The sequence below is a fragment of the Kluyvera ascorbata genome, from assembly GCF_023195735.1.
Classification (GTDB): domain Bacteria; phylum Pseudomonadota; class Gammaproteobacteria; order Enterobacterales; family Enterobacteriaceae; genus Kluyvera; species Kluyvera ascorbata.
The window spans coordinates 1,552,662-1,668,004 of the sequence record NZ_CP096201.1; the positions used below are offsets into that span (position 1 = coordinate 1,552,662).

Genomic DNA, 115,343 nt, shown 5'->3' on the forward strand with positions numbered 1-115,343 from the left:
GGGAATAAGCTCGCTGGTTTTAACCGGCGAAAATTCCTGAAGCGACTGCCACAACGGCTTATTGGCCTCGCTGGAAGGTGTTTGCGCTTTATCTGAATAGAGCGCCTCGGGCTTCACGCTGGCGAGCTCTATCAGCGACTGCCAGATTTGCTTGCTCGGCTCACCGGTGGCCGCAGAAAGCTTGCCAACCAGCTGATTGAGCGTGGTGTACTCCGCTGGGAGAAGCGGGCGGTCGGTCGCCGGGCGCTGCTGCGGTTGAGGAATAGAAAGCTGGCCACGCTGGAGTAGCTGCAGCACATTTTTAAGCTGCGGCAGCGTTAGCTGGTTCAACGCGGTTTGCCCGTACTGCTGGCGAATAAAATCGCTGACGGCCTGACGGTTGTTTCCCTGGCCCAGCAGCTCGGTCAACTGAGACAGCGTTTGTCTCATGCTGAAGTTCTGCTCGGCAGTACCGATGCGCTGATTTAAATTCTGTTCCGCTGCCGGGAAGTGACGCGACAGCAACGGCGTATCGCTTTTCACGCCCAGATCGTGCTTCACGCCAGCCCATACCTCAGCATTTTGCTGTGAGGTCATCGTGATAAGGCGCGTGATCAAGCGTTCCAGCACGGTGCGTTGCTGGAGACTCAGCGGTTGCTCTCCAGCATTGGAAAGCGGTGTAGGGCCGGCCCCCGGAGGGCGCGCAGGCATACCTGAGATGGGTTGCGTCATGATTATTCCTTTCTGCAAAGCGGTACTGATGCCAGGCGCGAGTATTCCTGGCGGCAAGATTATGGCACACTTCCCCGGTTTACTCTCGCTCTCAGACAGGTACTGAACCGTGAAAATCCTTGTTGATGAAAATATGCCCTACGCCCGTGAGCTTTTTAGCCGCCTGGGCGAGGTGAGGGCTGTTCCTGGCCGTCCGATTCCGACCGACGCGTTAACCGATGCCGATGCGCTAATGGTGCGCTCGGTAACGAAGGTGAATGAAGCGCTGCTCGGTGACAAGGCGATTAAATTTGTCGGTACGGCGACGGCGGGCACCGACCACGTCGACCAGTCGTGGCTGACCCAGGCGGGGATTGGCTTCTCCGCAGCACCTGGCTGTAACGCGATTGCCGTGGTGGAATATGTTTTCTCGGCGCTACTGATGCTGGCCGAACGAGACGGCTTTGCGCTGGCTGACCGCACCGTTGGTATTGTCGGGGTGGGTAACGTGGGCGGTCGTCTGCAAAAGCGCCTTGAGGCGTTGGGCATTAAAACCCTGCTCTGCGATCCGCCGCGTGCGGACAACGGCGACGAAGGCGATTTCCGCTCGCTCGACGAACTGGTTGCTGAAGCTGACGTTATCACTTTCCATACGCCTCTCTATAAAGAAGGGCAGTACAAGTCTCTGCATCTTGCCGATGAAGCGCTGATTCGCCGCCTGAAGCCGGGGACGATTCTGATCAACGCCTGTCGTGGCCCGGTCGTCGATAACGCTGCGCTGCTGAAATGTCTGGAAGAAGGACAGAATCTTAGCGTCGTGCTGGATGTCTGGGAACCCGAGCCTGATCTCAACCTGGCGCTGCTTGATAAAGTGGATCTGGGCACCTCGCATATCGCAGGTTACACGCTGGAAGGCAAAGCGCGCGGCACCACCCAGGTGTTTGAAGCCTACAGTCAGTTTATCGGTCAACCGCAGGAAGTGGCGCTCTCTACGCTGCTGCCCGCGCCGGAGTTTGGCCGTATTAGCCTGCACGGTCCGCTCGATCAGCCTACGCTGAAAAGACTGGTCCATTTGGTGTATGATGTGCGCCGCGATGACGCGCCGCTGCGAAAAGTGGCGGGGATCCCGGGCGAATTTGACAAACTGCGCAAAAATTATCTCGAGCGTCGTGAGTGGTCATCATTAACCGTTGAGTGTGATGATGCCGATGCCGCCGAGCTGCTGCAAAAACTCGGGTTTAACGCCGTACATTGTTAATGTCTTCTTAATCACTCTGCTGGATACTCCGGCAGAGTCGCTTTTTCTGGAGTAAATCACCATGTCTGAAGGCTGGAATATTGCCATCCTGGGCGCAACCGGCGCCGTAGGCGAAGCCCTGCTTGAAACCCTTGCTGAACGTCAGTTCCCGGTGGGTGATATCTATGCGCTGGCGCGCACCGACAGCGCGGGCGAACATCTGCGTTTTAACGGTAAATCGGTCAGGGTGCAGGACGCCGCAGAGTTCGACTGGACTCAGGCTCAGCTGGCATTCTTTGCCGCGGGTCAGGAAGCGTCGGCAAGCTATGCCGAAGAAGCCACCAACGCAGGCTGCCTGGTTATTGACCTCAGCGGTCTGTTTGCGCTGGAGCCGGACGTGCCGCTGGTCGTTCCGGACGTGAACCCGTTCGTAATGGCAGATTACCGCAACCGTAACCTGATCGCCGTAGCCGATAGCCAGACCAGCCAGCTGCTGGCCGCGCTGAAGCCGCTGATTGATGACGGTGGCCTGTCGCGTATCAACGTGACCAGCCTGATCTCCGCCTCCGCGCACGGCAAGAAAGCCGTTGATGCGCTGGCAGGGCAGAGTGCCAAGCTGCTGAACGGTATTCCGATTGATGAAGATGATTTCTTTGGTCGTCAGTTGGCGTTCAACATGCTGCCGCTGCTGCCGGACCGTGAAGGGAGCGTGCGCGAAGAGCGTCGTATTGTCGACCAGGTGCGCAAAATCCTGCAGGACGAAGGCCTGATGATCTCTGCAAGCTGCGTGCAGTCGCCGGTGTTCTACGGCCACGCGCAGATGGTGAGCTTTGAAGCCATGCGCCCGCTGTCTGCGGAAGAAGCGCGTGATGCTTTCTCCCGTGGCGAAGACATCGTGCTGTCTGAAGAGGGGGAATTCCCGACTCAGGTTGGCGATGCGACCGGCAGTGCGCATCTCTCTATCGGCTGCGTACGCAACGATTACGGCATGCCGGAGCAGGTTCAGTTCTGGTCCGTTGCCGATAACGTTCGCTTTGGCGGCGCGCTGATGGCGGTCAAAACCGCTGAAAAATTGGTGCAGGAGTATCTGTACTAATGTCTGACATGGAGCAACTGCCGGTCTATCGAATTGCGCTGGGTATTGAGTACGACGGCAGCAAATACTACGGCTGGCAGCGGCAAAACGAAGTGCGCAGCGTGCAGGAGAAGCTCGAAAAAGCGCTCTCGCAGGTGGCCAACGAGCCTATCAACGTCTATTGCGCCGGGCGTACCGACGCGGGCGTTCACGGCACGGGCCAGGTGGTGCACTTTGAAACCCACGCGTTGCGTAAAGACGCCGCATGGACGCTGGGTGTAAATGCGAATTTACCTGGTGACATCGCGGTGCGTTGGGTGAAAGCTGTTCCCGACGATTTTCACGCCCGCTTTAGCGCGACGGCGCGTCGCTACCGCTACGTCATCTATAACCACCGGCTGCGTCCGGCGGTGTTGGGCCAGGGCGTGACGCATTGTCACCAGCCGCTGGATGCGGAGCGGATGCACCGCGCCGCACAGAGTCTGCTGGGCGAGAATGACTTCACCTCGTTTCGTGCGGTGCAGTGCCAGTCGCGTACGCCATGGCGTAACGTTATGCATATCAACGTGACGCGCTATGGCAACTATATTGTGGTGGACATTAAAGCAAACGCCTTTGTGCATCACATGGTAAGGAATATTGTTGGCAGCCTGATGGAAGTTGGCTCAGGAAACCAGCCGGAGAGCTGGATTGCAGAACTGCTGGCGGCAAAAGACAGGACGCTTGCCGCCGCAACGGCAAAAGCGGAAGGGCTGTATCTGGTGGCGGTAGACTATCCCGCCCACTTTGAACTGCCCGCCGCGCCTATGGGCCCGCTTTTCCTGGCGGACTAACGAAGTCATTTAGGGCTAAGACAATATGGATCTCATCCGTTTTTTGATTGATTTCATCCTGCACATTGATGTGCACCTGGCGGAGCTGGTTGCGCAGTACGGCATCTGGGTTTACGCCATTTTGTTCCTGATCTTGTTCTGCGAAACGGGGCTGGTGGTGACGCCGTTCCTGCCGGGCGACTCGCTGCTGTTTGTTGCCGGTGCCTTGTCGGCGCTGCCAACCAACGATCTCAACGTCCATCTGATGGTGGTGCTGATGGTCATTGCAGCGATTGTCGGCGATGCGGTGAACTACACCATTGGTCGGCTGTTTGGTGAGAAGCTCTTTAGCAACCCGAACTCGAAAATCTTCCGTCGTAGCTACCTCGACAAAACCCATGCGTTCTACGATAAGCACGGCGGAAAAACCATTATTCTGGCGCGATTTGTGCCTATCGTCAGAACATTTGCGCCATTTGTGGCGGGAATGGGCCATATGTCCTATCGTCATTTTGCTATCTACAACGTGACCGGTGGGCTGCTGTGGGTGCTGTTGTTCACCTACGCGGGCTACCTGTTTGGCGATCTGCCGGTGGTTCAGGAAAACCTGAAGCTGCTGATTGTTGCCATCATCGTGCTGTCGATATTGCCGGGCGTGATTGAAGTGATTCGTCACCGTCGCAAGGCAGCAAAACAGGCAAAATAAACCCTGCACGCAGGGCACGATTCAGCCGTGCCCTGTTACGACATGTTTCGCGGTTCGACCACTTTTTTATGCCAAGTTTCGGGCTGTTATGTTTTAATGTGCAACATTCATGGTCTATGAGGGGCAAAAGTGGCATTATGCGCGCCCCCTTATGGCAAAACTGGCATCGACCAGGTTCAGGCAGAAAGGTTATCAATGAGCTGGATTGAACGAATTAAAAGCAATATCACACCTACCCGTAAGGCGAGCATCCCGGAAGGGGTGTGGACCAAATGCGATAGCTGTGGTCAGGTTCTGTATCGCGCTGAGCTGGAGCGTAACCTCGAGGTTTGCCCGAAGTGCGATCATCACATGCGTATGTCAGCGCGTAATCGCCTGCATAGCCTGTTAGATGAAGGGTCCCTGGTAGAACTGGGTAGTGAACTTGAGCCGAAAGACGTGCTGAAGTTCCGTGACTCTAAAAAATACAAAGACCGTCTGGCATCTGCTCAGAAAGAGACAGGTGAAAAAGACGCGCTGATCGTAATGAAAGGCACCCTGCACGGTATGCCGGTTGTCGGTGCGGCCTTTGAGTTCTCCTTTATGGGCGGCTCAATGGGTTCTGTTGTCGGTGCGCGTTTTGTCCGTGCCGTTGAACAGGCGCTGGAAGACAACTGCCCGCTTATCTGCTTCTCCGCTTCCGGCGGTGCGCGTATGCAGGAAGCGCTGATGTCACTGATGCAGATGGCGAAAACCTCTGCGGCGCTGGCGAAAATGCAGGAACGCGGTTTACCGTACATCTCCGTGCTGACCGACCCAACCATGGGTGGCGTCTCTGCGAGCTTCGCGATGCTGGGCGACCTGAACATCGCTGAGCCGAAAGCGCTGATTGGCTTTGCCGGTCCACGCGTTATTGAACAGACCGTTCGTGAGAAACTGCCGCCGGGCTTCCAGCGCAGTGAGTTTCTCATCGAGAAGGGCGCTATCGACATGATCGTTCGCCGCCCGGAAATGCGTCTGAAGCTTGCCAGCATTCTGGCGAAGCTGATGAATCTCCCGGCACCGAACCCGGACGCGCCGCGCGAAAGCGTGGTGGTACCACCGGTACCGGATCAGGAAGCAGAGGCCTGATAATCCAAAGGGCAGGGCCGGGTGGCTCTGCCCTTTTTGCTTTTACTCACCGCTGTTGGAAGTTGCGACACCATGGACAAACATCTTATTCCTCAGGCCACGTCGCCCCTGGCTACGTGGCTTTCTTATCTGGAAAATCTTCACTCCAAAACTATCGATCTCGGCCTGGCGCGCGTAAGTCAGGTGGGCGGGAATCTGGACGTGCTGAAGCCAGCGCCGTTTGTCTTTACCGTTGCAGGTACGAACGGCAAGGGCACCACCTGCCGCACGCTGGAAACTATCCTGATGGCGGCGGGCTACAAGGTGGGGGTTTACAGCTCCCCACATCTGGTTCGCTACACCGAACGCGTGCGTGTGCAGGGCGCTGAACTGCCAGAAAGCGCCCACACCGCCTCGTTTGCGGCGATAGAAGCGGCGCGTGGCGAAACATCGCTTACCTATTTTGAGTACGGTACGCTTTCAGCGCTGTGGCTGTTTAAGCAGGCTGCGCTGGATGTGGTGATTCTGGAAGTGGGTCTGGGCGGGCGCCTGGATGCCACTAACATTGTGGATGCCGACGTTTCTGTCGTCACCAGCATCGCGCTGGACCACACCGACTGGCTGGGGCCGGACCGTGAAAGCATTGGCCGCGAAAAAGCGGGTGTGTTCCGCGCTCATCGTCCGGCGGTAGTCGGAGAGCCGGATATGCCGCACACCATTGCCGATGTGGCTCGCGAAAAAGGCGCGCAGCTGCTGCAGCGTGACGTTGACTGGCGCTATAGCGTTGAAGGTGATAGCTGGACCTTCAGCGACGCGCAGGGCGAACTGCGTAACCTGCCGCTGCCAAACGTGCCGCAGCCTAACGCCGCCACGGCGCTTGCCGCGCTGCGTGCCAGCGGGCTGAAGGTGAGCGAGGAGGTTATCCGCGAAGGTATTGCCAGCGCGATTCTTCCTGGCCGTTTCCAGACCATCCAGCTTGAGCCGCGGGTGATTCTTGACGTGGCGCATAACCCGCACGCCGCGGCCTATCTTGCTGGGCGTCTCAAATCATTGCCGAAAACCGGGCGAGTGCTGGCGGTTATTGGTATGCTGCATGATAAGGACATCGCCGGTACGCTGGCGTGTCTGGAAGACGTTGTGGATAGCTGGTACTGCGCGCCGCTTGAAGGGCCGCGCGGTGCGACGGCGGAACAGCTGTGCGAACATTTGCGCGCTGGTGCCATTTATAGCAATGTGGCACAGGCGTGGCATGCGGCCATGGCTGATGCAGCGCCTGAAGATACGGTGCTGGTGTGTGGTTCGTTCCACACGGTAGCGCATGTGATGGAAGTGTTGGACGCGGGGAGTGCCGGTGGCAAGTAAGTTTCAAAACCGTCTCGTCGGGACGATTGTATTAGTCGCGCTGGGGGTCATTGTGCTGCCAGGGCTGCTTGACGGGCAAAAAAAGCATTATCAGGATGAGTTTGCAGCCATCCCGCTGGTGCCGAAACCGGGCGATCGCGATGAGCCAGATATGCTGCCGACGGCGACGCAGGCCCTGCCTGCTCAACCGCCTGAAGGCGCGGCTGAAGAGGTGAGGGCGGGCGATGCCGCTGCGCCGTCGCTGGATTCCAGCCGTCTGTCAGTTAGCGGCAACGGCGAGCTCGAGCAGATCCCGCCTGCGGCTGAACTGCCAAAGCCTAAACCGGTAGAAAAACCGAAGCCGCAGCCAAAACCGCAACCAGTGACTGAACAGGTTGCGGCAACGACGCCACCGCCGAAAGCCGCACCGGAAGAGAAACCGGCGCCGGTAGGCAAAGCGTATGTGGTGCAGCTTGGTGCATTGAAGAATGCGGATAAAGTGAACGAAATAGTGGCGAGTCTGCGCGGTGCGGGTTATCACGCCTACACGTCGCCTTCGACGCCCGTTCAGGGTAAAATCACCCGCATTCTGGTTGGCCCGGATGCCTCGAAAGATAAGCTGAAAGGCTCACTTGGTGAGTTGAAGCAGCTGTCGGGGCTGAGTGGCGTAGTGATGGGATATACGCCGAACTAAGGCGTAGGTTTTCTCCCTCACCCCTGAGGGGCGAGGCCTGAACAACGCCAAAAGCCACCCAAAAACGATGGCGTTGAATATTTTTTCAGCGCCATTTTTTATTTACGCCGGGGAAGGAAATCCCTACGCAAACGTTTTCTTTTTCTGTTAGAATGCGCCCGAACTGGATGACAGGGCGTAAAATCGTGGGACGTATATGGTCTGGATTGATTACGCCATTATCGCGGTGCTGGGCTTATCCTGCTTGGTAAGCCTCATCCGCGGCTTTGTTCGTGAAGCATTATCGTTGGTGACATGGGGCTGTGCCTTCTACGTTGCCAGCCATTACTACACTGACCTGTCTGTCTGGTTTACGGGCTTTGAGGACGAACGGGTTCGAAATGGGATTGCTATTGCGGCGCTGTTCATCGCGACGCTCATCGTCGGCGCTATCGTCAACTTTGTGATAGGTCAGCTGGTGGAGAAAACCGGTCTGTCGGGTACAGACAGGGTATTGGGGATCTGCTTCGGCGCGCTACGTGGGGTGCTGATCATCGCCGCTATCTTGTTCTTCCTTGACACCTTTACCGGAATGTCCAAAAGCGATGACTGGCAGCATTCGCAGTTTATTCCCTATTTCTCGCCGGTTATCAGATGGTTTTTTGAATACCTTCAAAGCTCGTCAAGTTTCTTGCCCAAAGTATAAGCTTTGGGTCGTTGCTTAACGAGGAAAAGACGTATGTGCGGTATTGTCGGTATCGCCGGTGTCATGCCGGTTAACCAGTCGATTTATGATGCGCTAACGGTGCTGCAGCACCGTGGACAGGATGCCGCTGGCATCATCACCATTGATGCCAACAACTGCTTCCGCTTGCGTAAAGCGAACGGTCTGGTGAGCGATGTCTTTGAAGCCCGCCACATGCAGCGTATGCAGGGCAACATGGGTATTGGCCACGTGCGTTACCCAACGGCGGGCAGCTCCAGCGCGTCTGAAGCCCAGCCTTTTTACGTCAACTCCCCGTACGGTATTACGCTTGCGCATAACGGCAACCTGACCAATGCGCACGAGTTACGTCAAAAGCTGTTTGAAGAAAAACGCCGTCACATTAACACCACCTCCGATTCTGAAATCCTGCTCAATATCTTTGCGAGCGAGCTGGATAACTTCCGTCACTATCCTCTGGAAGCGGACAACATCTTCGCCGCCATCGCCGCTACCAACCGCCAGATTCGCGGTGCGTATGCATGCGTAGCGATGATTATCGGCCACGGCATGGTCGCTTTCCGTGACCCTAACGGCATTCGTCCACTGGTATTGGGCAAGCGCGATATCGGCGACGGTCGCACCGAATATATGGTGGCTTCTGAAAGCGTGGCGCTGGACACCCTCGGCTTTGAATTCCTGCGCGACGTTGCGCCGGGCGAGGCGGTTTACATTACCGAAAATGGCCAGCTGTTCACCCGTCAGTGCGCTGACAACCCGGTGAGCAACCCGTGCCTGTTCGAGTACGTCTACTTCGCGCGTCCGGACTCCTTTATCGACAAGATTTCCGTCTACAGCGCCCGTGTGAACATGGGGACCAAGCTTGGCGAGAAGATTGCACGTGAATGGGAAGACCTCGATATCGACGTAGTGATTCCGATTCCGGAAACCTCCTGCGATATCGCGCTGGAGATTGCCCGTATTCTCGGCAAACCATACCGCCAGGGCTTTGTGAAAAACCGCTACGTGGGCCGTACTTTTATCATGCCGGGCCAGCAGCTGCGTCGTAAGTCCGTTCGCCGCAAGCTCAACGCTAACCGGGCTGAGTTCCGCGATAAGAACGTGCTGCTGGTGGATGACTCCATCGTGCGCGGGACCACCTCTGAGCAGATTATCGAGATGGCTCGTGAAGCTGGCGCGAAGAAAGTTTATCTGGCTTCCGCCGCGCCGGAAATTCGTTTCCCGAACGTCTACGGTATCGACATGCCAACCGCCACCGAGCTGATTGCTCACGGGCGTGAAGTGGATGAGATTCGCCAGATAATCGGCGCTGACGGGCTTATCTTCCAGGATTTGGACGATTTGATTGACGCGGTACGCGCGGAGAACCCGGATATTCAGCAGTTCGAATGCTCGGTGTTCAACGGTGTGTACGTGACCAAAGATGTCGACCAGAGCTATCTTGATTTCCTCGACTCTCTGCGTAACGACGACGCGAAAGCGGTGCAGTTGCAGAATGAAGTGGAAAATTTAGAGATGCATAACGAAGGGTAAATGTTCGGGGATTTTCCCCGCATTACTTTCGCTCGACCGGGCTACGTGGGGTGCGTAGCCCGGCCGAGGCGTTTTTACGCCTCGTCCACCCAAATCCGCATTTCGCCTTCGCCACGGTTGGCCCAGCTAAACCACGGGATAAAGGTTAACGACTGCTTCTCCACCGCCGTCTGGCGATTATCAAAGCTGATGACCGATAGCGACGTATTACAGTTGCGTCTGGCGCCGTAATCCGGCAAAGTTTGCCCCATTATGGCTACAGGGCGGTTCGTGTGAAACGACTCATCATTGGTATTTCCGGCGCAAGCGGCGCTATTTACGGCGTACGGTTGCTGCAGATACTGCAAACGGTAGCGGATGTCGAAACGCATCTGGTGATGAGCCAGGCGGCGAGGCAAACGCTGGCACTGGAGACGGATTTTTCGCTGCGCGATGTTCAGGCGCTGGCGGATGTGGTGCACGATGCGCGAGATATTGCCGCGAGCATCTCTTCCGGGTCGTTCAAAACCGCTGGTATGGTTATCCTGCCGTGCTCGATAAAAACGCTCTCCGGTATTGTAAACAGCTACACCGACGGCCTGCTGACTCGTGCTGCCGACGTGGTGCTGAAAGAGCGCCGTCCGCTGGTGCTGTGCGTTCGCGAAACGCCGCTGCATCTGGGCCATCTGCGCCTGATGACCCAAGCGGCGGAGATCGGTGCGGTGATCATGCCGCCGGTCCCGGCGTTTTATCATCGTCCGCAAACGCTGGACGACGTGATTAACCAGACCGTTAACCGCGTGCTCGATCTTTTCGATATCGAACTCCCAGAAGATCTCTTTACCCGCTGGACCGGTGCATAGCTCTGCGCCCATGTTGTGCACGATGTCGATTTCGCCCTGTTTCAGGGCAATTCTGTAACACCGATCAAATCCTCGATATTTAATTATCCCGTTTGCACTTTTGTGCTCGATTTATACGTAGCGGCTGATATCTTTCCTGATGATCACCTCTTGTTATCTTTTTATTAACATATTTAACATTGTTTATTTTGCAGGGTTAAAGATGGCACGGAAGATGCAAAGTAGGTCTTGCAGACACAACACAACATAACTATTAGCAGTTAACGACATCACGGTTTAATAGGGGAACGTATGAAAAAGACGGTTCTGGCTCTCTCTTTGCTGCTGGGTCTCAGCAGCGCCTCTAGCGTATTTGCTGCACTGCCACAGAGCATCCGCATCGGTACCGATGCCACCTACGCGCCGTTCTCATCGAAAGATGCCAAAGGCGATTTTGTTGGCTTTGATATCGATCTGGGCAACGAAATGTGTAAACGCGCCAGCATCAAGTGTACCTGGGTTGGCAGCGATTTTGACGCGCTGATCCCGTCACTGAAGGCGAAGAAAATTGACGCGATCATCTCTTCGTTGTCGATCACCGAAAAACGCCAGCAGGAGATTGCCTTCTCCAACAAGCTGTACGCTGCGGACTCCCGCCTGATTGCCGCTAAAGGCTCCCCGATTAAACCGACGCTGGACGGGCTGAAGGGCAAGCACATCGGCGTGCTTCAGGGTTCAACGCAGGAAGCCTACGCCAATGAAAACTGGCGTAGCAAAGGCGTGGACGTGGTGGCGTATCAAAACCAGGACTTGATCTACGCCGATTTGGCCGCAGGCCGTCTGGACGCGGCATTGCAGGATGAAGTGGCTGCAAGCGAAGGCTTCCTGAAACAGCCTGCCGGTAAAGATTTTGAGTTTGCTGGCCCATCGGTTAAAGATAAAAAATTCTTTGGCGACGGCACTGGCGTTGGGCTGCGTAAAGATGACGTGGAGCTGAAGGCGGCATTTGATAAAGCGTTAGCTGAACTGCGTGCCGATGGCACCTACGACAAGATGGCGAAGAAGTATTTTAACTTTAACGTCTACGGCGACTAATACGCCGTATGTATCATCATGGTGCATGAATGTTGCTGTGCACCATGATGGTGCGTTTTTTGTTCGAAAGTTGCGCGAGGTTGCATAATTAAGCATTTTTAATGAGAAAAAAGCCAGGCTGAAGGGCAGAATGCTTTGCCTTGAAGGGCCGAAAGATGGCACGATAACCGCTCAGATTATTTCTAAAAAACACACAAGAATCACAGCTTGTAGAGGATGATTATGAAAAAACTGGCGTTGTCTTTTTCTCTGGTATTAGCGCTTGCTTCTGCATCAAGCGCATTTGCAGCAATCCCGCAAAAAGTGCGTATCGGTACCGACCCTACGTATGCACCGTTCGAATCAAAGAATGCACAGGGTGAATTAGTGGGTTTCGACATTGACCTGGCAAAAGAGCTGTGTAAGCGCATCCAGGCACAATGTACCTTCGTGGAAAACCCGCTGGACGCCCTGATCCCCTCGCTGAAAGCGAAGAAAATCGATGCCATCATGTCATCGCTGTCGATCACTGAAAAACGCCAGCAGGAAATCGCCTTTACCGACAAACTCTACGCCGCAGACTCTCGTCTGGTGGTGAAAAAGGGTTCCCCAATTACGCCTGACCTCGCCACGCTGAAAGGCAAGCGCGTGGGCGTACTGCAGGGTACCACTCAGGAAACGTACGGTAACGAACACTGGGCGCCGAAAGGTATTGAAATTGTCTCCTACCAGGGACAGGACAATATCTACTCTGACCTGACCGCTGGTCGTATTGACGCAGCATTCCAGGATGAAGTGGCGGCGAGTGAAGGTTTCCTGAAACAGCCTATCGGTAAAGACTACCAGTTCGGCGGCCCGTCGATTAAAGACGTTAAGCTGTTCGGGGTCGGTACCGGTATGGGTCTGCGTAAAGACGACACCGAGCTGTTAAACGCGCTGAATAAGGCGTTTGCTGATATGCGTGCCGACGGCACCTACGACAAGCTGGCGAAGAAGTACTTCGATTTTAACGTATACGGCGAGTAATCATCACGAGTAACCCATCGTTTCGCACGCACGAAACGATGGGCGTAAAGACAGGACTGGCAGCATGCTGTACGGGTTTTCACAGGTAATTTTTCAGGGCGCCCTTGTCACCCTTGAGCTGGCAATCAGCTCAGTGGTTCTGGCCGTGCTTATTGGGCTGGTCGGCGCGGGAGCGAAGCTCTCCCGAAATCGCGTGCTGGCGTTAATTTTTGAAGGCTACACCACGCTGATTCGTGGCGTGCCAGACTTGGTGCTGATGCTGCTGATTTTCTACGGGCTGCAGATGGCGCTCAACGTACTGACCGACGCGCTCGGGCTGGCGCAGTTTGATATCGACCCGATGATCGCCGGTATCATTACCCTGGGCTTTATCTACGGAGCCTATTTCACCGAGACCTTTCGCGGCGCGTTTATGGCGGTGCCGAGAGGGCATATTGAAGCCGCGACGGCCTTTGGCTTTACCGGTGCGCAAACCTTCCGCCGTATTCTGTTCCCCGCCATGATGCGCTATGCGCTGCCGGGCATTGGCAACAACTGGCAGGTTATTCTTAAAGCGACCGCGCTGGTCTCGCTGCTGGGGCTGGAAGACGTGGTGAAAGCCACCCAGCTTGCCGGGAAAAGCACCTGGGAGCCGTTCTACTTCGCTATTGTCTGTGGCTTGATTTATCTGCTGTTCACTACCGTTTCCAATGGCGTGTTGCTGCTGCTCGAACGCCGCTACTCCGTGGGCGTCAAGAGGGCTGACCTGTGATTGAGATCATTCAGGAGTATTGGAAATCGCTGCTGTGGACCGATGGTTATCGCTTCACCGGCGTGGCGATTACGCTGTGGCTGCTGGTGCTGTCTGTGGTGATGGGCGGCGTAATGGCGCTGTTCCTGGCGATTGCGCGCGTCTCCAGCAATAAATACATCAAGTTTCCGGTGTGGCTGTTTACCTATATTTTCCGCGGTACGCCGCTCTACGTGCAGCTGCTGGTGTTTTACTCCGGTATGTACACGCTCGAAATTGTGAAAGGCACCGAGCTGCTCAACGCGTTCTTCCGCAGCGGCCTGAACTGTACGGTGCTGGCGCTGACGCTCAATACCTGCGCTTACACCACCGAAATTTTTGCCGGGGCGATTCGCTCGGTACCGGCAGGAGAAGTGGAAGCGGCTCGCGCGTACGGTTTTTCGTCGTTTAAGCTTTATCGCTGCATCATTCTGCCGTCGGCTCTGCGCATTGCGCTGCCGGCCTACAGCAATGAGGTTATCCTGATGCTGCACTCGACGGCGCTGGCGTTTACCGCCACCGTGCCCGACCTGCTCAAGATTGCGCGCGATATCAATTCGGCAACCTATCAACCCTTTACCGCCTTCGGCATTGCGGCGGTGCTTTATTTGGTCATCTCTTATGTGCTGATTAGCCTGTTCCGCAAAGCGGAAAAGCGCTGGTTACAGCACATGAAACCGTCTTCTACGCACTGAGAATATGATGTCTGATAAAAAACTAAACGTAATCGACCTGCACAAACGCTATGGCGAGCACGAGGTGCTGAAGGGCGTATCGCTGAAGGCGAACGCCGGGGATGTGATAAGCATCATCGGCTCGTCCGGTTCCGGCAAGAGTACCTTTTTGCGCTGCATTAACTTCCTTGAGAAGCCAAGCGAAGGCACCATTATTGTTAACGGCGAGAACATTGGTCTGGTGCGCGATAACGACGGCCAACTGAAGGTGGCGGATAAAAACCAGCTTCGTCTGCTGCGCACGCGCCTGACGATGGTGTTTCAGCACTTCAACCTGTGGAGTCATATGACGGTGCTGGAAAACGTCATGGAAGCGCCGATTCAGGTGCTTGGCTTGAGTAAACAGGAAGCGCGCGTACGCGCGGTGAAGTATCTGGCAAAAGTGGGTATCGACGAGCGCCAACAGAGTAAATACCCGGTGCATTTGTCCGGCGGTCAGCAGCAGCGTGTTTCTATCGCCCGTGCGCTGGCGATGGAGCCGGAAGTGCTGCTGTTTGATGAACCGACATCAGCGCTTGACCCAGAGCTGGTGGGTGAGGTGCTGCGCATTATGCAGCAGCTGGCGGAAGAGGGAAAAACCATGGTGGTGGTGACCCATGAAATGGGCTTTGCTCGTCACGTTTCCTCGCACGTGATTTTCCTGCATCAGGGCAAAATTGAGGAAGAGGGCAACCCGGAAGAGGTGTTTGGCAATCCGAAGAGCCCGCGTTTACAGCAGTTCCTTAGCGGTGCATTAAAGTAAACTTCACTCGCCCTCACGCGTGCGTGGGGGCGTTTTCCCGCCGATAGACCCAATCATCGTAATCTTTGCCGTTCAGCCGATAGGCTTTTGGTAGCACCTGTGTGCGGATAAAACCGTGCTTTTCCAGTAGCCTTGCCGAACCTTGATTATCGCCTAGCACCCAGGCATTGATGGCCCATAGGCCAAGCTGTTGAAAGCCATAATCGCATATTTCACCGAGCGCCTCGCTGGCAAACCCTTTGCCTTGCGCCTCTGGCAGTAGCGCGTAGCCGACATCCGCCTCATGGGGATTTTTACTGCTGATCTGCAGCCCTATATCGCCAAGCGGAGTACCGTTTTCATCACGGATAACAAAGATTGCGGGGGAGTTACAGCGTCGGGTAAAAATTGCACGTATCGCCGCTTCGTCCAGCACTTCCCCCATAAACTGCATCACCTCATGGTTTTGTCGCAGCTGAAGAAAGAAGGGCCAATCGCCTTCGTTAAAGGGGGAAAGCCTTAGCCGCAGGGTGGTGAGGATTGCCATTTTCCTATGCCATTAAGCCAAATCTGAAGCCGTACTTTAGCACCGGCGGCGAGGGAGTGGCACGGAATATATAAGGTGATAGACACATGCTATCACCGTTTCGAGGAGTATTAATGGGCGAGAATATCGCCCAGCGCTTCGTCTAAATCGTACCAGCGAAACGCGAACCCGGCGGCTTCCAGCCGTTTGGGGAGCGCGCGCTGACCGCCCAGCACCAGTACCGAGGATTCGCCCATCAGTAGGCGGATAACGGTGGCGGGAACGCGAAGAATCGCCGGGCGATTCAGTGCCTGGCCAAGGGCATGAGAAAACTGTTCGTTGTGCACCGGGTAAGGTGAAACCATGTTGAAAGGCCCGCGCAAATCGTTATCCAGCAGCCACAGAATACCGTTGACCATATCGTCGATATGGATCCACGCCAGATACTGCCTGCCGTTGCCGATAGGGCCGCCGAGGCCGAGCTTAAACGGCGGCAACATTTTGCCAAGAATGCCGCCTTTTGGCGCCAGCACCACCCCGGTACGCAGCAGGCATACTCGGGTGCGGTCGCTCTGCGCAGTGCAGGCAATTTGCTCCCAGCGCGCGCATAGCTTATGGGTAAATTCGTTATGCGGCGGCTCTTCTTCCGTCACCACGACTTCACCAAGGTCACCGTAATAGCCGGTGGCCGATCCAGAAATCAGTACCGAAGGAGGGGTTGTGCTCGCCTGGATCAAATCGCTAATCCGCTGGGTGATACCCCAGCGGCTGTCGCACAGTTTTTGCTTTTGCTGCGCCGTCCAGCGCTTGTCGGCGATAGGTTCACCGGCAAGATTGATAATGGCATCAATGCCGTCGAGCGATGAGATATTCTGTAGCCCTGGCCAAAGCTCAACGCGCGGGTCGAGCGTCTGGCGGGCTTTCTCCGGCGAGCGGGTCACGACGCAAACCGTATGCCCAAGCGTCAGTAAACGCGGAACTAAATGGCGGCCAATCAACCCGGTGCCGCCGGTAATCAGAATTTTCATGCCACCTCCCGAAGGGAGCGCTTAGCGTTGCCAGCTCAGGGTAATGGATACCGAATCGGCGTAGCGCAGCGCGTGAACTTTATCGATCTCCACTTCAGCATAAGTGACCCAGTGATGTTCGCGTGCGATATCGAGCACATCCTGAGTTAATTTTTCCAGCAAAGAGAAACGGTTATTCTCAACGTGACGAATTATGCTTTTGGTGATGGTGCGGTAGTTCAGCGCATCGTTAATATCTTCGCTATTGCGTGATTTGTCCGCCGGGTAGCGAATCTCAAGATTGATAACCACGTCCTGGCGGTTGGCAATCTCCTCTTCCTTAATGCCGATAAACGTACGCAGGCGTAAATTTTTGATGCGAATGATGGCGTCAGACTGAGACATTGCAGGTGTTCTCCGTAATTTTTGTTTTCCTCTACATCATACACTAAAGCATCTTCAGCGCGGCAGCGTCTGGCGCGCGTTCAGTTCGTGCGCCAGTTCAATAAATGCGCGGAGAGCGGGAAGCACGTGCCGGTGCCCCGGATAATAAAGGCGCAGGCCACCAAAGGTTGGGCACCACTCATCCAGCACGCTGATAAGTTTGCCGCTGCGGAGTTCGTCCTGAATAAACCATTCCGAAATAAACGCCAGTCCCAGCCCGGCGAGCGCCGCGCGGTGGATGGCCTGCATTTCGCTGACGATTATCCGCGGCGGAATATTCACGGTAAATTTTTGCTGATGGTACTCAAGCTCCCAGTGGTAAACGCCACCGTGGGACATGCGCATGCCGATGCTCTGATGCTGCTGGAGGTCGTCAGGCGAACGTGGCGTACCGTGGCGAGCGAAGTAGTCCGGCGAACCCACAATCAGCATGCGTGCATCGGGCGTCAGGGCGACGGCAATCATATCCTGCGGGACGGACTCGGCGAGACGGATGCCCGCGTCAAACCCTTCTGACACGATGTCGATAAGCCGTGATTCGGTGGTGATATCAAGTCGCATCTGCGGGTAGCGTTGCAGATAAGTTTCAAACAGCCGGAATAGCAGCGACACGCATTCGCGCGGGGCGTTGATGCGCAGCGTCCCCATTGGGTTTCCCGGCTCTGCGGCAATCTCCTCGGCGGCGCGCTGAATTTCCGCCAGCGCGGGAGCAATACGTGAAACATAGCGCTGACCCTGTTCCGTCAGCGCGACGCTGCGGGTCGTACGGTTGAAAAGCCGGACGTTAAGCCGCGACTCCAACCCGGCCACGGCGTTGCTGACGGCCGTCGCCGACATGCCTAACTCGCGCGCGGCGGCGCGGAAGCTTTGTCTGCGGGCGACGGCAAGGACAATTTCCAATTCGGTAAGGCCGCTACGGTGCATAATTATCCCGATTTTCGTGACAGGTCGTCCATATTATACCCTCTTATCGCAATGATGCGCCGTTCCTATACTGTGAAACATCCAAGGCGTAGAGGACCGAATCATGTTGCACATCGACAAAATTTATATCAACGGCGAGTTTGTTACCCCACACGGCAGCGAGCTTTTTGACCTGTTCAACCCCGCGACCGAAGCGGTTATTGGCCAGGTTCGCCTGGCGGATGAAGACGATACTCGGCGTGCCATTGTGGCGGCGAAAGACGCTTTTCCGGCCTGGTCGCGGACGACTCGTGAAGAGCGCATTGCGGTGCTGGAGAGAATGTACCTGGCCGTACGGGCACGAGAAGCGGACCTGCTGGAAGCGCTTATTACCGAGTACGGCGCGCCATCGGCCCGCGCAAACTGGATGGCGGCCTGGCCGGCCCAGACGATTCGCTGTGCCATCGATGCACTGAAACAATTTAACTTTGAAGAGCGGGTAGGGCGCGCAACAGTGGTAATGACCCCGGTCGGGGTGGCCGGGCTGATTACCCCGTGGAACAGCGACGCCGGTTTTATCTGTAGCAAACTGGCGACCGCGATGGCTTCTGGCTGCACTGCGGTTATCAAACCGAGTGAAATGAGTGCCTGGCAGACGCAAATTATTACCGAAGCGCTGCATGCCGCCCAGATTCCGGCGGGTGTGTTTAACATTGTCACCGGGCGGGGTGAGGTGGTGGGAGAAACCATCAATCACCATCCCGACATCGCCAAAATTTCTTTTACCGGCTCGACGGCGGTGGGCAAACACATCGTGGAAAGCGGTGCCCGCACGCTCAAACGCGTCACGCTGGAACTTGGCGGTAAATCGCCTACGGTTATCCTCGATGATGCGGACGTGAAAACGGCGGTACATCTGGCGCTGGAGGCCGGGTTTATGAATAGCGGACAGGCGTGCATTGCGGGGACGCGTATTCTGGTGCCGGCCTCACGCCAGGCGGAGTTTGAACACGCGTTTGTCGACGCTATTACCGCGTTCACCGCTGGCGACCCGAGAGACAGCCAGACGGTGATTGGCCCGATGGTCAGCCAGAAACAGTGGCTGCGTGTGCAGGGCTATATTCAGCTCGGCCAGCAAGAAGGCGCGCGAATTCTGGTCGGTGGTGAAGGGCGAGTTGCGGGCAAGGAAACCGGCTGGTTCGTGAAGCCAACCATTTTTACCGACGTGAATAACCAGATGCGTATCGCCCGCGAGGAGATCTTTGGGCCGGTGCTGGTGTTGATTCCCTATCGTGACGAGACTGAAGCGCTGGCGATTGCCAACGATACCGACTATGGCCTTAACGCCATGGTGCTGAGCGGCTCACGCGAACGTGGTGAAGCGCTGGCGTTGCAGATTGAGTCAGGTCGCGTAATGGTCAATACGCTTGAGCATGAGCCGCTGGCGCCGTTTGGCGGCGTTAAGCAATCGGGGTTAGGTCGTGAGATGGGCAAATGGGGAATGCAGGCCTATCTGGAGCCGAAAACGCTGGTCGTAGGGTGATTGCAAAATCCTCATGTTGCGGGCAAGTGACATAGTCTGTCAGACAGGCTATGTTGGCTATTATGTCGGATGGGCGCGTCCTGCGCCCACCGTTCGTGCATCTCTTGCCTGTGATTGAGGACGCTATGAGCCAGCCTGTGATAACGCTTTGGTCTGATTCTGATTTTTTCTCGCCTTACGTGATGTCCGTCAATGTCGCCCTGCAGGAAAAAGGGCTGCCTTTTACCCTCAAAACCGTCAACCTTGGTCTGGGTGAACACCTTCAGCCGAGCTGGCGAGGCTATTCAGCGACCCGTCGCGTTCCCTTGCTGGATGTTGATGGTTTTGAGCTGAGCGAATCGTCCGCCATTACCGAATATCTTGATGAACGATTCGCGCCGCCGGAGTGGGAGCGTCTCTACCCTCACGACCTCCAAAAACGCGCCCGTGCGCGCCAGATTCAGGCATGGCTTCGCAGTGACCTGATGCCCATCCGCGAAGAACGATCCACGGCGGTCATTTTCGCCGGAGAGAAAAAAGCACCGTTGACTGAAGCAGGACGCAAAAGCGCGGCTAAACTGTTTGACACTGCCAGTGCATTACTCGCCGATGACCGCCCAAACTTGTTTGGTGAATGGTGTATTGCCGATACAGACCTGGCGCTAATGCTTAATCGCTTGATACTGAACGGTGACGATGTGCCGGAGAGACTAGCCGACTACGCGACATTCCAGTGGCAGCGGGCCTCCGTGCAGCGTTATGTTGCACTCTCGGCCAAACGGGCAGGCTGAAAAAAGTGTGAAAATCCATTATGATGGCAAGGTTATCATTGTGGGGATTTGATTAATGAAACTGATGTTTGCATCGGATATTCATGGTTCGTTACCGGCCACGGAACGGGTACTGGCGCGCTTTGCTGAGAGCGGCGCGCGCTGGTTGGTTATTCTGGGCGATGTGCTCAATCACGGGCCGCGTAACGCGCTGCCGGATGGTTACGCCCCGGCCCAGGTTGCCGAGCGACTGAACACGGTCGCTGACCGCATTATCGCGGTTCGCGGTAACTGCGATAGCGAAGTCGACCAGATGCTGTTGACGTTTCCTATCACCGCTCCCTGGCAACAGGTGCTCACCGAAACGCAGCGCCTGTTTTTGACCCACGGGCATCTTTATCACCCTGACAATCATCCGCCGCTGGCGGCTGGCGATGTACTGGTTTATGGCCATACACACCTGCCAGTCGCAGAAAAACGAGGCGACATATTCTTATTTAATCCTGGTTCGGTTAGCATTCCTAAAGGCGGTTTTGCCGCGAGCTTCGGGATGCTTGACGAGGGTAAGTTGCAAGTTTTCGCACTCAATGATCAACAGGTTATTGCAGAGGTTGCCATTAACCCGTAAGTTACCCATCAATCATAAAACGCGCCGTAAGAGCGCTTTCAATTTAAGGTTTACGGATGGTCGAGCAGAATCATTTGGCAAGCACGGAATGGGTCGATATTGTCAACGAAGACAATGAGGTCATCGCGCAAGCGAGCCGTGAACAGATGCGCGCACAGTGTCTGCGTCACAGGGCAACCTACATCGTCGTTCACGACGGTATGGGGAAAATTCTGGTGCAGCGCCGTACGGAGACGAAAGACTATCAGCCAGGTATGCTGGACGCCACCGCTGGGGGTGTTGTTCAGGCTGATGAACCGCTGCTGGAGTCCGCTCGCCGCGAAGCGGAAGAAGAGTTAGGTATTGCTGGCGTGCCGTTTGCCGATCACGGGCAGTTCTACTTTGAAGATAAGAACTGTCGCGTCTGGGGAAGCCTGTTCAGCTGCGTTTCTCACGGGCCGTTTGCGCTACAGGAAGAAGAGGTGAGCGAAGTTCGCTGGATGACGCCGGAAGAGATCACCGCGCGCTGCGATGAGTTTACCGATGATTCTCTGAAGGCGTTGGCGCTGTGGATGACCCGCAATGCCAATAACGAAGCCCACGCTGAAGAAGAAGCGGAATAAGCGCGACTAAAAGACAGATACAAAAAATCCAGAGCGGCTTCCCGTCTCCGGATTTTTTTTGCCTTTAAACCGCCCGCGAACGGGCGGAATAAGGATTAGTGCTGTTGCTGTGAAGACTGGATCGCGGTCAGAGCGATGGTGTAGACGATATCGTCTACTAGCGCACCACGAGACAGGTCGTTCACCGGCTTGCGCATACCCTGCAGCATCGGCCCGATGGAGATCAGGTCGGCAGAACGCTGTACCGCTTTGTAGGTGGTGTTACCGGTGTTCAGATCCGGGAAGATGAACACGGTAGCGCGACCTGCAACCGGAGAGTTCGGCGCTTTGGATTTCGCAACGTCAGCCATAACGGCAGCATCGTACTGCAGCGGGCCGTCGATCATCAGGTCAGGACGTTTTTCCTGTGCCAGACGAGTCGCTTCGCGAACTTTCTCTACGTCGCTGCCTGCACCAGAGGTACCGGTGGAGTAGGAGAGCATCGCAACGCGCGGTTCGATACCGAAGGCAATCGCGGATTCAGCGGACTGAATAGCGATTTCTGCCAGCTGTTCTGCGGTTGGATCCGGGTTGATCGCGCAGTCGCCGTAAACGTAAACCTGTTCTGGCAGCAGCATGAAGAACACGGAAGACACCAGAGAGCTGCCCGGCGCAGTTTTGATAAGCTGCAGCGGTGGACGAATGGTGTTCGCAGTGGTGTGAACCGCACCGGAAACCAGACCGTCAACGTCGTCTTGTTCCAGCATCAGGGTACCGAGAACGACGTTGTCTTCCAGCTGTTCGCGGGCAACGGTTTCGGTCATACCTTTGTTCTTACGCAGTTCGACCAGGCGAGCAACGTAGCTTTCGCGAACCACTTCTGGGTCAACGATTTCAACGCCAGCGCCCAGTTCAACGCCCTGAGACGCTGCAACACGGGTGATCTCGTCTGGGTTACCCAGCAGTACGCAGGTTGCAATACCGCGTTCAGCACAGATAGCAGCCGCTTTAACGGTACGTGGTTCGTCGCCTTCCGGCAGAACAACGCGTTTGCCTGCTTTACGTGCCAGCTCGGTCAGCTGGTAGCGGAACGCTGGTGGAGACAGGCGACGGCTGTGTTCAGAGGTCGCAGTCAGGGAATCGATCCACTCTGGATTGATAAAGTTCGCTACGTATTCCTGAACTTTCTCGATGCGTTCACGGTCATCAACTGGAACTTCCAGGTTGAAGCTCTGCAGGCTCAGAGAGGTCTGCCAGGTGTTGGTGTTCACCATGAATACCGGCAGGCCGGTTTCGAATGCACGTTCGCACAGCTTAGTGATGCGCGCGTCCATTTCGTAGCCGCCGGTCAGCAGCAGGGCACCGATTTCCACGCCGTTCATGGCAGCGAGGCACGCTGCAACCAGAACGTCAGGACGGTCTGCGGAAGTCACCAGCAGAGAACCTGCACGGAAGTGCTCCAGCATGTGCGGGATGCTGCGTGCGCAGAAGGTGACGGATTTCACGCGGCGAGTGTTAATGTCGCCTTCGTTGATCACGGTCGCATTCAGGTGACGTGCCATATCGATAGCACGAGTCGCGATCAGGTCAAAGCTCCATGGTACCGCGCCGAGAACAGGCAGGGTGCTAGTGGTTTTCAGCTGATCGGCATCGATTTTAACAACTTTTGCTTTGGAAGAGTCGTCGAAGATCTCGGACAGGTCCGGGCGAGTACGGCCCTGTTCATCAACCGGTGCGTTCAGTTTGTTAACGATAACGCCGGTGATGTTGGTATTTTTCGCGCCACCGAAGCTGTTGCGAGTCAGTTCAATGCGCTCGTTCAGCTGTTCTGGGGTGTCGGTACCCTGAGACATGACGAAGACGATTTCCGCGTTCAGCGTTTTCGCGATTTCGTAGTTCAGAGACTGAGCAAACTGGTGCTTACGGGTTGGGACCAGGCCTTCAACCAGAACCACTTCAGCATCTTTGGTGTTTGCGTGGTAGTTAGCGATGATCTCTTCCATCAGCACATCTTTCTGATTGCTGGAGAGCAGGGCTTCTACGTGACTCATCTTCAGCGGTTCAGCTGCCGTAGTGGTAGATGAGTTAGCGCGAACGATAGTGGTCGTCTGGTCAGGTGCATCGCCACCGGTGCGCGGCTGAGCGATTGGCTTAAAGACGCTCAGACGAACGCCTTTGCGTTCCATAGCACGGATAACGCCAAGGCTGACGCTGGTCAGGCCGACGCTGGTTCCGGTAGGGATCAGCATAATGATACGGGACACGGTTTATCCTCTTTCGTTACCGCCAGTTTCAGGCGGGATACAAAACAGCACCGCCAGCTAGGCTGGCGGTGTGATATTAGGCAGTCAGACGGCTCGCGTCTTGTGCGATGACCAGTTCTTCGTTGGTCGGGATAACGATGGCAGGACGGGTGCCTTCTTTGTTGATGAAGCCAGACTTGCCGAAACGGGCAGCCAGGTTACGTTCGTGATCAACTTCGAAGCCCAGAACGCCCAGTTTGCCCAGGGACAGTTCGCGAACCATTGCGGCGTTTTCACCGATACCACCGGTGAAGATAACCGCGTCCAGACGACCTTCCATCAGTGCAGTGTAAGAACCGATGTATTTCGCCAGACGGTGGCAGTAAACGTCCATTGCACGTTTAGCGTCAGCTTTTTCTTTGTAGTTGTCTTCTACATAACGACAGTCGCTGGTCACTTCGGTCAGACCCAGCAGGCCGGACTCTTTGGTCAGCATCTTGTTGATCTGGTCGATGCTCATGCCCAGAGTGTCATGCAGGTGGAAAATGATTGCCGGGTCGATGTCGCCAGAGCGAGTACCCATTACCAGGCCTTCCAGCGGGGTCAGACCCATGGAGGTATCAACGCATTTACCGTTACGGATAGCAGATACAGAACCGCCGTTGCCAAGGTGACAAGTGATGATGTTCACTTCTTCAACCGGCTTGTTCAGTACTTTAGCGGCTTCCTGAGTCACATAGAAGTGGCTGGTGCCGTGTGCGCCGTAGCGACGTACGCCGTGCTCTTTGTACAGGCTGTACGGCAGAGCATAAAGGTAAGATTCTTCCGGCATGGTCTGATGGAACGCGGTGTCGAACACAGCAACGTTCTTGTCTTTCAGGTTAGGGAAGGATTTCAGCGCTTCAGCGATACCGATCAGGTGAGCCGGGTTGTGCAGCGGTGCGAAGGACGCAGAGTCTTTGATACCCTGGATAACGGAATCGTCGATCACAACGGAGCTGGTGTACTTCTCGCCGCCGTGTACGATACGGTGGCCGATTGCGGTCAGCTGAGCGGACAGTTCTGGTTTTTGTGCCAGAATAGTATTAACGATGAAGTTCAGCGCTTCACTGTGAGCGGCGCCTGCACCTAAAGCGGCCTCTTGTTTACCGCCATCCATTTTCCACTTGATACGTGCTTCTGGAAGATGGAAACATTCGGCTAAACCAGAGAGGTATTCTTCACCGTTCACTGCATCAATGATGGCAAATTTCAGGGAGGAGCTACCGCAGTTCAGAACCAGTACTAACTTACTCGACATGGAAGTACCTATTTATGATACGTGGCTAAAAAAACGTCAAAGAGTCATAAGCGTAGCGCAGGATGACATCGACATTTATGATTAACATCATGCCCAGAACACTTTTCAGGCATGATCTAAGAAATACATATTGATTCTAAGTCATTTTGCATAATTTTCCGCCAATGGCAGAATATGCGATAATTTGATATGCCGGAGCGTATAGGATCGCGCTATCTCAGGCTGGCACAGGATACCCGATTGCAGGGTGTATGCCAAAATTTTTTGAACGATGTCATACTCAGTTGTTGTTTTAAAAAATATTTTAATTTTTATATGTGAAGTTGAGGTAAGCCATGTCGACACCCGAGCAACGCCCGGTTAGTTTCTTCAGTTTGTTTAGCCGTGGGCAGTATTATGCAAAGACGTGGCCGCTGGAAAAACGTCTCGCGCCGGTGTTTGTTGAAAACCGCGTGATCCGCGCAACGCGCCATGCCATCCGGCTGATGCCGCCGCTGGCCATTTTTACGCTGTGCTGGCAAATCGCCCTTGGTGGGCAGCTTGGCCCGGCGGTCGCCACCGCGTTATTTGCGCTTAGCCTGCCGATGCAGGGGCTGTGGTGGTTGGGTAAACGTTCTGTCACGCCGTTGCCTCCTTCTATATTACAGTGGTTTTATGAAGTGCGTGGCAAGCTGCAGGAGGCGGGGCAGGCGCTGGCGCCGGTTGAAGGCAAGCCGGATTATCAGGCGCTAGCTGACACGCTTAAGCGCGCCTTCAAACAACTGGATAAAACTTTCCTCGATGATTTGTAATTGAGGGCGAAAAACGCATATAAAAGAAGACACAAACATTGTGTCTTTTTTTATGCTGCAAAGCGCAACAGGAGTCGAAGAATGGAAATGACCCATGCTCAACGTCTGATTTTGTCTAATCAGTACAAGATGATGACTATGCTTGATCCCGACAACGCTGAGCGCTACCGCCGCTTGCAGACCATTATCGAACGTGGTTATGGTTTGCAGATGCGTGAACTGGACAGGGAATTTGGGGAGCTCAAAGAAGAGACCTGTCGTATTGTTATCGACATCATGGAGATGTACCACGCGCTGCACGTCTCCTGGACCAACCTGAAAGACGCCGATACCATCGATGAACGCCGCGTCACCTTCCTCGGCTTTGATGCGGCTACCGAAGCGCGTTTCCTCGGCTATGTGCGCTTTATGGTCAACGTTGAAGGTCGTTATACCCACTTCGATGCGGGCACCCACGGCTTCAACGCGCAGACCCCGATGTGGGAAAAATACCAGCGCATGCTGAACGTCTGGCACGGCTGCCCGCGCCAGTATCATCTGAGCAGCAACGAAATCAATCAGATAATCAATGCCTAAGGAGACCGACGTGCAGTGTAAAGGTTTCCTGTTCGATCTGGACGGCACGCTGGTTGATTCGCTGCCGGTGGTGGAACGTTCCTGGCAGTTCTGGGCCGAAAGCTATGGCGTAGACCCACAGGCGGTGCTGGATTTTATTCACGGTAAGCAGGCCATCACCACGCTGCGCCACTTTATGCCGGGCAAGTCGGAAGCGGAAATTCAGGCGGAGTTTCTGCGCCTGGAGCATATTGAAGCGACCGACCTTGACGGAATCCAGGCTCTGCCGGGGGCTCTTGAGCTGCTGGAACATCTGGAAGCTAACGCGATTCCATGGGCGATTGTCACCTCGGGCTCTATTCCAGTAGCCCATGCGCGTCACCGCGCGGCGGGTCTGCCGCAACCGGCAGTGTTTGTTACCGCCGAACAGGTCAAGCGCGGTAAACCGCAGCCGGATGCTTATCTTTTAGGCGCTGAGCTGTTGGGTATCGCTGCACGGGATTGTCTGGTGGTTGAAGATGCGCAGGCTGGCGTGCAGTCGGGTCTGGCGGCCGGTTGTCATGTGGCGGCCGTCAACGTGCCACCGGAAACGCCTGAACTGCGCGAAGTTGATTTTGTGCTCTCTACGCTTGCGACGTTACGCGTTGAGAAACTGCCGGATGGCACCATCAACGTCACGCAGAATGCATGATCTTATGATTTAGCCCCACACCGTTGGGGCTTTTTTCTGTCACTATGGTCAACGCCTTATAGTTGAAAACCTTACCGATTATCTGATGACAAGGAAATGTTGTGAACGGTGAACTGATTTGGGTGCTCTGTCTGTTAGCGATTGCGGTTGTGCTGTTTGCCACCGGCAAAGTACGCATGGATGCGATTGCTTTGGGCATTATTGTCGCTTTTGTTCTTAGTGGTACGCTCACGCTGAGTGAAGCTTTTTCTGGCTTCAGCGATCCTAACGTCATTCTGATTGCCGCACTGTTTATCATTGGCGATGGGCTGGTGCGAACCGGCGTGGCAACCAACATGGGGTCCTGGCTGGTACAGGCGGCAGGCAGCAGTGAAACCAAAATGCTGGTCTTCCTGATGCTGACTGTGGCCGGGCTTGGCGCATTCATGAGCTCGACGGGGGTCGTGGCAATTTTTATCCCGGTGGTGCTTAGCGTCTCGGCGCGCATGAATATTTCGCCATCACGTCTGATGATGCCGCTCAGCTTTGCCGGGCTGATTAGCGGCATGATGACGCTTGTGGCTACACCGCCCAACCTGGTTATCAACAGTGAGCTTATCCGCGAAGGGCTGGAGGGGTTTAGCTTCTTCAGTGTCACGCCAATAGGTTTGGTGGTATTGGTGCTCGGCGTTCTCTATATGCTGGTGATGCGCTTTATGCTTAAAGGCGATGAAGGCAACCTGACGCGCGATGGCCGCAAGCGTAGTACTTTCCGCGATCTGATTCGTGACTATCATCTTACCGGCCGTGCGCGCCGCCTCGCTATTCGCCCCGGCTCCCCGATGATTGGCCAGCGTCTGGACGACATGAAACTGCGTGAACGCTACGGCGCTAACATTATCGGCGTGGAGCGCTGGCGTCGTTTTCGGCGGGTGATTGTGAACGTGAACGGGGTCTCTGAATTTCGCGCCCGCGACGTGCTGCTGATTGATATGTCCGCCGCGGAAATTGACCTGCGCCAGTTCTGCAGCGAGCAGCTGCTGGAGCCAATGGTGCTGCGCGGTGAATACTTCTCTGACCAGGCGCTTGATGTCGGCATGGCGGAAGTATCGCTTATCCCGGAATCGGAGCTGCTGGGGAAAACCGTGCGTGAAATGGGCTTCCGTACCCGCTATGGCCTGAACGTGGTCGGCATGAAACGCGACGGCGAGGCGCTGGACGGCTCGGTAGTTGATGAGCCATTGCAGCTGGGTGATATCGTGCTGGTGGTGGGCAACTGGAAATTAATTAGCCAACTGGGGCAAAACGGCCGCGACTTCGTGGTGCTGAATCTTCCCATCGAGGTGAGCGATGCTTCCCCGGCTCACAGCCAGGCACCTCACGCGATCTTCTGCCTGGTCCTGATGGTCGCGCTGATGCTGACCGATGAAATTCCCAACCCCATTGCGGCGATCATTGCCTGCCTGCTGATGGGGAAATTCCGCTGTATTGATGCCCAGAGCGCCTACAAATCGATTCATTGGCCGAGCATTATTTTGATTGTCGGCATGATGCCGTTCGCCCTCGCGCTGCAAAAAACCGGCGGTGTGGATCTGATTGTGAAAGGGCTGATGGATATCGGCGGCGGGCAGGGGCCTTATCTGATGCTCGGTTGTCTGTTCGTGATGTGCGCGGCGATTGGCCTGTTTATCTCGAATACGGCGACGGCGGTACTGATGGCGCCTATTGCGCTGGCCACGGCAAAAACGATGGGCGTGTCGCCCTATCCGTTTGCGATGGTGGTCGCGATGGCCGCATCCGCGGCGTTTATGACGCCGGTTTCCTCTCCGGTGAATACGCTGGTGCTGGGGCCGGGGAAATACAGCTTCAGCGATTTCGTCAAAATCGGCGTGCCGTTTACCGTGCTGGTGATGATTGTCTGCGTGGTGCTGATTCCGATTTTGTTCCCGTTCTGAGGCTCACCGGCGGGCCGGGCTACAAGTTGAAGGTAGCCCGGTCGAGCGCAGCGACGCCGGGAACGTAGACAATTACAGCGGTGAATCCTGGCTTATTTCATCGAGCGAAAGATGGAAGCTCGGCACAAACACCGCCATAAAGTAGTCCATCTCCTCGCTGCGGCGTGATGCCAGCGTCTTCTCCAGACGGCCTTTCGCCAGCAGGAATTCGTTGTTTCCCGCCGACAATTCCTCCAGACACTTCAGATAAGCGCACAGCGCGTCAGCCTGTTTCACAATCGCTTTTTCTTCATCGCTGCTCTGATGCTCGTCGATAAGCGGCGCAAAAATATCGTGCAGCTCTTCCGGCACCATATCGATAAGCTTCTGCTGGGCGATCTTCTCGATGGCTTTGTATTCCTGCGCAATCTGCGAATTGAAATACTTTACCGGGGTAGGCAGATCGCCGGTTAACACCTCAGAGGCGTCGTGATACATCGCCAGCAGCGCAATGCGTTCGGCATTAACCTGACCATTGAATTTACGGTTTTTAATCGCCGCGAGGGCATGGGCGACCATGGCAACCTGCAGACTGTGTTCAGAGACGTTTTCGGTGCGCACATTGCGCATCAGCGGCCAGCGGTTGATTAACTTGAGGCGGGAGAGGTGGGCAAAAAAATGACTCTGATTCATAACAACCCTTACGCGTTAACAACAGTAAAGGCATTGTGCGCAGAGATGACCGCCGGATGCAAATTCCGGCGGTCATGAGCCGCGTTAAAGCTGATGGTAGCCAGACAGGAAGCGGCCAAAGCGGGTAATCGCCATTTCCAGATCGTCTTCGCGCGGCAGGGTCACGATACGCACGTGATCCGGCCACGGCCAGTTAAAGGCGGTACCTTGAACCAGCAGTACTTTTTCCTGTAGCAGGAAGTCCAGCACCATGCGCTGATCGTCATGAATGTTAAAACGTTTAGCATCAATTTTCGGGAACATATACAACGCACCCTTTGGTTTCACGCAGGAGACGCCAGGGATTTCATTGATAAGCTCCCACGCACGGTTGCGCTGCTCGTACAGACGACCGCCCGGCATGATGAATTCGCTAATGCTCTGATAGCCACCTAACGCAGTCTGAATAGCGTGCTGTGCCGGGACGTTGGCGCACAGACGCATGGACGCCAGCATTTCCAGTCCTTCAATATAGCCTTTAGCATGTTTTTTAGGCCCGTTCAGCACCATCCAGCCCTGACGGAAACCGGCGACACGGTAGGTTTTGGACAAACCGTTAAAGGTAATGGTCAGCAGATCCGGCGCTAACGCCGCGATCGAATGATGCTGGGCTTCGTCGTAGAGGATCTTGTCGTAGATTTCATCGGCGAAGATTATCAGGTTGTGCTCGCGGGCGATCTCAACAATCTCCAGCAGCAGCTCTTTGGAATACACTGCGCCGGTTGGGTTGTTCGGGTTAATGATGACAATCCCGCGGGTACGTGGGGTAATTTTGGCGCGAATATCGTCTAAGTCCGGGAACCAGTCGGCGGATTCATCGCACAGGTAGTGCACCGCTTTGCCGCTGGAGAGGGATACCGCTGCCGTCCACAGAGGATAATCCGGTGCGGGAACCAGCATTTCGTCACCGCTATTCAGCAGTGCCTGCATCGCCTGGACGATAAGCTCAGATACGCCGTTGCCGATGTAAATATCTTCTACCGTCACGTCGCGCATGCCGCGTGCCTGGTAGTGCTGCATAATGGCTTTACGGGCGGAGTACAGCCCTTTGGAGTCGCAGTAACCCTGTGCGGTAGGCAGGTTGCGGATCACGTCGACCAGAATCTCATCCGGCGCGTCAAACCCGAAAGGTGCTGGGTTACCGATGTTAAGTTTGAGAACTTTATTGCCTTCTTCTTCAAGGCGTTTTGCCTCTTTAAGAACCGGGCCACGAATGTCGTAACAAACGTTGTCTAACTTGCTGGATTTTTCAATCGGAGACATGAACCTTTAACCTTTTTAGCTGTTATTGCCACTCCCTGCCGTGGAAGTCAGCACGGAACAATGTACTCCGCATCCCCGTGGTTTTGAAGGGTTAACAGTAGAAGATTTCGTGCATCCTTCGTTGTTGGTACATTCTTTTTCGCCACTCTTTGGTGACTATCGTTGCGTGATGTTTTGTTAATTTATTGTTTAATAGATTAAATCACTGCTGCTGTGGCAATGTGCAGCTTTTATCGCTGTTAAAAAGAAAATGGTTTAGCTTAGGTGCTAATATTGCTGGATATACTTTAAGCATTCTTCAACATTTTTAATTTTTAATTAAATAATGACGAATAAGGATTAGAGATGATACTCATTTTTGTGAAGTTGATGTTAAGGATGGCTTATGATCAATATTAATATTTTCTTATATTTTGAAAAGTAATGCCGGTGATTTGTTAGTTTTCTTAAATTGTTTTGATTCTAAACCTTTTTCGTTATTGAGATAGATCTTATTTAGGCTTATAAATTCTATGGTTTTCAGTTAATATGGAAAAGAGCGTCAGACTCCCATTAGCAGTTTTTGTTGATGATTATCAAGATTGATATCATAACTTGATGTTATTCATTGGATTTATTGGCTTCCTTTATAAATCCTGTTTTCTCTCTGAAGCATTATCGCGATGTCGCTACCTACAACTTCTTACGCGAGACGGTTATCAGGGTGAAAAGGATTATTAGCCTCTGGGTCGAAGGATATATTGCAAAAGGAACTGTTGCTCACGGTAGTAACAGAAAATTTAATACTGACACTCATCAGGCAGTCATTCGTCAATGATTGGTGAAAGATGATTTAAAAGGATTTGCCTGAACTTTTGAGTGCAGCATCAATAAGGCAGGTCGGTCCCCGAACCTGTAAGTGGATTAATATGATAAATGCCAATCGTCCGATACTGAATCTCGATCTCGATCTGCTGAGAACCTTTGTTGCTGTAGCCGACCTAAGCACTTTCGCAGCGGCGGCGGCGGCAGTTTGCCGTACCCAATCCGCCGTAAGCCAGCAAATGCAGCGTCTGGAGCAGTTGGTGGGTAAGGAACTGTTTGCCCGTCATGGGCGTAACAAACTGCTTACCGAACATGGCATCCAACTGCTGGGCTACGCGCGTAAAATCCTGCGTTTCAACGATGAAGCATGCACATCGTTAATGTTTAGCTCTCTTCAGGGACAGCTGACTTTAGGGTCGTCTGATGAATCTGCCGATACCATCTTGCCGTTCCTGTTAAACCGCATCAGTTCGGCCTATCCGAAGCTGGCGCTTGACGTACGAGTCAAACGGCATGGCGAGATGGCCAGTATGCTAGGCAATAAAGAGATCGATCTGGCGCTGACGACTCATCCATTGGAAGGCTTCGAGTCGACGATTCTGCGTACCTCGCCTACGCTTTGGTACTGTGCGGCAGAATTTACGTTGCGCCAGGAAGAGCCGGTACCGTTGGTACTGCTGGATGATCCTAGTCCGTTCCGCGATATGATTATTAAGACCCTGGATGCCGCCGGCATTGCGTGGCGACTGGCGTATGTCGCTTCAACGCTTTCAGCCGTTCGCGCGGCGGTCAAAGCGGGGTTGGGCGTCACCGGCCGACCGGCTGAAATGATGAGCCCGGATCTGCGTGCGCTTGGCAAAGGTGAGGGCATGCCCGATCTGCCGGAGACCGAGTATATGCTGAGCTACAACGTAGCCAGTGAAAACGAGCTGGCGCAGATGATTTTCCAGTCCCAGGAGCAGCGGTACGAACCCTGGCCGAACGGTGGGAGTTATACCCCTGAAGGGGGAGATAATTCCCTCATACATGAAAGGGATTTGGATTAACAACTCGCTTGAAATGTAGTAACAAAATGTAAATGTAAAAAAGAATCGTAGACGATGAAAAGCGTGTTTGCGGTTCTTTTTTCGTACTTCTGCGTAGGTGGTTTAAAAATAAAGCTAATAATGTGAGAGTAATCATGTAATTAGAAATATTTTTACCCTCAGTTATCCTATCATCATACCTAAAGTCTTATCTCCTGCTAATGTTAAAAAAACGGATAGATTGTTGCCGTTTTTCGGGGCGAATTAACAAAAGCGTGTCTTAGATCAAGAAAATACTCCTCATTGGGGGGAGGAATCATTAGTAAATCCTGTCAAAATAGAAGGGTAATTCTTGTCATTGCTACAAAACGGACACGATTCAACAACAGGTAAACCGCAGGGTCTATTGAGCTGAATCAAATCAAAGGGCACGTAATGTTAATGAAATGCTTTTGATGTAAATTAATGTGAGGAAACTTTTGTTAAAGTTGACAAAAGGTTATAGAAAGGAGTAAAAAACCTCAACATTTTGCGGTCTATGTTTCGAATTGGGCTGTTTGTAGGTTTTTTAATCCTCCCCATGAATCGATGTAGCGTCCATCTGCCGGTAAGAGCAGAGGTGGTAATGCTACCTATTTGGTAAAGCTTTGTGTATGTCAACATCCACTGAAATCATCGCCCATCATTGGGCATTCGCTATCTTTCTGATCATTGCCATTGGCCTGTGCTGCCTGATGTTAATCGGCGGTTGGTACTTGGGTGGTCGCGCACGCGCAAGAAGCAAAAACACTCCGTTTGAATCGGGTATCGACTCCGTTGGCTCCGCACGTTTGCGTCTGTCGGCGAAGTTCTATCTGGTCGCCATGTTCTTCGTCATCTTCGACGTGGAAGCGCTTTACCTCTACGCCTGGTCAACGTCCATTCGCGAAAGCGGTTGGGTTGGCTTTATCGAGGCCGCCATTTTCATATTTGTGCTGCTGGCCGGTCTGGTTTACCTCGTTCGCATTGGCGCGCTTGATTGGACGCCTGCGCGTTCTCGCCGCACGCTGGCTAACCCAGAAACCGACAGCGTCACTAACCGTAATACGCAGTAAAAGCGAGGCAATAAGATGGATTATACGCTCACCCGCATAGATCCTAACGGTGAGAACGACCGTTATCCCCTGCAAAAACAGGAGATTGTTACCGATCCCCTGGAGCAGGAGGTGAACAAAAGCGTGTACATGGGGAAACTCGAACACGCGCTTCACGACATGGTCAACTGGGGCCGTAAGAACTCAATCTGGCCTTACAACTTCGGCCTTTCTTGCTGCTACGTTGAAATGGTGACGTCATTCACTGCGGTGCATGACGTTGCGCGTTTTGGTGCGGAAGTACTGCGTGCGTCCCCACGTCAGGCTGACCTGATGGTGGTTGCCGGTACCTGCTTCACCAAGATGGCTCCGGTTATTCAGCGACTGTACGACCAGATGCTGGAACCGAAATGGGTTATCTCAATGGGCGCCTGTGCCAACTCCGGCGGCATGTACGATATCTACTCCGTCGTGCAGGGCGTGGATAAATTCATTCCTGTCGACGTGTACATTCCAGGCTGCCCTCCGCGCCCGGAAGCTTACATGCAGGCGCTGATGCTGCTGCAGGAATCCATTGGTAAAGAACGTCGCCCACTGTCGTGGGTCGTTGGCGATCAGGGCGTTTACCGCGCCAACATGCAGTCGGAACGCGAGCGTAAACGCGGCGAACGTATTGCTGTGACGAATCTTCGGACGCCGGACGAGATTTAATTTGCGCCTGCGGGCGGTGGCATCTTTTCGACTTCGCAAATCAATATACAACAGCGCGAAGGCCACCCCGGCAGTCACCACGGACCTTTTGCAATGGTGAACAATATGACCGATTTAACCGCGCAAGACGCAGCCGCATGGCAAACCCGCGATCACCTTGATGATCCGGTCATCGGCGAGTTGCGCAACCGTTTTGGGCCGGATGCTTTTACCGTTCAGGCCACTCGCACCGGGATACCCGTTGTTTGGGTTAAGCGCGAACAGCTGCTCGAAATTGTCGACTTCCTGAAGAGGTTGCCAAAGCCTTACGTCATGCTTTTCGATCTCCACGGCATGGACGAACGTCTGCGTACGCACCGCGAAGGTTTACCTGCCGCGGACTTTTCCGTTTTCTACCACCTGATCTCAATAGACCGCAATCGCGATATCATGCTCAAGGTGGCATTGTCTGAAAACGACCTGAACGTCGCAACAATCACCAAACTTTTCCCGAACGCCAACTGGTATGAGCGTGAAACCTGGGAAATGTTTGGCATTACCTTTAACGGCCACCCGAATCTGCGTCGCATCATGATGCCGCCGACCTGGGAAGGCCATCCGCTGCGCAAAGACTACCCGGCGCGCGCCACCGAATTCGACCCGTTTGAGCTGACCAAAGCCAAGCAGGATCTGGAAATGGAAGCGCTGACCTTCAAACCGGAAGAGTGGGGCATGAAGCGCGGGACTGAAAACGAGGACTTCATGTTCCTCAACCTCGGCCCGAACCACCCGTCTGCGCACGGTGCATTCCGTATTATCCTGCAGCTTGATGGCGAAGAGATTGTCGACTGCGTACCGGACATCGGCTATCACCACCGTGGTGCCGAGAAGATGGGCGAGCGTCAGTCCTGGCACAGCTACATTCCGTACACCGACCGTATCGAGTACCTCGGCGGCTGCGTGAACGAAATGCCGTACGTGCTGGCGGTAGAGAAGCTGGCGGGTATTACCACACCGGACCGCGTGAACGTGATTCGCGTGATGCTCTCCGAACTGTTCCGCATCAACAGCCACCTGCTGTACATCTCGACGTTTATTCAGGACGTCGGCGCGATGACCCCGGTCTTCTTCGCCTTTACCGACCGTCAGAAAATCTATGACCTGGTAGAAGCGATTACCGGTTTCCGTATGCACCCAGCCTGGTTCCGCATCGGCGGCGTGGCGCACGACCTGCCTCGCGGCTGGGATCGTCTGCTGCGTGAATTCCTTGAGTGGATGCCGAAGCGTCTGGACTCCTACGAGAAAGCCGCGCTGCGTAACACCATTCTGAAAGGCCGCTCCGTCGGCGTTGCTGCTTATACCGCGAAAGAAGCGCTGGAGTGGGGCACCACCGGTGCTGGCCTGCGTGCCACCGGTATCGGCTTCGACGTGCGTAAATGGCGTCCCTATTCTGGCTATGAAAACTTCGACTTCGAAATCCCGACCGGCGGTGGCGTTTCTGACTGCTACACCCGCGTGATGCTGAAAGTGGAAGAGCTGCGCCAGAGCCTGCGTATTCTTCAGCAGTGTCTCGACAACATGCCGGAAGGCCCGTTCAAGGCGGATCACCCGCTGACCACGCCGCCGCCGAAAGAGCGCACGCTGCAGCACATTGAAACCCTGATCACCCACTTCCTGCAGGTTTCCTGGGGCCCGGTTATGCCAGCACAGGAATCCTTCCAGATGGTGGAAGCGACCAAGGGGATTAACAGTTACTACCTGACCAGCGACGGCAGCACCATGAGCTACCGCACCCGTATCCGTACGCCGAGCTATGCGCACCTGCAGCAGATTCCGTCGGCGATCCGTGGCAGTCTGGTATCAGACCTTATCGTCTATCTGGGTAGTATTGATTTTGTTATGTCAGACGTGGACCGCTAATTATGCACGAGAATCAACAACCACAAACCGAGGCTTTTGAGCTGAGTGCGGCAGAGCGTGAAGCTATTGAGCACGAGAAGCACCACTACGAAGACCCGCGTGCGGCGTCCATCGAAGCGCTGAAGATCGTTCAGAAACAGCGTGGCTGGGTGCCGGACGGTGCGATTTACGCGATAGCCGAAGTGCTGGATATTCCGGCGAGTGACGTAGAAGGTGTCGCCACCTTCTACAGCCAGATTTTCCGCCAGCCGGTTGGCCGTCACGTGATTCGCTACTGCGACAGCGTGGTGTGTCATATCACCGGCTATCAGGGCATTCAGGCCGCGATTGAGAAGAAGCTCGACATCAAACCGGGTCAAACCACCTTTGATGGTCGCTTCACTCTGCTGCCGACCTGCTGCCTGGGCAACTGCGACAAGGGGCCGACCATGATGATTGATGAGGACACTCACAGCCATCTGACGCCGGAAGCCATTCCTGACCTGCTGGAGCAGTATAAATAATGAAAAATATTATTCTGACTCCCGAAACCCATCCGCTGACCTGGCGTCTTCGCGACGACAAGCAGCCGGTGTGGTTGGAAGAGTATCAGGCGAAAAATGGTTATGCCGGTGCGCGCAAAGCGCTCTCCGGGATGGCCCCGGACGAAATCGTCAACCAGGTGAAAGACGCTGGCCTGAAAGGGCGCGGCGGCGCGGGCTTTTCCACCGGTCTGAAGTGGAGCCTGATGCCGAAAGACGAATCCATGAACATCCGTTACCTGCTGTGTAACGCCGATGAAATGGAGCCGGGCACCTATAAAGACCGCCTGCTGATGGAACAGCTGCCGCACCTGCTGGTGGAAGGCATGCTGATCTCCGCGTTCGCCCTGAAAGCGTATCGCGGGTACATCTTCCTGCGCGGTGAATACATTGAAGCCGCACAGCACCTGCGCCGCGCCATTGCGGAAGCTACCGAAGCGGGCCTGCTCGGGAAAAACATTCTCGGCACCGGTTTTGACTTCGAGCTGTTCGTGCACACCGGGGCTGGGCGTTACATCTGCGGTGAAGAAACCGCGCTGATTAACTCCCTTGAAGGCCGTCGTGCTAACCCACGTTCCAAGCCGCCGTTCCCGGCGAGCTCAGGCGTTTGGGGTAAACCGACCTGCGTCAACAACGTGGAAACCCTTTGTAACGTCCCGGCTATTCTGGCCAACGGCGTTGAGTGGTATCAGAACATCTCCACCAGTAAAGATGCCGGCACCAAGCTGATGGGCTTCTCCGGGCGCGTGAAAAACCCGGGCGTCTGGGAACTGCCGTTTGGCACCACCGCGCGTGAAATCCTTGAAGACTACGCTGGTGGCATGCGTGATGGCCTGAAATTTAAGGCCTGGCAGCCGGGCGGCGCAGGGACTGACTTCCTGACCGAATCGCACCTTGACCTGCCGATGGAATTTGAAAGCATCGGTAAAGCGGGCAGCCGTCTGGGTACGGCGCTAGCGATGGCCGTCGACCACGAGATCGGTATGGTACCGCTGGTGCGTAACCTGGAAGAGTTCTTCGCCCGTGAGTCCTGCGGTTGGTGTACGCCATGCCGCGACGGCTTGCCGTGGAGCGTCAAAATTCTGCGCGCCCTTGAGCGCGGTGAAGGCCAGCCTGGCGACATCGAGACACTTGAGCAACTGTGTCGATTCTTAGGGCCGGGTAAAACCTTCTGCGCGCATGCGCCTGGTGCGGTTGAGCCGCTGCAGAGCGCCATTAAATATTTCCGCGAAGAATTCGAAGCAGGCATCAAGCAGCAGTTCAGCAACACCCATGCAATTAACGGGATTCAGCCGAACCTGCTAAAGACGCGCTGGTGATTCCCACAAACTCATTCAGGCAGCCAACGCAGAGGCAGCCTGAATGAAGAAGTGGTAACGATTTTTTAATTTGGAAGCACGCTAATGGCTACGATTCATGTAGACGGCAAAGAATACGAGGTCAACGGAGCGGACAACCTGCTACAGGCATGTCTCTCTATGGGCCTTGATATTCCATACTTTTGCTGGCACCCGGCGCTTGGGAGCGTCGGTGCTTGCCGCCAGTGTGCGGTGAAGCAATATCAGAACGCGGAAGACACGCGTGGCCGCCTGGTGATGTCCTGTATGACACCGGCATCCGACGGCACCTTTATTTCTATCGACGACGCAGAAGCGAAGCAGTTCCGCGAGAGCGTGGTGGAGTGGTTGATGACTAACCACCCGCACGACTGTCCGGTCTGTGAAGAGGGCGGTAACTGCCACCTTCAGGATATGACCGTAATGACCGGCCATAGCTTCCGTCGCTATCGCTTTACTAAGCGTACTCACCGTAACCAGGACCTGGGGCCGTTCATCTCTCACGAAATGAACCGCTGCATCGCCTGTTACCGCTGTGTGCGTTACTACAAAGACTACGCAGACGGTACCGATCTCGGTGTGTACGGCGCGCACGACAACGTCTACTTCGGCCGTCCAGAAGACGGTACCCTGGAAAGCGAATTCTCCGGTAACCTGGTTGAAATTTGCCCGACCGGCGTATTTACCGATAAGACGCACTCCGAGCGCTACAACCGTAAGTGGGACATGCAGTTTGCGCCAAGCATCTGCCAGCAGTGTTCCATCGGCTGTAACACCAGCCCGGGCGAGCGCTATGGCGAACTGCGTCGTATCGAAAACCGCTACAACGGCACCGTTAACCACTACTTCCTCTGCGACCGTGGTCGTTTCGGCTATGGCTATGTGAACCTGAAAGACCGTCCGCGTCAGCCGGTTCAGCGCCGTGGCGATGACCTCATCACCCTCAACGCCGAACAGGCGATGCAGGGCGCGGCGGATATTCTGCGTCAGTCGAAGAAAGTGATTGGTATCGGTTCTCCACGTGCGAGCGTTGAAAGCAACTTCGCGCTGCGTGAACTGGTGGGTGCGGATAACTTCTACACCGGCATCGCCAAAGGCGAGCAGGAACGTTTGCAGCTGGCGCTGAAAGTGCTGCGTGAAGGCGGCATTCATACTCCTGCGCTGCGCGATATCGAATCTTACGATGCGGTACTGGTGCTGGGTGAAGACATTACCCAGACCGGCGCTCGCGTCGCGCTGGCGGTTCGCCAGGCGGTGAAAGGTAAAGCACGCGAAATGGCAGCGGCCCAGAAAGTGGCTGACTGGCAGATTGCAGCAATCCTGAACATCGGCCAGCGTGCGAAACACCCGCTGTTTGTCACCAACGTCGACGACACTCGTCTGGACGATATCGCCGCGTGGACCTACCGCGCACCGGTAGAAGATCAGGCGCGTTTAGGCTTCGCGATTGCCCATGCGCTGGACAACAACGCACCGGCGGTTGACGGTATCGATCGTGACCTACAGGGCAAGATCGACGTGATCGTTCAGGCGTTGGCCGGGGCGAAAAAACCGCTGATTATCTCCGGCACCAACGCCGGTAGCGCTGAAGTGATTCAGGCGGCGGCTAACGTGGCGAAAGCGCTGAAGGCTCGCGGTTCTGACGTTGGCGTGACGATGATTGCCCGCGCGGTAAACAGCGTTGGTCTCGGCATGATTGGCGGTGGTTCTCTCGATGACGCGCTGAACGAGCTGGAAAGCGGCGCTGCCGATGCGGTTATCGTGCTGGAAAACGACCTGCACCGTCATGCGGCTGCTAGCCGTGTGAACGCCGCGCTGGATAAAGCCCCGCTGGTGATGGTGATTGACCATCAGCGTACGGCGATTATGGACCATGCACACCTGGTGCTCTCGGCGGCAAGCTTTGCCGAAAGCGACGGTACGGTCATCAACAACGAAGGCCGTGCTCAGCGCTTCTTCCAGGTGTATGACCCAAGCTACTACGACAGCAAAACCATCATGCTGGAAAGCTGGCGCTGGCTGCACTCGCTGCACAGCACCCTGGAAAACCGTCAGGTTGACTGGACCCAGCTGGACCACGTGATTGACGCTGCCGTCGCCGCGCTGCCGCAGCTGGCTGGCATTAAAGATGCCGCGCCGGACGCAACCTTCCGCATTCGTGGTCAGAAGCTGGCGCGTGAACCGCACCGTTACAGCGGCCGTACGGCAATGCGCGCGAATATCAGCGTGCACGAGCCGCGTCAGCCGCAGGATAAAGACACCATGTTCGCCTTCTCCATGGAAGGGAACAACCAGCCGGGCGCACCGCGCTCGCAAATCCCATTCGCATGGGCTCCGGGCTGGAACTCCCCTCAGGCATGGAACAAGTTCCAGGCTGAAGTGGGCGGCAAACTGCGTCACGGTGACCCGGGCGTACGTCTGATTGAAGCGTCGGCAAACGGTCTGGATTACTTCACTACCGTACCGGCAGGCTTCCAGGCTGAAGCCGGGAAATGGCGCGTGGCCCCGTACTACCATCTGTTTGGTAGCGACGAGATGTCACAGCGTGCGCCGGTGTTCCAGAGCCGCATGCCGCAGCCTTATATCAAGCTCAACCCGGCCGATGCCGCGGCGCTTGGCGTAAACGAAGGCGCGAAAATGGCGTTCAGCTTTGATGGTCAGACGGTCACGCTGCCGCTGGTGATTTCCAGCGGGCTGGTGGCAGGGCAGGTTGGTTTGCCGATGGGCATGCCGGGCATAGCTCCTGTGCTTGCGGGCGCGCGTCTTGAAAATCTGCAGGAGGCACAGCAATGAGTTGGTTAACGCCGGATCTGATTGAGATCCTCCTTAGCATCGTCAAGGCCGTGGTCATCCTGCTGGTGGTTGTCACCTGCGGGGCGTTCATGAGCTTCGGCGAACGTCGCCTTCTGGGCCTGTTCCAGAACCGCTACGGGCCAAACCGCGTGGGCTGGGGCGGTTCGCTCCAGCTCGTTGCCGACATGATCAAAATGTTCTTTAAAGAGGACTGGGTTCCGAAATTTACGGACCGCATGATCTTTACGCTGGCACCGGTTATCGCCTTCACCTCGCTGCTGCTGGCCTTCGCCATTGTGCCGGTCAGCCCAAGCTGGGTGGTCGCCGACCTCAACATCGGGATTCTGTTCTTCCTGATGATGGCAGGTCTCGCGGTCTACGCGGTGCTGTTCGCTGGCTGGTCGAGCAACAACAAATACTCCTTGCTGGGGGCGATGCGTGCGTCTGCGCAGACCCTGAGCTACGAAGTGTTCCTGGGTCTGTCTCTGATGGGCGTGGTGGCGCAGGCCGGTTCATTCAACATGACCGACATCGTCAATAACCAGGCTCACCTGTGGAACGTCATTCCTCAGTTCTTCGGCTTCATTACCTTTGCGATTGCGGGCGTTGCGGTATGTCACCGTCACCCGTTTGACCAACCGGAAGCCGAGCAGGAACTGGCCGATGGTTACCACATCGAATATTCCGGTATGAAATTCGGTCTGTTCTTCGTGGGTGAGTATATCGGTATCGTCACCGTGTCAGCGCTCATCGTGACGCTGTTCTTCGGTGGCTGGCAAGGCCCGTTCTTACCGCCATTCATCTGGTTCGCGCTGAAAACCGCGTTCTTCATGATGATGTTCATTTTGATTCGTGCGTCGTTACCGCGTCCTCGTTATGACCAGGTAATGTCCTTCGGCTGGAAAGTATGCCTGCCGCTGACGCTCATCAACTTGCTGGTAACGGCGGCTGTCATTCTCTGGCAGCAGCCATAAGGGGCTATAGACCATGACCTTAAAAGAATTACTCGTAGGCTTCGGCACCCAGGTACGCAGTATCTGGATGATCGGCCTGCATGCGTTCGCCAAACGCGAAACGCAGATGTACCCGGAAGAACCGGTCTACCTGCCGCCGCGCTATCGTGGCCGTATCGTGCTGACGCGCGACCCGGACGGCGAAGAGCGCTGCGTTGCCTGTAACCTTTGCGCGGTAGCCTGTCCGGTTGGCTGTATCTCTCTGCAGAAAGCAGAGACCAAAGACGGCCGCTGGTATCCGGAGTTTTTCCGCATTAACTTCTCACGCTGCATTTTCTGCGGTCTGTGCGAAGAAGCGTGCCCGACCACGGCGATTCAGTTGACCCCGGACTTCGAACTGGGTGAATACAAGCGTCAGGATCTGGTGTACGAAAAAGAGGATCTGCTGATTTCCGGTCCGGGCAAATACCCGGAATATAACTTCTACCGGATGGCGGGTATGGCAATCGACGGCAAAGATAAGGGCGAAGCAGAGAACGAAGCTAAGCCTATCGACGTCAAGAGCCTGTTACCGTAAGGAGAGGGGCAATGGAATTCGCTTTTTATATCTGTGGCCTGATTGCTGTCCTCGCGACCCTGCGAGTGATTACGCACACTAACCCGGTACACGCGCTGCTGTATCTGATTGTCTCGCTGCTGGCTATCGCCGGGGTGTTCTTCTCGCTGGGTGCGTACTTCGCCGGGGCGCTGGAGATCATCGTTTATGCGGGCGCCATCATGGTGCTGTTCGTCTTCGTGGTGATGATGCTGAACCTGGGCGGCGCTGAAGTCGCTCAGGAACGTCAGTGGCTGAAGCCGCAAATCTGGATTGGCCCGGCGGTACTGTCCGCCGTGCTGCTGGCGGTGATGGTCTACGCCATCATGGGCCTGAATGACCAGGGTATTGACGGTAACGCTATCAGCGCGAAAGAAGTCGGTATCGCCCTGTTCGGGCCGTACGTGCTGGCGGTTGAACTGGCATCGATGCTGCTGCTGGCGGGCCTGGTTGTGGCCTTCCATATCGGTCGTGAAGACCGCATGGGCGAAGTGTTGAGCAACCGTGCTGGCGATAGCGCGAAAAGGAAAACGGAGGAACACGCATGATTCCTTTACAACATGGGCTGATCCTCGCGGCGATTTTATTCGTGCTGGGTTTAACCGGTCTGGTTATCCGCCGCAACCTGCTGTTTATGCTGATTGGGCTGGAAATTATGATTAACGCCGCCGCGCTGGCCTTCGTGGTCGCCGGCAGCTACTGGGGCCAGACCGACGGTCAGGTGATGTATATCCTCGCCATTACGCTTGCCGCTGCGGAAGCGAGTATTGGCCTGGCGCTGCTGCTGCAGCTCCATCGTCGCCGCCAGAACCTGAACATCGATTCAGTAAGTGAGTTGCGCGGATGAACATGCTTGCCTTAACCATTATTTTCCCGTTCATTGGTTTCGTCCTGCTGGCCTTCTCCCGCGGGCGCTGGTCAGAAAACCTGGCCGCCACCGTAGGGATGGGGTCGATTGGCCTGTCGGCGCTGGTGACCGCGTACGCAGGCGTTGACTTCTTCGCCAACGGCAAGCAGGCGTTTAGCCTGCCGCTGTGGACGTGGATGTCCGTCGGTGATTTCAACATCGGTTTCAACCTGGTGCTGGACGGCCTGTCGTTGACCATGCTCTCCGTGGTAACCGGCGTGGGCTTCCTGATCCACATGTTCGCTTCCTGGTATATGCGCGGTGAAGAGGGCTACTCCCGATTCTTCGCCTACACCAACCTGTTTATCGCGAGCATGGTCGTTCTGGTGCTGGCCGATAACCTGCTGTTGATGTACCTCGGCTGGGAAGGCGTGGGCCTGTGCTCCTATCTGCTGATCGGTTTCTACTACACCGATCCGAAGAATGGCGCAGCGGCAATGAAAGCCTTCGTTGTGACCCGTGTCGGTGACGTATTCCTGGCGTTCGCGCTGTTCATTCTCTACAACGAGCTGGGCACGCTGAACTTCCGCGAAATGGTTGAACTGGCGCCGGCGCACTTCGCGGCGGGCAACAACATGCTGATGTGGGCAACCCTGATGCTGCTGGGCGGTGCGGTAGGTAAATCCGCGCAGCTGCCGTTGCAGACCTGGCTTGCGGACGCGATGGCTGGCCCAACCCCAGTATCTGCGCTGATCCACGCGGCGACCATGGTCACCGCCGGCGTTTACCTGATTGCGCGTACTCACGGCCTGTTCCTGCTGACGCCGGAAGTGCTGCATCTGGTCGGTATTGTTGGGGCGGTCACGCTGGTGCTGGCAGGCTTTGCCGCGCTGGTACAAACCGACATCAAACGCGTTCTTGCTTACTCCACCATGAGCCAGATTGGCTACATGTTCCTGGCGCTTGGCGTACAGGCGTGGGATGCGGCGATTTTCCACCTGATGACCCACGCGTTCTTCAAAGCGCTGCTGTTCCTGGCGTCCGGCTCGGTGATTCTGGCCTGCCATCACGAACAGAACATCTTCAAGATGGGTGGCCTGCGTAAGTCGATTCCGCTGGTGTATGCCTGCTTCCTGGTCGGTGGTGCCGCGCTCTCCGCGCTGCCGCTGATTACCGCGGGCTTCTTCAGTAAAGACGAAATCCTTGCCGGTGCGATGGCCAACGGTCATATCAATCTGATGGTAGCGGGCCTGGTCGGTGCGTTCATGACCTCGCTCTATACCTTCCGTATGATCTTCATCGTCTTCCACGGTAAAGAGCAGATCCACGCGCACGCAGGGAAGGGGATTACCCACCACCTGCCGCTGATTGTGCTGATGATCCTGTCGACCTTTATCGGCGCGCTGATTGTGCCACCGCTGCACGGCGTACTGCCGGCGACAACCGAACTGGAACATGGCCGTGTGCTGACCCTGGAAATCACGTCAGGTGTGGTAGCGATTGCCGGTATCCTGATTGCCGCATGGCTGTGGCTGGGCAAACGCACGTTGGTGACCTCCATCGCCAACAGCGCGCCTGGCCGTCTGCTGGGGACCTGGTGGTATAACGCCTGGGGCTTTGACTGGCTGTACGACAAGGTGTTCGTGAAGCCGTTCCTTGGCATCGCCTGGCTGCTGAAGCGCGACCCGCTCAATGCCTTGATGAACATTCCCGCTATCCTCTCCCGCTTCGCAGGCAAAGGCCTGGTGCTGAGCGAGAACGGATACCTGCGCTGGTATGTTGCGTCAATGAGCATCGGTGCCGTGGTGGTGCTGGCGTTGTTGATGGTATTGCGTTAATTCGTTGGGGAGGAGCTTCCTCCCCATGAAAATGTCGTGCTGTTTTCCTGTTCTGGTAGGCATTGTCGCCTCCGGATAGATTAATAAGGAAATGAATTGCCATGTTATTACCCTGGCTAATACTGATTCCCTTTATTGGCGGTTTCCTCTGCTGGCAGACCGAACGCTTTGGCGTGAAGATGCCGCGCTGGATAGCGCTGATTACCATGGGACTGACGCTGGCGCTTGGCCTGCAGCTGTGGCTGCAGGGCGGCTACTCACTCACCCAATCCACCGGCCTGCCGCAGTGGCAGTCTGAGTTTATTCTGCCGTGGATCCCACGCTTTGGTATCAACGTCCACCTGGCGCTCGACGGTCTGTCGCTGCTGATGGTGGTCCTGACCGGTCTGCTGGGTGTGCTGGCGGTGCTCTGTTCCTGGAATGAAATCCAGAAATACCAGGGCTTCTTCCACCTCAACCTGATGTGGATCCTGGGCGGCGTAATCGGCGTGTTCCTGGCCATCGACATGTTCCTGTTCTTCTTCTTCTGGGAGATGATGCTGGTGCCGATGTACTTCCTGATCGCGCTGTGGGGCCACAAGGCATCTGACGGTAAAACGCGTATCACGGCGGCTACCAAGTTCTTCATCTATACCCAGGCGAGCGGTCTGGTGATGCTGATTGCCATCCTGGCGCTGGTGTTCGTTCACCACAACGCGACCGGCGTATGGACCTTCGACTATCAGGACCTGCTGAAGACGCCGATGTCCCACGGCGTGGAATATCTGCTGATGCTCGGCTTCTTCATCGCCTTCGCGGTGAAAATGCCTGTCGTGCCACTGCACGGCTGGCTGCCTGACGCGCACTCGCAGGCACCAACCGCAGGTTCCGTTGACCTCGCCGGTATCTTGCTGAAAACCGCGGCCTACGGTCTGCTGCGCTTCGCGCTGCCACTGTTCCCGAACGCGTCTGCCGAGTTCGCGCCTATCGCCATGTGGCTGGGTGTGATTGGTATCTTCTACGGCGCATGGATGGCGTTCACGCAGTACGACATCAAACGTCTGATTGCCTACACCTCCGTTTCCCACATGGGCTTCGTGCTGATTGCTATCTACACCGGCAGCCAGCTGGCGTACCAGGGCGCGGTCATTCAGATGATTGCGCACGGTCTGTCTGCAGCCGGCCTGTTCATCCTGTGTGGTCAGCTTTACGAGCGTCTGCATACCCGCGACATGCGTCAAATGGGCGGTCTGTGGAGCAAAATTAAATGGCTGCCTGCGCTGTCGCTGTTCTTCGCGGTCTGTACGCTGGGGATGCCGGGTACTGGTAACTTCGTCGGCGAATTCATGATCCTGTTCGGCAGCTACCATGTCGTTCCGACGATTACGGTGATTTCGACCTTCGGTCTGGTGTTCGCCTCTGTTTACTCGCTGGCGATGCTGCACCGTGCGTACTTTGGTAAAGCGAAGAGCGAAATCGCGGCAAAAGAACTGCCAGGGATGTCGCTGCGCGAGCTGTTTATCGTCCTGTTGCTGGTCGTGCTTCTGGTTCTGCTGGGCTTCTATCCGCAGCCGATTCTGGACACGTCACATTCTGCGATGAGTAACATCCAGCAGTGGTTTGTTAATTCTGTTTCTACTACAAGGCCGTAATTCGCCATGACAATAACTCCACAACAACTGATCGCGCTATTACCGCTGCTGATCGTCGGCTTGACGGTGGTGGTTGTGATGCTCTCCATTGCGTGGCGACGCAATCACTTCCTCAATGCCACGCTGTCGGTCATTGGTCTTAACGCCGCGCTGGTCTCGCTCTGGTTTGTTGGCCAGGGTGGGGCAATGGACGTCACGCCGCTGATGCGCGTTGACGCTTACGCGATGCTCTATACTGGCCTGGTGCTGCTGGCGAGCCTTGCGACCTGTACCTTTGCCTATCCGTGGCTTGAGGGCTATACCGACAACAAGGAAGAGTTCTACCTGCTGGTGCTGATTGCGGCCCTCGGTGGCATTCTGCTGGCGAACGCCAATCACCTGGCGGCGCTGTTCCTCGGTATTGAACTGATTTCCCTGCCGCTGTTTGGCCTGATTGGTTACGCGTTCCGTCAGAAACGTTCTCTGGAAGCGAGCATCAAGTACACCATTCTGTCCGCCGCCGCATCGTCGTTCCTGTTATTCGGTATGGCGCTGCTGTACGCGCAGTCCGGTGACCTGTCGTTCCTGGCGCTCGGTAAGAGCCTCAGCGACAACATGCTGCACGAACCGCTGCTGCTGGCAGGCCTGGGGATGATGATTGTTGGCCTCGGCTTTAAACTGTCTCTGGTACCGTTCCACCTGTGGACGCCGGACGTTTATCAGGGTGCGCCTGCGCCGGTATCTACCTTCCTGGCAACCGCCAGCAAGATTGCTATCTTCGGTGTCGTGATGCGTCTGTTCCTGTACGCGCCGGTTGGTGATAGCGAAGCGGTACGCGTGGTGCTGGGCCTCATCGCCTTCGCTTCCATCATCTTCGGTAACCTGATGGCGCTGAGCCAGACCAATATCAAACGTCTGCTCGGTTATTCCTCCATTTCTCACCTCGGTTACCTGCTGGTGGCGCTGATTGCGCTGCACAGCGGCGAGATGTCGATGGAAGCCGTTGGCGTTTATCTGGCGGGTTATCTGTTCAGCAGCCTCGGCGCATTCGGCGTTGTCAGCCTGATGTCGAGCCCATATCGTGGTCCGGATGCAGATTCTCTGTACTCCTACCGTGGTCTGTTCTGGCACCGTCCGATTCTGGCCGCCGTGATGACCGTGATGATGCTGTCTCTGGCCGGTATCCCGATGACCCTTGGCTTTATCGGTAAGTTCTACGTGTTGGCCGTCGGTGTCCAGGCGCACCTGTGGTGGCTGGTTGGCGCGGTGGTGGTCGGTTCCGCGATTGGCCTCTACTACTATCTGCGCGTTGCGGTGAGCCTGTACCTGAGCGCACCGGAAAAACCAAACCGCGATGCACCGTCTAACTGGCAGTACAGCGCGGGCGGTATCGTGGTGCTGATCTCCGCACTGCTGGTGCTGGTGCTGGGTATTTATCCGCAGCCGCTGATTAGCATTGTGCAGAAAGCGATGCCGTTGATGTAATCCATCGTTACCGATGTGAAAAAACCCCGCGATGCGGGGTTTTTTATTGCCGGATGGTTCTCACAAGCTTAATCGCACCACGTAGGCTTATTTTCGTGCACGCTACGGATACTGGCGTGGATCTCTTCCGGCACGATGCGCGTCAGGGAGAGCGGCGGCAGATTGTGTGGGTCAACGTAGGCGACATCCAGCGATTCATGGCTGACGGCAAGCTCGCCGCCCTGCGTCTCGCACAGGAAAATCATCTTGTAGACATGCCAGGGGTAGGGCGGGTGGCCATGCTGATTGCGATCCCACACGCCGAGCAGACGGCTCACTTTCACCTCAAGCCCGGTCTCTTCGCGCACTTCACGCTCCACCGCTTTCGTAGGGCTATCGCCAATATCAGCCCAGCCGCCCGGCAGGCTCCAGCCTTCATCGTCGGCTTCCTGCACCATCAGCAGCTTGCCTTCATGCAGAATAATCGCGCGGACGTCGGTTTTCGGCGTGGCATAGCCGGTATCTACTTTATGCAGGTTTTGCAGCGTTTCTACGGGGAGATCAAAACGCGCGGTTAATAATCGTTCTGCAATTCCCATCAGGTCTTCATAGCGTTCGCGGTCGTAGACGTCCCTGGTGTAGGTTAGCCCGGTCTGGGCCAGCGCCTGCAGGCGTTGGGCAATAAGCGTTAGTTCGTTCTCGTTGAGTACTTCTGACATGCTTCCTCCCGTTGTGTCTTCCGGTAAGTGTGCCGGAAAACGGTCTTTGTAGGATACCTGGCGCGGTTACTCGTGCGTTAGGAGAATGAAATGTTGCTTCATTGTTACCTGGTAAATCCGGCTAAACGCTTCTATAGTCGAGACAGTTTCCCCGCAACAGGACTCACTAATGCGTTTTAACGGATTGACCAAAGGCTTTTTCATTTTCATTCTCGCGCTCGTGACCTGGGCATTCTTTGATGTATTGTCGCCGTACTTTTCCGCGATTCTGTGGGCCGCGATCCTCACGGTCGTCTTTAACCCGGTGAAAAACAAACTGCGCAGCGCGCTGGGCGATCGTAACGGATTGGCCTCGCTGCTGACTATCGGCATTATCTGTCTGATCGTTTTTATTCCACTGATGGTGATCCTCTCCTCGCTGGCGCTCGAACTGAATGTGGTTTACACCAAGCTACAGGAGAACAACACGCGCTTCCCGCAGGTGATAGCCAGCCTCTTTTCCCATCTTCCGCACTGGGCACGCGGATTCCTGATAGAGCACAACCTGGATAACGTCGCCCAGATCCAGAAAAAACTCTCCGAGGTGGCGCTGGCCGGTGGGCAGTACCTCGCCGGAAGCGCGTTCCTGATTGGTAAAGGCACCTTCGGTTTTGCTATCAGCTTCGGCATCATGCTCTATCTGCTGTTCTTCTTACTGAAAGACGGGCCGTATCTGGTGCACCAGATCCTTGACTCACTCCCGCTAACCGATTTTGTGAAGCAGCACCTGTTTGCCAAGTTTGTTGGTGTAACACGAGCAACGGTCAAGGGCACGGCGGTGGTCGCGGTGGTGCAGGGGACGCTCGGCGGCATTGCCTTCGCCATTGTCGGCATTGACGGCAGCGTACTGTGGGGGGCGCTGATGGCCTTCCTCTCTCTGGTGCCTGCCGTGGGCTCGGCGATTATCTGGGTGCCGGCAGCGATTTTCCTCTTTGCTACCCAGCAGGTGTGGCAGGGGCTGTTTATCGTCGGCTTCTTCGTGATTATTGTTGGGCTGGTGGACAACATTTTGCGTCCGCTGCTGGTGGGGAAAGACACCAAAATGCCGGATTACCTGATTCTTATCACCACCATTGGCGGCATGGAAATTTACGGTATTAACGGCTTTGTGATAGGGCCGCTTATCGCCGCGCTGTTCCTCGCCTGCTGGAATCTCTTCTCCGGGCGTGACCACGCGGGGAATGTGGAGGGGCTTGACGAAGAATTTATCGAAGAGGGCAAGAATCCGCCCGAGGTATGATGATCACGAAATAGCAAAAGGCGGCCTGAGGTCGCCTTTTTATTCTCACGAGAAATCAGGCGTTTCCTATAATTTCAATCATGCCCGTGATTTCAGGTTATAGAAGGAACCGACAGGTGAGAATTGCCACAATAACCAACTGGGCCTACGGCGCAACGGTATGCCTGACGATTGTTTCCGGTATCGTCATGCTGATGGCCTCCAGCGCGGATAACGCCGAACGGCAGGCGGTGCAGCAGCGTCTGCAGTTCGACCAATTGACGGATGAAGTGGACGGCGATGCCTGGTCGCTTTCTGACCTGGCACGTCTTTACGTGGTGAATAAAGACCCTGACGTGCTGAGCGAATATCACCAACGGGAAAAGCAGCAGGTTGATATTGAACAGCGCCTGTCAAAGCTGAAGGACGCTGGGGCGACGGGGGAAGAGCTGGCATTGCTGCATGAAGGGCTACAGATTGTTGATGAGCTGCAGGACGAACAGCAAACCGCGCTCGCCAACTTAGCGCACAACGAGGCACCGCTGGCCGTCTCGCTGCTGTATGGCAAAGTGTATGAGCAAGAGCTCGACCGCGCACAGGAGCGGATAGACCATTTCCGGCAGTTGCTCGATGGACGCGCGCTACGCGCAGTTCAGGAAGCAACCCGCGACTCCCGTATCCTGCGCACGCTATCCGAAGTGATGGTCGGGCTGACGGCGCTGCTGTTTTTATTTGTCCTCGGTTTTATATTAAAACGCCGCGTGCTGCGCCCGGTAGTGCGGCTTAGCGATGTAGTGCATCGCCTGGCCTCTCAGGACTACGCCGTTGAAACGCCTAACTTTAAACAGATTGATGAAATCGGCGACATGGCGCAGGCGATCCGCATTTTCCGCGAAAACGGCCTGGTGCGGCAGCAGCTTGAACGGCAGCGCGATGCCGACTGGGCGATACGTGAACTGCTGGCGCGCATGACTCAGCGCCTACAAGGGTGCGAGTGTTTTGACGACGTGGTGAACGTGGCGGAACTCTTCGCTCCCAATATTGCGCCAGGGGTAGCGGGAAGGCTCTATATCCTCGACAAAGACCCGTGGCAGATGCGCTGCGTGGCCTCCTGGCTATCGCCACAGGGCGAACCGACGCCGTTCCACCCGGATGAGTGCTGGGCGGTGCGCCGCGGGCAAAGCCACCCGCCGGTACACGGCGAGCCGGATATCGGCTGCTACCACCTCCCTGAATCGTGTCTTGACCATACGCTGTGCGTGCCGTTGATTGCCCAGGGCGAGGCCATCGGTCTGCTCTCTTTCCAGAATCACAACGAAGAAACCACACCTTCCCGGGCTTACCTGGAGCTGATGGCAGAAGCGCTTGGCCTGGCGTTAGCTAACCAGCGCCTGCGCGATGCGTTACTGGAAAAAGCGCTCTACGACCCGCTGACCGGCCTGCGTAACCGTCACCATCTGGAGGATACTTTGCGGACGCAGATGGGGCTCGCGGTCCGTAATGATGATCCGATAAGCTGCCTGATGATTGACATCGACCACTTCAAAAACATCAATGACCGCTTCGGCCACGAGGCGGGTGACGGCGTGATTAAAAGCGTCGCCTCCACCATTCAGCGTGTAGTGCACGACCGCGGCATGGCGTTCCGCTACGGCGGCGAAGAGTTTCTGGTGCTGCTCTACGATATGGATGACGACGGTGCTAACCGCATCGCCCGCGAGATTTTCGACGGCGTGCGTGAACTGGTGCTACGCTTTAGCGGCGCGGAGATTGGCCACGTGGACGTTTCCATCGGCGTGGCAAGCTACCCGCAGCACGCCCAGAGCGATAACCTGCTGCGTGCCGCGGACGTGGCGCTGTATCGGGCGAAGGAGCTGGGTAGGTCGCGGATTGTGAGTTTTGGGTCACTGGCGGGGTAATGCATTTTTTACGATGAGAGTCATATTGGTAAGGCACGCCGAAACGCAATGGAATAATGCCGGGATCATTCAGGGGCACAGCGATAGCCCGATAACGCCGCGCGGACAGCGTGAAACGTCATTGTTACTGGAAGCGCTTTTGGAAAAAGCGTACCCCATCGACCGTATTTACGCCTCTCCACTGGGGCGCGCGTGGCAAATGGGGCTGAGTCTTGCTGAGGGACTCTGCTGCCCGCTGTTGGCGGAACCTGCGCTAAAAGAGCAGGGATTTGGTCACTTTGAAGGGATGTACTCAGCAGATTTCATTCGCCATTATCCCAATGAGGCTGAAGCGTTATTCCGGCTTGATGCTGAGTACTGCCCACCCGGTGGTGAATCTTTGCTGACGGCGACCCGACGTCTTATGTACTTCTTGCAGCATTTACAGAACGCGGCAGAACACCAGACGATATGTCTTGTTTCCCATGGGCATATTCTTCAGGGCGTGCTGGCAATGCTGAAAGAAGGTAATATTTATAATTTCCCCCGCTATTCCCAACCTAACGCGAGCTACTCTGCTTTTGAGCTGGATGAGGGGAAATGTACGGCGCTGCAATGGGGGATTGCTACGCATTTGCTACGGACTTCGCCTGCACCAGACAATCCGGTTTGATCCTGTCCTATCTACCAGGTTTCTCAACTTAAACTTGGGTTGATACAACTAATCAGTAAGTTGGGAGCATTGCCATCAATTTCATCGAGTTGTTATGAGTGAACACTAAAGCCATTTTGTTCTGCTATTTTCCACGCTGAAGCAAGCTCAGTTGGTGTTGGCGGGATAATATCAAACCAGTCAAAATTAAATACTTTTTCTCTCTGTTTATGTAAGTCACCTGTCGTATCAAATCCATCTCCAGGTAATCCTGTCTCAGAATTTACAACCAATACACTTAATGGTGGTAATTTATTTTGAGCACAAAAGTGAAGAATATGCCCTAGCTGGCGATCCAGCGTACCTGCACCTTTATAACCAAGAATATTAGCAATCTCTCCATATGTAGTTATCTTACGTTCATAAGCGAATCCGATAAGAATTTGCCATATTTGCAATGCTCTATTCTCAAGGGTGTTTTTTTCAGAAAAATATTGGATCATAGATTCCTCTTCAGAGTTATGAAAAAAATAATATGGCAGACTAAATAAGCGCAGCGTTTTGTGTGTGCCGCGACTACAGGGAGCACACTGTTTGCGATAGCTTTTCCTTGAATAGGGTATCATGATCAAGGTTGTCTGCCATTCCCCAACTTTTAGTAGCGCGGGGTTATAGAGTGGGGATATCTGCCAAAGACAGCAATTTGTTCATAGCAGCCCCTTCGTGGTTGGCACCTTAGTGTTATCATCTGACGTTGTATTTTTTAATGCTAATACCCTTGATATTGTATATACCTGTTCGTTTAATTCGCTTGCCCTTTTTGTCCGTAATGGTGGCTGTGAGTGTGCTACAGCGGATAGAATGACGTTCGTCAATCACCAACCGAATTGCTTCTGAAGGATCTTCCACCTCTACGAGATCATCAGTCTTATTCAAGCCGAATGGCACAAGGTGGTATGCGGTTTTTCCCGATGATTTTCTGGTTATCTTTACAGGGTAAAGCACATCACCACTTTTATGGATCAATTCAAGGCGTTCAGTGTAATTCATGGCAATCTCCTTAGTTTGTCTGCATGAATGTACAAACTGAAGATAGGAGATACAACAAAAAAGATAGGTAAAACTAAAATAGCCTAACTCGACACATAATCTATTGAATTAAATATGGATTTTTGCAGTGGGTATGTAAAAACAGTAATCTTGACTAACCTCAGATTCAGTTAAAGTGATCTTCTGCCTATAACTCAAGACACACTAATTTAAATATGAATTCCGAACTTCCGCTCCTCCCTCAACGAGAATTTTACCGACTCCATCGCCCATCCCACTTTTTTGCCAGCAAACATGGCTTAAGCGGATTTACTACAAAACTTGCCAAACAATTATCCAAAGAAAACATACGGGTAACCGGATTATATCCACCGGATTTTGACGTGGCTGGGTTAGATGTGCCTGTCGATAATCTATCCCGAATGGGGGAGCGTCTTATGGATGGGCGCTCTATCTGGGAAACGATTCGTTTTGTGCTGACCCAGCCTCGCAGTTGCCACATCGGTAGCATCTGCTTTCAAGGGCCAACTCGCGAAGATTTGCGAGAATAGGGGCTAATTTTGGGTCTACAGTTAGTTATTGTCCCTTTTCTAAGCCACTCACATCATGACTCTTTCTTTCAGTACTTACTTTCGCGCGCGTTTGCGTTTATTGGTTGCTATTCTGGCTGGCGTAATCTGCTTTTTCACCCTTCCATCCGGGCTGGGTTATCTGCAACGGTTGTTGATTAGCTGGAATGTGCTGGCGTGGCTGTATCTGTTCTTTATGTGGTTTCTGATGTTGCGTACCGATGTTCGGGATATTCCGCGTATAGCCAGAATGCAGGACGAGAGCGCGGGGTTGGTGCTGGGTATGGTGATCATTGGCTGTCTGGTCAGCATCCTGGCGATCCTGATTGAGCTGACTTCGCTTAAACATCTTGCCGGAACACCACGCGTGCTGCATCTGCTGTTAACCGGTGCCACGCTGACGGTATCCTGGGCCTTGCTTCCCACCTCATTTGCCATGCATTACGCTCACCACCACTATCTGCATCGGAGTGAAGAGGTTACGCCGATGATCTTTCCGGAAAAGCCCGGCGAACCGGGTTACTGGGATTTTCTCTATTATTCCTTCACTATCGCCGTCGCGTCACAAACCGCCGATGTGGCGACGGGAACCACCGACATGCGGCAAATTACATTGCTCCATTCGGTTATCTCTTTTGTGTTCAATCTGGCGATTCTGGGGCTGTCGGTGAACGTTGGCGCGGGGTTGTTGAGCTGAACGTAGCATCATTATTTTTATTCGGTTTTACGAGCATCCTTCCAGTCACCCGTATTGCTCCGCCCCGTTAAGCGCAGTATCCTATTGTTGTACCTGCAAAATCAGGTGCCGGGATTGGAACCCTGAACTAACTTCATCGACGACATAAAGCGCGTAGCGCTATTTTTATGTCGTGCGCTTAGTCACATCTCAATGGTGGGCCAGCGGGGGCGTCGAAAGACGCGCCGGTGTCGATGAGGCCGGTAGTTCCAACCCCGTCTGGTTCCACCACCAACGAGATTGGAACCTCAGGTGGTGGGAGACAACATTACTCATCGGAGGCTGCCACTATGGCGACACCCCTCACCACAACTACCGTACCAGACTTCACCCACTGCGAGTTTTATTCCTTCGTTGAAGGCCGCGCCGTCCACCTTGGCGGAGAATGGCTATCTCAAGCCGGATTTATCGACGGCATGCCCGTAAAAGTCCGCGTGATGAAAGATTGCATCGTAATCACCCCGCAGAACACCCGCGAACTCTGGGGCTGCATTGAAGGCATGAGCGTCGCGAATATCAACCAGCGTAAAGTGAAGGCATGGCTGAAAACCTTTCTGGGGGCGTTGAACGATAGCGGGGATATACCGGCGATCAAGCGGAGTAAATCGGGCGGGAAGTTCTAACGACAAGCGACAATGGCAGCCCGGCCGAGCGGAGCGACGGCCGGGGTTTGCGTGGCAAGTACATGAGGATTGCACGTCTGCTTTGTGCTGTGAGTTCAACCGATGGATGCAACACATTGATTGAACCGCTCTGCGGGTGATTCATAGTCTAGCGTTTTTCTCGGCCTCTCGTTGAGCTGTCTGGCAACACTGTTTAGTCTTTGCTGGCTGTGAACCGATAAGTCAGTTCCTTTTGGAAAATACTGTCTGAGTAATCTGTTTGTATTTTCATTTGAGCCGCGTTGCCAGGGGGATTGAGGATCGCAGAAGTAAACCTGAATATCTGTAGCTACGGTAAACCGGGTATGGCTGGTCATTTCAGCACCCCGGTCCCATGTTAATGTTTTATAAAGCTCAGCAGGTAATTCACGGGCTTGTTTGATGAGTGCAGATATAACCGTTATGGTCTTGTTGTCCCTGACTTTGGCCAACATAACAAAACGGGAATGACGCTCTACGAGGGTGACGATATAGGAGTTTTTAGAGCCCTGGATCAGATCACCTTCCCAGTGACCTGGTATGGCTCTGTCAGCTGCTTCAGGTGGCCTTTCGCTGATAGAGATCGTATCCGGGATTGACCCTAATCCTTTCCCTTTAAGCGATGATGTTCTGGATCTACGCACGACTCTTCCGCTTCTGAGGCATTGCTGCAGTTCTTTTTTTAATGCACCCCGGGTTTGTATAAAAAGCGTTTTATATATCGTTTCGTGTGACACATGCATTTCCTGACTATCCGGATAACAGCGTTTCAGCCAGCCGGCGATCTGTTCCGGCGACCAGTCCTGATGCATCTTCTCTGCAATGATTTTACACAATGCGGGGCTTTGAATTAGCTTGCAAGGTTTTGGTCTCAGAGCATTTTCCCACGCAGCAGTATCGGCTTTTGCTGCACGGTATTGTTTTGCACCACCGTGTCTCCTAATCTCGCGGCTAATCGTTGAAGGAGCTCTTGATAATTTGGCAGCGATGTCCCTGATGCTGCGTTTTGCTACCAATCCTCTGGATATTTCCTCTCTTTCATCAAGCGAGAGCGCTAACCGGTGCCGCCTTCGCACGGGAGGACGGTAGCCACCTGTCTGGTGGATTGTAGGCATAATAGAAGAGTGAAATCTGTCGAACATTCTGGCGATATCGTGCAGGGAATCACCTTGCTTATATCGGTCCCAGATAATCGCTTTCTGTTCTGGCGTGTAGTAAATGCGCGTTCTTCGTTTCATGGCAACGTCCCCCCTTGATTAAGGATAGCGTTGCATCGACCCGTTGAACTCACAGCTCATATGGGACAACCATAATCACATCTCCTAACCCAAAGGAGATTGAGCATGACAATATCCCCCTGGAACAAGGGCCGTATTATTGGCCAGAAACGGCCTCTTCAGATCTCTCATATCTGGGGAATCCGTATCAGACTTGAACTGGAAGGAAAATGAGGTTAACGCAATTCTTGACTGAGCATTCCATAATTGCTAAGGTGATTACCGTCTTTACTACGGGAGAGCCTAATGGCAGGCAGACCGAGAGAATTTGATGATCAACTCGTTATTCAGGCGGCTATGGATGCGTTCTGGCGAAACGGCTTTGAAGCGACCTCCGCTCAGGAACTCGTTGAGAGTACAGGGCTTGGCCGTGGAAGTCTGTATGCGGCTTTTGGTAATAAAGAAAATCTCTACCATGAAGCTCTGCGCCGTTACCATAGCTCAAGCATTGAGTTTCATGAGGCTGTATTCAGCCAGGCCGGCAGCGTTAAGGACAGGCTACGCAGCCTGCTGAAAAAAGGTATTGAACTGGATTTCAGCAATATCGAGCGAAACGGCTGCATGGCAATCTTCTCTCCCTTAGAAAGAGCTGCAAAAGATAAAACCGTTGAAGATCTTAGCCGCCGTTATATCAAAAAGCTTGAGGCAATGTTCACCAGGCTTTTCGCTGCCGGGATTGCTTCCGGGGAGTTTCAGGCGGAACGGCAGCCTGAAGTTATGGCTAAGGCATTCATGTGTGCCTATTTCGGTTTCCGGGTGTTCGGCAGGATTGTGCATGAGCCAGAATTTCAACGTGATGCAATCGAAGCGTTAATAATGAACATTTAGTTAGGAAGGCCATCAGGCCTTTTTATTTACTTAATTCTTGAATGAACATTACAGTATTGTCTGGAGAAAGTTAATGTCTGAAGATTTAAACAAAGTTCAGTTGATTACTGCCCGGTACGGTGAGAAAGACCGACCAAAAAATATCATCTGGAATTCGCAGATTGAAAATCTGCTCAGCCATCGTTCCGTCAGAAATTTTTCACAGCAAGCCTTGCCGGAATACTGGTTTGAAACGCTTGTAGCGGCCGCTCAGTCTGCCTCAACATCCTCAAATCTTCAGCAATGGAGCATGGTGGCCGTTACCGATCCTGCACTCAAGGCGCAGGTCAGAAAGCTCGCTGCGGGAGATAAAGGTGTGGCGAATGGATACATCGAGGAGGCTCCTGCGATACTTCTCTGGATTGCAGACCTGTCACGAAATCACGATATGACCGTCTCAGACGGCCTTACTCCGGGTGTGCATGATTACCTTGATTCATTTGTCATGGCGACAGTTGATGCCGCACTGGCTTCGCAAAATGCAACGGTAGCAGCAGAGTCAATCGGGCTGGGTACGGTTTATATTGGTGCGACACGCAACAAGGCTAAAGAGCTGGCTGAACTTATTCAGCTACCGGCCCACAGCTATGTTATATGCGGCCTGGTGGTCGCATGGCCTGCCACTGACAGCGATGCAGCTATCCGCCCGCGCCTGCCGCAAAGCGTGGTGGCTCATCACAATCTCTACAGCGCTTGTGACCTTGACGCTCACGTCAGAAGTTATGAAGAGGCATTCCATGCATTCCGGGAAGGTCTGGGAATGAAAGATAAAACATGGAAACAGGCGGTTCAGAGCGCAGCAACCAGTCTCGCTTATATGGATGGTCGCCAAAATCTACGGACCACTCTTGAAGAGCGCGGTTTCGGTTTTAAGTAGGGCAGTTCAGGCGGTTGGGTATTCATGCGCAGCCGCAAAATTATCAACTTTCTCGTCTTCCAGCCCCATGCTTTAAAACGTCCGCTCCTCGCTCATAGCACCCCCTTAAACCCGCCAGGAACTTCCCCGTCCTGGCGGCGCCCCAAACCCTCACCTCACCGCATGCAGTCCACTTTCCCCACGCCCAGCCGCTTTATTCAGCACGCGCTCAATCACCGCCGCCAGTTCGTTAATTTCAAACTTCGCCACATACCCATCGGCGTTAACCTTACGAATATGGTCCTCGTTCGCGTTCCCCGATAGCGATGAGTGGATCACCACCGGAATATTGCGCAGCCGTGGGTCGGTTTTGATTTTGCGGGTCAGGGTAAAGCCGTCCATCTCCGGCATTTCGAGGTCGGTCAGCACGAGGGCGATTTTATCGCTCACCGGCACGCCTTCTTTCGCCGCTTCCTGGGCGATAAGCTCGATTTTCTCCCACGCTTCTTTGCCCGTCACGTGCAGCTGCGCGGGGATGTCCATCGCCTTCAGCCCTTTCTCCAGCATGGCGCGCGCCACCTTCGAGTCCTCGGCGACAATCGCCGTTGCGCCCGGCTTGATGTTGAACTTGCGCGGGTTCAGCTCTTTGGCGTGCAGGTCGTGATTGGAGGGGGTGATGTCGTAAAGAATTTGCTCCACGTCGATAACCATCGCCAGATTGTTGCTCTCCTGGTGATCGTCGAGGCAGGCGATGCTGGTGATGTATTTTCCGTTAACCGCTTTCTCGGCGGTATGGATCTGCGTCCAGTCGAGTCGGGTAATGTTCTCGACGGATTCGACGGCAAAGGCCTGCACGCTGCGGGCATATTCGGTAATCAGCAGAATGTTCAGGCCGGTGGCAGGTTTGCAGCCCGCCACGGCAGCGAGGTCGATAACCGGAATGATTTGATCGCGAATGTTCACCATGCCCATCAGCGGCGGCTTAATTCCGGCGGGGCGGGTGAAGCTCGGCATCGGGACGATTTCCCGCAGCTTAAAGACGTTAATACCGTACAGCTCCGAGGCGTCGCTCTGTGATGACGCGCCGAGGCGGAAAAGCAGCAGCTCAAAACGGTTGGACAGGGTCAGGTTAGCCCTGTCGTCGATCTCTTTCTGGAAGTTATCCATCATGCCCTCAGCGTAAAAAGCGTTCTCTATTAGCTGAGTTATCGGCAGGCGCGGCTAAAACGTTATCACAGCGTGAAAGTGGCAAAATCCTCGGCCAGTTCGCACGCCGGGAAATAGGCCTGGCACTCGGTGAGCAGGCGGCGACAGCCTTCGGCATCGTAGCGCGAGCTGACGTGAGTCACGATAAGCCGCTTGGCGTTGGCGTCCCGCGCCAGTTGGGCGGTCTGCTCGGTTGACGAGTGTCCGCGGCTGTTGGCTTTCTCCGTCATGGCGGCTTCCAGCGTCGCTTCATGCACCATTACGTCGACATCGCGGGCCATCGCAAGGGCTGAATCACACGGCGCGGTGTCGCCAAAAATCGCCACCTTTTTACCGGGCGTGGCGGGGGAAAGATAATCCGCGCCGTTAATCACGCGACCGTCCGCAAGCGTCACCTGCTCACCGGCTTTAAGCTGCTGGAACAGTGGGCCGGGCTCGACGCCTGCTGCAATCAGCCTGCGAGCATCCAGCGCGCCTGGCTTCTCGTGCTCTTCTACGCGAAAGCCGTAGCACTCGACCGGATGATTAAGCGGAAAGGCGGTGACGGTGCGCAGGCCGTCGTCGAGGAGCTCCCCGCCGCTGATTTCGACGACCTCCAGCGGGAAATCGGTCCATGAACCGCTCAGACGCAGGGTGGTTTCAATAAACTCCTTCAGCCCTTTTGGCCCGTACAGGGTGAGCGGCTGGGCGCTTCCCGACATTGAACGGCTGCAAATCAGCCCCGGCAGGCCAAAAAGATGGTCGCCGTGCAGGTGGCTAATAAAGATGCGTTCGATTTTGCCCGGATGAAAGGCGGTGTGTAGCAGTTGATGCTGCGTGCCTTCGCCGCAGTCAAAAAGCCACAGCCCCGGCTGCGTTGGGTGTTGCAGATTCAGCAGCATTGCTGTTACGTTGCGAGTCCGGGTTGGCACGCCCGCGGATGTGCCTAAAAACGTCAATTGCATAGCGCCGCGCCCCTGGCGGTAAAAATAAGGTCTAAGGAGCCTACCATGATTCGTTGGCAAGATTTGCACCATTCTGAATTAACCGTCCCGACGCTGTACGACCTGCTGAAGCTGCGCAGCGAAGTCTTCGTGGTGGAACAGGCCTGCGCGTATCTGGATATCGACGGCGACGATCTGGTGGGTGAAAACCGCCATCTGCTGGGCTGGAAAGACGATAAGCTGGTGGCCTACGCACGCATTCTGGTGAGTGAAGAGGACGTTGAACCGGTGGTGATTGGTCGGGTGATTGTCAGTTCCGAAGTGCGCGGTGAACGTCTGGGCTATCAGCTGATGGAACGCACGCTGGCAAGCTGCCAGCAGCATTGGCCGCAGCGGGCGCTGTATCTTGGCGCGCAGGCGCATCTGCGCGATTTCTACGGCCATTTTGGGTTTATCAGCGTTACCGACGTCTACGACGAAGATGGTATTCCGCACGTGGGGATGGCGCGAGAAGTGGCGCAGGCATAACCCCAAATCCCGTCTATAGTGAAAGGCAAAGAGCGTTGATTTTCAGTGCGATATTGCCTCGTTACGTTTCCGCTCCCTAATCGTGGGTACTGCTTTTTATAACAAGTACCCCGTATACTATGTGGTTTTTATGATAGGGAGGTTTGCGTGCGATCCATTCTAGCGGCGTTGCAGAGCCTGTCAGGGCTGCTGACGGACGATTTTCCAGCGTTGCCCGGCACGCAAAGTATTGAAGTCTCTTTCCCCCTGAGCGATGCCTTTGACCCGCTTGCCTGGCTTAGCGGGCAGGCGGTCTGGCCGCAGTTCTACTGGCAGCAGCGCAGCGGTAAAGAAGAGATTGCCGCGCTGGGTGCGGTCAAAACCTTTATCTCCCTGGCCCAGGCCAATGATTTTCTGCACACCCTTGAACGTGACGACCTGCGCATCTGCGGCGTGAACGCCTTCGACCCGAAGGTCGGGCAGTTATTCCTGCCTCGTCTGGAGTGGCGGCGCGAAGCCGGACGGGCCACGCTTCGCATCAACCTGTGGAGCGATAGCTCGCTTCAGCAGGATGCCGAGCAAGCGCGGGCATGTCTGGCATTGCTTACAACCCATCACGCTTCGGCGGAACTGGCGTTGCACCAGGAAAGCGAAACCCATCGCCCCGGCAAAGAGGGCTGGTGTCGGCTGATTGAGCAGGCTACCCAGGCGATTCGCGACGGCGCATTTAGCAAAGTGGTGCTGGCACGGGCAACGGATCTGGTCTTTAGCGGCGCACCGAACGCCGGGGCTCTGATGGCCGCCAGTCGCCGGGTCAATTTCTCTTGCTATCATTTCTATATGGCGTTTGACGCGCAGCGGACGTTTCTCGGTTCATCGCCGGAGCGTTTATGGCGGCGGCGCGGAACGGCGCTGCGTACCGAAGCGCTGGCGGGCACCGTGGCGGCGCACGACGATGCGGCAACCGCGAAGCGGCTGGGCGACTGGCTGATGCATGATGATAAAAACCAGCGGGAAAACAGCCTGGTGGTGGAAGATATTTGCCAGCGCCTGCAGGGGTTGACGCAAACGCTCGACGTGCTGCCAGCGGAAATCGTTCGCCTGCGCAAGGTGCAGCATCTTCGCCGCTGTATTCAGGCGGAGTTGACCGCGGCCGACGACACGCGCTGCCTGCTGCAACTACAACCCACGGCGGCGGTGGCGGGGCTGCCTCGTGCGCTGGCGCTGGACTTTATTGACCGCTTTGAGCCGTTTACCCGGGAATGGTACGCCGGGTCGGCGGGCTATCTTTCTCGTCGGCAGAGTGAGTTCTGCGTGACGCTGCGCTCGGCGAAGGTGGAAGGTAATACGGTGCGGCTGTATGCCGGTGCCGGCATCGTTGATGGCTCCGATCCTGAACAGGAATGGCAGGAAATCGAAAATAAAGCGGCGGGTCTGCGTTCTTTGCTGTTCCCTGAATAGAACATTACCGATTCATATCAAAATCCTACTGGTTCGTAGAATTTATACTGAGTCGATTATTTGATACCGGACAACTTCATGTCAGTAAGCGCATTTAACCGACGCTGGGCGGCGGTGATCCTCGAAGCATTAACCCGTCACGGCGTGCGGCACGTTTGCATTGCGCCCGGGTCTCGTTCAACACCGCTTACGCTTGCGGCAGCGGAGAATCGCACCTTTATTCATCACACCCATTTTGATGAGCGCGGTCTCGGGCATCTGGCCCTGGGGTTGGCGAAGGTCAGCAAGCAGCCGGTGGCGGTGATTGTGACCTCCGGCACGGCGGTGGCGAACCTCTATCCGGCGCTGATTGAAGCGGGCTTAACCGGTGAAAAAATTATTCTGCTCACCGCTGACCGTCCGCCAGAGCTGATTGACTGTGGCGCGAATCAGGCTATTCGTCAGCCGGGTATGTTTGCCTCGCACCCATCCAGCACCCTTTCGTTACCGCGCCCGAGCCAGGATATTCCGGCCCGCTGGCTGGTCTCCGTCGTGGATGATGCGCTGGGCTCTCTGCACTCCGGCGGCGTACACATCAACTGCCCGTTTGCTGAACCGCTGTATGGCGATATGGACGACACCGGCCTTGCCTGGCAGCAGGCGCTGGGCGACTGGTGGCAGGGTGAAAAACCCTGGCTGCGCGAAGCGCTGCATCAGGAGAGTGCCGTTCAGCGCGACTGGTTCTTCTGGCGACAAAAGCGCGGCGTGATTGTCGCCGGGCGGATGGATGCGGAAGAGGGCAAAAAAGTGGCCGAATGGGCGAAAACCCTGGGCTGGCCGCTGATTGGCGACGTGCTTTCGCAAACCGGGCAGCCGCTGCCGTGCGCGGATCTCTGGCTCAGTAATCCGGCCGCCATCAGCGAGCTTGAACAGGCCCAGATTGTGGTGCAGCTCGGCAGCAGCCTGACCGGTAAACGCGTGCTGCAATGGCAGCTCGCCTGTGAGCCGGACGAATACTGGCTGGTCGACCCGCTTTCCGGCCGCCTCGACCCGGCGCACCATCGCGGTCGCCGTCTGGTGAGCAACATTGCCCAGTGGCTGGAAAAACACCCGGCGGAGAAACGCGCGCCGTGGACCACCGTTATCCCTACGCTCTCCGAACAGGCATGGGAGGCCGTTGCCGCGCAAAGTGAGCACTTCGGCGAAGCGCAGTTAGCGCACCGCATTCGCCGCTATCTCCCGGAACAGGGGCAACTGTTCGTTGGCAACAGTCTGGTGGTGCGTTTAATTGACGCCTTAGGCCAGCTTCCGGCGGGCTACCCGGTTTACAGCAACCGCGGTGCCAGCGGCATCGATGGCCTGATTTCCACTGCGGCGGGCGTACAGCGCGCCAGCGCACGGCCGACGCTTGCTATCGTTGGCGATCTGTCGGCGCTCTATGACCTCAACGCGCTGGCGCTGCTGCGCCAGGTGTCCGCACCGCTGGTGCTGATAGTGGTCAACAACAACGGCGGGCAGATTTTCTCTCTGCTGCCAACGCCAGTGGAAGAGCGCGAGCGCTTCTACGCGATGCCGCAAAACGTTCACTTCGAGCATGCGGCGAAGATGTTTGGCCTACGCTATCAGCAGCCAGAAGATTGGGCGTCGCTGGAAACGGCGTTGAGCACCGCCTGGCGCACGCCAGCAACCACGGTGATTGAGCTGGTGGTTAACGACACCGACGGCGCGCAAACGCTGCAACATCTGCTGGCGCAGGTCAGCAAGCTATGATCCTGCACGCCGTAGCCGAGCAGGGAGAACCCACGCAGCCGTGGCTGGTTTTCCTGCACGGTTTTTCCGGCGACCATCGCGAATGGCAGCCGGTGGGGCAGCGCTTTGCGCGGGCGAATCGGCTGTATGTCGATTTGCCCGGCCACGGTGGATCTTCAGCCGTACGGGTTAATAACTTCGCTGAGATGGACGCCGCGCTCCAGACTACGCTGCTTAGTTACAACATACTTAACTACTGGCTGGTGGGTTACTCGCTGGGCGGACGGATTGCCATGCACTACGCCTGCTCGCGGCCGGAAGGCCTGGCAGGGCTGATTGTTGAAGGCGGTCATCCTGGGCTGACGAACGATGCGGAGTGCGAATCGCGTTGGCGCAACGACGAAGCCTGGGCACAGCGTTTTCGCGAGCTTCCGCTTGCCGACGTCTTTACCGCCTGGTATCAACAGCCGGTTTTTGCCAGCCTCACCGACGCACAGCGCGCCTCGCTGGTGACGCTGCGCCAGCAAAACGACGGCAACGCGCTGGCGGCGATGCTGCTGGCCACCTCTTTAGCCGTGCAGGAAGACCTTCGTCCTGCGCTGCAAACGCTTTCACTACCATTCTGGTATCTCTGTGGCGAGCGCGACAGCAAGTTTCGCGCGATTGCCGAGGAACTCTCGCGCCCTTGCCACCTTATTCATGATGCTGGACACAACGCGCACCGGGAAAACCCCGCGGGCGTGGCCGCGTGTCTGGCTCAGATTCTGCCTGTTAACTTATAGGACTCGCTATGATCTATCCTGATGAAGCTATGCTGTACGCCCCCGCTGAGTGGCACGATTGTTCTGAAGGTTTTACCGACATTCGCTACGAAAAATCCGCTGACGGCATCGCCAAAATCACCATTAACCGCCCGCAGGTTCGCAACGCGTTTCGTCCACTGACGGTCAAAGAGATGATTCAGGCGCTGGCGGATGCGCGCTATGACGACAACGTCGGCGTTATCATCCTGACCGGCGCGGGCGATAAAGCCTTCTGCGCCGGTGGTGACCAGAAAGTGCGCGGCGACTACGGCGGATACCAGGACGACAGCGGCGTTCACCACCTGAACGTGCTGGACTTCCAGCGTCAGATCCGTACCTGCCCAAAACCAGTGGTAGCGATGGTGGCTGGCTTCTCCATCGGCGGCGGCCACGTGCTGCACATGATGTGTGACCTGACTATTGCGGCGGATAACGCCATCTTCGGCCAGACCGGTCCGAAAGTCGGATCCTTTGACGGCGGCTGGGGCGCTTCTTACATGGCGCGCATCGTCGGCCAGAAAAAAGCGCGTGAAATCTGGTTCCTGTGCCGCCAGTACGACGCGAAAGCGGCGCTGGATATGGGCCTGGTGAACACCGTGGTACCGCTGGCTGACCTCGAAAAAGAGACCGTACGCTGGTGCCGCGAAATGCTGCAAAACAGCCCGATGGCGCTGCGCTGCCTGAAAGCCGCGCTGAATGCCGACTGTGACGGCCAGGCGGGTCTGCAAGAGCTGGCCGGTAACGCCACCATGCTGTTCTACATGACCGAAGAAGGTCAGGAAGGCCGTAACGCTTTCAACCAGAAACGTCAGCCTGACTTCAGCAAATTCAAACGGAATCCGTAATGCGTAGTGCGCAGGTTTACCGCTGGCAGATACCGATGGACGCAGGTGTGGTTCTGCGCGAGCGGCGGCTGAAAACCCGTGATGGGTTATTCGTCTACCTGCGTGACGGCGAACGGGACGGGTGGGGAGAAATTTCCCCACTACCGGGCTTTAGTCTGGAGTCGCTGGACGACGCGCAGTCGGCGCTGCTCGGTTGGGTTAACGCCTGGCGGCAGGGCGACGATGGCGCGTTGCCAGAGGTTCCCTCGGTGGCCTTTGGCATCAGCTGTGCGCTGGCGGAGCTCAACGATGCGCTGCCTGAGGCGGCGGATTATCGCGCCGCGCCGCTGTGCACCGGTGACCCGGACGATCTGGTTATCAAGCTTGCTGATATATCCGGCGAGAAGGTGGCTAAAGTGAAGGTCGGCCTGTACGAAGCGGTCCGTGACGGCATGGTGGTGAATCTGCTGTTGGAAGCTATTCCAGAGCTGACCCTGCGCCTCGATGCCAACCGCGCCTGGACGCCGCTGAAAGCCCAGCAGTTCGCCAAATACGTCAACCCGGACTATCGTTCGCGCATCGCCTTCCTTGAAGAACCGTGCAAAACCCGCGATGACTCGCGCGCCTTTGCGCGTGAAACCGGCATTGCTATTGCCTGGGACGAAAGCCTGCGCGAGGCGGATTTCCGCTTTGAAGCCGAGCTTGGCCTCAAAGCCGTGGTGATTAAACCAACGCTGACCGGCAGCCTGGAACGCGTAAAAGCGCAGGTGGCGGCGGCGCATGCGCTTGGCCTGACGGCGGTAATTAGCTCCTCGCTGGAATCAAGCCTCGGTTTAACTCAGTTAGCGCGCATCGCGGCCTGGCTCACCCCAGACACCATTCCGGGTCTGGATACTTTGAATTTGATGCAAACTCAGCTTATCCGCTGCTGGCCTGACAGCCCGCTGCCATGCGGGGCAATTGAGGATATGGAGCCGCTGCTGTGACCTTTTCTACCTGGCCGTGGCGGCACTGGCGCGAGGTACGCGGTGACGCCATCGCGCTGCGTCTCGATGACGAAACGCTGAGCTGGACGGCGCTGTGTGAGCGTATCGACGCGCTCGCCGCCGGGTTTCAGGCGCAGGGCGTTAACCCCGAAGACGGCGTGGCGCTCTGCGCGCGCAATCGCCCGGAGGCGGTGCTGGCCTGGCTGGCGTTGTTGCAGTGCGGCGCGCGTATCCTGCCGCTAAACCCACGGCTACCGGCGACGCTGGTCAGCGAACTGCTGCCGGGGCTCAGCCTGTGCCACTTTTTAAATCTGGAAGCCGATGATCACTACGGCCTTGCGCCGTTGCAGCTGCGTTCCGCACCGCTGACCTCGCCGTGCGACTGGCGTGCTGAACGCCTGGCTTCGATGACGCTCACCTCGGGTTCAACCGGCCTGCCGAAAGCGGCGGTCCATACCTGCGCGGCGCATCTGGCGAGCGCACACGGCGTGCTGAGCCTGATGCCGTTTGCAGAAAACGACTGCTGGCTGCTGTCGCTACCGTTGTTCCACGTCTCCGGCCAGGGCATTTTCTGGCGCTGGCTGCTGGTGGGCGCGCAGATGGCGGTGAGTGAGCATCCGCTTGCGCAGGCGCTGCACGGTTGTTCCCATGCGTCTCTGGTGCCGACGCAGCTTTGGCGCCTGCTCAATGATGAACAGCCGCTCACCCTGAAAACGGTGCTGCTGGGCGGCGCGGCGATTCCTGCGGTGCTGACCGAACAGGCGGCAGCGCGGGGGATTCAAACCTTCTGCGGCTACGGCCTGACCGAGTTTGCTTCCACCGTCTGCGCGCGCGAAGCCAACGGCGGCGAGGATGTCGGCATGCCCCTGCCGGGGCGCGAACTGCGGCTGGTCGATGGCGAAATCTGGCTGCGCGCCAGCAGCATGGCTTCAGGCTACTGGCGCAACGGTGAACTGCTGCCGCTGACCAACGCCGAAGGCTGGTTTGCCACCCGCGATCGCGGTGAAATCCATGACGGCAAACTGCACGTCATTGGTCGTCTGGATAATTTGTTTTTCAGCGGCGGTGAGGGCATTCAACCGGAAGAAGTTGAGCGAGTGCTGGTACAGCATCCAGCGGTGAATCAGGTCTTTATTGTCCCCATTGACGATATTGAATTTGGCCAGCGCCCGGTGGCAGTACTGGACGCTGAGCCCACGCTGAATATAGCTGAGCTGGCGCGGTGGGCGAAAGACAAGTTGGCGGGATTCCAGCAGCCGTGCCAATGGTTGACGCTGCCGGAAGAAATGAAGGGGACGGGCATTAAGGTGTCTCGTCATCAGCTGGTGCAGTGGGTAAACGCACAGTTAAAACCATGAATAATAGATACGTGTTATTTCATTAACATACGCCATCATTCCTGGTGATGTATTAGACGTAATTCGTTACAATCCGCCTGATTATTGCCTGTTTAGTACATTGAATCCGCTGCGTATCGCAGTACAATTCAGCGGTTTAAGGGCGTTTATTTTTGCGTTTGCATGAAAGGATGAAGATGAAAAAGAGCGTGTTATTTGGTCTGGCGGGGCTGATGTTTGTCTCCGCGTCAGCGAGTGCAATCAGCTTTAACGGTCAAGCTGGTAAAGATTACACTAACCTGGGCTTTGGTGTCGGTACCGAGACTTCTGGCCTGGCGTTAACCGGTAACTGGACGCACAGCGACGACGATGGTGATGTGGCAGGTCTGGGCCTGGGACTGAATATCCCTCTCGGTCCGTTCATGGCTACCGTGGGTGGTAAAGGCGTTTACACCGATCCTAACGACAGCGATTCCGGCTATGCCGCAGCGGTCGGTGGTGGTCTGCAGTGGAAAATCGGCGACAGCCTGCGTCTGTTCGGTGAGTACTACTACTCCCCGGATTCACTCTCAAGCGGTATCGACAGCTATACCGAAGCTAACGCGGGCGCGCGTTATACCATTATGCGTCCAATCAGCATCGAAGCGGGTTATCGTTACCTGAACCTCGCGGGTAAAGACGGTCATCGTGACAACGCCGTGGCCGATGGCCCGTATGTTGGCGTGAGCGCATCGTTCTAATCCCCCTCCGGCGCGGCGACACCGCTGCGCCAGTTTTTCTCTTCTTAAATCCTCCGCTTGCGTTATAGTGACTCGTCCTCTTTTTATTGGAGAAAGTGATGATAACGGTTGAGATGCTGTCCACCGGTGACGAAGTCTTATCGGGGCAGATCGTCGATACAAACGCTGCCTGGCTTGCCGATTTTTGTTTCCAGCAGGGTATTCCGCTGACGCGACGTAACACCGTTGGGGATAACCTGGATGACCTGGTCGCTATTCTGCGCGAGCGCAGTACTCAGGCAGATATTCTGATTGTGAACGGTGGTCTCGGGCCGACCAGCGACGACCTTAGCGCGCTTGCTGCGGCAACGGCGAAAGGTGAATCGCTGATTATGCACGAAGAGTGGCTGGCGTTTATGGAGCGTTTCTTCAGCGAGCGTGGCCGCGTGATGGCGCCGAGCAACCGCAAGCAGGCGGAGATCCCGGCCAGCGCCGAGCTTATAGACAATCCGGTCGGCACCGCCTGCGGCTTTGCCGTTAAGCTTAACCGCTGCCTGATGTTCTTTACGCCGGGCGTGCCGTCTGAATTTAAAGTGATGGTTGAACAAGAGATCCTGCCGCGTATTCGCCAGCGTTATCCAGTCGGCGAGCCGCCGCTGTGCCTGCGTCTGACGACCTTTGGCCGTTCTGAAAGCGATCTCGCCCAAAGCCTGCAGCACCTTGAACTGCCACGGGGCGTGAGCATGGGCTATCGCTCGTCGATGCCGATTATTGAACTGAAGCTGACCGGGCCTGCGGAACATCGTGATGCGATGCTGGCGCTGTGGCCAGAAGTACAGAAAGTGGCGGGCGAAAGTCTGATTTTTGAAGGCACCGAAGGGCTTCCCGCGCAGCTTGCCCGCGTGCTGAAAGAAAGACAGTTTAGCCTGACGTTAAGCGAGCAGTTCACCAGCGGGCTGATTGCCCTACAGCTTTCCCGTGCCCAGGCGCCGCTGCTGGCGAGTGAAGTGGTACCGCCGCAGGATGAAACGCTGGCGCAAACTGCCCGTTGGGCCGCCGAGCGTCGAGTGAACCATTTTGCCGGGCTGGCGCTGGCGGTAAGTGGTCTTGAGAGTGAACACATTAACTTTGCGCTGGCGACACCGGAAGGGACGCACGCGCTGCAGGTGAAGTTCAGCAATACGCGTCATGGTCTGGCGGTGCGTCAGGAAGTGTGTGCGATGATGGCGCTGAACATGCTGCGTCGCTGGCTGAATGGCCGTCCCGTTGCCAGCGAACACGGTTGGATTAACGTGGTGGACTCGCTCACGCTGTAAGCACCCGATGCGGCTTGCTTTTCTCCCTCTCCCTGAAAGGGAGAGGGGACCGTTGGGCGCAGGTTATCGGACCAACGCCCTCGCTAACAGCGTGATCGGATGCTCGCAGCGCTTACTGGTGGACATCTCAATCTGCCATTTGCAGGTCTCGCAGTCGGTAATCACCAGGTCTGCGCCGCTCGCTTCAATTTGCTCGAAGAGCGGTGCGCCTATTGCCTGCGACGTTGGGTAGTTCTCCGTTTTGAAGCCGTAAGTTCCCGCTATTCCGCAGCATTGTGAATCCAGCACCTGAAGCTCAATACCCGGTATGCGGCGTATTAATTCCAGCGTGTACAGCGACCAGCCCATCTTTTCCATATGACACGGCGTGTGATACACCACCTTTAGCGGCAGTGGCTGTAACGGCAGCTCCGCGCCATCATCCAGCTTGCGCCACAGCCAGCGGGTTGCTAGCTCAATGTTGTCGCGCAGATCGTGGTTATCGACGTCCAGCAGGTGCGGGTACTCATCACGCAGCGTAAAAGTGCAGGTGGACGAGGTGGCAATGACCGGCAGCTTTTTGCCGCCAATGGCTTCCCGCAGCGACTTGATATTGCTCTGCGCCTGTCGACGGGCTTTATCAAAGAAACCGTTAGCAATTAGCGGCACGCCGCAGCACTTCTCTTTGCTGAGTAGCTGCACACCAATGCCTATCGCATTCATCACCTTTATCAAATCCAGCCCGAGCAGCGGATGGTTGTAATTAACGTAGCAGCCGTGGAAGAAAGCGACCTGCTCGGCAAACTGCGCCTGTGCTGCGGCAATACGCGCGTAGCGGCGGCGGAAGGTGCCGAAGGAGTATTTCGGTAGGGCGCGGTGATGGTCAATCTTGAGCGCGCTATCCAGAAGTTGGCGCACGGGCTTCAGCCCGGTGGCGGCATTGACGATGGGGGCGAACGGCGTAGAGAGCGTGCCCATCAGGTCGGTATGGCTGAGGATCGTATCGCGGATACCCGGTTTTTGCTGGCTATAGTCGGCGCGGGCGCGCTGGATAATATCGCCAATTTTGACATCCGACGGGCAGGCGACTTCGCAGCGTTTGCAGTTGATGCAGTATTTTAGCGCCTCGTCATACAGCCCGGCGTCTTTGCGGCGCAGACGTTCGCCGTCCGGCCCGGCCTGTTTTGGCCCCGGATAGCGTGGGTTGACGCGGCTAACGGGGCAGACGGTGGTGCAAACGGTGCATTTAATGCAGTTTTCGAAACTTTGCTGGCTCATGCTTCGCCTCCCGCCAAACGGATAATCTGCGCGGCAGCGTGTAGCGCGGAGACGGCGCATACGCCCCCGCCGCAGCCCTGCGCGATCGGGTCGAAGCCGCCAAGCACCGAGCCGATGGCAAACAGGTTGCGCATCGGTAGACCTCGGAGCGTGGGATGCAGCTCGGCATCGACGATTGCGCCCGACTGCTGCCACGGCTGCGGGTCAAAGAAATCATCGCGATAGCCCGTGCTACGTGAGGCGGGTTGCTGAATATCCAGCCCCATAATGGACTCGCGAATGTGGTCGCGATCGGCGGTCAGGCCGTTGCTGAAGAAACTGCCGCTGGCCAGTACCGCATAGCGCGGACGTAATGGAATATCGCCGTGGTTACGCGTCCAGACTTCGCGAACCTCGCCGCGGTCGTGGCTGACGCGCACCGCTTCATCACCCGCCATCCAGGTTCCGCCCAGCGCAACAAACCGCCGTTGCAGGGTGGCGTGGAACCGCATACCCGGCACCGAAGGCGGCAGCGTTGGCAGAAGCAGCAGGGTACAGGGGAGATTGTGATTGAGCCAGTCGAATAACGCCGTGTCACGCAGGCCAAAGCAAGCGGGCATCACCAGCGTGTCGCATCCTTCACTGAGCGGTAATAGCGCCTGATGCAGCATTGGCCAGTGCGTTTTTTCATCCAGTACCCTGGCGATATTGACCGCGCGGAACTCGGTCGGGTTTTCCCGCAGCACATCCAACTCTGGTAAATCGATTTCAGCGGTATCGGCGTTTAGCCCCTGCTGCTGGAGGGATTCGGCGACCAGATGCGGCTGGAAATCGAGAAATCCACTAATACCGACGACCCGAACGCGGCCGCGCCTGAACGGGATAATCGGTACTTCCGACGGACTCAGCCAGGCGGCACGTTGAGTGCCCAGCGGGGTAATACGCTGATGAGGCGTCGCCATATCGCCGCGCATGTTGATTCCGCATTCAGCCAGCAGCGTCTGCGTCTGCTGCGCGTAGTGCTGCACAAGACGGGAGCCAATCAGGCTATAGGGATGCTGCGGGGATTGTTCGCGCAGCGCGGCCAGCCCGCCTGCGAGGTGGGTGACCTGCTGGCCATCGGGCAGGGCGCTGAGCAGGTCCAGCGAGCCGGAAGAGAAGTGCAGCGCGCTCTGGCCCCGGCTGACAATTACCGCGCGCAGACCCGCTTTTTGTAGCTGGATGCCGAACAGCAACCCGGCGAGTCCGCCGCCGATAATCACGCTATCAAATTTCATCTTCTGGCTCCTTTTTCAGGCCGCACAATCCCTGGTATACCCAGCGGGTTAATTCGCTCTCGCGCAGCGCATCGCCCCAGGCAATCGGCTGGACGCCTTTCCAGCGTTCATTGAGGAAGGCAGAAAGCTGGGTGAGCGATTGCGCCGAGGTGGCGACGCGATAACGCTGGAGCAGACCGGCTGCGCGGCAGGCGCACAGCTCGCCCTGGCATGTACCCATGCCGACGCGGGTGCGGCGGCGTAAATCCAGCAGGTTATTGACCGCCAGATTTTCCACCGCGTACTGCACTTCGCCCGCGGTGACGGCTTCGCATTCGCAGACTACGCTGCGCTGTAATCGAGTGTTGCCGAGCCATTCTGGCGTACGGTCGCCGTGACGATAGACCGCCGAACCGCGTAGCGGCGCGGGCAGGGAAATCATACGTTGCAGCGTTTTCTCCGCCGGCTCACGGGAGCCAGGCAGCGGCGTTTGTGCGGTGGTGCAGATGCCGCTGTGGTTAAGTTTGCGGCAAACGGCATCGGTGGCCCATTCTGCCATCAGGCGATAGGTCATCAGCTTGCCGCCGGTGATGGTAATGAACCCTTCCAGCCCGTCGCGCTCGGCGTGATCCAACAGAACAATGCCCCGGCTGACGTTGCGTCCGCTGGGGTCGTTATCGCTGGCAACCAGCGGGCGTACGCCGCAGTAGGCGCGAAGAATGCGAGTATTCGCCATGACTGGCGCCAGCTTTTCACCTTCGCGCAGCAGAATATCCACCTCGTCGGCGGTAACGCGGCAGCGGTCAATGTCGTCGTAATCGATATGCGTTGAAGTGGTACCAATCAGCGAAATGGTATCGCCGGGTACCAGAATATCGGCATCGGCGGGCGCACGACAGCGGTTGATCACATGCTGGTTGATACGGTTTTCAAATATCAGCAGCGAGCCTTTCGCCGGGAACATGCGGATGCGCAGGTCGGCGTATTCGGCAATGCGCTGTCCCCAGATCCCGGCGGCGTTGACCACCACCGGCGCACGCAGCGATTGCGGTTGCCCGGTAGTGTGGTTGAGCAGGTGAACGCCGTGGATGCGATCGTTGTGGCGAATAAGACCGGTGACTTCATGGGCGGTAAAAATCGTCGCGCCGTGTTCGCGGGCATCAAGCATATTAGCGGCGGTCAGGCGGAAGGGGTCGACGGTGCCGTCGGGCACGCGCACCGCGCCAACCAGCGCAGGGTTCACCGCTGGCTCCATCCGCCGCGCCAGCGCGGGGTCGATAGCTTCAGCCTGAATGCCCGCCGTCTGGCAGGCATCCATAAAGGTACGCTGATAGCCGAGGTCATCCTCAGGCAGGGTGATAAACAGCCCGCTGGTGGGTTCGATACAGTGGCGGGCGATGCGCCGCAGGATCTGGTTTTCGCTGATGCATTCGCGCGCGGATTCGCTGTCGGTCACCGCATAGCGCGCGCCGCTGTGCAGCAGGCCGTGGTTGCGCCCGGTTGCGCCAGTGGCAATATCAAAGCGTTCAACCAGCGCTACCTTCAGACCGCGAAGCGAGCAGTCGCGGGCGATACCGGCCCCGGTGGCTCCGCCGCCGATGATGATGGCATCGTATTCATTGACAGAGGCGCTGTCCATAATGTGTCCTCAATGTTCGTTTTGATAACATTAAGTCACGTATATGAATTGATTTGTTTGATTTCGAGCATATTCGAGCATTAAATCGAAAGTGATAATCGCGAGAAATGTGCCGTGTATCGCCTTTTCTTAGATATGCCCTTCTCTGACCAGCTGGTGCAGACAGTCGTGCAGCAGCTGCAAAGGGCTACCGCTAACCGGAGGCTCGCTGGCAATAAGTGATACCTGGCGATAGAACGGGGGTTCCAGCGGCACCGAGCGTAGCGGTTGTTCCAGCGTTTTCAGGGTCAGTTCCGGCAGCAGCGCGATGCCCAACCCCTGACGGATAAAGCTCATTGCCGTGGTGGGGTGGTTAAATTCGTATTTAATGTTGGGGGTAATATTCATCCCGGCGAACAGCGACATGATGCTCATTTCATAGCGCCCTTTACTGACAATCAAGGGCTCGTCGAACAGTGCGTTTAGCGAAATGGATTTTTTTCCCGCAAAGGGATGATTATCGGGCACGACTACGGCAAACCTGTCTTTATAAACCGGAGCCACAAACATGCCTTCTGCTGGAATATGTACAAAACCGGCGTCGATATTATTTTCGCGAATAGCATCGATAATCTCCGAGCTATTGGCTTCGTGGGGGACAATTTTTATATTCGGATGGTGTTGTTCAAAATAACGTACCACCTCCGGTAATATGCTGGCGCAAATACTGGGGAAGCAGCCTATGCGCAGCAAGCGAAGAGGCGTTTTTTTCTCCTGCTCGGCAATTTCTTTGACCGCGCTGACTTCGTTCATCAGGCGACGAAGGTGAGCCACGATACGGACGCCAGCTACCGTCAGCGTAATGGCTTTACGGCGTTCGCGCACCAGAATGGCGACGCCCAGTTCCTCTTCCAGTGCTGAAATAGCCTGGCTAACGGCGGACTGGGTCATATACAGTCGTTTACCCGCTTCGGTAAATGCCCCGCATTCGAGGACCGTTAACAGTGCGCCGATCTGCGTTAACGTCATTAGTTTTTCCTAACTAAAGTCATTAAAACGATTAATTTTACTAATTTATATCGCCTGCCTATAATTTTTTCTACGGACTCAATCACAAAATCACGCACGCAATTATTTGTGTTTTTAATGCATTCTTGAATTATATATTCGTGATGAATGTGATAATGCGCGACGTTTAATTAGGTTGCATATCAATGAAAGAGAAATTATGGACTAAAGATTTTTGGGCAATCACGATTATTAGCTTTATTATCTTCTTCGTATTTTATGTTCTTCTCACGCTCCTGCCGATTTATATCGCCGATAACCTCCATGCCACCGCGGACAAAGCCGGGCTGCTGGTGACCTTCTTCCTGGCCGCCGCGATAATCGTGCGTCCGTTCGCTGGACAATGGGTGGGAAAATACTCAAATAAAACGATTCTGATGCTCTCCTCCCTGGCGTTTTTAGCGGTAACTGCGCTGTATCCGTTCTGTCATTCCATTGAAGCACTGCTTTTTATTCGCGTGCTGCACGGTATTACTTTTGGGGTGATTACTACGGTGAAGGGCACTATCTCCGCGCGCCTGATTCCTGCTTCCCGACGTGGGGAAGGCATCAGCTTTTTCTCTTTAGCCATGGGGCTGGCGATGGTCGTTGGGCCGTGGATTGGCCTGAACATGGCGCGGCATAGTGCGTTTACCCAGGCGTTCTGGATGTGTACCGTGGTCTCGGCGATAGGCATCGTACTGTCGCTGATTGTCCGCGTACCACCGGTTATTCGTCATGCCGATGGTTCTCAGCCAAAGCTGGGTTTTTCAGCCATGTTCGACCGTGCGGCCATGCCGTTTGCGCTGGTCACGTTCTTTATGACCTTCTCCTACGCCGGAGTCTCCGCGTTTCTCGCCCTGTATGCTCGCGAACTGGACCTGATGGCCGCGGCCAGCAACTTCCTGCTGTGCTACGCCATTTTCCTGATGATATGCCGCGCCTTCACTGGCAACATCTGCGATAGAAAGGGGCCGAAATACGTGGTCTATCCTTGCCTGTTGGCGTTCACTATCGGTCTGGTGGTGCTGGGCTACACTCACGGCAGCGCATCGATGATTCTTGCAGGGGCGTTAATTGGTATCGGCTACGGTTCAGTGACGCCTATCTTCCAGACGCAGATTATCAGTTCGGTTGAACCGCATAAAATCGGCGTGGCGAACTCGCTGTTCTTCAATGCGATGGATGCCGGGCTGGCGATTGGCGCTTTCGTGATGGGGATGATGGTGGAAGGCGTGGGCTATCGCGCCATTTATCTGGTTGGGGCGCTGCTGGTGGTGCTGGCCGGGGCGCTGTACATCTCGCAGATGAAGCGCCGTGGCGCGATGCCGTTGGTTAGTGCACACGAAGTGCACTAACCATTACATCTCAATTTCGATATCACCCTTTGCCCTGCAACAGCAGGGCAAAATTTCATCCGGCTGGATAAAGGCCAGCGGTTTGGTCAGCCAGTCGACCTGGCCTGATACTAACCGCGTGCGACAGGAACCGCAGTAGCCTTCGCGGCACTGGTATTCGACCTCAACGTTGTGAGACTCCAGCGCCGCCAGCAGGGAAGGGTGTTCATCCTGGCACTGCAAACGCGTGCCAGAGATGCGCAGAAAAACGCGGCTCATTAGAGCTGGAAGTCGCTGAGATCGTCAGTATTGACTTCCGAGTCAATCTGGCCGACCAGATAAGAGCTGACTTCCACTTCCTGCGGGGCAACCTGCACGTTATCGGACACCAGCCAGGTGTTGATCCAGGGGATTGGGTTAGAACGGGTCTGGAACGGCAGATCCAGGCCAACCGCCTGCATACGGATGTTGGTGATGTACTCAACGTACTGGCACAGAATGTCTTTGTTCAGGCCAATCATCGAGCCGTCGCGGAACAGATAATCCGCCCACTCTTTTTCCTGCACGGCAGCCTGGACGAACAGGTCATAGCATTCCTGTTTGCACTCTTCAGCAATCTCCGCCATCTCCGGGTCATCCGCGCCGCTGCGCAGCAGGTTCAGCATGTGCTGGGTACCGGTGAGGTGCAGCGCTTCATCGCGGGCGATCAGGCGAATAATCTTGGCGTTGCCTTCCATCAGTTCGCGCTCGGCGAAAGCGAAGGAGCAGGCGAAGCTGACGTAGAAGCGAATCGCTTCCAGCGCGTTCACGCTCATCAGGCAGATGTAGAGTTTCTTTTTCAGCTCGCGCAGGTTCACGGTCACGGTTTTGCCGTTGACGTTGTGGGTGCCTTCGCCCAGCAGGTGCCAGTAGCTGGTCATTTCGATCAGCTCGTCATAGTAGCTGGAGATGCCTTCCGCACGCTTCTGGATCTGCTCGTTGGTGACGATGTCATCAAACACAATCGCCGGATCGTTGACGATGTTGCGGATGATGTGGGTGTAAGAGCGCGAGTGGATGGTTTCAGAGAACGCCCACGTCTCAACCCAGGTTTCCAGTTCCGGAATGGAAATCAGCGGCAGCAGCGCCACGTTCGGGCTGCGGCCCTGGATGGAGTCCAGCAGGGTTTGATACTTCAGGTTGCTGATGAAGATATGCTTTTCGTGCTCCGGCAGCGCCTGATAGTCGATACGGTCGCGGGAAACGTCAACTTCTTCTGGACGCCAGAAGAAGGAGAGCTGTTTTTCAATCAGCTTTTCGAAGATGTCATATTTCTGCTGGTCGTAGCGTGCCACGTTGACCGGCTGGCCAAAGAACATCGGCTCTTTGAGCTGATCGTTTTTCGTCTGTGAAAAAGTGGTGTATGCCATTGATGTCAATCCTGTCTGGAGAGTAATGCCGGATGGCGGTTACTTACCTGCTTACAATATCATCGCAAAAAAATCCGTACACCGAATAAGGTTTTGGTCGATACGGAAATCAAAGGCCGGGTCAGCGTATCGCTGCCCGGCAATCGTTATTAGATCTTACAAGCGCCGCTTTCGCAGCCGTCATCCTGAATGGATGGAGCCAGATCGTCCTGCGCATCTTCTGCACCGTCGCGGGTGTTCTGGTAGTACAGGGTCTTCACGCCAAATTTGTAGGCGGTGAGCAGGTCCTTCAACAGCTGCTGCATCGGGACTTTGCCAGATGGGAAGCGCGTTGGGTCATAGTTGGTGTTCGCAGAGATCGACTGGTCGATAAACTTCTGCATGATACCAACCAGCTGCAGGTAGCCGTCGTTGTTTGGCATTTCCCACAGCAGCTCGTAAGCGTTGTGCAGGTGCTCGTAGTCCGGCACTACCTGGCGCAGGATCCCGTCTTTTGACGCTTTGATGCTCACGTAGCCGCGCGGTGGCTCGATGCCGTTGGTGGCGTTGGAGATCTGCGAAGAGGTCTCAGACGGCATCAGGGCAGAGAGCGTGGAGTTACGCAGGCCGTGCGTCTTAATGGACTCACGCAGAGCTTCCCAATCCAGATGCAGCGGCTCGTTAGCAATCGCATCCAGGTCTTTCTTATAGGTGTCGATCGGCAGAATGCCCTGCGAGTAGGTGGTTTCGTTGAACCACGGGCATGCGCCTTGCTCTTTCGCCAGCTCGTTGGAGGCCTTCAGCAGGTAGTACTGAATAGCTTCAAAGGTCTGGTGTGTCAGGTTGTTGGCGCTGCCGTCGGAGTAGCGCTTGCCGTTTTTCGCCAGCCAGTAGGCGTAGTTGATAACACCAATACCCAGCGTACGACGGCCCATTGCGCCACGTTCAGCGGCTTTAATTGGGTAGTCCTGGTAGTCCAGCAGGGCATCCAGTGCGCGCACTGCCAGTACGGCCAGCTCTTCCAGCTCGTCCAGGCTATTGATAGCACCCAGGTTGAACGCGGACAGCGTACACAGGGCGATTTCGCCGTTTTCGTCGTTCACATCGTCCAGCGGTTTGGTCGGCAGAGCGATTTCCAGGCACAGGTTAGACTGGCGTACCGGCGCGACAACCGGGTCAAACGGGCTGTGGGTGTTGCAGTGGTCAACGTTCTGAATGTAGATACGGCCGGTAGAAGCACGTTCCTGCATCATCAGGGAGAACAGTTCAACCGCTTTCACGCGCTGTTTGCGAATGCTGTCGTCGTTTTCATATTTAGTGTACAGACGTTCGAACTCGTCCTGGTCGGCGAAGAACGCATCGTACAGGCCAGGGACGTCGGACGGGCTGAACAGCGTGATGTCGCCACCTTTCAGCAGGCGGGTGTACATCAGCTTGTTGATCTGTACGCCGTAGTCCATGTGACGCACGCGGTTGCCTTCAACGCCGCGGTTGTTTTTCAGCACCAGCAGGCTTTCGACTTCCAGGTGCCACATTGGGTAGAACAGGGTGGCCGCACCACCGCGTACGCCGCCCTGAGAGCAGGATTTCACCGCCGTCTGGAAGTGCTTGTAGAACGGAATACAGCCGGTGTGGAACGCTTCACCGCCGCGAATCGGGCTACCCAGCGCACGGATACGACCGGCGTTAATACCAATACCGGCGCGCTGGGAAACGTATTTCACAATTGCGCTGGAGGTGGCGTTGATGGAATCCAGGCTGTCGCCGCACTCGATCAGGACGCAGGAGCTAAACTGACGAGTTGGGGTACGCACGCCGGACATAATCGGCGTAGGCAGAGAAATTTTGAACGTGGAAACCGCATCATAGAAGCGCTTCACGTAGCTCAGGCGGGTTTCACGTGGGTAGTTCGAGAACAGGCACGCGGCCACCAGAATATAGAGGAACTGAGCGCTCTCGTAGATTTCGCCGGTCACGCGGTTCTGTACCAGGTATTTACCTTCCAGCTGCTTAACCGCTGCGTAGGAGAAGGTCATATCACGGTCGTGAACAATGAACGAGTCCATCTGCTTGAACTCTTCTTCCGTATAGTCTTCCAGCAGATGATTGTCGTATTTACCCAGGTTAACCATGTGTTTGACATGGTCAAGCAGTACCGGTGGCTCAAACTGACCGTAGGCTTTTTTGCGCAGGTGGAACACCGCCAGGCGCGCGGCCAGGTACTGGTAGTCCGGAGCTTCGCTGGAGATCAGGTCTGCTGCTGCTTTGATAATGGTTTCATGAATGTCGGACGTTTTAATCCCGTCGTAGAACTGGATGTGTGAACGCAGTTCGACCTGAGAAATCGAAACGTTGTGCAGCCCTTCGGCGGCCCAATCCAGCACGCGATGAATTTTGTCGAGGTTAATGCGTTCTGTGCGGCCGTCACGCTTAGTCACCAGCAGACTCTGATTCATGTGATTTTTACCTGTCCGTGAAAAGGAAAATATCCCCTGATTTATCCACAGTTGCCGTTGTAGCAAAACCTGTGGATAAATACTACATGTAGGGGTTCGTTGATTAATTAAACGCTATATGGTGAGTATTCTAGTCTGGATTCTTTTGAGCACAAGGGTTGATTTTGACGTTAACTTGAGGTTGATAAAGCGTAAAAAACGCTAAGTCCACGGCGCATAAGGGCTGGCGGGAATGTCAATAATTTGCAAAAAAAAATGAAAATTTGATCGAGTGCTGATTTCTTCGTCGAAGGGGGAATTTGCGCAATATGATGTGGCGCAATTTTGTTGTAAGCGCCCCCCATGATTGGTAGGCGATATGTCGAAGCCGGGTAGTGGTTGGTAGCCCGGGCGAGGCATTTATGCCGACCCGGGGGGCTCGGAGCCTATTCCCGGTGTCGCGTTCGCTCGACCGGGCTACAGGTCATGCTAATTTGGCGGTAGTGTGCAGCATATAGTTAACGTCTACGCCCGGTGCCAGCTTGAAGCTGTTGGTGATGGGGTTGTAGTGCAGGCCAATCATGTGACGCTCTTTCAATACGGTCTGGTCAACCCAGCTCAGCAGTTCGGCCGGCTTGATGAATTTCTTAATGTCGTGCGTGCCTTTTGGCACCATGCGCAGAATGTATTCCGCGCCGACCACCGCCATCAGCCAGGATTTGCCGTTGCGGTTGAGCGTGGAGAAGAAGACCTGACCGCCCGGTTTTACCAATTGGGCGCAGGCTTTCACCACCGACTGTGGGTCCGGAACGTGCTCCAGCATCTCCATGCAGGTCACCACGTCATACTGCCCGGCATGTTTCGCCGCGTGTTCTTCTACCGTTTCCTGCACGTAATCGACGGGAATACCGGTTTCTAATGAGTGCAGCTTTGCCACCTGCAGCGGCTCGAAGCCCATATCGAGACCGGTAACCGTCGCGCCTTCACGCGCCATGCTTTCGGCCAGAATGCCGCCGCCGCAGCCGACGTCCAGCACCTTTTTACCGAACAGGCCGCCGGAGCGTTCGGCGATATAGCCCAGACGCAGCGGGTTAATGCGGTGCAGAGGTTTAAATTCCCCCTCCAGATCCCACCAACGTGATGCGACGGCCTCGAATTTGGCTATCTCTTCGTGGTCTACGTTGTGCGCTACCGCAGCTTTTTCGGCATTCATGGCTGTTCCTGCTCCTTATTTCGTTATTGTCAGCGAGTATATCAGTACCACGGCGTGAATAAAGCGTTCGCGGGGTGCTAATGGGTTTACCTGTCTTTACGCTAATGTGTTATAATTTGCGACCTTTGAATCCGGGAATACAGTAGAGGGATAGCGGTTAGATGAGCGACCTTGCGAGAGAAATTACACCGGTCAACATTGAGGAAGAGCTTAAGAACTCTTATCTGGATTACGCGATGTCGGTCATTGTTGGCCGTGCGCTGCCGGATGTCCGAGATGGCCTGAAGCCGGTACACCGTCGCGTACTTTACGCCATGAACGTATTGGGCAATGACTGGAACAAAGCCTACAAAAAATCAGCCCGTGTCGTGGGTGACGTGATCGGTAAATATCACCCGCATGGTGATACTGCCGTCTATGACACTATCGTCCGTATGGCACAGCCATTCTCACTGCGATACATGCTGGTAGATGGTCAAGGTAACTTCGGTTCTGTCGATGGCGACTCCGCCGCAGCGATGCGTTATACGGAAATCCGTATGTCGAAAATCGCCCATGAGCTGATGGCCGATCTGGAAAAAGAGACGGTGGACTTCGTCGATAACTACGACGGCACCGAACGTATTCCAGATGTAATGCCGACCAAAATTCCTAACCTGCTGGTTAACGGTGCCTCTGGTATCGCCGTAGGTATGGCCACCAACATTCCACCGCACAACCTGACGGAAGTGATCAACGGCTGTCTGGCATATGTCGACAACGAAGACATCACCATCGAAGGTTTGATGGAACATATCCCAGGCCCCGATTTCCCGACTGCCGCCATCATTAATGGCCGCCGCGGGATTGAAGAAGCCTATCGTACCGGTCGTGGGAAAGTGTACATTCGCGCCCGCGCGGAAGTCGAAGCCGACGCCAAAACCGGTCGTGAAACCATCATCGTGCACGAAATTCCGTATCAGGTGAACAAAGCGCGCCTGATCGAGAAAATCGCCGAGCTGGTAAAAGATAAACGCGTTGAAGGCATCAGCGCGCTGCGTGACGAGTCTGATAAAGACGGTATGCGCATCGTGATTGAAGTGAAACGCGACGCGGTTGGGGAAGTGGTGCTGAACAACCTCTACTCCCAGACCCAGCTGCAGGTTTCCTTCGGTATCAACATGGTTGCACTGCACCATGGTCAGCCGAAGATCATGAACCTGAAAGAGATTATCGCTGCGTTCGTGCGCCACCGCCGTGAAGTGGTGACTCGCCGTACCATTTTCGAACTGCGTAAAGCACGCGACCGCGCGCACATCCTGGAAGCGTTGGCCGTTGCGCTGGCTAACATCGACCCGATCATTGAACTGATCCGTCGCGCTCCAACCCCGGCCGAAGCGAAAGCGGGCCTGGTGGCGCAGTCGTGGGAGCTGGGCAACGTTTCTGCGATGCTGGAACGTGCGGGTGATGACGCGGCGCGTCCGGAATGGCTGGAACCTGAGTTTGGCGTTCGCGACGGTAAATACTACCTGACCGAACAGCAGGCACAGGCGATTCTGGATCTGCGTCTGCAGAAACTGACCGGCCTTGAGCATGAAAAACTGCTCGACGAGTATAAAGAGCTGCTGGAACAGATAGCAGAACTGCTGCGCATTCTGGGCAGCGCCGAGCGTCTGATGGAAGTGATCCGTGAAGAACTGGAACTGGTTCGCGAACAGTTCGGTGACGAACGTCGTACTGAAATCACCGCCAACAGCGCCGATATTAATATCGAAGATCTGATCAGCCAGGAAGATGTTGTAGTAACGCTGTCTCACCAGGGTTACGTCAAATATCAGCCGCTTACCGATTACGAAGCTCAGCGTCGTGGCGGTAAAGGCAAGTCAGCTGCACGTATTAAAGAAGAAGACTTTATCGACCGCCTGCTGGTGGCCAACACCCACGACACGATCCTCTGCTTCTCCAGCCGTGGTCGTCTGTACTGGATGAAGGTTTATCAGCTGCCGGAAGCTAGCCGCGGCGCGCGTGGCCGTCCGATCGTCAACCTGCTGCCGCTGGAAGCGAACGAACGTATCACCGCCATCCTGCCGGTACGCGAGTACGAAGAGGGCGTGAACGTCTTTATGGCGACCGCCAGCGGTACCGTGAAGAAAACGGCGCTGACCGAGTTCAGCCGTCCACGTTCTGCCGGTATTATCGCGGTTAACCTGAACGAAGGCGACGAACTGATTGGCGTTGACCTGACCTCCGGTTCCGATGAAGTCATGCTGTTCTCTGCCGCCGGTAAAGTGGTGCGCTTTAAAGAAGATGCCGTTCGTGCCATGGGTCGTACTGCGACCGGCGTACGCGGTATCAAGCTCGCGGAAAAAGACAGCGTGGTATCGCTGATTGTTCCACGTGGCGAAGGCGCTATCCTGACCGTCACCCAGAACGGCTACGGTAAACGTACCGCTGCTGAAGAGTATCCGACCAAGTCGCGTGCGACACAGGGCGTTATCTCTATCAAAGTCACCGAGCGTAACGGCTCCGTGGTGGGCGCGGTACAGGTCGACGACTGTGACCAGATCATGATGATCACCGATGCCGGTACGCTGGTGCGTACCCGCGTGTCGGAAGTCAGCGTGGTAGGGCGTAACACCCAGGGCGTAATCCTCATCCGTACTGCGGAAGATGAAAACGTCGTGGGCCTGCAGCGCGTGGCCGAGCCGGTTGACGACGAAGAGCTGGACGCTATCGACGGTAGCGTGGCGGAAGGCGACGATGATATCGCGCCAGAAACCGAGAGCGATGACGACGTAGCGGACGATGCTGAAGAGTAATCGTTGAGCAACGTTGAGAAAGGGTCGGTGAAAACCGGCCCTTTTTTTTATGTTTGCGGTATACCCGGAGTCGGTTAGGCGACTCTCTGATTGCGGCTAACGGCTTTTCCCGCTACCTTAACCACATCCTGTTGACCCTCAACGGCGGAGTTTCGCCACTTTGAAATATCTTGTCTCCTTTCGCACAACGCTGAAAGTTTCACGTTACCTGTTTCGGGCTCTGGCGCTGCTGCTTTGGCTGCTTATCGCGCTGATTTCCGTTTTCTATATCGTGAATGCCCTGCATCAAAAAGAGTCTGAAATCCGTCAGGAATTCAACCTCAACTCCGATCAGGCTCAGCGATACTTCCAGCGAACCTCCGATGTGATTAAGGAGCTCAAGTACATTGCCGAAAACCGGTTGACGGCGGTAAATGGCGTGCTGCCCGGCGGGCTGGCAAAAGATAGCGCTGAAATTCCTGATTTTGAGCCGCTGTTCTCCGATTCTGACTGTGGCACGCTCGATACCACCTGGCGCGGCCCGCTGGAGTCGCTGGCCTGGTTCTTGCGCTACTGGCGGGAAAATTTCTCGGCCACGTACGATCTTAATCGCGTCTTTTTAATCGGTAGCGAGAATCTCTGTATGGCCAATTTTGGCCTGCGTGAAATGCCGGTTGATCGCAGTGAAGCCCTGAAGGCGCTGCACGAACGTATTATTGCCTATCGTAATGCCCCGCAGGATGACCGCGGGGGCAATCTGTTCTGGGTTGGGCAGGGGCCGCGACATAGCGTGGGGTATTTCTATGCGCTGACGCCGGTTTACCAGGCAAACCGCTTGCAGGCGCTGCTTGGCGTTGAGCAGACCATGCGGGCGGAAAACTTCTTTACCCCAGGCAGTATGCCGATGGGGGTATCCATTCTCGATGATAACGGCAATACGCTGATTTCCTTGGCGGGGCCGGACACCAAAATGCGTATCAGCCCACGGGGCTTACAGGAACGGCTGTGGTTTGGCTACACCTCAGGCTATCGCGAACTGGTGCTGAAAAAAACGCTGTTGCCTTCTTCACTTAGTATTGTCTATTCGGTGCCGCTGGATGTGGTGCTGGAGCGCATTCGCATTCTGGTGCTGAACGCGCTGTTGCTGAATCTGCTGACGGGTATTGCGTTGTTTACCATGGCGCGAATGTACGAGCGCCGCATCTTTTTACCTGCTGAATCTGACGCGCTGCGCCTGGAAGAGCACGAGCAGTTCAACCGTAAAATTGTCGCCTCTGCCCCGGTGGGGATCTGTATCCTGCGCACCCAGGATGGCACCAATATCCTGAGTAACGAACTGGCGCACAACTATCTCAATATGTTGACGCACGAGGACCGTCAGCGTCTGACGCAGATTATCTGCGGCCAACAGGTGAATTTCGTCGATGTGCTGACCAGCAACAATACCAACCTGCAAATCAGCTTCGTCCATTCGCGCTACCGCAACGAAAACGTGGCGATATGTGTGCTGGTAGACGTCAGCTCGCGCGTCAAAATGGAAGAGTCATTGCAGGAGATGGCGCAGGCCGCGGAGCAGGCGAGTCAGTCGAAGTCGATGTTCCTGGCAACGGTCAGCCACGAGCTGCGTACGCCGCTCTACGGGATTATCGGCAACCTCGATCTGTTGCAAACCAAAGAGTTGCCAAAGGGTGTTGACCGTCTGGTGACGGCGATGAATAATTCTTCCGGGCTGCTGTTGAAGATTATCAGCGACATTCTCGACTTCTCGAAAATTGAATCCGAGCAGCTGAAAATTGAACCGCGCGAATTCTCGCCAAAAGAGGTGATGAACCATATCACCGCTAACTACCTGCCGCTGGTGGTCAGAAAACAGCTTGGCATGTACTGCTTTATCGAGCCGGACGTGCCGATGAAGCTGTTGGGTGACCCGATGCGTTTGCAGCAGGTGATTTCCAACCTGCTGAGCAATGCCATCAAGTTTACCGATATCGGCTGTATCGTTTTACACCTGAAACGGGAAGGGTATTACCTGAGCATCAGCATTCGCGATACTGGCGTCGGTATTCCGGCGAAAGAGGTGGTGCGATTGTTTGACCCGTTCTTCCAGGTGGGAACCGGGGTGCAGCGCAACTTCCAGGGGACCGGTCTGGGGCTGGCTATCTGTGAGAAGCTGGTCAACATGATGGACGGCGATATTGCGGTGGATACCGAGCCGGGCATGGGCAGCCAGTTTACGCTGCGTATTCCGCTCTATGGTGAGCAGGATTCCACGCCGCTGGCGATTGACGGGCTGGCGAAAATTCGCTGCTGGCTGGCGGTGCGCAACGCTTCTCTCTCTGACTTTATTCATTCGTTGCTCAGCTGGCACGGCATTGACGTTCGTCTCTATGACGGCGAAACCCCAGAGCCGGACGATCTGCTTATCACCGATGATGAGCTGTCTCAGCCGTGGGCGGGCAGGGCCGCTGTGGTCTTCTGCCGCCGGCATATTGGTATTCCGCAGGAGTACGCGCCGGGGCAGTGGGTGCACAGCATTGTATCACCGCATGAATTAATGACGCTGCTGGGACGTATTTATCGCGTGAAGGTAGAGACGGGCGATGCCGCGGAGCTGCCAGCGCATGAACAACCGGCAGATAGCAACGACGATATGATGATCCTGGTGGTCGACGATCATCCTATCAACCGCCGATTGCTGGCCGATCAGCTAGGATCGTTGGGTTATCAGTGTAAAACCGCCAACGACGGTGTCGATGCGCTGAATGTGTTGAGTAAGAACCACATCGATATTGTGCTGAGTGATGTCAACATGCCAAATATGGACGGCTATCGTCTGACACAGCGTATTCGCCAACTGGGGTTGACGCTACCGGTCGTTGGCGTCACCGCCAATGCGCTGGCCGAAGAGAAGCAGCGCTGTCTGGAGTCTGGGATGGACAGCTGCCTGTCAAAACCGGTCACCCTGGATGTGCTCAAGCAGACATTAACGGTGTATGCCGCACGCGTCCGTAAAGCACGGGAATAAGGTATTTATGGGTAGCGCCGATGGCGCTGCGCACATCGGGCCTACGTAAAGCAGGCCCGATGTGCAACAGGTTTAGTCTTTGTCTGACGGCGAAAGCGTCACGGAGGAGAGGTAGTTCAGCAGCGCGATGTCGTTTTCCACGCCGAGCTTCATCATGGCCGACTTCTTCTGGCTACTGATGGTTTTGATGCTGCGGTTCAGTTTCTTCGCGATTTCGGTCACCAGGAAACCCTCAGCAAAGAGACGCAGAACTTCGCTCTCTTTTGGTGACAGGCGCTTGTCGCCATAACCACCCGCGCTGATTTTCTCCAGCAGGCGAGAAACGCTCTCTGGGGTAAACTTCTTGCCTTTTTGCAGCGCAGCCAGCGCTTTTGGCAGGTCCGTTGGTGCCCCTTGTTTCAGCACAATCCCTTCAATATCCAGATCCAACACCGCGCTCAGAATCGCCGGGTTGTTGTTCATGGTCAGCACGATGATGGACAAACCTGGGAAGTGGCGTTTGATGTACTTAATCAGCGTAATACCGTCACCGTACTTATCTCCAGGCATGGAGAGGTCAGTAATCAGGACGTGGGCATCAAGCTTCGGTAAGTTGTTAATTAGCGCAGTGGAGTCTTCAAATTCGCCAACAACATTAACCCATTCAATTTGCTCCAGAGACTTACGAATCCCGAACAGCACAATCGGATGGTCATCGGCAATAATTACGTTCATATTGTTCATGTAAAGGCTACCTTGCTACAGCAAGCTCTTGACGTAGGCGTCAATGTCGCTGATGTATTTTTCTATGCCTGAAGCATCTTTTTCACGAATCAGATGTTCAAGCGATTCACATAACTGCTTGCCAGGTACCAGATTTAGCATGGCAAACACACCCTTAAGGCGGTGAGCTGTCTGTGCCAGAGCAGCAAAATCCTTTGCCGCAGACTCAGTATACAGCCTGCTAACATCTTCCGGTACCGTATCCACAAACAGAGCATAATAGCCACTGGCCTGAAGCTCGGCACTTTCATCTCCGCCCAGCGGCGATTCCGTCACTTCTTCCTGCGCCAGTTGCTCTTCAATAAGCTGGAGTACGGCATCCTGCATGGCGTTGCTCATGTTAAAGTTCACACGCAGCTGACTCGGGCCAATTTTGCGTATCCCAGCCTCATCATCGCTTAAAAGCAAGCCCGAAGCAGTAAGATTAGACGGATTATCTGTTAAAAATAGATCATATTCTTGACTTGTAGCTCGCTCATCCGGGCTGATGCAGGTCGCGCCCCAGCTTTCGAGCTGTCGGGTGACAATGTTGCGAATTTCGTTTGAAGTGATGTCGACCATCACCACAACATCATCCAGCAGCTGTTCCTCTGACTCCATATCCTCTTCGCGCACCGGCATTTTGACGTGCAGGGTGTAGCGGGTTCCCAGCGACTCTCGCGCCTTAATATTGAGATGACCTCCGAGCTTACGGGCCAGCTGATCGCAAAGCCAGAAGGTGAGGGCGTTAGCTTTGCCATAACGATCGGACTGGGTGTCGTTTAGGTAGGGGAAGTGCAGGTTGTCGACTTCACCGTGCGACACACCGTTGCCCGTATCAAGAATACGGAAGGTTAAGCGCTCTTCGGCTGATTCATCGGCATTCACCTCAAGCGTGATTTTACCTATCTGGGTGGTGGTTACGGCATACTGAATCAGCAGTAGCAGAATACGGCGCAGCGCGTCGCGGTCGCCGTGTCGCTGCTCTTTGGCTGGAAGCTGGTTGTTAATCAGTAGCTGTAGCCCTTTGCGCTTAATGGACGGCAGAACCTCGGGCACGACTTCATCAATCAGTTCCTGGAGAGAGAACTGTGTAGAAGATCCTTTCCAGCTGTCATTTTCCAGTATGTTAGCGAGCTGAATTTCATCCACCAGGCGTACCAGCAGATCGGCATGGTTCGCCAGTTTCTGGCTGTCTGGGGTATCGATAGCGCTGGCTTCGGCCGCCAGAGCCTTAATCGGCTGTTTCAGCGTATCGCTGATATTCTGCATAAATGCCGTACGGCCTTGCTGGTTCTTCTCATACAGACGCTGGGCCTGTTTGAGCTTCTTATTTACCAGAATTTCCCGGTCCTGATCGCGAATAATAAAGATCTGCGTGCGTGGGGAGACCTGGCTGCGGAACTGACGAATCTCATACAGCTCATTATTAATGGTGGCCTGAATCACGCCCTGATGCTGATCCGCCATGCTGGTAATGTTCTGCAAATTGAGATGCGGCAGCAGATGATCGGCAATTTTGTTGCTGATCACCGTCCGGTTCGATTCCTGGTCATGCACCAGCAGCCCCAGCGGCAGCAAAGAGACAATTTCTTCATTTATTGCACGTAGCACGCGTAGCTCATTATTGGTTCCGGTAGACGGCGTACTGGTGTTGCCGCCGCGGGTGGGTAAATTGCGGAACGTGGAGTAGCCAAACAGCGCCAGCGCCAGCAGGCCAATGTTCAGCAGCAGCGGCAGCATGATGTTCTGGAAGGTATCGAGCAGCAGTGTACCAAACGGGACTTGCCACACCAGACGCATGCCGGTGCCATTCAACGCCGACGTTATTTCAATACGTGAGCTATTAAAATTGATGGAGACGCTATCGCTTGGATCTTTATCCTGGGCGCGCTGTGCGTTCTGGACCGGATCGGGCTCCATGCGGAAACTGTCCAGTGACATGGTTGGCGGCACCAGATCGTTTATCGGTAAATCAAATGCAACGACGGTCGCCAGATGACCTGGCTGGTTGAACGTGGTGCGCAGGGTAAAGTAGCGGCCATTCTGCCAGGCCAGGCGGCGCTAGGATGAGAAGGTTTCACGCTCATCCAGCGTATTGGCCTGTTGCAGCATTTCGGCGCGGCGTGAATCAACAATGTTTCCTACCGTCGATTCTTTAAAACCGGAAGAGAGATCTTTGAGCGGCAGGGTTGAGATAAGGATCAGACTATTGTCCTGGCCATTGAGATAGTACATCGACCAGGGCACGTTCTCCGCGCCCCACAGCGTATCGAGATAGGTCGACATACGCTGGGTAATGTCGAGCGTCGCGCTGTCGTGTGAGCCGAAGATCAGCGCTTCCGTTTTACGACGCGGCTTTTCGAGATAGTAGACATCTTGCTTTAAGCGAGTTTCCTGCAGGCCGTCTACGGGGGTGGCATTGGTGCCCGCCGCCGCAATATTGTCGTAGATCTGCCAGGTGGTGTAGCGCCAGGTATCAATACGCTTATGTACGGCATGCGTCATGTCGACAATCTGGTAGCTTTTATCTTTAAGCCACGCGTTAACCGCGCTTTGAATCATCACGCCCATCGTAACCAACAGAACGATGATCATAAGAAGGAAGAAACGCGTAATGCTCCCGGGAAGCAGGGAGAATTTCGTCGGGCTCGTCTTGTCGGACTGACTCATTGGCGTGTGTAACCCATCATAACGGCATCTGAATGAGGATATGCTCAAGCCAGTAGCGGCATTGAGATGTGAAAACCCTGTTTTTGCACTGTTGGCAGTATATACAAAAAAACCTTCAGGTTGCATCAATGCGGCGAATTCTGCGTAAGCATTGCGGTGGTAACAGTAACAAGAAGGGGGCGCTCTGCAGCGGAACGATGGGGAAATATTATGTTGCGTAATAACTGTACAATGTAACACTTATTGTACAGTTATTTACGAATAATGACTAAAAAATAGCACTAAATAACAAGACATTATTAATAAACAAGTTTTCAGGCGAAGGGAATTGTATGCAATGTGATTAATTAATAGTCGTTATAATTTGTGTGAGGTAGCACATTTCTGTTCAGTTTGCGTAAAGAAAGGTAAAAAAAACCGGATGCGAAGCATCCGGTTGAAATTGGGGTAAACAGACATTCAGAACTGAATGACGGTAATAAATAAAGTTAATGATGATAGCGATGACTATTTTAGTTGTAGGTGAAGGTTTTGTTTTACCATTCAGTGCTATACCCTTCTTGTTTTTTAAATCATTGATTTAGTGAATTTATTTTTCTTATCTTTGATTATTAGTGCTATTTTTCCAGGCTTTTTGTGCTTATAAAAGTTCCCTTGAATTTACATTTTGAAACATCTATGTAGATAAATGAAACATTTCATGGGTTTTCGTATCATATTCTTATTGGATTATTCTAATTTTTACAGCACAATGGGTCTGCCGACTGATTAATGAGGGTTAATCAGTAAGCAGTGGCATATATAAAGGCATATATATAACAACAGAGGGTTATTAACATGAAAGTTAAAGTACTGTCCCTCCTGGTACCAGCACTGCTGGTAGCGGGCGCAGCAAATGCGGCTGAAATTTATAACAAAGACGGCAACAAATTAGATCTGTACGGTAAAGTTGATGGTCTGCACTATTTCTCTAGTGACAACGGCAACGATGGCGACCAATCCTACGTTCGTCTGGGCTTCAAAGGTGAAACTCAGGTTAATGACCAGCTGACCGGTTACGGCCAGTGGGAATACAACGTTCAGGCGAACAACACTGAAGGTTCTTCCGATCAGGCCTGGACTCGTGTTGGCTTCGCGGGTCTGCGTTTTGCAGATGCAGGTTCTTTCGACTACGGTCGTAACTACGGCGTTGTTTACGACGTAACTTCCTGGACTGACGTTCTGCCGGAATTCGGCGGCGACACCTACGGTTCTGACAACTTCCTGCAATCCCGTGCTAACGGCGTTGCAACCTACCGTAACACCGACTTCTTCGGTCTGGTTGATGGTCTGAACTTTGCTCTGCAGTATCAGGGTAAAAACGGCAGCGTATCCGGTGAAGGCGCGACCGCTAACGGTCGTCAGCCTCTGAAACAGAACGGTGAAGGCTTCGGCGGCTCCCTGACCTATGATCTGGGCGCAGGCTTCAGCGTTGGTGGTGCAATTTCTTCCTCCAAACGTACCTCCGATCAGAACAACAACGTCTACATCGTACGTGATGACAACGGCGTTGCAACTGGCGACACCAGCAAAATCTACGGCAGCGGTGACCGTGCTGAGACCTACTCTGCTGGCCTGAAATACGACGCTAACAACATTTACCTGGCAACTCAGTACACCCAGACCTACAACGCAACTCGTTTCGGCGGTTCTCCGAACGCTGACGTTTACGGTTTTGCTGACAAAGCGCAGAACTTTGAAGTGGTTGCACAGTACCAGTTCGACTTCGGTCTGCGTCCATCCATCGCTTACCTGCAGTCTAAAGGTAAGGACATCAGCAACGGTGGCGTAGGCAAGAACTACGGCGACCAGGATCTGCTGAAATACATCGACCTGGGTGCGACTTACTACTTCAACAAAAACATGTCTACCTACGTTGATTACAAAATCAACCTGCTGGACAAAAACGACTTCACTCAGGCAGCCGGTATCTCTACCGACAACATCGTTGCTCTGGGTATGGTTTACCAGTTCTAATTCGGTTAACACCGGAACAAAAGGGGCCTTTGGCCCCTTTTTTAATGCCTGATTTTCGTGAATTAGTGTACTCTTGCGCCGATTGCAGGAGGGTAATAACGGATGGATATGACAATTTTACGCACGATGCTGCTTGGCATCGTTATTTTGCTGGCAGGCTGTGACAATACCAGCACACCAGCAACCCCGAAGGCACAGGTGACCGTGCTTGATGGTAAAACCATGGGCACGTTCTGGCGTGTGAGCGTGGTAGGCGTCGATCAAAACAGAGTGGAAGAGCTGCGTCAGAAGGTGCAAACCCTGCTCGATGGTGACGATCAGCTACTGTCGACCTGGAAGAGCGACTCGGCGTTGATGCGCTTTAATCAGTCGCAAAGCATGACGCCGTGGCCGGTGAGCGAAGGCATGGCCGATATCGTCACCGAATCTTTGCGTATTGGGCAGAAAACCCAGGGCGCGATGGATATTACCGTGGGGCCGCTGGTGAATCTGTGGGGCTTTGGTCCGGATAAACAGCCGGTGAAAACCCCGACCCAAGCGCAGATTAATGCCGCGAAGGCTCGTACCGGCCTGGAAAAGCTGACGGTTATCAACCGCGCGGGCCAACAGTATCTGCAAAAATCGATTCCCGATCTTTACGTTGATCTATCAACCGTCGGCGAAGGATACGCGGCCGATCATCTGGCACGATTGATGGTTGAAGAAGGGATCTCCCGCTACCTGGTTTCGGTTGGCGGAGCCCTGGTCAGCCGCGGAATGAATGGTGAAGGCCAACCGTGGCGCGTGGCGATTCAAAAACCGACTGACCGGGAAAATGCGGTGCAGGCCATCGTGGACATCAACGGTCACGGTATCAGTACTTCTGGCAGCTACCGTAATTACTACGAGCTCGACGGAAAACGGATCTCGCACGTTATTGATCCCCAAACCGGGCGACCGATTACCCATAATCTGGTCTCGGTCACCGTGATTGCGCCAACCGCGCTGGAAGCCGACGGCTGGGATACCGGTTTGATGGTGCTGGGCACGGAAAAAGCACAGCAGGTCGTCCGTGAGCAGGGACTGGCGGTATACATGATAATGAAAGAGGGCGATGGCTTCACTACCTGGATGTCGCCGCAGTTCAGCGCCTTTCTGGTGAGCGGGAAAAATTAAAAAGCAAGATTGCGGGTTTTTTAATTCCTCCTTTTGGTCACAGTGGCGGTTACACTAAAAGGAGGAGCCCGTTATGACATCTTATACTCTACATACCGATGATGACCGCTGGCTGGCGGTGACAAATCGCGATGCAAAGGCCGATGGTCAGTTTGTTTTTGCCGTGCAGACCACCGGTATTTTCTGCCGCCCATCCTGTCGTGCCCGCCATGCGCTACGCCAGAATGTGCGCTTCTATCCTGATGCCGAAACCGCGCAGACCGCCGGGTATCGCCCCTGTAAGCGCTGCCAGCCAGGCAACCTTTCGCCTGAACAGCAGAAAATCGATAAAGTCGCAAAGGCCTGCCGCCTGCTTGAACAAGATACTCCCGTTACGCTGGAGGCACTGGCTGAAGCGGTGGCAGTCAGTCCTTATCATTTTCATCGTCTGTTTAAATCCGTCACCGGCGTTACGCCAAAAGTCTGGCAACAGGCGTGGCGCGCGCGTCGCCTTCGTGGTGCATTAAGCGAGGGCGAATCCGTCACTCAGGCCGTTCTAGGGGCCGGATTTCCCACCAGCAGCAGCTACTATCGACAGGCCGATGAGGTTCTGGGAATGACGGCACGCGCCTACCGTCAGGGCGGAAAATCTACCCGTATTGACTACGCGGTTGGTCACTGTGAGCTCGGCCACTGTCTGGTCGCGCTGAGCGAGAGGGGGATCTGCGCGGTGTTGCTGGGGGATAGTCATGAGGCGCTCATGGCCGAGCTACAGCAAAGCTTCCCGTCCGCTCATTGTATGCCTGCGGCCCCTGAGTTCACTGAGCAAATCCAGTCCGTTATTGCGAGTCTGAATCATCGCGCCACGCCGCTCACGCTGCCGCTGGATATTCGCGGCACGGCCTTCCAGCAGCAGGTCTGGCAGGCGCTGCGTGAAATACCAACCGGTGAAACCCGCAGCTATCAGCAAATAGCCGATGGCATCGGCAACCCGAAAGCGGTGCGGGCAGTTGCCGGCGCGTGTGCGGCAAATCGGCTGGCGATTTTGATACCGTGTCACCGCGTGGTGCGGGGTGACGGTAGCTTGTCCGGTTATCGCTGGGGCGTGGCGCGTAAGGCTGCGCTACTAGCGCGTGAAAAAGAACAGGAGCGCTGATGCTGGATCTGTTTGCTGATGAAGCGCCATGGTCAGAGCCGCTTGCGCCAGGCGCCGTTGTCCTGCGCCGTCTGGCGCGCGATAGCAGCGATGCGTTGCTGGCCGCGGTTGCGCAGGTCGCCACCGTCTCGCCGTTTCGCCATATGGTGACGCCGGGAGGTTATACCATGTCCGTGGCGATGACCAACTGTGGGCCGCTTGGCTGGAGTACAGATAGCCGAGGCTACTGCTATTCGGCTATCGATCCGCTGACCGGGCACCCCTGGCCGGCCATTCCGGCGGTATTCCTGACGCTAGCGAAGACGGCGGCAAGCCAGGCCGGATACCCGGAATTTAGCCCCGATGCCTGTCTTATCAATCGCTATCAGCCGGGCGCAAAGCTGTCGCTGCATCAGGACAAAGACGAAGCGCAGCTGGATGCCCCGATTGTTTCCGTCTCGCTGGGATTACCGGCTACTTTCCAGTTCGGTGGGCTAAACCGCAGCGATCCCCTACAGCGCGTCTGGCTGGAACATGGTGACGTGGTGGTGTGGGGCGGAGAGTCCCGGCTGTTTTATCACGCCATTTTACCGCTTAAAGCAGGCAGCCATCCGCAGGTAGGCGCCTGGCGCTATAACCTCACTTTCCGTCGTGCCGCACAATGACGAATAAAAATAAGAATTATTCTTGATGTCGTTGCTCAGCAGTTTACACTGCTGGCTGTTTTTCTTGCCCTGGTTGCTGTTATGGAACTTCTTTTACTCGTCTGGCGTCAGTACCGCTGGCCCTTCATTGGCGTTATCGCCCTGAGCCTGCTGAGCGCGGCGCTCGGTATTGGACTTATCGCCTTTATTAACGTGCGTCTGATTGAAATGGTCGACACCACCGTGGCGGTGCTGCCGGAATTTCTCGGACTGTTGCTGCTGCTGATGGCCGTTACGCTGGGCTCTCAGCTGGCGCTGACCACGCTGGGGCACCACTTTGTCTATCGCCTGCGCCGTGAATTCATCAAACGTATTCTCGACACCCAGGTAGAACGCGTGGAGAAACTTGGCAGCGCATCGCTGCTGGCGGGCCTGACCAGTGACATTCGCGCCATCACCATTGCCTTTGTGCGCCTGCCTGAGTTGGTTCAGGGCATTATTCTGACCGTGGGTTCCGCCGCCTATCTGGCGATGCTGTCGACCAAAATGCTGCTCATTACCGCGCTGTGGATGGCGTTGACCATCTGGGGTGGCTTTATGCTGGTGGCGCGCGTGTACAAACATATGGCGACGCTGCGTGAAACCGAAGATAGCCTCTATAACGACTACCAGACGGTGCTGGAAGGCCGTAAAGAGCTGACGCTTAACCGCGAGCGCGCGCAGTACGTCTTTGAACAGCAGTTCACGCCGGACGCCAAAGCCTACCGTCACCATATTATTCGTGCCGATACTTTCCACCTGAGCGCCGTGAACTGGTCAAATATCATGATGCTAGGCGCTATCGGCCTGGTGTTCTGGATGGCAAACGGCCTGGGCTGGGCCGACACCAACGTGGCGGCAACCTATTCACTGACGCTGCTGTTCCTGCGCACGCCGCTGCTGTCGGCGGTAGGGGCGCTGCCTACGCTTCTGAGCGCGCAGGTCGCCTTCAACAAGCTGAATAAATTCTCGCTGGCGCCGTTCCGCGAGCCGTTCCCGCAGCCAACGGCGCATCCCAACTGGCAGACGCTGGAATTGCGTGACGTGACCTTCCACTATGAAGACAACACCTTCGCGGTCGGCCCATTAAACCTGACGTTGAAACGAGGTGAAATGGTCTTCCTGATTGGCGGTAACGGCAGCGGTAAATCGACGCTGGCGATGCTGTTGACCGGCCTGTATCAGCCGATTTCCGGGCAGATTTTGCTGGATGGCCAGCCGCTGGCAGCGGATAAACCGGAAGACTATCGCAAGCTGTTCTCTGCGGTGTTTACCGATGTCTGGCTGTTCGAACACCTGCTGGGACCGGAAGGCAAACAGGCGAAGCCGGAACTGGTAGAGAAGTGGCTTGCGCAGCTGCAAATGAGCCACAAGGTGAAACTTGAAGATGGCCGCATCCTCGACCTGAAGCTGTCAAAAGGGCAGAAAAAACGCGTGGCGCTGTTGCTGGCGTTAGCGGAAGAGCGCGACATCATCATGCTCGATGAGTGGGCGGCCGATCAGGACCCTCATTTCCGCCGCGAGTTTTACCAGGTGCTGCTGCCGCTGATGCAGCAAATGGGTAAAACGATTTTTGCCATTAGCCACGATGATCATTACTTCACCCATGCGGATCGCCTGCTGGAGATGCGTAACGGCCAATTAAGTGAATTAGTTGGGGAAGAACGCGAACGGGCTTCCCGCGACGCGGTGGCGCGTACAGCCTGATTTTTTAGCCGCTCTGTTGATTTTTTCAGCGTACGAGCGGCTCGTTTAACTATTTTTATATTTCTCCGCGCTATGCTTAATTCGTCTGACTATCCGGTTGGGCGAACTTTCCCGAATAAGGATTATTCATGTCTCTGTTGAAGAAGAACAGCGCCCGTCTGCGTGACGAAGAACGTCAGCGACTCATCTGGCTGCTGACAACCGATAAAGCGGTCACCTCTGCGCTGCTGGGCAAGCTGACGCTGGCCGAGCAGTACGATGAAGGCACGCTGGTGGACGACCTCGCGGAAGTGGGCGCGTTAGTCGCACACCTGCCGCCGCCGGATCTTGCCGATACCCTTGAGGCGCTGCCGTCAGAAGAACGTCACGCACTGTGGAATCTGGTCGAAGACACCCGCCGTGGGAAAGTGTTGCTCGAAGCATCGGAGAACGTCTGGGATGACCTCATTGAAGATATGAGCGACCGGGCGTTGCTCGATGCACTGCAAACGCTGGACATCGACGAACAGATTTACATGGTGCAGCATCTGCCGCGTGACCTGACCGGTCGCCTGCTGGCCTCCATGGACCCTGCTGAGCGCGCGCGCGTACGCCAGGTGATGAACTATTCCCACGAACAGGTGGGGTCCATCATGGAGTTCGAGGTGATTACCATTCGCCCGGACGTCACGCTGGCATCGGTACAACGCTTCTTACGCCGATTGGGCAAGATGCCTGAGAACACCGATAAACTCTTTGTGGTGCAGCGCGACCAGACCCTGATTGGTGAACTGGAGCTTAAAACCATTTTGCTCAACCCGGCAGAGCGCTACGTGCATGAAGTGATGGAGTCCGATCCTGTCGCCTTCCATCCGGAGGAAAAGTCGGAAAGCGTAGCGCGTACCTTTGAACGTGACGACCTTATCAGCGCCGCGGTTATTGACGCCGACGGCAAGCTGATGGGGCGTTTGACCATCGATGAAATCGTGGATGTGGTCTACGAAGAGACCGACAGTGATTTACGCCGCATGGGCGGCCTGAGCAGCGAAGAAGACGTGTTTGCGCCAGTGACCAAAGCGGTTAAAACGCGCTGGGCGTGGCTGGCTATCAACCTCTGTACCGCGTTTATTGCCTCACGCGTCATTGATGGTTTTGAACACACCATCTCTCAACTGGTGGCGCTGGCCTCGCTGATGCCGATTGTGGCGGGTATTGGCGGCAATACCGGCAACCAGACGATTACCATGATTGTGCGCGCGTTGGCGCTGCAGAAAATTCAGCCGGGTAACTTCTCGTTTTTAATTTTGCGTGAAATGGGCGTGGCGCTGATTAACGGTATCGTCTGGGGCGGGATTATGGGCACGGTGACCTGGTTGCTTTATGACGACCCGCATCTGGGAGCCGTCATGACGCTGGCGATGATCCTGAACCTGCTGGTCGCTTCGGTGATGGGGGTGCTGATCCCGATGACGATGGTCAAACTGGGACATGACCCGGCGGTCGGATCCAGCGTAATGATCACCGCCATCACCGATACCGGCGGCTTCTTTATTTTTCTGGGGCTGGCGACCGTGTTTCTGCTTTAAGCTTTGCGCGGTGCTTCAGGCGGGCAGGCACAATGACCATCATGATAATGCCTGCCAGTACTCCAATCGCCAGATTACCGGTACTGACCGTCGCGCCGACGGTCACCAGCATCACCAGCGTTTCCGGCCAGGGCGTGCGTTTAAGCGTGCCTGGCTGCAGGCTTTTCCAGTTAAAGGTTTTGAAGGCGACAATTACCATTATGCCCGCCAACACCGACATCGGTATTTTCGCCATCACTTCGCTTAATGCGGTGACCAGGAGTAGCAATACCAGCGCCGCCGCGACCGTTGATATCCGGCTGCGTCCTTTTCCCATTTCCACGTTCACGATGGTTTGACCAATCATCGCGCATCCGGCAATACCGCCGTAACAGCCCGCCAGAATATTCGCGATGCCAAGCCCGGCACTTTCGCGCGTTTTATTGGACGGCGTGACGGTCAGATCGTCGACCAGTTTAGCGGTCAGCAGCGATTCCATCAGGCCGACAAAGGCAATACTCAGCGCGCACGGCCAGATAATCTGCAACGTCTCAAGATTCATGGGTACCAGCCACTGGGTGAAGCCCGGCAGCCCGCCGCTCATCGAACCTTCATCACCAACGGTGGGTAAAATCTGCCCGCTGGTGGCGGTGTAGAGCGTTAACAGCACCACGGCGATAAGCGGCGACGGAATACTTTTCATAACGCGAGGAAGCCATAGCACGATGAGAATGGTGGCGGCAAACAGCGCGACAATCAGCGGGCTACGACTCCAGAAATGCGGAACCTGAGCGAAGAAAATCAACATCCCCAGCGCGTTCACAAACCCGGTCATCACCGACTGCGGAATAAAGCGCATCAGTTTTGCCATGCCGCAAGCAGCAAACAAAATCTGAATGATACCTGCCATCACGACGGCGGGCAAAATGTAGGCAACGCCGTGCTGATGTACCATCGGCCCGATAACCAGCGCGACTGAGCCCGCGGCGGCGGTGACCATGGCCGGGCGGCCGCCGAGAAACGACATCGACAGGCACAACACCACGGAGGCGATCAAACTGACTTTTGGGTCAACGCCTGCAATAACGGAAAACGAGATAACCTCAGGGATCAGCGCCAGTGCGGTAATAATGCCAGCCAGTACCTCACGCGTTAACATCGAAGGTGATGTCAGGACGGAGAGTAGGGAGCCAGAAAGAGGAGAGGAAGAAGCGTTGGACATAGGGTATTCACAGGTTATCGATGGCGGGTTTTCTATAATCCCAGCTTCCGTGCGTACCATCACAAATGGGAGAATAATACCGCTTTACGTCACATTCTACTAGTACCAAATCTCATTTTCTGTACACATTTATTAAACATTTTAATAACAGATCTCAAAACTCAACTTAAATTTTAAACAATATTTAATTTTATCTTCCTGGGTGGTAACGTAACCGTACGGATGTTTTTACCTGCATGTAACAAATCGCAAGTCAAGTAAGGCCCCCTACGATGAAAAAAAAGATAGCTGTACCCAACTCACAGAAATCGGGTACCGAGACGGTTTCTGTGGCGACTAAGGCGAAGACTCGTGTGGTTCATGAGACAGATGTATTGCTGATCGGTGGCGGCATTATGAGCGCTACGCTGGGTACGTGGCTGCAGGAGCTGGAACCAGACTGGTCGATTACCATGGTTGAGCAAATGGAGAGCGTCGCCGAAGAGAGCTCAAACGGCTGGAACAACGCCGGTACCGGGCACTCGGCGCTGATGGAACTCAACTATACCCCGCAGAAAGCTGATGGCTCCGTCAGCATCGATAAAGCCATTGATATTAACGAAGCCTTCCAGATTTCCCGTCAGTTCTGGGCCCATCAGGTTACGCGCGGCGTACTGACACAGCCGAAAAGCTTTATTAACACCGTGCCGCACATGAGCTTTGTGTGGGGCGATGACAACGTCAATTTCCTGCGTGCTCGTTACCGTGCGCTGCAACAGAGCCCGCTGTTTAACGGCATGCGCTACTCTGAAGACCACGAACAGATTAAGGCGTGGGCGCCGCTGGTGATGGAAGGACGCGATCCGCAGCAGAAGATTGCTGCCACGCGCACCGAAGCGGGTACTGATGTGAACTATGGCGAGATTACTCGTCAGCTCATTCAGGGCCTCAAAAAGCGCGATCGTTTCTCGCTGCAGCTCAACACCGTGGTGCGCCGTTTTCGCCGCAACGCAGATAACAGCTGGAACGTCACCGTTTCGGATGCTAACGGCAGCCATGAAAAACGCACCATCAAAGCGAAGTTCATTTTCATCGGTGCAGGCGGCGCGGCGCTGAAGCTGCTTCAGCAAACCAAAATTCCTCAGGCTAGAGAGTACGCGGGCTTCCCGGTTGGCGGCCAGTTCCTGGTATGTGAAAACCCGGAAGTGGTTAACCATCACCTGGCGAAAGTTTACGGTCAGGCTTCCGTGGGCGCACCGCCGATGTCCGTTCCGCACATCGACACCCGTATTATCGACGGAAAACGCGTGGTGCTATTTGGACCGTTCGCCACCTTCTCTACGCGTTTCCTGAAAAACGGCTCGCTGTGGGATCTGCTGGCGTCCACCAACAAATCCAACATTCTGCCGATGCTGAACGTCGGGCTGGATAACTTTGATCTGGTGAAATACCTGGTAAGCCAGGTATTGCAGAAAGATAAAGACCGTCATGCGGCGCTGCGCACCTACTATCCGATGGCGAAAAAGCAGGACTGGCGTTTGTGGCAAGCCGGTCAGCGCGTGCAGATTATCAAACGTGATGCGCGTATTGGTGGGGTACTGCGTCTGGGCACTGAAGTGGTCAGCGATGACGAAGGTACCGTTGCCGCGCTGTTAGGGGCTTCCCCTGGTGCATCAACCGCTGCGCCTATCATGCTGGAGCTGATGGAAAAGGTATTTAAGGACAAAATGCAGACGGCTGAATGGCAGCAAAAAATTCGCGCCGTGGTACCGACCTATGGCTCAACGCTAACGGAAAACCCGCATCTGATTGAGAAAACGCTGGCGTATACCAGCGAAGTGCTGGGGCTGCGCCATGAAGCGACCCGCGAGCCGGATCCTACGCCAGCAGTTCAGGTGACGTCAAAACCGGTAGAAGCCAAAGAAATGGCGGATATTGCGCTCTAAAAAGAAAAAGTCCCGGCATGACCGGGACTTTACTATTGGTAGCCCGGGCAAGCGCATGCGAGCCCGGGTTTTTTATTAACGCGCGACGGCGCTTTGTACCGCTTCCTGCGCTTCCCAGATGCGGTATTTCACTTCTACGTTCTCTGGCGCGTAGATAACGATCGGCAGCTTGCTGTTGTAGCGCAGCATAGCGTCATCACCCAGTGACGCGGTGACAAATTTTTTGGTTTTCTTCTGGTCAGGGCAGGCCATCATGGTCGACACCGGGCCGGAGATTTTCTCTACCACGTAGTAATCGTAGCCCCAGCCTTCCAGCGTTTTGCTCTCCAGTTCACCACCCAGGCGATGGTGGTTGCAATCAACCTCCAGCGTTTTGCCAATCAATAACTCTACCTTATAGGCAGACTCATCCTTCTGTTCCGGCAACTGAATGACCTGACGCGTCATACCTTTCTCCGCTTTTGGGAAAGGCGCAACCTTTTCCAGCGGCTGTTCTGCGGCCCAGGCGAAGCTGGAAGTGCAGGCGATGGCAAGTAACGATGCGGCAAGTTTATGTGTGTTTTTCACTGTTCATCCTTTTTATCAGTTTGCAACGAGAGGAGAATATCATTCCTGACATCAATGGTAATGGTATTTTACTGAATTTTGCATTAGGACTAGTTCTAAATGTTGCAGCGTTGTGTGAATCTAGCGATTAAGACTGCTTATATCATTTGATGGCATGCGGATATTCTGGGTAATGATGATAATGACACGATTTCTTATTATAGCTGCACTTCTGGGCGTTCTCCCTGCCGCACAGGCCTCAATTCAGGTTGGGTTCTCGCCTGAAGGATCTGCCCGTGAGCTGGTGCTGAGCACTATCGATGGCGCACAGCGGTCCATTGACATGATGGCCTACTCGTTTCAGGCCAAAGACATTGTCGACGCGCTGATTCGCGCCCAAAAACGCGGCGTGAAGGTGAGGGCGGTAATTGATAAGCGACGAAATCAGGGCGAGGTTAGCCTGAAGGCCATTGCCCGGGCGCGAGAAAACGGTATTGACGTTCGTATCGACGGCCATTATCACATTCAGCACGATAAGGTGATGATTGTTGATGGCAATACGCTGGAGACCGGGTCTTTTAACTTCGCTAAATCCGCAGAAACGGAAAATTCAGAAAACGTACTGGTGATCCGTGATGAGCCGGAGGTCATCCGTCAGTATCAGGCGCATTTTGACAGTCGCTGGGCGCTGGGTAAGCCGCAGTAAAGGCATAATCTTAAGCATGTGCAACATAAGATAAGCAAGAATGGCTTCTTTCAAACCTTTTCTCTGCTCTTATTCTTAGCTGGCTACCATACTAAAGAAATTTTTTTATTTAATTTCTTTATCTAAAATCAATTTACATTTAATTGCGATGTGAAATATTTTCACTAGGTAACTACCGCACAAGTTGCTACATTCTCGACCCTGCGAATAAAGTACTACTGAATTCGTAGTTATTAGAATGCTTGTAAAATGTTACTCATTTTCGTTAAAAATAATTGTTATATTCTCTTTAATATCTATGTGAGTTAATGATGAAATTGTATTTTATTTTGTCTTTTGCCGTTCTATTGTCTGGATGAGCCGCTCTAGTAATTCAACAATCTGGTAAACCAGCTTCTAATATAAAAACATAACAAATCTTTCCAGTTATTCATGGCTATTGATGATTGGGAGTTGATTAATTGTACTCATGGTTCTGTCAAAGAAGATAAAAATATTTAATTTGGTGATTGTATGAAGAGATTATTGATTGTTCTTTCTCTGGTTTCAATGTCTGCATTAGCAACGGTAGATTTCACCGTTGGTCAAGTAGTAGATAAAGCTGCTGATGGTTCTTACTCTGTTCATTTCTCAAATGATAATAGCGTTTGGAGTGGTGTATTAGAAAGTGATTTATCTGAACAGCAGATTAAAGACTATCAAGCAGAACAAGATAAATTAAATGCTGTTAAGTCATTACCACCTACTACCACCACTACAGTTATTACTCCACCTGTAGTCAGTGTCTTTAAAACTGTCAGAGGTGGGTATAATCAACATAATGATAATTCGTCTCATGAACATGGAACAGGCAACGGTGGTAATAATGCCGCTAATAGTAACTCTGCTCATGGTTTAGGTGGGGGTAATCATATTGGTGGTGGTTCTGCTCAGTCAGGCTCTAGAGGTCATTGGTAATGAATAAAATAACAATTGCTGTTGTTGCCACTCTGTTTTCTTTCCCTGTTGTTATGCCTAAGGCTCATGCAATTAGTGAGGGCTACAGGAATCAATTAGAAAGATCGGGGTGTACTCAGCTTAACGCAGGGGTGAGTTGTGATATTCATAAGACAGCTAAACAGAATCAACAGGCTCAAGCTAACGCTAAGATTAATTATTCATGGGGAGCCGTTAAAGCTGAATGTGAGGAAATCATAGGCATGGATAGTGGCAAACTTTACGACTATCTGATGCACAAGGGATGGAACCATACAGCCTATGGTGAGTGGTCTAAGGGTCAATACAAGATTCATTACGTGGTTGAAGGCGGGAAAGTAATTAACGCTCAATTAACTAAGTAATAGATAATTTTTCAAAAAGACTTCTATGTTTTACTTGGCTAGTACGTGGCATGATCACGATTACTCGGTTAGCGATTCACAAATGCTTATGTTCTGAATAAAACCTTCGGTAAATTTCAGGTATCGGCTCCTAAATACCGTCCGTAAGAGAAAACACTCCCTAATTTGGGGATCGTAGTTAAACAAGGTAGATCGCCATCCTATTAACGTGGGGTTAGTTTGTAATGTTGAACGTAGTTCAACCTTGCACATAGGTTGGCTACTCCAACTATTGGTGATCTACCTTTCTTCTCAACTGGAATAGATGACATATGACGATGAGTAATGTTTTTAATTTCAATATCCGGCAACGTGAGTAGAAATCGCGCTGTGAGATATGATCGTAATCCATCGAGGGAGTAAAGGGAATTGGTCGGCACGAGAGGATTTGAACCTCCGACCCCCGACACCCCATGACGGTGCGCTACCAGGCTGCGCTACGTGCCGACGCATGACAAAAATAGTACCGCTTTTATCCCCGATTGCAAGTCAGGGTTTATCAATTGATTTAAAATTAATCAATCAGTTAGCGATAAAGCGTTTTTCATCCGTCAGCACCTGCAGTAGCAAACTGAGCTGGGCTTTTTGATCCCGTTCCTTCTCGCCAGCCGCGTTCCAGGTTTTATAGTGACCGTTATGACTGAGCACTACGGTTATCGACGGCGTGGTGATAGCCAGCGTATCGTTATCTGCCGACGTCACCCAGTTATGGCGGCGCGTGGCGCTGAACAGATCCTGACCCTGCGAATATTCGTTGGCTGGTGTGCTGACGTGCAGCAATCGTTGCATCAGGGTGGTCATAATATCTTTATGATCGGTCAGCAGGTCGATGCGCTGAGCAGGGGTCCCCGGCCAGTGGATAACCAGCGGTACCTGGAGCTGGGCGCGTGACCAGTTAAAGGTACTATTCTCGTCGCTAAGCGGTACGCCGTGACCGGCGGTAATAATCACCACGGTGTCATCAAGCTTGCCGGAGTCGCGCAGTGCGTCCAGTACTTTAGCTATTTGGGTATCTACATCCGCCGCTGCCCGTGCATATTGACGGTCGTTGGCCTGCGCGTTGTTGATGGTGGTTCCGTTAAACGACACCCAAGAGAACCAGCGGTTTTCGTCCTGAGCATTGTTTTTGAGCCAGTTAGTCCACTGGTTTGCCGTCTGAGCATCGTTCTGCGATTTGCCCGGTGGCAGTGAGAAATCTGACAGCAACGCCTGGCGGTAAATCGGGCTGGTAAAGCCATCAGAAGAGAACAGCCCCAACTGGTAGCCTTGCTGGTTGAGCGCGCTAATCAACGCGGCCGGAATTCGCGCCGACAGAACACCATCCATATAGGACGGCGAAATGCCGTAGAACAAGCCAAAGATGCCGTTATCGGCAGTGTTACCCGCACTCATATGCTGCGTAAAGTTGACGTTCTCTCCCGCAAAGCGCGCCAGCGACGGCATTTGTTGTTCGAAGCGTGAATAGTTCAGGCCATCTACAGTTATCAGCAGGACGTTTTTACCGACGCCCATATCCCGATAGCGCAAATCGCTGAGCGGATACTGGACGGTCACGGCTTCCGGGTCGCCTTGTTCTACCAGACGACGCTGGTAATCCTGCGCGTCAAGCAAACCGTGCTTCTCAAGGAAGCGACGAGCAGTCATTGGATACGATAGCGGCAGGTTGGCGCGCTGCATGGTCACCGGACGATAGAAGTTCGCATCGGCCCAGATGTACATCACGTGTGAAGCGATGAACGACGCAAAGAAGAACCAGGCAACCGGGCGAGCATAGTGACGGCGGCGCGTCAGGCTACGCAGCTTCTGCCAGCTCCAGGTGGCAAACAGCATCTCGACCAGCAGAATAACCGGCACGCTGATAAACATCAGCTGCCAGTCGCGCGCGGTCTCGTTTTGATCGGGGTTGATAACCAGCTCCCATACCACCGGGTTAAGGTGCAGGTGGAAGCGGGTAAAGACCTCGCTGTCGATAAGCAGCAGCGTCATGCCGGCCGTCGCCAGAATAGCGGACAGGAAGCGCATCAGGCGCTGGGACATGACGATAAAGGTCAGCGGGAACAGAATCAGCAGATAGGCAGAGAACACCAGAAAGCTGAAGTGTCCGACAAGGCTGATATAGGAGAAAACGCGTCCAGTCAGCGTTGTCGGCCAGTCGGCGACAAACAGATAGCGGCTACCGAGCACCATGGCCAACAGCATGTTGAACAGAGCGAACCAGTGTCCCCAGCTAACCATCTGGGAGACTTTTTCTCGGTAAGGCTGACGATGTGTCACCATAAACTGTTGCTTGTACCCTTAGTGCGCAGGATCGCTGTTAATGGAAGACTGAAGCGCCTGGGCAAAAGAACGTGCGATAGCCTGGCGTTGAGCCGGAGCCACGCTGCTGTTAATCAGGTTGGTTACCATATTGCCCAGCACCATTAAAGAAAGGTCGGTTGGGGCTTTATGTTCTTCCAGCACGTTGGCGAGCTCGCTCAGCAGCTTTTCAACGTGTTCATCACTATAGCGGGATTGTTGTGGCATAAATCGAAATCTGTCTATTCATTAAAGGGCAGTATATTACCGTAGCAGCAGCATTTTTTCCGCTTTTTTTCAGCGTAACGCGTTATCCTTTCGCCATTATGCTGCCGCGAGGGCGGTAATGTGTGAGTTGCACTGTCGCATCGGGGGTGGTTGAATACACCCGATCTTAAAGGAGAGTTTAACATGAGTCTGGATATCGACCAGATTGCTTTGCATCAGCTCATCAAACGCGATGAGCAAAACCTGGATGTGGTCCTGCGCGACACGCTGCTGGAGCCGACTGCACCGGTTGAAGAAATGATGGCCGAGCTGCATCGGGTGTACAGCGCGAAGAACAAAGCCTACGGCCTGTTTACCGAAGAGAGCGAACTGGCGCAGGCCTTAAAGCTGCAGCGTCAGGGCGAAGAGGATTTCCTCGCCTTCAGCCGCGCGGCCACCGGTCGTCTTCGCGACGAGCTGGCGAAATATCCGTTTGCCGATGGCGGCATTGTGCTGTTCTGTCACTATCGCTACCTGGCGGTGGAATACCTGCTGGTGGCGGTGCTGAATAACCTCAGCAGCATGCGCGTCAACGAAGAGCTGGATATCAGCGCGACCCATTATCTCGACATCAACCATGCCGATATTGTCGCGCGTATTGATTTGACCGAGTGGGAAACTAACCCGGAATCGACCCGTTACCTGACCTTCCTGAAAGGGCGAGTTGGGCGCAAGGTTGCTGATTTCTTCATGGACTTCCTCGGCGCGAGCGAAGGCCTGAACGCGAAGGTGCAAAACCGTGGCCTGCTGCAGGCGCTGGACGATTTTGCCGCCGAAGCGCAGCTCGACAAGAACGAGCGTCAGAACGTGCGTCAGCAGGTTTACTCCTACTGCAACGAACAGCTGCAAGCCGGTGAAGAGATTGAGCTGGAATCGCTGTCGAAAGAACTGTCTGGCGTGAGCGAGGTGAGCTTCAGCGAATTTACCGCAGAAAAAGGCTACGAGCTGGAAGAGAGCTTCCCGGCGGATCGCAGCACGCTGCGTCAGCTGACGAAGTTTGCCGGTAGCGGCGGTGGGTTAACCATTAACTTCGATGCCATGCTGCTCGGTGAGCGCATTTACTGGGATCCGGCGACCGACACGCTGACTATCAAAGGCACGCCGCCAAACCTGCGTGACCAGCTGCAGCGCCGGACTTCCGGCAAAAGCTAAAGCCATCCCCCTTCAAGCCCGCTCATCCTCGAGCGGGCTTTGTCTATCCGTATTAGCGCCAGTTTTGAGTGACACTCCTCTCATTTTCTGTATCGATGTTTTTTCATCCAGGTTAAAACTTGAGCTGACTCTCAGTTAACACGCAATGAAATAAATGAAAATACGTTTCATTTTAAATGCAAAAATATTTTGATTTTATAAATGGAGAGCCATCCCTACTCAGGAGGGCTCAAGGACGCGGCAGCTGGGTGCCGCGAATTACTGAGAGGAATAATAACAAGATGCACAATACCTTCAGACACTCCCGACTGGCGATGGCAACCACAATGATGCTCGTGGGCGTATTAAACGGCTGTGACGATAGCCAGGCTGCTCAGGCGAAGGCGTCAGCGGCGCCACAAAACGTCCAGTCGCCGGTGCTCTCCGTTGACGATGACAGCGTGGTGCTGGTGTGGGAAAAACCGCTTCAGGAGGCGGACAAGGTGGTGGACTATCATGTCTATCGCGACGGTGAGCTGCTGGGCAGCGCGCGCGACAATCAGGACAAATTTTCCCCCGCTAAACCTTATATCGATAACTTCTACCAGACGCTGGATAACGATCATTGGCAGCAGAAGGTTGATTTGCGAAGCTTCACCGTCGAGGGGTTGAAAGCCGATACCGACTATCAGTTTACCGTTCGCGCGGTCTATTCGGACGGTAACGAGTCCGCCGATAGCGCGCCGATTTCTCTGCGCACCACCAGGGTGCCGCACGTGGTGGATGCCAAAGCGGCAGGTGCCGTCGGCGACGGGGCAACGCTTGATACCGCCGCGCTGCAAAAAGCGATTGATAGCTGTACGCTGGCGCAGTATCCGCAAGGCTGCAAAGTGAGCGTGCGCGGCGGCGTGTTTAAAACCGGCGCGCTGTTCTTACACAGCGATATGACGCTGGAGATTGCTGAAGATGCGACGCTGCTGGGCTCGGATGACCCGGCGCAGTACCCGATGGACAAAGGCTATTTTCTTTACCCCTATACTGATAATCCGCTGCCGAAGCGCCCACCGTCGTTGATTAACGCGCTGGAAGCGAACGATAAGGGTAACTCTCACGCCGGTACTTTCCGTAATATTCGCATTGTGGGTAAAGGGTCCATCGACGGTAATGGCTGGACGCGGGGCGTGAAGCACGGCGGGGCAGAATTTATCGTTGATGAAGCCGGTAATGCGCTGCCGCAGTACCGCGCCAGCAACGCCAATAAGGTGGGCGAAGACGGTATTCTGGCGAAGCATCAGACCGAGCTGGCGGTATCTGAAGGGATGAACCGCGACAGCGCCTACAAAAACCGCCGTTCCAGCCTGATGACGCTGCGCGGCGTCAGCAATCTTTATATCGAAGGGCTGACCATCCTCAACCCGGCATTTCACGGGGTCATGGTGCTGGAGTCGGAAAACATCGCGCTGAATGCGCTTAGCCACAAGACCTTTGACGGCAATAACGCCGATGGTATTGAGCTGGGTAACAGCCAGAATGCCCTTGTCTTCAATAACTTCTTTGATACCGGCGACGACGGGATGAACTTTGCCGCAGGCTACGGCAAGGGCGTAGAAACCTTTGGGCAGAAACCGCAGAGCGGGGCGTGGATATTCAATAACTACTTCCGCAAGGGGCACGGTGCCGTGGTGACCGGTAGCCATACCGGCGCCTGGATCGAGAAAGTTAAAGCGGAAGATAACGTTATGTATCTGACCGATATCGGTCTGCGGATGAAAAGTCGCCCGTATTACGGCGGCGGCGCGCGTGATGTTGTGTTCCGCAATAACGCGATGAAAGATCTGGCGAAAGAGCCGTTTATCTTCACCATCAAGTACAGCGCTGACGTTAACGACGCCACCCCAGCCACCGAGCCTCCTCAATTCCGCAATGTGACCGTCGAGAACGTCACCGTTGATGGCACGGCGGCGAAGAAAAGCATTCTGGTGGATGGCATGACGGTGCAGGAGATGACGGCGGCATACGGCATTACCTACCCGCGCGATGCCTATCATCAGAATCTGGCGTTCAGCAATGTGAAGTTTCGCAACGTGCAGGCGAGCAAAATCACCTTCCTGCATGACAGTCAGTTTACGCACGTCACGTTTGACAATACGGAGCACGCCTGGAATTTTGCGCAGGTGAGCGGTATTACGCTTTCAGACAGCGTGAATAATGAGGTGATAACGGCGGCAGGGAAGGAGACGGTGGTGCGGGAGGCGGCGAAGCAGTAAAAAAAAAACGGCTCCGCAAGGAGCCGTTCTTTCGTCACGAAGACTTGTCGGCGATTAAGCGCGAACGAAGTCGATGTGAGCCAGTTTTGGCTTGAACGGGTGACGCTGCACCGCCTGAGCCTTAACTTTTTCTTCTTTACCATCAACAACGATGGTCAGAACTTCGCTGTAGAATTCAGCGTTGATCTGCAGGTTCCACAGCTTGTCGTGATCCAGTTCGATAGCAACCGGAGCTGCTTCGCCACCATAAATGATAGCTGGGAACTTGTTAGCTGCGCGCAGGCGGCGGCTCGCACCCTTACCCTGCTCTTTACGTGCTTCTGCATTAATAGTAAACATTGATAGCTCTCTTAATTAATCCTGCTACAGGCGACCCAGCAGCAGGCAAATGATCTGCTTCACGGATGTGAAAGCGGGCGGCATTATAGCCGCCTATTGCCTTACGGGCAATGAAAACCTCACCTTCAGTTGGCCGTTAAGCGCAGCCGCAGACTGTCCGGATACGGCGAAAAATAACGTTGCGTCAGCAGGTAATCATCCGGGTGCTCGGCCAGGTAGTGCTTCAGCAGCGTCAGCGGCGCGAGAATGGGCAGGTGCCCGGCGTGATAGTTGACGATAACGTCGCGAAGCTCCGCACGCTGGCGGTCGTTGAGCTGTTTACGGAAATAGCCCTGAATATGCATCAGCACGTTGGTGTGATTTTTACGTGAAGCAGGGTGGCGCAGAATTGCCATCAGCTTGTCGCGGTAGGCGACAAAAAAGGCCTCCAGGTCCTGCCATTCATGCAGATGGGCGATAAACGGGCCAATTTCACGATAGCCCGGCTGGTTATGAGCCAGCAGATGCAGCTTATAGCGGCTATGAAAGGCCAGCAGGGCCTGACGAGTTAATCCCGCGTCCCGCAGCGTATTGAGCTCGTGCAGCGCAAATATCCGCGCCACAAAGTTTTCACGCAGCACCGGGTCGTGTAACCGGCCATCTTCTTCCACCGGCAGCCACGGGTAGCGCGCCTGTAGCGCTGCGGTAAACAGGCCAACGCCTTCCTTCGCGCCGCGATTACCGCGCTCATCGTACAGCCGTACCCGTTCCATCCCGCAGCTTGGGGATTTTGCACAGACAATAAAACCGGCGAAGTGCGCCGCGCCAGGCAGCACCTCCTCGGCAAAATGGTGCATCTTATCGGTGAGGTCGTTATCCAGGTCCTGACTCATGCGCACGCGGGTATCGCCATTGGCGGTCTTAATCAGACGCAGCGCAGGGCGCGGCGTAGGCAGGCCAATGCCCATTTCCGGGCAGACGGGTTTGAATGTCACCCAGTCGGCGAGCTCATCCATAATAAAGCCCATCCGCTTATGCCCGCCGTCAAAGCGAACGGCAGCACCGGTCAGGCAGCCGCTGATGCCGAGTATCGGTTTGTCGTTCATATTATTGTCCTGTTTGTCGTGGGCCATAGTTCAAGCATAGGTTCTCCCGCTTCTGACCGCGTAGGTTTTTATCCTCTACACTTAACCCATTATTGTCAAAAGGGAGATGTCGCATGAAGCTATGGCCCGTTGTCACCGGTGTCGCTATTTCGCTGGCTCTGGTAGCCTGCCGTTCACCGACGCCGCCGAAAGGGGTGACGCCAATTAGCCACTTTGATGCCAGTCGCTATCTGGGAAAATGGTATGAAATCGCCCGTCTGGATAACCGCTTTGAACGCGGTCTGGAGCAGGTGACCGCGACCTATGGCAAACGCAAGGATGGCGGTATCAGCGTGTTGAACCGCGGGTTTGACCCGGTGCGAGGCGAGTGGAAAGAGAGCGAAGGGAAGGCGTACTTCACCGGCGAGCAGAACGTTGCCGCGCTGAAGGTCTCCTTCTTTGGCCCTTTCTACGGCGGCTATAACGTCATTGCGTTGGATGATGACTACCAGTACGCGCTGGTCAGTGGACCGAACCGCGACTACCTGTGGATTTTATCGCGCACGCCAACGCTGCCGCCGCAGGTACAGCAAAACTACCTGACCATCGCCCGCGGGCTTGGGTTTGCCGTCGACGACTTGCTGTGGGTGAAGCAGACGCGCGGCTAGCGTAGCTCGTTAGCCCGGCGATACCGGCCTTCATAGTCGAACACTTTTTCGCGCACCTGCCAGTAGACGCCTTTCTTACGGGCAACGACAAAATCCGGTGCGCGGAGCAGCGCCTGCTGAGCGATAATATCGCCCGGCGTTATCCAGCGCAGCGGTACACCAGGCGTGCGGGTATGTGGGCGGATAAACAGCTGCTCGAACGCCGTTTTCTGCGCGGGCGTGTGCAGACGGAAGCGCTCACTCACATCTGCGCCGTCTTCGTCGTAATAGGTGATTTTGAGCCAGCCGCCTTTTTCGTCCATGCCGTCCTGTAGCACCATGCCGCTACAGCGCAACACCAGCGCGTCTTTGAGCTTCAGCGCCGCTTTCAGCATATCGTCGGGGTCAACCAGCACCGTGTCGCACTCGCGACAGCGGCGGGCGGCGATATCGTTTTCGGCATTACACTGCGGACAGTTTTTAAAGCGGAAGCGGTAGTCGCACTGCTCGCGATGGCCTTCATCATCCTCCAGCCAGCCCTGACAGCGTCGGCCAAAGTGCTCAATAATAGTGCCGTCAGAGGTGGTTTTCCCCCAGAAGGTATTGGCAAATCCGCAGCCGGGGCAGAAGACCTGCACCGGCACGTTATCGCTCTTGCCTTTTGGCGAACCCACTTCCGGCGTGTAGAGGTCGTGCGGGTTTCCGGCGTAGTCGAGAATAAGACAGTCCGTTTTCCCCGGCGCCAGACGTAGGCCACGGCCCACAATTTGTTGATACAGGCTGATGGACTCAGTCGGGCGCAGAATCGCAATCAGATCGACGTGCGGGGCATCGAAACCGGTGGTCAGGACGGCGACGTTAACCAGATAACGGAACTGCTGATTTTTAAAGGCCTCAATCAGTTCATCGCGCTGCGGGCCGGGGGTTTCACCGGTAATTAGCGCGGCGTCATCGGCGGGCAGCAGGCCGGTAATTTCACGGGCGTGCTCGACGGTGGCGGCAAAAATCATCACCCCTTTGCGCGTCTGCGCAAACTCCTCAATCTGGCTGATGATATGCGGCGTAATACGCTGTTGCTGCTTGAGTTCACGGTTGAGGTCAGACTCACTAAATAACCCGTTGCTGTTGGCCTGCAGGCGGCTGAAATCGTACTGCACCACGGGCATATCCAGCCGTTCTGGTGGCGTCAGGTAGCCGTGCTTAATCATGTAGCGCAGCGGTAACTCATAGATGCAGTCGCGGAACAGCGCTTTCTCGTCGCCGCGCACCATGCCGTGGTAGTGGAACTGGTAAATCCAGCCTTTGCCCAGACGGAAGGGCGTGGCCGTGAGGCCAAGCAGGCGGATGTGAGGGTTCACTTTTCCCAGATGAGTGAGGATTTGCTGGTACTGGCTGTCGTCGTCATCGCTGATGCGGTGGCACTCATCAACAATCAGCAACGAAAACTCGCCCTGGAAATGGTCAAGATTCCGCGCCACAGACTGTACGCTGCCGAAGACCACCTTGCCGTGGCTCTCTTTACGCTTCAGCCCGGCAGCATAAATATCGGCCTCCAGCCCCAGCGCGCAGTATTTCGCGTGGTTCTGGGCAACCAGCTCTTTGACGTGCGCCAGCACCAGCACGCGACCACGCGCCAGCCGTGCCAGTTCGGCGATAACCAGGCTTTTCCCGGCGCCGGTGGGCAAAACGATCACCGCAGGTTGGGTATGACGACGGAAGTAGGTCAGGGTCGCGTCAACCGCTTCCTGCTGATAGGGGCGAAGTGTAAAAGTCATTGGCGTGATGATTGTCCTTAATAGCCAAATAGTATGCCATGAATCTTTTCACTTGAGTGGGATAACAAGCCCGTTATACTTACAGATTGTTATACTCGTCGTCTTTCCCGTTATCGGT

At 54.9% G+C, this 115,343-nt stretch carries 99 protein-coding genes, 1 tRNA gene and 6 pseudogenes (1 of these 106 only partly in view); 72 read left to right on the top strand and 34 right to left on the bottom strand.

Annotated elements, in window-relative coordinates; all coding sequences use genetic code 11:
- A protein-coding gene (locus tag MY052_RS07370) for a flagella biosynthesis regulator (protein ID WP_202217517.1) crosses the window boundary here: on the bottom strand, nucleotides 1-711 show its 5' portion. Its footprint begins 405 nt before the window's first position; 711 of the gene's 1,116 nt are visible here — the first part of the coding sequence; it begins with the start codon at nucleotides 709-711; its stop codon lies off the left edge, out of view.
- A 109-nt stretch (nucleotides 712-820) separates the two neighbouring features.
- Here MY052_RS07370 and pdxB point away from each other — a divergent pair, with 109 nt between their 5' ends.
- From pdxB to purF, 9 genes are all read left to right on the top strand, one after another.
- Complete coding sequence (pdxB, locus tag MY052_RS07375; RefSeq protein ID WP_248538466.1) at nucleotides 821-1,948, top strand: 4-phosphoerythronate dehydrogenase PdxB; 1,128 nt, start codon at nucleotides 821-823, stop codon at nucleotides 1,946-1,948.
- A gap of 61 nt (nucleotides 1,949-2,009) precedes the next feature.
- Complete coding sequence (locus MY052_RS07380; protein WP_035892524.1) at nucleotides 2,010-3,023, top strand: aspartate-semialdehyde dehydrogenase; 1,014 nt, start codon at nucleotides 2,010-2,012, stop codon at nucleotides 3,021-3,023.
- Complete coding sequence (gene truA, locus MY052_RS07385; RefSeq protein WP_248538467.1) at nucleotides 3,023-3,835, top strand: tRNA pseudouridine(38-40) synthase TruA; 813 nt, start codon at nucleotides 3,023-3,025, stop codon at nucleotides 3,833-3,835. The genes MY052_RS07380 and truA overlap by 1 nt, the downstream gene beginning before the upstream one ends.
- Nucleotides 3,836-3,860: 25 nt before the next feature.
- Nucleotides 3,861-4,520 (top strand): DedA family protein, encoded by a 660-nt coding sequence (locus MY052_RS07390; protein ID WP_035892522.1) that lies wholly within the window; start codon nucleotides 3,861-3,863, stop codon nucleotides 4,518-4,520.
- 195 nt (nucleotides 4,521-4,715) lie between these two features.
- Entirely contained in the window at nucleotides 4,716-5,630 is a 915-nt protein-coding gene (gene accD, locus MY052_RS07395; RefSeq protein WP_248538468.1) for an acetyl-CoA carboxylase, carboxyltransferase subunit beta, read from the top strand.
- A gap of 72 nt (nucleotides 5,631-5,702) precedes the next feature.
- The gene (gene folC / locus MY052_RS07400; RefSeq protein WP_248538469.1) at nucleotides 5,703-6,971 is read left to right on the top strand and encodes a bifunctional tetrahydrofolate synthase/dihydrofolate synthase; all 1,269 of its coding nucleotides are present in this window, start codon (nucleotides 5,703-5,705) and stop codon (nucleotides 6,969-6,971) included.
- The gene (dedD, locus tag MY052_RS07405) at nucleotides 6,961-7,644 is read left to right on the top strand and encodes a cell division protein DedD (RefSeq protein ID WP_035892530.1); all 684 of its coding nucleotides are present in this window, start codon (nucleotides 6,961-6,963) and stop codon (nucleotides 7,642-7,644) included. The genes folC and dedD overlap by 11 nt, the downstream gene beginning before the upstream one ends.
- Before the next feature lie 196 nt (nucleotides 7,645-7,840).
- Complete coding sequence (gene cvpA, locus MY052_RS07410; protein ID WP_035892519.1) at nucleotides 7,841-8,329, top strand: colicin V production protein; 489 nt, start codon at nucleotides 7,841-7,843, stop codon at nucleotides 8,327-8,329.
- Between the two features lie 33 nt (nucleotides 8,330-8,362).
- Nucleotides 8,363-9,880 carry an amidophosphoribosyltransferase gene (gene purF / locus MY052_RS07415; RefSeq protein ID WP_035892518.1) on the top strand — a complete coding sequence of 506 codons (1,518 nt, stop codon included), beginning with the start codon at nucleotides 8,363-8,365 and terminating at the stop codon, nucleotides 9,878-9,880.
- Between the two features lie 74 nt (nucleotides 9,881-9,954).
- Here purF and MY052_RS07420 read toward each other — a convergent pair.
- Nucleotides 9,955-10,035: pseudogene (locus MY052_RS07420) on the bottom strand (hypothetical protein); the annotation flags it as partial.
- A gap of 117 nt (nucleotides 10,036-10,152) precedes the next feature.
- Here MY052_RS07420 and MY052_RS07425 point away from each other — a divergent pair.
- The 6 genes from MY052_RS07425 to hisP all read left to right on the top strand — a co-directional run bounded on the left by MY052_RS07425 (nucleotide 10,153) and on the right by hisP (nucleotide 15,046).
- On the top strand, nucleotides 10,153-10,722 hold the full coding sequence (locus tag MY052_RS07425) for a UbiX family flavin prenyltransferase (protein ID WP_202217521.1): 570 nt from the start codon (nucleotides 10,153-10,155) through the stop codon (nucleotides 10,720-10,722).
- Between the two features lie 291 nt (nucleotides 10,723-11,013).
- A complete protein-coding gene (argT, locus tag MY052_RS07430; RefSeq protein WP_035892516.1) occupies nucleotides 11,014-11,796 on the top strand; it encodes a lysine/arginine/ornithine ABC transporter substrate-binding protein ArgT in 783 nt (260 codons plus the stop codon).
- Between the two features lie 222 nt (nucleotides 11,797-12,018).
- Nucleotides 12,019-12,801 (top strand): histidine ABC transporter substrate-binding protein HisJ, encoded by a 783-nt coding sequence (gene hisJ, locus MY052_RS07435; protein ID WP_035892515.1) that lies wholly within the window; start codon nucleotides 12,019-12,021, stop codon nucleotides 12,799-12,801.
- Between the two features lie 64 nt (nucleotides 12,802-12,865).
- The gene (locus MY052_RS07440; RefSeq protein ID WP_035892513.1) at nucleotides 12,866-13,552 is read left to right on the top strand and encodes a histidine ABC transporter permease HisQ; all 687 of its coding nucleotides are present in this window, start codon (nucleotides 12,866-12,868) and stop codon (nucleotides 13,550-13,552) included.
- Nucleotides 13,549-14,265, top strand: a complete 717-nt coding sequence (locus tag MY052_RS07445) for an ABC transporter permease (protein WP_035892511.1) — start codon at nucleotides 13,549-13,551, stop codon at nucleotides 14,263-14,265. The genes MY052_RS07440 and MY052_RS07445 overlap by 4 nt, the downstream gene beginning before the upstream one ends.
- Before the next feature lie 7 nt (nucleotides 14,266-14,272).
- Nucleotides 14,273-15,046 (top strand): histidine ABC transporter ATP-binding protein HisP, encoded by a 774-nt coding sequence (hisP, locus tag MY052_RS07450; protein WP_248538470.1) that lies wholly within the window; start codon nucleotides 14,273-14,275, stop codon nucleotides 15,044-15,046.
- A gap of 13 nt (nucleotides 15,047-15,059) precedes the next feature.
- Here hisP and MY052_RS07455 read toward each other — a convergent pair whose 3' ends face one another.
- From MY052_RS07455 to MY052_RS07470, 4 genes are all read right to left on the bottom strand, one after another.
- A complete protein-coding gene (locus MY052_RS07455; RefSeq protein ID WP_248538471.1) occupies nucleotides 15,060-15,572 on the bottom strand; it encodes a GNAT family N-acetyltransferase in 513 nt (170 codons plus the stop codon).
- Nucleotides 15,573-15,682: 110 nt separating this feature from the next.
- Nucleotides 15,683-16,579 (bottom strand): TIGR01777 family oxidoreductase, encoded by an 897-nt coding sequence (locus MY052_RS07460; protein ID WP_248538472.1) that lies wholly within the window; start codon nucleotides 16,577-16,579, stop codon nucleotides 15,683-15,685.
- 21 nt (nucleotides 16,580-16,600) lie between these two features.
- Nucleotides 16,601-16,963: a dihydroneopterin triphosphate 2'-epimerase gene (folX, locus tag MY052_RS07465; RefSeq protein ID WP_202217527.1), complete on the bottom strand. Its 363-nt coding sequence runs from the start codon at nucleotides 16,961-16,963 to the stop codon at nucleotides 16,601-16,603.
- A 54-nt stretch (nucleotides 16,964-17,017) separates the two neighbouring features.
- The gene (locus MY052_RS07470) at nucleotides 17,018-17,926 is read right to left on the bottom strand and encodes a LysR family transcriptional regulator (RefSeq protein ID WP_035892503.1); all 909 of its coding nucleotides are present in this window, start codon (nucleotides 17,924-17,926) and stop codon (nucleotides 17,018-17,020) included.
- Nucleotides 17,927-18,029: 103 nt separating this feature from the next.
- On the opposite strand from MY052_RS07470, the gene MY052_RS07475 reads away from it, so the two are divergent.
- From MY052_RS07475 to yfcD, 4 genes are all read left to right on the top strand, one after another.
- Nucleotides 18,030-19,448 carry an aldehyde dehydrogenase family protein gene (locus MY052_RS07475; protein WP_248538473.1) on the top strand — a complete coding sequence of 473 codons (1,419 nt, stop codon included), beginning with the start codon at nucleotides 18,030-18,032 and terminating at the stop codon, nucleotides 19,446-19,448.
- Between the two features lie 125 nt (nucleotides 19,449-19,573).
- Nucleotides 19,574-20,218: a glutathione transferase gene (yfcF, locus tag MY052_RS07480; protein WP_248538474.1), complete on the top strand. Its 645-nt coding sequence runs from the start codon at nucleotides 19,574-19,576 to the stop codon at nucleotides 20,216-20,218.
- Between the two features lie 55 nt (nucleotides 20,219-20,273).
- Nucleotides 20,274-20,825 (top strand): phosphodiesterase, encoded by a 552-nt coding sequence (gene yfcE, locus MY052_RS07485; protein ID WP_035892499.1) that lies wholly within the window; start codon nucleotides 20,274-20,276, stop codon nucleotides 20,823-20,825.
- Between the two features lie 56 nt (nucleotides 20,826-20,881).
- Nucleotides 20,882-21,427, top strand: coding sequence for an NUDIX hydrolase YfcD (gene yfcD / locus MY052_RS07490; RefSeq protein WP_035892498.1), 546 nt, complete (start codon nucleotides 20,882-20,884; stop codon nucleotides 21,425-21,427).
- A 95-nt stretch (nucleotides 21,428-21,522) separates the two neighbouring features.
- Here yfcD and pta read toward each other — a convergent pair whose 3' ends face one another.
- Both pta and ackA read right to left on the bottom strand, forming a co-directional pair.
- A complete protein-coding gene (gene pta / locus MY052_RS07495; protein ID WP_035892496.1) occupies nucleotides 21,523-23,670 on the bottom strand; it encodes a phosphate acetyltransferase in 2,148 nt (715 codons plus the stop codon).
- A gap of 76 nt (nucleotides 23,671-23,746) precedes the next feature.
- Nucleotides 23,747-24,949 (bottom strand): acetate kinase, encoded by a 1,203-nt coding sequence (gene ackA / locus MY052_RS07500; RefSeq protein ID WP_035892493.1) that lies wholly within the window; start codon nucleotides 24,947-24,949, stop codon nucleotides 23,747-23,749.
- A 335-nt stretch (nucleotides 24,950-25,284) separates the two neighbouring features.
- Here ackA and yfbV point away from each other — a divergent pair, with 335 nt between their 5' ends.
- From yfbV to MY052_RS07520, 4 genes are all read left to right on the top strand, one after another.
- Nucleotides 25,285-25,740, top strand: a complete 456-nt coding sequence (gene yfbV, locus MY052_RS07505) for a terminus macrodomain insulation protein YfbV (RefSeq protein WP_115073846.1) — start codon at nucleotides 25,285-25,287, stop codon at nucleotides 25,738-25,740.
- Nucleotides 25,741-25,821: 81 nt separating this feature from the next.
- A complete protein-coding gene (locus MY052_RS07510) occupies nucleotides 25,822-26,316 on the top strand; it encodes a YfbU family protein (RefSeq protein ID WP_248538475.1) in 495 nt (164 codons plus the stop codon).
- On the top strand, nucleotides 26,309-26,986 hold the full coding sequence (locus tag MY052_RS07515) for a sugar phosphatase (protein ID WP_270502662.1): 678 nt from the start codon (nucleotides 26,309-26,311) through the stop codon (nucleotides 26,984-26,986). The genes MY052_RS07510 and MY052_RS07515 overlap by 8 nt, the downstream gene beginning before the upstream one ends.
- A 101-nt stretch (nucleotides 26,987-27,087) precedes the next feature.
- On the top strand, nucleotides 27,088-28,920 hold the full coding sequence (locus tag MY052_RS07520; RefSeq protein ID WP_123650148.1) for an SLC13 family permease: 1,833 nt from the start codon (nucleotides 27,088-27,090) through the stop codon (nucleotides 28,918-28,920).
- 72 nt (nucleotides 28,921-28,992) lie between these two features.
- On the opposite strand, the gene yfbR is transcribed toward MY052_RS07520, so the two are convergent.
- Both yfbR and alaA read right to left on the bottom strand, forming a co-directional pair.
- On the bottom strand, nucleotides 28,993-29,592 hold the full coding sequence (gene yfbR, locus MY052_RS07525; RefSeq protein WP_035892488.1) for a 5'-deoxynucleotidase: 600 nt from the start codon (nucleotides 29,590-29,592) through the stop codon (nucleotides 28,993-28,995).
- Between the two features lie 84 nt (nucleotides 29,593-29,676).
- Nucleotides 29,677-30,894, bottom strand: coding sequence for an alanine transaminase AlaA (gene alaA, locus MY052_RS07530; RefSeq protein WP_035892486.1), 1,218 nt, complete (start codon nucleotides 30,892-30,894; stop codon nucleotides 29,677-29,679).
- A gap of 908 nt (nucleotides 30,895-31,802) precedes the next feature.
- Between alaA and lrhA the strand changes: the two genes are divergently transcribed.
- The 14 genes from lrhA to nuoN all read left to right on the top strand — a co-directional run bounded on the left by lrhA (nucleotide 31,803) and on the right by nuoN (nucleotide 48,385).
- Entirely contained in the window at nucleotides 31,803-32,744 is a 942-nt protein-coding gene (gene lrhA, locus MY052_RS07535; protein ID WP_248538476.1) for a transcriptional regulator LrhA, read from the top strand.
- Nucleotides 32,745-33,370: 626 nt separating this feature from the next.
- Nucleotides 33,371-33,817: an NADH-quinone oxidoreductase subunit NuoA gene (nuoA, locus tag MY052_RS07540; protein WP_123650146.1), complete on the top strand. Its 447-nt coding sequence runs from the start codon at nucleotides 33,371-33,373 to the stop codon at nucleotides 33,815-33,817.
- A gap of 15 nt (nucleotides 33,818-33,832) precedes the next feature.
- Nucleotides 33,833-34,507: an NADH-quinone oxidoreductase subunit NuoB gene (gene nuoB, locus MY052_RS07545; protein ID WP_002913178.1), complete on the top strand. Its 675-nt coding sequence runs from the start codon at nucleotides 33,833-33,835 to the stop codon at nucleotides 34,505-34,507.
- Nucleotides 34,508-34,600: 93 nt separating this feature from the next.
- Complete coding sequence (gene nuoC, locus MY052_RS07550) at nucleotides 34,601-36,406, top strand: NADH-quinone oxidoreductase subunit C/D (protein WP_115073849.1); 1,806 nt, start codon at nucleotides 34,601-34,603, stop codon at nucleotides 36,404-36,406.
- Between the two features lie 2 nt (nucleotides 36,407-36,408).
- On the top strand, nucleotides 36,409-36,909 hold the full coding sequence (gene nuoE, locus MY052_RS07555; protein WP_035892483.1) for an NADH-quinone oxidoreductase subunit NuoE: 501 nt from the start codon (nucleotides 36,409-36,411) through the stop codon (nucleotides 36,907-36,909).
- A complete protein-coding gene (gene nuoF, locus MY052_RS07560) occupies nucleotides 36,909-38,246 on the top strand; it encodes an NADH-quinone oxidoreductase subunit NuoF (protein WP_115073851.1) in 1,338 nt (445 codons plus the stop codon). The genes nuoE and nuoF overlap by 1 nt, the downstream gene beginning before the upstream one ends.
- An 84-nt stretch (nucleotides 38,247-38,330) precedes the next feature.
- The gene (gene nuoG / locus MY052_RS07565; protein ID WP_035892480.1) at nucleotides 38,331-41,057 is read left to right on the top strand and encodes an NADH-quinone oxidoreductase subunit NuoG; all 2,727 of its coding nucleotides are present in this window, start codon (nucleotides 38,331-38,333) and stop codon (nucleotides 41,055-41,057) included.
- On the top strand, nucleotides 41,054-42,031 hold the full coding sequence (gene nuoH, locus MY052_RS07570; protein WP_035892479.1) for an NADH-quinone oxidoreductase subunit NuoH: 978 nt from the start codon (nucleotides 41,054-41,056) through the stop codon (nucleotides 42,029-42,031). The genes nuoG and nuoH overlap by 4 nt, the downstream gene beginning before the upstream one ends.
- Nucleotides 42,032-42,044: 13 nt before the next feature.
- Nucleotides 42,045-42,587: an NADH-quinone oxidoreductase subunit NuoI gene (nuoI, locus tag MY052_RS07575; protein ID WP_000172742.1), complete on the top strand. Its 543-nt coding sequence runs from the start codon at nucleotides 42,045-42,047 to the stop codon at nucleotides 42,585-42,587.
- Nucleotides 42,588-42,598: 11 nt separating this feature from the next.
- The gene (gene nuoJ, locus MY052_RS07580) at nucleotides 42,599-43,153 is read left to right on the top strand and encodes an NADH-quinone oxidoreductase subunit J (protein WP_123650144.1); all 555 of its coding nucleotides are present in this window, start codon (nucleotides 42,599-42,601) and stop codon (nucleotides 43,151-43,153) included.
- Complete coding sequence (gene nuoK, locus MY052_RS07585; protein ID WP_035892477.1) at nucleotides 43,150-43,452, top strand: NADH-quinone oxidoreductase subunit NuoK; 303 nt, start codon at nucleotides 43,150-43,152, stop codon at nucleotides 43,450-43,452. The genes nuoJ and nuoK overlap by 4 nt, the downstream gene beginning before the upstream one ends.
- Nucleotides 43,449-45,290: an NADH-quinone oxidoreductase subunit L gene (nuoL, locus tag MY052_RS07590; RefSeq protein WP_035892476.1), complete on the top strand. Its 1,842-nt coding sequence runs from the start codon at nucleotides 43,449-43,451 to the stop codon at nucleotides 45,288-45,290. The genes nuoK and nuoL overlap by 4 nt, the downstream gene beginning before the upstream one ends.
- A gap of 101 nt (nucleotides 45,291-45,391) precedes the next feature.
- The gene (gene nuoM, locus MY052_RS07595; RefSeq protein WP_035892475.1) at nucleotides 45,392-46,921 is read left to right on the top strand and encodes an NADH-quinone oxidoreductase subunit M; all 1,530 of its coding nucleotides are present in this window, start codon (nucleotides 45,392-45,394) and stop codon (nucleotides 46,919-46,921) included.
- Nucleotides 46,922-46,927: 6 nt separating this feature from the next.
- Nucleotides 46,928-48,385 carry an NADH-quinone oxidoreductase subunit NuoN gene (gene nuoN / locus MY052_RS07600; RefSeq protein ID WP_035892474.1) on the top strand — a complete coding sequence of 486 codons (1,458 nt, stop codon included), beginning with the start codon at nucleotides 46,928-46,930 and terminating at the stop codon, nucleotides 48,383-48,385.
- A 68-nt stretch (nucleotides 48,386-48,453) separates the two neighbouring features.
- Here the strand turns inward: nuoN and MY052_RS07605 are convergent, their stop codons facing one another.
- The gene (locus tag MY052_RS07605; protein ID WP_248538477.1) at nucleotides 48,454-49,083 is read right to left on the bottom strand and encodes an NUDIX hydrolase; all 630 of its coding nucleotides are present in this window, start codon (nucleotides 49,081-49,083) and stop codon (nucleotides 48,454-48,456) included.
- Between the two features lie 169 nt (nucleotides 49,084-49,252).
- Here MY052_RS07605 and MY052_RS07610 point away from each other — a divergent pair, with 169 nt between their 5' ends.
- The 3 genes from MY052_RS07610 (at nucleotide 49,253) to MY052_RS07620 (ending at nucleotide 52,912) form a co-directional block, all read left to right on the top strand.
- Nucleotides 49,253-50,362 (top strand): AI-2E family transporter, encoded by a 1,110-nt coding sequence (locus MY052_RS07610; protein ID WP_123650140.1) that lies wholly within the window; start codon nucleotides 49,253-49,255, stop codon nucleotides 50,360-50,362.
- Between the two features lie 116 nt (nucleotides 50,363-50,478).
- A complete protein-coding gene (locus MY052_RS07615; RefSeq protein WP_248538478.1) occupies nucleotides 50,479-52,260 on the top strand; it encodes a diguanylate cyclase in 1,782 nt (593 codons plus the stop codon).
- A 13-nt stretch (nucleotides 52,261-52,273) separates the two neighbouring features.
- The gene (locus MY052_RS07620; RefSeq protein WP_248538479.1) at nucleotides 52,274-52,912 is read left to right on the top strand and encodes a histidine phosphatase family protein; all 639 of its coding nucleotides are present in this window, start codon (nucleotides 52,274-52,276) and stop codon (nucleotides 52,910-52,912) included.
- Nucleotides 52,913-53,004: 92 nt separating this feature from the next.
- On the opposite strand, the gene MY052_RS07625 is transcribed toward MY052_RS07620, so the two are convergent.
- On the bottom strand, nucleotides 53,005-53,394 hold the full coding sequence (locus MY052_RS07625) for an MGMT family protein (protein ID WP_248538480.1): 390 nt from the start codon (nucleotides 53,392-53,394) through the stop codon (nucleotides 53,005-53,007).
- Between the two features lie 241 nt (nucleotides 53,395-53,635).
- Nucleotides 53,636-53,941, bottom strand: coding sequence for a transposase (locus tag MY052_RS07630; RefSeq protein ID WP_248538481.1), 306 nt, complete (start codon nucleotides 53,939-53,941; stop codon nucleotides 53,636-53,638).
- A gap of 249 nt (nucleotides 53,942-54,190) precedes the next feature.
- Between MY052_RS07630 and MY052_RS07635 the strand changes: the two are divergent.
- From MY052_RS07635 to MY052_RS07645, 4 genes and pseudogenes are all read left to right on the top strand, one after another.
- A pseudogene (locus MY052_RS07635) lies at nucleotides 54,191-54,492 on the top strand (deoxygluconate dehydrogenase); the annotation flags it as partial.
- 55 nt (nucleotides 54,493-54,547) lie between these two features.
- On the top strand, nucleotides 54,548-55,207 hold the full coding sequence (locus MY052_RS07640; RefSeq protein WP_248538482.1) for a DUF1345 domain-containing protein: 660 nt from the start codon (nucleotides 54,548-54,550) through the stop codon (nucleotides 55,205-55,207).
- A gap of 233 nt (nucleotides 55,208-55,440) precedes the next feature.
- Nucleotides 55,441-55,515, top strand: a pseudogene (locus tag MY052_RS24275) (hypothetical protein); the annotation flags it as partial.
- 102 nt (nucleotides 55,516-55,617) lie between these two features.
- Nucleotides 55,618-55,869 (top strand): annotated as a pseudogene (locus MY052_RS07645) (SymE family type I addiction module toxin); the annotation flags it as partial.
- 95 nt (nucleotides 55,870-55,964) lie between these two features.
- On the opposite strand, the gene MY052_RS07650 reads toward MY052_RS07645, so the two are convergent.
- The gene (locus MY052_RS07650) at nucleotides 55,965-57,125 is read right to left on the bottom strand and encodes an IS30 family transposase (protein ID WP_115074693.1); all 1,161 of its coding nucleotides are present in this window, start codon (nucleotides 57,123-57,125) and stop codon (nucleotides 55,965-55,967) included.
- A 105-nt stretch (nucleotides 57,126-57,230) separates the two neighbouring features.
- On the opposite strand from MY052_RS07650, the pseudogene MY052_RS07655 reads away from it, so the two are divergent.
- From MY052_RS07655 to MY052_RS07665, 3 genes and pseudogenes are all read left to right on the top strand, one after another.
- A pseudogene (locus MY052_RS07655) lies at nucleotides 57,231-57,335 on the top strand (integrase); the annotation flags it as partial.
- A 75-nt stretch (nucleotides 57,336-57,410) separates the two neighbouring features.
- On the top strand, nucleotides 57,411-57,992 hold the full coding sequence (locus tag MY052_RS07660; RefSeq protein ID WP_115239769.1) for a TetR/AcrR family transcriptional regulator: 582 nt from the start codon (nucleotides 57,411-57,413) through the stop codon (nucleotides 57,990-57,992).
- A gap of 73 nt (nucleotides 57,993-58,065) precedes the next feature.
- Nucleotides 58,066-58,908, top strand: a complete 843-nt coding sequence (locus MY052_RS07665) for a nitroreductase family protein (protein WP_248538483.1) — start codon at nucleotides 58,066-58,068, stop codon at nucleotides 58,906-58,908.
- Between the two features lie 150 nt (nucleotides 58,909-59,058).
- Here MY052_RS07665 and MY052_RS07670 read toward each other — a convergent pair whose 3' ends face one another.
- Nucleotides 59,059-60,054: a chemotaxis protein gene (locus MY052_RS07670; protein WP_035892462.1), complete on the bottom strand. Its 996-nt coding sequence runs from the start codon at nucleotides 60,052-60,054 to the stop codon at nucleotides 59,059-59,061.
- 65 nt (nucleotides 60,055-60,119) lie between these two features.
- A complete protein-coding gene (rbn, locus tag MY052_RS07675; RefSeq protein ID WP_248538484.1) occupies nucleotides 60,120-61,037 on the bottom strand; it encodes a ribonuclease BN in 918 nt (305 codons plus the stop codon).
- A gap of 45 nt (nucleotides 61,038-61,082) precedes the next feature.
- On the opposite strand from rbn, the gene MY052_RS07680 reads away from it, so the two are divergent.
- The 9 genes from MY052_RS07680 (at nucleotide 61,083) to MY052_RS07720 (ending at nucleotide 70,697) form a co-directional block, all read left to right on the top strand.
- Nucleotides 61,083-61,544, top strand: a complete 462-nt coding sequence (locus MY052_RS07680; RefSeq protein WP_248538485.1) for a GNAT family N-acetyltransferase — start codon at nucleotides 61,083-61,085, stop codon at nucleotides 61,542-61,544.
- A gap of 147 nt (nucleotides 61,545-61,691) precedes the next feature.
- Nucleotides 61,692-62,984, top strand: coding sequence for an isochorismate synthase MenF (menF, locus tag MY052_RS07685; RefSeq protein WP_202217539.1), 1,293 nt, complete (start codon nucleotides 61,692-61,694; stop codon nucleotides 62,982-62,984).
- 78 nt (nucleotides 62,985-63,062) lie between these two features.
- Complete coding sequence (gene menD, locus MY052_RS07690) at nucleotides 63,063-64,733, top strand: 2-succinyl-5-enolpyruvyl-6-hydroxy-3-cyclohexene-1-carboxylic-acid synthase (RefSeq protein WP_035892457.1); 1,671 nt, start codon at nucleotides 63,063-63,065, stop codon at nucleotides 64,731-64,733.
- Nucleotides 64,730-65,494 (top strand): 2-succinyl-6-hydroxy-2,4-cyclohexadiene-1-carboxylate synthase, encoded by a 765-nt coding sequence (menH, locus tag MY052_RS07695; RefSeq protein WP_248538486.1) that lies wholly within the window; start codon nucleotides 64,730-64,732, stop codon nucleotides 65,492-65,494. Before menD ends, menH begins: the two co-directional genes overlap by 4 nt.
- 8 nt (nucleotides 65,495-65,502) lie before the next feature.
- Complete coding sequence (menB, locus tag MY052_RS07700; protein ID WP_035892608.1) at nucleotides 65,503-66,360, top strand: 1,4-dihydroxy-2-naphthoyl-CoA synthase; 858 nt, start codon at nucleotides 65,503-65,505, stop codon at nucleotides 66,358-66,360.
- Entirely contained in the window at nucleotides 66,360-67,325 is a 966-nt protein-coding gene (gene menC / locus MY052_RS07705) for an o-succinylbenzoate synthase (protein ID WP_248538487.1), read from the top strand. The genes menB and menC overlap by 1 nt, the downstream gene beginning before the upstream one ends.
- Entirely contained in the window at nucleotides 67,322-68,683 is a 1,362-nt protein-coding gene (gene menE / locus MY052_RS07710) for an o-succinylbenzoate--CoA ligase (RefSeq protein ID WP_248538488.1), read from the top strand. Before menC ends, menE begins: the two co-directional genes overlap by 4 nt.
- A 176-nt stretch (nucleotides 68,684-68,859) precedes the next feature.
- A complete protein-coding gene (locus tag MY052_RS07715) occupies nucleotides 68,860-69,402 on the top strand; it encodes a YfaZ family outer membrane protein (protein WP_035892612.1) in 543 nt (180 codons plus the stop codon).
- A gap of 98 nt (nucleotides 69,403-69,500) precedes the next feature.
- Nucleotides 69,501-70,697, top strand: a complete 1,197-nt coding sequence (locus MY052_RS07720; RefSeq protein WP_248538489.1) for a nicotinamide mononucleotide deamidase-related protein YfaY — start codon at nucleotides 69,501-69,503, stop codon at nucleotides 70,695-70,697.
- 63 nt (nucleotides 70,698-70,760) lie between these two features.
- On the opposite strand, the gene glpC is transcribed toward MY052_RS07720, so the two are convergent.
- The 4 genes from glpC to MY052_RS07740 form a co-directional block, all read right to left on the bottom strand.
- Entirely contained in the window at nucleotides 70,761-71,954 is a 1,194-nt protein-coding gene (gene glpC, locus MY052_RS07725) for an anaerobic glycerol-3-phosphate dehydrogenase subunit GlpC (RefSeq protein WP_248538490.1), read from the bottom strand.
- Nucleotides 71,951-73,210: a glycerol-3-phosphate dehydrogenase subunit GlpB gene (glpB, locus tag MY052_RS07730; RefSeq protein ID WP_248538491.1), complete on the bottom strand. Its 1,260-nt coding sequence runs from the start codon at nucleotides 73,208-73,210 to the stop codon at nucleotides 71,951-71,953. The genes glpC and glpB overlap by 4 nt, the downstream gene beginning before the upstream one ends.
- The gene (glpA, locus tag MY052_RS07735; protein ID WP_248538492.1) at nucleotides 73,200-74,828 is read right to left on the bottom strand and encodes an anaerobic glycerol-3-phosphate dehydrogenase subunit A; all 1,629 of its coding nucleotides are present in this window, start codon (nucleotides 74,826-74,828) and stop codon (nucleotides 73,200-73,202) included. The genes glpB and glpA overlap by 11 nt, the downstream gene beginning before the upstream one ends.
- 129 nt (nucleotides 74,829-74,957) lie before the next feature.
- Entirely contained in the window at nucleotides 74,958-75,836 is an 879-nt protein-coding gene (locus MY052_RS07740) for a LysR family transcriptional regulator (protein WP_248538493.1), read from the bottom strand.
- A gap of 185 nt (nucleotides 75,837-76,021) precedes the next feature.
- On the opposite strand from MY052_RS07740, the gene MY052_RS07745 reads away from it, so the two are divergent.
- Nucleotides 76,022-77,212 carry an MFS transporter gene (locus tag MY052_RS07745; RefSeq protein WP_123652755.1) on the top strand — a complete coding sequence of 397 codons (1,191 nt, stop codon included), beginning with the start codon at nucleotides 76,022-76,024 and terminating at the stop codon, nucleotides 77,210-77,212.
- 3 nt (nucleotides 77,213-77,215) lie between these two features.
- On the opposite strand, the gene yfaE is transcribed toward MY052_RS07745, so the two are convergent.
- The 4 genes from yfaE to ubiG all read right to left on the bottom strand — a co-directional run bounded on the left by yfaE (nucleotide 77,216) and on the right by ubiG (nucleotide 82,227).
- A complete protein-coding gene (gene yfaE, locus MY052_RS07750; RefSeq protein ID WP_123652754.1) occupies nucleotides 77,216-77,470 on the bottom strand; it encodes a class I ribonucleotide reductase maintenance protein YfaE in 255 nt (84 codons plus the stop codon).
- Nucleotides 77,470-78,600 (bottom strand): class Ia ribonucleoside-diphosphate reductase subunit beta, encoded by a 1,131-nt coding sequence (gene nrdB / locus MY052_RS07755; protein WP_123652753.1) that lies wholly within the window; start codon nucleotides 78,598-78,600, stop codon nucleotides 77,470-77,472. Before nrdB ends, yfaE begins: the two co-directional genes overlap by 1 nt.
- Nucleotides 78,601-78,749: 149 nt before the next feature.
- Entirely contained in the window at nucleotides 78,750-81,035 is a 2,286-nt protein-coding gene (gene nrdA / locus MY052_RS07760; protein WP_248538494.1) for a class 1a ribonucleoside-diphosphate reductase subunit alpha, read from the bottom strand.
- Nucleotides 81,036-81,498: 463 nt separating this feature from the next.
- Nucleotides 81,499-82,227 (bottom strand): bifunctional 2-polyprenyl-6-hydroxyphenol methylase/3-demethylubiquinol 3-O-methyltransferase UbiG, encoded by a 729-nt coding sequence (ubiG, locus tag MY052_RS07765; protein WP_123652751.1) that lies wholly within the window; start codon nucleotides 82,225-82,227, stop codon nucleotides 81,499-81,501.
- Nucleotides 82,228-82,388: 161 nt separating this feature from the next.
- On the opposite strand from ubiG, the gene gyrA reads away from it, so the two are divergent.
- Both gyrA and rcsC read left to right on the top strand, forming a co-directional pair.
- Nucleotides 82,389-85,025, top strand: coding sequence for a DNA topoisomerase (ATP-hydrolyzing) subunit A (gene gyrA, locus MY052_RS07770; RefSeq protein ID WP_035892625.1), 2,637 nt, complete (start codon nucleotides 82,389-82,391; stop codon nucleotides 85,023-85,025).
- Nucleotides 85,026-85,185: 160 nt separating this feature from the next.
- Nucleotides 85,186-88,029: a two-component system sensor histidine kinase RcsC gene (gene rcsC, locus MY052_RS07775; protein ID WP_202217553.1), complete on the top strand. Its 2,844-nt coding sequence runs from the start codon at nucleotides 85,186-85,188 to the stop codon at nucleotides 88,027-88,029.
- Between the two features lie 72 nt (nucleotides 88,030-88,101).
- Here the strand turns inward: rcsC and rcsB are convergent, their stop codons facing one another.
- Together rcsB and rcsD are read right to left on the bottom strand one after the other, a co-directional pair.
- Nucleotides 88,102-88,752 (bottom strand): response regulator transcription factor RcsB, encoded by a 651-nt coding sequence (gene rcsB, locus MY052_RS07780; RefSeq protein WP_035892628.1) that lies wholly within the window; start codon nucleotides 88,750-88,752, stop codon nucleotides 88,102-88,104.
- A 15-nt stretch (nucleotides 88,753-88,767) separates the two neighbouring features.
- Nucleotides 88,768-91,443 (bottom strand): annotated as a pseudogene (rcsD, locus tag MY052_RS07785) (phosphotransferase RcsD).
- An 837-nt stretch (nucleotides 91,444-92,280) separates the two neighbouring features.
- Here rcsD and MY052_RS07790 point away from each other — a divergent pair.
- The 6 genes from MY052_RS07790 (at nucleotide 92,281) to mgtE (ending at nucleotide 99,683) form a co-directional block, all read left to right on the top strand.
- Nucleotides 92,281-93,459, top strand: a complete 1,179-nt coding sequence (locus MY052_RS07790; RefSeq protein WP_248538495.1) for a porin OmpC — start codon at nucleotides 92,281-92,283, stop codon at nucleotides 93,457-93,459.
- 102 nt (nucleotides 93,460-93,561) lie between these two features.
- Nucleotides 93,562-94,614: an FAD:protein FMN transferase ApbE gene (apbE, locus tag MY052_RS07795; RefSeq protein WP_248538496.1), complete on the top strand. Its 1,053-nt coding sequence runs from the start codon at nucleotides 93,562-93,564 to the stop codon at nucleotides 94,612-94,614.
- Between the two features lie 73 nt (nucleotides 94,615-94,687).
- Nucleotides 94,688-95,749, top strand: coding sequence for a bifunctional DNA-binding transcriptional regulator/O6-methylguanine-DNA methyltransferase Ada (ada, locus tag MY052_RS07800; RefSeq protein ID WP_248538497.1), 1,062 nt, complete (start codon nucleotides 94,688-94,690; stop codon nucleotides 95,747-95,749).
- Nucleotides 95,749-96,393 carry a DNA oxidative demethylase AlkB gene (gene alkB / locus MY052_RS07805; RefSeq protein ID WP_248538498.1) on the top strand — a complete coding sequence of 215 codons (645 nt, stop codon included), beginning with the start codon at nucleotides 95,749-95,751 and terminating at the stop codon, nucleotides 96,391-96,393. Before ada ends, alkB begins: the two co-directional genes overlap by 1 nt.
- An 81-nt stretch (nucleotides 96,394-96,474) precedes the next feature.
- Nucleotides 96,475-98,118: a multidrug ABC transporter permease/ATP-binding protein gene (locus MY052_RS07810; RefSeq protein ID WP_202217559.1), complete on the top strand. Its 1,644-nt coding sequence runs from the start codon at nucleotides 96,475-96,477 to the stop codon at nucleotides 98,116-98,118.
- Between the two features lie 128 nt (nucleotides 98,119-98,246).
- A complete protein-coding gene (gene mgtE, locus MY052_RS07815) occupies nucleotides 98,247-99,683 on the top strand; it encodes a magnesium transporter (RefSeq protein WP_035892638.1) in 1,437 nt (478 codons plus the stop codon).
- On the opposite strand, the gene MY052_RS07820 is transcribed toward mgtE, so the two are convergent.
- Entirely contained in the window at nucleotides 99,646-100,884 is a 1,239-nt protein-coding gene (locus tag MY052_RS07820) for a SulP family inorganic anion transporter (RefSeq protein WP_248538499.1), read from the bottom strand. The genes mgtE and MY052_RS07820 overlap by 38 nt on opposite strands.
- A 272-nt stretch (nucleotides 100,885-101,156) precedes the next feature.
- Here MY052_RS07820 and mqo point away from each other — a divergent pair, with 272 nt between their 5' ends.
- Nucleotides 101,157-102,809 (top strand): malate dehydrogenase (quinone), encoded by a 1,653-nt coding sequence (gene mqo / locus MY052_RS07825; protein ID WP_248538500.1) that lies wholly within the window; start codon nucleotides 101,157-101,159, stop codon nucleotides 102,807-102,809.
- Between the two features lie 75 nt (nucleotides 102,810-102,884).
- On the opposite strand, the gene eco is transcribed toward mqo, so the two are convergent.
- Nucleotides 102,885-103,376, bottom strand: coding sequence for a serine protease inhibitor ecotin (gene eco, locus MY052_RS07830; protein WP_248538501.1), 492 nt, complete (start codon nucleotides 103,374-103,376; stop codon nucleotides 102,885-102,887).
- 175 nt (nucleotides 103,377-103,551) lie between these two features.
- On the opposite strand from eco, the gene MY052_RS07835 reads away from it, so the two are divergent.
- The 3 genes from MY052_RS07835 (at nucleotide 103,552) to MY052_RS07845 (ending at nucleotide 105,401) form a co-directional block, all read left to right on the top strand.
- Nucleotides 103,552-104,061 carry a phospholipase D family nuclease gene (locus tag MY052_RS07835; RefSeq protein ID WP_420828640.1) on the top strand — a complete coding sequence of 170 codons (510 nt, stop codon included), beginning with the start codon at nucleotides 103,552-103,554 and terminating at the stop codon, nucleotides 104,059-104,061.
- A gap of 513 nt (nucleotides 104,062-104,574) precedes the next feature.
- A complete protein-coding gene (locus MY052_RS07840; protein WP_115073862.1) occupies nucleotides 104,575-105,018 on the top strand; it encodes a hypothetical protein in 444 nt (147 codons plus the stop codon).
- Nucleotides 105,018-105,401, top strand: coding sequence for a hypothetical protein (locus tag MY052_RS07845; RefSeq protein WP_415968904.1), 384 nt, complete (start codon nucleotides 105,018-105,020; stop codon nucleotides 105,399-105,401). The genes MY052_RS07840 and MY052_RS07845 overlap by 1 nt, the downstream gene beginning before the upstream one ends.
- A gap of 409 nt (nucleotides 105,402-105,810) precedes the next feature.
- Here the strand turns inward: MY052_RS07845 and MY052_RS07850 are convergent.
- The 3 genes from MY052_RS07850 to MY052_RS07860 all read right to left on the bottom strand — a co-directional run bounded on the left by MY052_RS07850 (nucleotide 105,811) and on the right by MY052_RS07860 (nucleotide 107,963).
- Nucleotides 105,811-105,887: transfer RNA gene (locus MY052_RS07850), tRNA-Pro, on the bottom strand.
- Between the two features lie 75 nt (nucleotides 105,888-105,962).
- Entirely contained in the window at nucleotides 105,963-107,717 is a 1,755-nt protein-coding gene (yejM, locus tag MY052_RS07855) for an LPS biosynthesis-modulating metalloenzyme YejM (RefSeq protein ID WP_248538503.1), read from the bottom strand.
- An 18-nt stretch (nucleotides 107,718-107,735) separates the two neighbouring features.
- On the bottom strand, nucleotides 107,736-107,963 hold the full coding sequence (locus MY052_RS07860) for a YejL family protein (RefSeq protein WP_035892650.1): 228 nt from the start codon (nucleotides 107,961-107,963) through the stop codon (nucleotides 107,736-107,738).
- Between the two features lie 183 nt (nucleotides 107,964-108,146).
- On the opposite strand from MY052_RS07860, the gene yejK reads away from it, so the two are divergent.
- Together yejK and MY052_RS07870 are read left to right on the top strand one after the other, a co-directional pair.
- The gene (yejK, locus tag MY052_RS07865) at nucleotides 108,147-109,154 is read left to right on the top strand and encodes a nucleoid-associated protein YejK (RefSeq protein WP_035892652.1); all 1,008 of its coding nucleotides are present in this window, start codon (nucleotides 108,147-108,149) and stop codon (nucleotides 109,152-109,154) included.
- Nucleotides 109,155-109,435: 281 nt separating this feature from the next.
- Complete coding sequence (locus MY052_RS07870) at nucleotides 109,436-111,400, top strand: glycosyl hydrolase family 28 protein (protein ID WP_248538504.1); 1,965 nt, start codon at nucleotides 109,436-109,438, stop codon at nucleotides 111,398-111,400.
- A gap of 54 nt (nucleotides 111,401-111,454) precedes the next feature.
- On the opposite strand, the gene rplY is transcribed toward MY052_RS07870, so the two are convergent.
- Both rplY and MY052_RS07880 read right to left on the bottom strand, forming a co-directional pair.
- Entirely contained in the window at nucleotides 111,455-111,739 is a 285-nt protein-coding gene (gene rplY, locus MY052_RS07875; protein WP_035892654.1) for a 50S ribosomal protein L25, read from the bottom strand.
- Between the two features lie 125 nt (nucleotides 111,740-111,864).
- The gene (locus tag MY052_RS07880; protein WP_248538505.1) at nucleotides 111,865-112,824 is read right to left on the bottom strand and encodes a YbgA family protein; all 960 of its coding nucleotides are present in this window, start codon (nucleotides 112,822-112,824) and stop codon (nucleotides 111,865-111,867) included.
- 113 nt (nucleotides 112,825-112,937) lie between these two features.
- On the opposite strand from MY052_RS07880, the gene MY052_RS07885 reads away from it, so the two are divergent.
- The gene (locus MY052_RS07885) at nucleotides 112,938-113,471 is read left to right on the top strand and encodes a lipocalin family protein (protein WP_035892656.1); all 534 of its coding nucleotides are present in this window, start codon (nucleotides 112,938-112,940) and stop codon (nucleotides 113,469-113,471) included.
- On the opposite strand, the gene radD is transcribed toward MY052_RS07885, so the two are convergent.
- A complete protein-coding gene (gene radD / locus MY052_RS07890; protein ID WP_035892657.1) occupies nucleotides 113,468-115,225 on the bottom strand; it encodes a DNA repair helicase RadD in 1,758 nt (585 codons plus the stop codon). The two genes, MY052_RS07885 and radD, sit on opposite strands and share 4 nt — an antisense overlap.
- Nucleotides 115,226-115,343 lie beyond the last annotated feature (118 nt).

Bases quoted from the DNA above. Each gene is read 5' to 3' on its own strand.
- MY052_RS07380 (WP_035892524.1), top strand. From the start codon at position 2,010: ATGTCTGAAGGCTGGAATATTGCCATCCTGGGCGCAACCGGCGCCGTA.
- truA (WP_248538467.1), top strand. From the start codon at position 3,023: ATGTCTGACATGGAGCAACTGCCGGTCTATCGAATTGCGCTGGGTATT.
- MY052_RS07390 (WP_035892522.1), top strand. From the start codon at position 3,861: ATGGATCTCATCCGTTTTTTGATTGATTTCATCCTGCACATTGATGTG.
- accD (WP_248538468.1), top strand. From the start codon at position 4,716: ATGAGCTGGATTGAACGAATTAAAAGCAATATCACACCTACCCGTAAG.
- folC (WP_248538469.1), top strand. From the start codon at position 5,703: ATGGACAAACATCTTATTCCTCAGGCCACGTCGCCCCTGGCTACGTGG.
- cvpA (WP_035892519.1), top strand. From the start codon at position 7,841: ATGGTCTGGATTGATTACGCCATTATCGCGGTGCTGGGCTTATCCTGC.
- purF (WP_035892518.1), top strand. From the start codon at position 8,363: ATGTGCGGTATTGTCGGTATCGCCGGTGTCATGCCGGTTAACCAGTCG.
- argT (WP_035892516.1), top strand. From the start codon at position 11,014: ATGAAAAAGACGGTTCTGGCTCTCTCTTTGCTGCTGGGTCTCAGCAGC.
- hisJ (WP_035892515.1), top strand. From the start codon at position 12,019: ATGAAAAAACTGGCGTTGTCTTTTTCTCTGGTATTAGCGCTTGCTTCT.
- MY052_RS07440 (WP_035892513.1), top strand. From the start codon at position 12,866: ATGCTGTACGGGTTTTCACAGGTAATTTTTCAGGGCGCCCTTGTCACC.
- hisP (WP_248538470.1), top strand. From the start codon at position 14,273: ATGTCTGATAAAAAACTAAACGTAATCGACCTGCACAAACGCTATGGC.
- MY052_RS07455 (WP_248538471.1), bottom strand. From the start codon at position 15,572: ATGGCAATCCTCACCACCCTGCGGCTAAGGCTTTCCCCCTTTAACGAA.
- MY052_RS07460 (WP_248538472.1), bottom strand. From the start codon at position 16,579: ATGAAAATTCTGATTACCGGCGGCACCGGGTTGATTGGCCGCCATTTA.
- folX (WP_202217527.1), bottom strand. From the start codon at position 16,963: ATGTCTCAGTCTGACGCCATCATTCGCATCAAAAATTTACGCCTGCGT.
- MY052_RS07470 (WP_035892503.1), bottom strand. From the start codon at position 17,926: ATGCACCGTAGCGGCCTTACCGAATTGGAAATTGTCCTTGCCGTCGCC.
- MY052_RS07475 (WP_248538473.1), top strand. From the start codon at position 18,030: ATGTTGCACATCGACAAAATTTATATCAACGGCGAGTTTGTTACCCCA.
- yfcF (WP_248538474.1), top strand. From the start codon at position 19,574: ATGAGCCAGCCTGTGATAACGCTTTGGTCTGATTCTGATTTTTTCTCG.
- yfcE (WP_035892499.1), top strand. From the start codon at position 20,274: ATGAAACTGATGTTTGCATCGGATATTCATGGTTCGTTACCGGCCACG.
- yfcD (WP_035892498.1), top strand. From the start codon at position 20,882: ATGGTCGAGCAGAATCATTTGGCAAGCACGGAATGGGTCGATATTGTC.
- ackA (WP_035892493.1), bottom strand. From the start codon at position 24,949: ATGTCGAGTAAGTTAGTACTGGTTCTGAACTGCGGTAGCTCCTCCCTG.
- yfbV (WP_115073846.1), top strand. From the start codon at position 25,285: ATGTCGACACCCGAGCAACGCCCGGTTAGTTTCTTCAGTTTGTTTAGC.
- MY052_RS07510 (WP_248538475.1), top strand. From the start codon at position 25,822: ATGGAAATGACCCATGCTCAACGTCTGATTTTGTCTAATCAGTACAAG.
- MY052_RS07515 (WP_270502662.1), top strand. From the start codon at position 26,309: ATGCCTAAGGAGACCGACGTGCAGTGTAAAGGTTTCCTGTTCGATCTG.
- yfbR (WP_035892488.1), bottom strand. From the start codon at position 29,592: ATGAATCAGAGTCATTTTTTTGCCCACCTCTCCCGCCTCAAGTTAATC.
- alaA (WP_035892486.1), bottom strand. From the start codon at position 30,894: ATGTCTCCGATTGAAAAATCCAGCAAGTTAGACAACGTTTGTTACGAC.
- lrhA (WP_248538476.1), top strand. From the start codon at position 31,803: ATGATAAATGCCAATCGTCCGATACTGAATCTCGATCTCGATCTGCTG.
- nuoB (WP_002913178.1), top strand. From the start codon at position 33,833: ATGGATTATACGCTCACCCGCATAGATCCTAACGGTGAGAACGACCGT.
- nuoC (WP_115073849.1), top strand. From the start codon at position 34,601: ATGGTGAACAATATGACCGATTTAACCGCGCAAGACGCAGCCGCATGG.
- nuoE (WP_035892483.1), top strand. From the start codon at position 36,409: ATGCACGAGAATCAACAACCACAAACCGAGGCTTTTGAGCTGAGTGCG.
- nuoF (WP_115073851.1), top strand. From the start codon at position 36,909: ATGAAAAATATTATTCTGACTCCCGAAACCCATCCGCTGACCTGGCGT.
- nuoG (WP_035892480.1), top strand. From the start codon at position 38,331: ATGGCTACGATTCATGTAGACGGCAAAGAATACGAGGTCAACGGAGCG.
- nuoH (WP_035892479.1), top strand. From the start codon at position 41,054: ATGAGTTGGTTAACGCCGGATCTGATTGAGATCCTCCTTAGCATCGTC.
- nuoI (WP_000172742.1), top strand. From the start codon at position 42,045: ATGACCTTAAAAGAATTACTCGTAGGCTTCGGCACCCAGGTACGCAGT.
- nuoJ (WP_123650144.1), top strand. From the start codon at position 42,599: ATGGAATTCGCTTTTTATATCTGTGGCCTGATTGCTGTCCTCGCGACC.
- nuoK (WP_035892477.1), top strand. From the start codon at position 43,150: ATGATTCCTTTACAACATGGGCTGATCCTCGCGGCGATTTTATTCGTG.
- nuoL (WP_035892476.1), top strand. From the start codon at position 43,449: ATGAACATGCTTGCCTTAACCATTATTTTCCCGTTCATTGGTTTCGTC.
- nuoM (WP_035892475.1), top strand. From the start codon at position 45,392: ATGTTATTACCCTGGCTAATACTGATTCCCTTTATTGGCGGTTTCCTC.
- nuoN (WP_035892474.1), top strand. From the start codon at position 46,928: ATGACAATAACTCCACAACAACTGATCGCGCTATTACCGCTGCTGATC.
- MY052_RS07605 (WP_248538477.1), bottom strand. From the start codon at position 49,083: ATGTCAGAAGTACTCAACGAGAACGAACTAACGCTTATTGCCCAACGC.
- MY052_RS07610 (WP_123650140.1), top strand. From the start codon at position 49,253: ATGCGTTTTAACGGATTGACCAAAGGCTTTTTCATTTTCATTCTCGCG.
- MY052_RS07620 (WP_248538479.1), top strand. From the start codon at position 52,274: ATGAGAGTCATATTGGTAAGGCACGCCGAAACGCAATGGAATAATGCC.
- MY052_RS07625 (WP_248538480.1), bottom strand. From the start codon at position 53,394: ATGATCCAATATTTTTCTGAAAAAAACACCCTTGAGAATAGAGCATTG.
- MY052_RS07630 (WP_248538481.1), bottom strand. From the start codon at position 53,941: ATGAATTACACTGAACGCCTTGAATTGATCCATAAAAGTGGTGATGTG.
- MY052_RS07640 (WP_248538482.1), top strand. From the start codon at position 54,548: ATGACTCTTTCTTTCAGTACTTACTTTCGCGCGCGTTTGCGTTTATTG.
- MY052_RS07650 (WP_115074693.1), bottom strand. From the start codon at position 57,125: ATGAAACGAAGAACGCGCATTTACTACACGCCAGAACAGAAAGCGATT.
- MY052_RS07660 (WP_115239769.1), top strand. From the start codon at position 57,411: ATGGCAGGCAGACCGAGAGAATTTGATGATCAACTCGTTATTCAGGCG.
- MY052_RS07665 (WP_248538483.1), top strand. From the start codon at position 58,066: ATGTCTGAAGATTTAAACAAAGTTCAGTTGATTACTGCCCGGTACGGT.
- MY052_RS07670 (WP_035892462.1), bottom strand. From the start codon at position 60,054: ATGGATAACTTCCAGAAAGAGATCGACGACAGGGCTAACCTGACCCTG.
- rbn (WP_248538484.1), bottom strand. From the start codon at position 61,037: ATGCAATTGACGTTTTTAGGCACATCCGCGGGCGTGCCAACCCGGACT.
- MY052_RS07680 (WP_248538485.1), top strand. From the start codon at position 61,083: ATGATTCGTTGGCAAGATTTGCACCATTCTGAATTAACCGTCCCGACG.
- menD (WP_035892457.1), top strand. From the start codon at position 63,063: ATGTCAGTAAGCGCATTTAACCGACGCTGGGCGGCGGTGATCCTCGAA.
- menH (WP_248538486.1), top strand. From the start codon at position 64,730: ATGATCCTGCACGCCGTAGCCGAGCAGGGAGAACCCACGCAGCCGTGG.
- menB (WP_035892608.1), top strand. From the start codon at position 65,503: ATGATCTATCCTGATGAAGCTATGCTGTACGCCCCCGCTGAGTGGCAC.
- menC (WP_248538487.1), top strand. From the start codon at position 66,360: ATGCGTAGTGCGCAGGTTTACCGCTGGCAGATACCGATGGACGCAGGT.
- MY052_RS07715 (WP_035892612.1), top strand. From the start codon at position 68,860: ATGAAAAAGAGCGTGTTATTTGGTCTGGCGGGGCTGATGTTTGTCTCC.
- MY052_RS07720 (WP_248538489.1), top strand. From the start codon at position 69,501: ATGATAACGGTTGAGATGCTGTCCACCGGTGACGAAGTCTTATCGGGG.
- glpC (WP_248538490.1), bottom strand. From the start codon at position 71,954: ATGAGCCAGCAAAGTTTCGAAAACTGCATTAAATGCACCGTTTGCACC.
- glpB (WP_248538491.1), bottom strand. From the start codon at position 73,210: ATGAAATTTGATAGCGTGATTATCGGCGGCGGACTCGCCGGGTTGCTG.
- glpA (WP_248538492.1), bottom strand. From the start codon at position 74,828: ATGGACAGCGCCTCTGTCAATGAATACGATGCCATCATCATCGGCGGC.
- MY052_RS07740 (WP_248538493.1), bottom strand. From the start codon at position 75,836: ATGACGTTAACGCAGATCGGCGCACTGTTAACGGTCCTCGAATGCGGG.
- MY052_RS07745 (WP_123652755.1), top strand. From the start codon at position 76,022: ATGAAAGAGAAATTATGGACTAAAGATTTTTGGGCAATCACGATTATT.
- yfaE (WP_123652754.1), bottom strand. From the start codon at position 77,470: ATGAGCCGCGTTTTTCTGCGCATCTCTGGCACGCGTTTGCAGTGCCAG.
- nrdB (WP_123652753.1), bottom strand. From the start codon at position 78,600: ATGGCATACACCACTTTTTCACAGACGAAAAACGATCAGCTCAAAGAG.
- nrdA (WP_248538494.1), bottom strand. From the start codon at position 81,035: ATGAATCAGAGTCTGCTGGTGACTAAGCGTGACGGCCGCACAGAACGC.
- ubiG (WP_123652751.1), bottom strand. From the start codon at position 82,227: ATGAATGCCGAAAAAGCTGCGGTAGCGCACAACGTAGACCACGAAGAG.
- gyrA (WP_035892625.1), top strand. From the start codon at position 82,389: ATGAGCGACCTTGCGAGAGAAATTACACCGGTCAACATTGAGGAAGAG.
- rcsB (WP_035892628.1), bottom strand. From the start codon at position 88,752: ATGAACAATATGAACGTAATTATTGCCGATGACCATCCGATTGTGCTG.
- MY052_RS07790 (WP_248538495.1), top strand. From the start codon at position 92,281: ATGAAAGTTAAAGTACTGTCCCTCCTGGTACCAGCACTGCTGGTAGCG.
- apbE (WP_248538496.1), top strand. From the start codon at position 93,562: ATGGATATGACAATTTTACGCACGATGCTGCTTGGCATCGTTATTTTG.
- ada (WP_248538497.1), top strand. From the start codon at position 94,688: ATGACATCTTATACTCTACATACCGATGATGACCGCTGGCTGGCGGTG.
- alkB (WP_248538498.1), top strand. From the start codon at position 95,749: ATGCTGGATCTGTTTGCTGATGAAGCGCCATGGTCAGAGCCGCTTGCG.
- MY052_RS07810 (WP_202217559.1), top strand. From the start codon at position 96,475: ATGGAACTTCTTTTACTCGTCTGGCGTCAGTACCGCTGGCCCTTCATT.
- mgtE (WP_035892638.1), top strand. From the start codon at position 98,247: ATGTCTCTGTTGAAGAAGAACAGCGCCCGTCTGCGTGACGAAGAACGT.
- MY052_RS07820 (WP_248538499.1), bottom strand. From the start codon at position 100,884: ATGTCCAACGCTTCTTCCTCTCCTCTTTCTGGCTCCCTACTCTCCGTC.
- mqo (WP_248538500.1), top strand. From the start codon at position 101,157: ATGAAAAAAAAGATAGCTGTACCCAACTCACAGAAATCGGGTACCGAG.
- MY052_RS07835 (WP_420828640.1), top strand. From the start codon at position 103,552: ATGATAATGACACGATTTCTTATTATAGCTGCACTTCTGGGCGTTCTC.
- MY052_RS07840 (WP_115073862.1), top strand. From the start codon at position 104,575: ATGAAGAGATTATTGATTGTTCTTTCTCTGGTTTCAATGTCTGCATTA.
- MY052_RS07845 (WP_415968904.1), top strand. From the start codon at position 105,018: ATGAATAAAATAACAATTGCTGTTGTTGCCACTCTGTTTTCTTTCCCT.
- yejM (WP_248538503.1), bottom strand. From the start codon at position 107,717: ATGGTGACACATCGTCAGCCTTACCGAGAAAAAGTCTCCCAGATGGTT.
- MY052_RS07860 (WP_035892650.1), bottom strand. From the start codon at position 107,963: ATGCCACAACAATCCCGCTATAGTGATGAACACGTTGAAAAGCTGCTG.
- yejK (WP_035892652.1), top strand. From the start codon at position 108,147: ATGAGTCTGGATATCGACCAGATTGCTTTGCATCAGCTCATCAAACGC.
- MY052_RS07870 (WP_248538504.1), top strand. From the start codon at position 109,436: ATGCACAATACCTTCAGACACTCCCGACTGGCGATGGCAACCACAATG.
- rplY (WP_035892654.1), bottom strand. From the start codon at position 111,739: ATGTTTACTATTAATGCAGAAGCACGTAAAGAGCAGGGTAAGGGTGCG.
- MY052_RS07880 (WP_248538505.1), bottom strand. From the start codon at position 112,824: ATGAACGACAAACCGATACTCGGCATCAGCGGCTGCCTGACCGGTGCT.
- MY052_RS07885 (WP_035892656.1), top strand. From the start codon at position 112,938: ATGAAGCTATGGCCCGTTGTCACCGGTGTCGCTATTTCGCTGGCTCTG.
- radD (WP_035892657.1), bottom strand. From the start codon at position 115,225: ATGACTTTTACACTTCGCCCCTATCAGCAGGAAGCGGTTGACGCGACC.